This window comes from Pandoraea captiosa (assembly GCF_902459775.1).
Classification (GTDB): domain Bacteria; phylum Pseudomonadota; class Gammaproteobacteria; order Burkholderiales; family Burkholderiaceae; genus Pandoraea; species Pandoraea captiosa.
The window spans coordinates 55960-171302 of record NZ_CABPSQ010000009.1 but is presented as its reverse complement, the minus strand read 5'-3'; the positions used below and the strand labels follow the sequence as shown (position 1 = coordinate 171302).

The window sequence follows — 115343 nt, the reverse complement described above, 5'->3', positions numbered from 1 at the left end:
CACGTGCCGCAACTGGCAGACGTTACGAGCGATCTTCAGGTCAATGGACTTCAGGCCTACGTGGACATCGACCGCGATACGGCGAGCCGACTGGGCGTGACGCCTGCGTCTGTCGACCAGACGCTGTACAGCGCCTTCGGTCAGCGCCTGATCTCGACGATCTACACGCAGGCGTCACAGTACCGGGTGGTGCTGGAGGTGGCGAGCGACTACCAGCGTGGCCCGGACGCTCTCAAAGGGATTTACGTCGCCTCGTCGTCCGGGGTGCAGGTGCCGCTCACGTCGTTTGCAAGAATCGTGGAAAAGCCCACGCCGCTGGCCATCAACCATCAGGCGCAGTTCCCCGCCGCGACGATCTCGTTCAATCTGGCCAAGGGCGCGTCGCTCGGCGAAGCCGTCAAGGCGATCACCGAGGCCGAGCAGTCCATCGGATTGCCGATAAGCACGCAGACGACGTTCCAGGGCGCGGCGCAGGCGTTCCAGGCATCGCTTTCGAACACGTTGTGGCTGATTCTTGCTGCGGTCGTGACGATGTATATCGTGCTGGGCGTGCTCTACGAGAGCTACATTCATCCGATCACGATTCTGTCGACATTGCCGTCAGCCGGGGTGGGGGCCTTGCTCGCGCTGATGGTCTCGGGCAACGACATCAGCATCATTGCGATCATCGGCATCATCTTGCTGATCGGCATCGTGAAGAAGAACGCCATCATGATGATCGACTTCGCGCTGGAAGCGGAGCGCGAACACGGCATGGCGCCGCGTGAGGCGATCTATCAGGCGTGCCTGCTGCGTTTTCGTCCGATTCTCATGACGACGATGGCCGCGGTGCTGGGGGCGCTGCCGCTCATGCTGGGCTCGGGCGTCGGCTCCGAGTTGCGTCAGCCGCTCGGTATCACGATGGTCGGTGGTTTGATGGTCAGTCAGGTGTTGACGCTATTTACTACGCCGGTCATCTACCTTTGGTTCGACCGCTGGGCGCTGCGCGCGCGCGCATGGCGCGAGCGCCGCTTCGGGCCGTCGGACGACACGTCGCATGGCGGTCACGACGATCATGGTGGTCCCGGTGGCTCGGGTGGTGCCGGTGGACCCGCTGGCCCTGCCGGACCGGGTAACGCTGGCGGTCCCGGCGGGCGAGGTGGTGCTGCGGGCGCAATCACGACGGACGGTCCGGCGCGATGAACCTGTCGGCTGTCTTCATCAGGCGCTCGGTCGCCACCGTCCTGCTCACCATCGGGGTGACGCTGGCGGGCATCGTCGCCTTCGGGCTGCTGCCCGTCTCGCCGCTGCCTCAGGTCGACTTCCCGACGATCTCCGTTTCGGCGTCGCTGCCCGGCGCCAGTCCGGAGACGATGGCTGCCAGCGTGGCGACGCCGCTGGAGCGCTCGCTCGGGCGCATTGCGGGCGTCACGGAAATGACCTCGAACAGCTCGCTGGGCTCTACGCGCATCACGCTGCAATTCGACCTTTCTCGCGACATCAACGGCGCCGCGCGCGACGTGCAGGCGGCAATCAATGCCGCGCGCAGCCTGTTGCCCACGGGACTGCCGAGCAATCCGACCTACCGCAAGGTGAACCCGGCGAGCGCGCCGGTAATGATCATCGCGCTTACGTCCGAGAGCATGACACGCGGGCAGATGTACGACGCAGCGTCCACCATCCTTGCGCAGAAAATCTCACAACTTGAAGGCGTCGGCGATGTGACGGTTGGCGGCAGCTCGTTGCCGGCGGTGCGCGTCGAGCTCAATCCGACGGCGCTCAACAAGTACCAGATTCCGCTCGAGACCGTGCGCACGGCAATTCAGGCCGTCAACGCCAATCGCCCGAAGGGCGCACTCGAAGACGGCGATCGCCGCTGGCAGATCCTCGCCAACGATCAGGCGAAGACAGCCAAGGAATACCTGCCCGTCATCGTGAGCTATCAGGATGGTCGCCCGGTGCGGCTCTCGGATATTGCGGATGTCGTCGATTCCGTACAGGACCTGCGCAACGCCGGGTCGGCGAACGGCAAGCCGTCGGTGCTGCTCATCATCACGACCCAGCCGGGGGCGAACATCATTCAGACGGTCGACGGCATCAACAGGATTTTGCCGAACCTGCGTGCCTCGATTCCGGCGGCAATCAACCTGGATGTCGTCATGGATCGCACGCCGACGATTCGCGCCTCGCTCAAGGAAGTCGAACGCACGTTGCTGATCTCGATCGGACTCGTGATCATGGTCGTCTTCATCTTCCTGCGCAACTGGCGGGCGACATTGATCCCGACTGTGGCCGTGCCGGTCTCGCTGATCGGCACGTTCGGCATCATGTACCTCTGCGGCTTCAGTCTCGATAACCTGTCGCTCATGGCGCTGACCATCGCGACCGGCTTCGTGGTGGACGATGCCATCGTCGTGCTCGAGAACATCTCCCGGCACGTCGAAGAAGGTCTCAGTCCGTTTGCAGCGGCGCTCAAGGGCACACGCGAAGTCGGTTTCACCGTGTTGTCGATGAGCATTTCGCTGGTGGCGGTGTTCATTCCGCTGCTGCTCATGGGCGGTATCGTCGGGCGGTTGTTCCGCGAGTTCGCCGTCACGCTCTCAGCGGCGATCATGGTCTCGCTGGTCGTCTCGCTGACGACGACGCCGATGATGTGCGCGCGCTTGCTCAAGGGGAAAGCGGCGCCGGGCGTGCCGGTGGAGGCCGCCCCACTGGCGGCCGAACCGGCGACGCTGCCGAAGCGAGCGTCGGTCTGGACGCGTATGGGAGGCGGGATCGAGCGCATGTTCGCGGCGATGCTGCGCGAGTACGAGCGTTCGCTCGCGTGGGCGCTTCGGCATGGGCCGCTCATGCTGCTGATTCTGCTCGCCACGATCTGCCTGAACGTCTGGCTTTATATGGTGGTGCCGAAAGGCTTCTTCCCGCAGCAGGACACGGGGCGGATGATCGGCTTCATTCAGGCCGATCAGGCGATCTCGTTCCAGGCGATGGAGAAAAAGCTCGCGGACTTCATCAAGATCGTGCAGGCCGACCCGGACGTTGCAACGGTCACGGGCTTCACCGGCGGTTCGAACCGCAACGGCGGCTCGATGTTCGTCACGCTCAAGCCGTTGGGGCAGCGCAAGCTCTCGGCGGATCAGGTCATTGCACGGTTGCGCGGCAAGCTGGCGAAGGAGCCCGGCGCAATGCTCTACCTGCAGTCCGTGCAGGATATTCGCGTGGGGGGGCGATCGAGCAATGCGCAATATCAGTACACGTTGCAGGCAGACGACCTCCAGCAGTTGCGCGAGTGGGAGCCGAAGGTGCGCAATGCCATTTCGCGCTTGCCGAATCTCGCCGACGTGAACACGGATCAGCAGGACAAGGGGTTGCAAACGACGCTGGACATCGACCGCGATCAGGCGTCGCGTCTCGGACTGACGATGAGCCAGATCGACAATGTACTCAACGATGCGTTCGGTCAGCGCCAGGTCTCGACCATCTACAACCCGCTCAACCAGTACAAGGTCGTGATGGAGGTCGCGCCCCGGTGGTGGCAAAGTCCCGAGTCGCTCAAGGATATTTATGTGGTGACCTCGGCGGGGGCGCAGGTGCCGCTCTCGGCGTTCGCGCGATATCGCCCCACCAATACGGCGCTCGGTGTCTCGCATCAGGGACAGTTTGCCGCGAGCACGATCTCGTTCAATCTGCCGGCGGGCGTGTCGCTCTCGCAGGCACAGGCGTCGATCCGGGACGCGGTGGATCGACTGGGCATGCCGACGTCGGTGCAGGGCAGTTTTCAGGGCACGGCGCAGGCGTTCCAGTCGGCGCTCTCGTCTCAGCCGATTCTGATCCTCACGGCGCTGCTCACGGTGTACATCGTATTGGGCGTGCTCTATGAGAGCTACATTCATCCGCTGACGATCTTGTCGACGCTGCCCTCGGCGGGCGTGGGGGCTTTGCTGGCGCTGCTGCTTTTCAACACGGAGTTCAGCATCATTGCGCTGATCGGCGTGATTTTGCTGATCGGTATCGTGAAGAAAAACGCGATCATGATGATCGACTTCGCGCTGGACGCGGAGCGGCGTCAGAACCTGCCGCCGCGTGAAGCGATATTCCAGGCGTGCGTGTTGCGTTTTCGCCCGATCATGATGACGACCATGGCTGCCATGCTCGGTGCGATTCCGCTCGCGCTCGGGACCGGCGATGGCGCGGAACTGCGTCAGCCGTTGGGTATTTCGATTGTGGGCGGGCTGCTCGTGAGTCAGGTGCTTACGCTCTATACGACCCCCGTGGTGTATCTGTATCTCGATCGTTTGCGTCTGCGTTGGGCGCGTTGGCGTGCGCGCGGCCAGACCGGGCACAGCGACGTCGGGGAGGTCGGCCATGGTTGATGTGTTTCGTCATGCGATGCGAAAGCGTGGTAGCGACGCGCGTTTATCGTCGCCGTCATCCGATGTGTCCGATGTGACCGATGTGACCGATGTGACCGATGTGTCCGATGTGACCGATTCATGCGTTGCGTCGGTCTCGTCCGCGTGTTCTGCATCTTCTGAAATCTTTGTCCCGGCCGTTGGGCCGATGTGTGCCATGTCTCGTAACCTCGATCGTCAAGTTCCCCGTCCTCGTTCTCAAGCGGCAACTGCGGCGAGCAAAGCGCGGGGCATCGCGATGTCGTCGCGCATGCGCCGCTCGGCGACGTATCTCGCGGCGAGCGCCGTACTCTGGCTCGCCGGGTGCGCACTGGGTCCCGACTATGTCCGGCCTGATGTCGATACACCCGCGGCGTTCAAGGAGACCGGCGACTGGAAACTCGCCGAGCCGAGCGATGCCCTTGCCAAGGGCGACTGGTGGGCGATTTATCAGGACCCGGTGCTCTCGGGGCTGATGAATCAGGTCGACATCAACAACCAGAACGTTAAAGTCGCCGAGGCCAACTACCGGCAGGCGCTGGCTGTTGCTTCGCAGGCCCGTGCGGCATTCTTCCCGACCATCGGCGCCGATGCCGGCGTGACCCGTAGTAGTTCGCGTGTGAGCAATACGGCGATCAGCGGTGCGGGGGTCGGCGGTATTTCGAACAGCTATAGCCTGTCGGGGACTGCGAGCTGGGAGCTCGACATCTGGGGCAGCGTGCGCCGTTCCGTCGAAGCCGGCAACGCGAGCGCCGAAGCCAGTGCCGCGGATCTCGCCAATGCACGCCTGTCGGCGCAGGCGCTGCTTGCACAGAATTACTTCGATCTGCGGGTGACGGACGAGCAAAAGGCATTGCTCGATCGCACCGTTGCCGCGTACGAGCAGACGCTCAGGCTTACGCAAAACCAATACGCCGTGGGGGTGGCACAGCGCTCCGACGTGATTCAGGCGCAAACGCAGTTGCAGCAAGCCCAGGCGGCGGCGCTCGACATCGAAGTCACGCGTGCGCAACTGGAGCATGCGATCGCGTTGCTCGTGGGCAAAGCGCCCGCGGCCTTTTCGCTCACGCCGTCGCCGTTGCGGGCAGCGTTGCCCCCGGTCCCGGTGAGCCTGCCGTCGCAACTGCTGGAGCGTCGCCCGGACATTGCTTCCGCGGAGCGTTCGGTGGTGGCGGCGAACGCGAAGATCGGCGTGGCGAAAGCGGCGTTCTTCCCCACGCTTTCGCTCTCGGCGACGGGCGGATTTCAGAGCAACAGCTTCGCCGACTGGCTGACGCTGCCGAGCCGCTTCTGGTCGGTCGGTCCGGCGTTGGCGGCCACGCTCTTCGACGGTGGCTTGCGACGTGCGCAGACGGACGCGGCCATCGCAGCGTACGACGCACAGGTCGCGACTTACCGCCAGACGGTGCTCGCCGCATTCCAGGCGGTCGAAGACAATCTGGCCGCGCTCAACTACCTTGGGCGCGAGGCCGCCGTGCAGAATCAGGCGGTGCAATCGTCGCGCGAAGCCGCGCAGCTGATCCTGAATCAGTACAAGGCGGGGACGGTCGGTTTCCAGAACGTGCTGACGGCGCAGGCAACTGCGTACACCACGGAACGTACGGCCTTAACGATCCTGGGGCGCCAGTTCACAGCGAATGTGCTGCTCGTGACGGCACTGGGCGGGGGCTGGCACGGCTTGCCGCCCGAGGGCGCGTCGGCGGGCGGCGGCACGAGTAGTAGTGCGGGCGGCGGTGCGAGTGTTGTGCCGGAGGCGGCGAAGGCGTCGGCTGCCGCCGCGCAGGAATAACTACGCATTTTTCGAGGCTCGTGGCGAGCCGATCACCAAATCCAGCACCGGTGTTTAAGGGAATTCCGACTTTCTCGATCGGAACGCCCGAAACCGGTGCTGCGAATCTTCCGAATGCCGGTAACGCGAGTAGCACAAACCTCGTCGACGCGCGTCTGTGCAATTTCACCTCTGTGCGAGTGCCGCCAAGTCGTTGGGGGCAGTACCCGCTCTATCGGGCAGCATGCGGGCGTCGCGCCGGTTGACCACCACGGGTGGCAAGCGGGGCCTCGCACTTCGACAATGTGACGTTTCCCACCCGGTCGGCGTGATCCCTTTTTGCCAGAATGGACCCGCTTCGCAGTGACGGCCGGTGCGAAGCCGCGCGCGCTTGGCGCGGCGTGATGACGGCCTGCCAACGACCAATAGAAAAGGGGACAAGGATGACGATCAATGTCGTGGTCGCAGATGACCATCCGATTGTGCGCTTTGGCATACGGCGTCTGCTCGAAGAGCGGGAGATGATCCATCTGGTCGGGGAGGCCGGCAATTCGTCGGAACTGGTGAACCTGCTGGCTAAAGCGCCTTGCGACATTCTTGTGACCGACTTTTCCATGCCGGGGGGTAACTTCAAGGACGGACTTTTTCTCATCGGCTACGTCCGCCGGTACTTCCCCCACATCAAGATCATCGTGGTAACGATGCTGGAGAATCTTGCGATTCTGCGCGGCATGCTCAAGCTCGGCGTCCATTCGATTCTCTCCAAACTCGATGAACAAAGCTCGATTGCCGACATCGTGTGTGTCGTCGCGGACGGTAGCCGCTACATTCCCGCAGGGCTGGCAACGCGGTTGCACGACGCCGTGGTCGACGATACGGACCTTGATGCGTCGAAGCTCTCGGGGCGCGAGGTGGAGGTGGTGCGGTTATTCGTCTCGGGATTGACGATCAGCGAGATAGCGTTCCAGTTGAGTCGCAGCGTCAAAACCGTCAGTTCGCAAAAGACGAACGCCATGCGCAAGCTCGGGCTGGACCGCGATGTCGACCTCTACCACTACGCCACGCGCTCGGGTATCACCTGACCGGTGAGCGAGCGCGTCCGCGTGGCGTAGCTCGGACGGGCGTGATCCGGACGGACGTGATCCGGACGGACGTGATCCGGACGGACGCGACCCGGGCGGGTATGACTCGGACGGACGGGACTCAGGCGGGCAACCGGATGGCCCGCATGTCACGCAGAATCAACTCACCGGCGCGCAGCATCTGCTTGAGTTGATGCACGACTTGCTTGATTTCCTGGATGTGGGCGTCGGCGACCTCGGGCTGCTGCTCTTGCGCCACCACCAGCGCGTCCAGCCGGCGCGTGTAGTCGCGCATGGCCTCGGTGGCTGCCTGCGCGTCCGTCGGCACCGACGCCGCCGGGGCCGCGACCGCCTGCGACAGCAGGTCGCTGATGGCCGCCACGACCTGTCCCAGTTCCCCGCTCTTGTCCGCCGCAATCTGACGCGGCAACACGTCGGACATCCCCGTGATGTACGACGCCATCACGTGGTTCTGTACCAGCAAATCATTGAGTTCCGCCACGGCGACCTGCTTCGACTTCGGTTCGAGCATCATCCGCTTGAAGGCGGCGCCGAAATTCCCGAAGGCAATGTGCATGTCCTTGCGCGCCATGCGATAGGCAAGATTGTCTCGCTTGCCGTCGAGCCCGGCGCACGCCTCAAGGTACGTGCGGGTCGACTGCACGGCATTGCGGATCAGCGGCCCCATCAGCCGGTATTCCCAGTACGGGAACAGGTACGAACACACCAGCGCGATGGCCGAACCGATCAGCGTATCGATGGCGCGCTCGCCGATTACCGAAAGCGAACCGGGCAGCAGGAAGTGAAAGAGCAGCAGCACGTAAGACGACATGAAGACGACCGACAGCCCGTAATTGAACAGCGACAGGCTGTTGCCCATGATCATGCAGAAAAACATGAGGGCGAGCAGAATCCAGGCCTTGTGCACGAACGAGAGGATCACCAGCACGCTCACGCAGCCAACGAGGGTGCCGGTCAGACGTTGCGCGTTCTTCTGCTTGGTCAGACTGAACCCAGGCTTCAGAATCACGATGATCGTGAGCAGCACCCAGTAGCTGTGATCCTGTCCGGCCAGCAGCGACCAGTTCTCGCAGACGAGCAAACCGGCCGTGATTGCGATCGTCACCCGCAATGCGTGGCGGAAGCTGGGCGACGAGAAAGTCAGATTTTTCCAGAGCAACTTCGGAGAGAAGCTCTGCCGCGACGTGAATCGGACCAGTGCCTGATCGATCTGCACCTCGGTGGCGTTTCCGGCCGTGCTCACATCCGTGTTGCGATGCATGCGCTCGACGATGCGGGTCGTACTCCACACGCGACGGAAGGTGCTCGTGAGTGCGTGATAGGCCTCCGGGGAGCGTTGCTGGAGCGACTGCTTGCGCATGAGTTCGATTTCGTACTCGATGGCCCGGAACTCGGCGCGCCAGCTCCGCTGAGCCCGCGAGGGCTCGTTCGTGGCGATCGCATAACCGATCGCATCCACCTCGATGGCGATCTTGCGGATCATGTCACGGAAAAACAGGAGAACGTCGTTGTTGGCGAACTCACGACGCAACATCGGGTAATCGGTATGCACGGAGACCACCGTCTCGTGCAGGTCGACGATGTTGATGAACAGATTGAACAGCATTGTGCGGCGCGGTTCGAGCGCGCCGATACGCAGGCGAGGGAGATTGCGCAAAATGATCTCACGCGCCGCTTGCTGCTTTTCCACGACGTTTACCTGCGCGGCAATCAGACGCCGGTAGCAGTCGTCGATATCCGTGGAAGTGTCGTAGAAGGCGGCCTTGGCCTCGAGATATTCCGAGGTCACGAAAAAACACTCGGCGAGGGTCTGCTGTTCGATGCGAAACCACCAGATCCGGCACACGAACAGGCTGAAGTAGGTGTACCAGAGACCGCCGGCGAGTACGGCGCCGGCATCGAGCACCGCCTGATGACGCGTGAGGTCGGCCTCGACGTTGAGCACCATCATCATCAGGCAGGCAAAGCTCACGAGCGAGGCGCGAAAGCCGTAGACCACGAGCATGGACAGGCCGAACGTCAGAATCAGCGTGGTAATCCATAGCTGCCACGGCTGTGCGGCCGTCGCCATACCGGTAATGAGCACGGTCAGGGCGCCCAGCAGCGTGCAACTGAGCAATTCGGTGTGCTTGTGGCGCAGCGGCCCGTTGATGTCGACCACGCTGGCGCAAAGCGCGCCGGAGGCGACCTCGATGCCGAGCAGGTGCTGATCCATCCCCCAGAACAGGACGAGCGCGGGCAGGATGACGCCGACTGCCTGGCGGGTGCCGCTAAAAAAGTAATGGCTATATAGGAACTTCTTGATATCGGTCTGATAGTCCATGCGTCGGGTGCGAGGGTTCCGCAGCAAAGCCGGCCGTGCGATGGGGTGGTGCGCGGCGCAGTGAGAGTCTAGCCGAAGCCCCGCGTGCCGCGAAGTGGGGATACCGCCGGTTACATGCGGGCTGCCCGTGCGGTTGGGCCTCGGCAATGCCAGCAGCCGTCACCAATGGCGGGGCAGGCTTTCGGATCTGTCCGATAGGCTTTGGGAAGGGGCATTTGCTATGCTTGCGAACAGACTCGCTAAGCCGCCACGCCCGCATGCTCCATCTATTCTTCTCCAACCGGTTCACCACGCTCGAAGCTGCTCTGCTCCGCGACATCGCGCTGGCTCCCGGCGCGCCGTCGGGACCGGTCGATCCCTTCGAGACGGAAACTATCGTCGTGCCAAGTGTGGCCGTGCGTCGTCGACTGGAGTTGGACTATGCGGACATCTTCGGCGTGTGCGCCAACGTTCGCCTGACCTATCTCGCCCAGTGGCTGTGGGACATGGCGGGGAAACTGGTCACGGTGCCGGAAAGCTCGCCGTTTGCGCCGGACCGGCTGGTCTGGCCGCTGTACCAGTGTCTGGCGAAACCGTGGGTGGAGGCCTCACCGCGTCTGGCCGGTTACCTCGCCGGCGCGGACGACGTCATGCGCTTCGAGTTGGCCGACCGTCTCGCCCATATCTACGATCAATATCTGACGTACCGACCGGACTGGTTGGAGCGCTGGCAGTCCGGCGAGACGATCGCGCCCGGGGCAGCAACCACCTGGGGGGACGTCCAGCGTGCCGATGAGGCTTGGCAAAGCGCGTTGTGGCGGCAGGTACTTGCCCATCTGGAGATTCGTGAGCGCCACCCGACGTTGCGCGCCATCGACAGGATCGAGCAGCTGACCCCCGAGACGATTCCTGTGGGTTGGCCGTCACGCGTCTCGGTGTTTGCACTGTCGTCGATGCCGCCGCTTTCGATGGCCCTGCTCAAGGCCATGTCGCGCCTGATCGACGTGCATCTTTACGTCCTCAATCCCTGTGAAAGTTATTGGTTCGATATCGTGCCGCCGTCGCGGTTGTCGTATCTGACGCGGCGAGACGGTGCGGCCCATCGTGAAGTGGGGCATCCGCTTCTGGCGGAGTGGGGGCGTCAGACGCAGTCGCACATCGACGCGCTGTATGCGGACCTCGCACCGCAGGCGGTCGAGGACCGTGCGCTATTTCAGCCCAATCCCGCACCGACGCTGCTCGCCGCGCTGCAGAACGGCATTCTGACGTTGGACGATGGCCGGCACGGTGTGCCGGACGGCGTTGGTGCCGATGGCTCTGTTCAAGTGCATGTCTGTCACAGTCTCGCGCGCCAGATCGAAGTGCTGCACGACCAGTTGCTGGCCTGCTTCGACGAGATTCCCGACCTGCGCCCCGACGACGTGCTGATCACCGTACCGGATCTCGGTCGCGCAGCGCCGCTCATCGATGCCGTTTTTGGTACGTCCACCCCGCGCATTCCCTATCTGGTGACTGGGCTGCCGCCTACGCGGACCAATCCGGTTGCGCGTGCGTTTGCGTCGATTCTGGCACTACCGCAGCAACGTGTCGCGGCATCGAGTCTGGTGGAACTTGCGCGCACGGAAGCCGTTGCGCAACGCTACGATCTCGGCGGCAACGTACTCGATGCCATTCAGAACTGGTTGCATGCCGCCGGGGCGCGACGCGGCTGGCGAGGCGACGCCTTGCTCCGACTCGAAGGCCCGGGGGCGAAGGCGATGAAGGGGCGCACCGGCGACGTTGGGGACGACGTTGTGCCCGCGCTTGAGCGCCACACGCTGGGTGACGCCATGATGCGCCTGTTCCTCGGCTACGCGTTGCCCGACGATGCCATGCCTGTGGACGATTGGCTTCCTGTCGGGGGCATCGAAGGCGGGCGAGCCGAATTGCTCGGTCAGTTGGCTCGATTGATCGACGACCTCGATGCGACGACGGTCGCGCTGCAAACCGAGCGCACGGGTCTCGCATGGCGCGACCAGTTGTTGGCGATGTTGGAGCAATTCTTTTCGGACGAACCGCGATTTGCCGATGACGTCGCGGAGGTGCGCATGGCCATCGAGCAGATCGGGTCGGCCATCGCCGACGGTGCACCCGAAGTGCAGGTCCCTGTGGAAGTGGTAGCACGGGTGCTGGCCGACGCGCTCGACGACCCGACGCGCGGCGGCGTGCCGTCCGGGCGCGTGACATTTGCAGCGATTCCGAGCTTGCGCTTGTTGCCATACCGTGTCGTTTGCATGATCGGCATGGACGACGGCGTGCTGCCTGGGCGCGTAAGAGCGGACGAGTTCGATCTGATGCGTGCGCTTCCACAGCGCGGGGACCGCCAGCGTCGTGACGATGAGCGCAATCTCTTTCTGGATCTCATGCTCAGCGCGCAGGACCGCTTCCTGATCACCTACACGGGCAGAAGCGTGCGCGATAACGCGCCGTTACCGCCGTCGACTGCCGTGGACGAACTGCTCGATTTCACCGGACAGTTGCTCGCCCCGGTGTCGCATGGTTTCAGCCTTGACGACCAACGTGAGGCAAGAGAGCGCCTCGTTGTGCTGCATCCCCTCCAACCCTTCTCCCCGAAGTACTTCGACGGCGAGGCGCCATCGCTCTATAGCTACGACGTGTCCAACGGTGAGGCGGCCCAACAACTGGCGGATCAACTGGCATCTCCGACGCCGAACCGGCCGACCCAGCCCTTCGTGCGCGAACCCCTGCCGGGCGTTGCACAAACCCATCTGACGCTCGACGATTTGCTTCGCTTCTGGCGACATCCGAGTCGGGCATGGGCGCGGGATCGGCTCGGCCTCTCGCTCAATGACATGCTCACCGAGGTCGAGGATGACGAGCCGTTCGTGCTCGACTGGGCGGGCCGCGACGCGCTGGCCGCCCGCCTGTTGCCTCGCCTGTTGCGCGATGACGAGGGAGATGGCCGAAACGCCCGCGCCAATGCGCAGGCCGTCGAGCGTATCGCCAGCGTGAGCCACGAGTTGCCCGGCGGGGCGACGGGGGCGGTGTGGCGTCGTCGTGAACTGGGAGGGCTGCGTGCCCTCGCCACGCAGGTGCGGCAGGCACAGGCCGAGGGTACGCACGAACTTCTGGTCACGCTGCCGTTGGCGCCGACGCTGCCGCCCGCCTGGCAGGCATCCACGGATTCGATGTGGCACGGCGATGCCACGCTCTCAGCGGCATGTCTGTTGCAAGGGCGCCTTGCCCCGGTGTCGCGTCACGGGCTCGTGATGTACCGGTACGGCAGCATGCGCCCGAGCGATTTGCTGGCCGCATGGCTCGCGCATCTGGCGTTGTGCGCCCATCTTCAACAGCCCGAGCATGCCGGATTGGACGTTGCGGCCAGAACCCTCTGGTACGGCGAAGACGAGACCTTCGCGCTGCGCCCGGTGGATGATGCGGCGCGATTGCTCGCGCAGTGGGTGGCGCTTTATCGGCTTGGGCAGACGCGCCCGCTGCCATTCTTCGTACGCAGCGCCTGGAAGCTCGCCAGTACCGGCAAACTCGCCGATGCGCAGAGCGCATGGCAAGGCTCGGCCTTCGCGCGCGGCGATGCGGACGATCCCTATACCAGGTTGATCTGGCGCGGGGTGGAAGACCCGCTGGCCGAGCCGTTCGAATTGCTGGCAAACACGATGTTCGGGCCCATGGTGCAGCACCTCGAACTGGTGGAGGGCGCATGACCCAACTCATCGATCTCGATGTTTTCGGTTGCGACCTCGATGGCGTATGCCTGATCGAAGCCTCTGCCGGCACCGGCAAGACCTGGAACATCTGCGCGCTATATGTGCGGTTGCTGCTCGAGAAACAACTGAGCGTCGAACAAATTCTTGTCGTGACATTCACGAATGCCGCAACGGCGGAGTTGCGCGAACGCATTCGCGGGCGTCTCGCAGGACTGGTCGCGGCCATGGCGCCTGTCTTCGGTGACGAGGCGCAGGCGAGCGAAGGTGAGGGCGGCGCCGAGGATGATGACCGCTTCGAGTTCGACTTCGACTTCGATCCCGATGCCAGCGACGATCCGCTGTTCAACGTCATGATTGCGGGCTTGATCGAGCGCGGCGACATGAAGCCGAAGGCGATTCGCGAATGCCTGCAAAGGGCATTGCGTAGCTTCGATCAGGCGTCGATTCATACGATCCACGGTTTCTGCCAGCGTGCACTCGCCGAGGTGCCCTTTGCTGCCGGCCTGCCGTTTGCCTACGAACTTGTCCCCGATGACAATGGCGTGCGGCACGATCTCGCGGTGGAGTTCTGGCGCCGGGTCGTGGAGCCGATGGCCGCGCAGGACGACCGTTTTGCCGCATGGCTGGTGGACAGGAAGCGCTCGCCGGCGACGCTGACGGATCAGTTGGCGCGCCGTCTCAAGAAGCCGATGTCGGAAATTCGCTGGCCGGAGGCCGTGCAGAGCGACGCGGTGACGCCTGCCGATTCGGCATGGCTTGCGGCCTACGCCGACGCCTGCGAGTGCTGGGAAGCCGAGGCATCCGTCATCGCGGATCTGATGCGCCGCGCGCTGCCGTCTTTCAAGAAGAACATCTACAACGAGACGTCGCTGCCGCAGGCCGTATCGGCGTGGCAGCGGTATCTCGGCGCGCGCGACGCCGGCGCACTTCTCGCGCCCAAGGCGGAACTGCTGACGACGACACGTCTGTCCAAGGACATCAAGAAGGGGGAGACACCGCCCGCACACCGCTTCTTTGCCATGGCCGACGTCCTCGTTCAGGCGCGTGCCGACGCCGATGAGCGTTATGCAATGCAGTGGCTGCGGATACTGCGGGAATGGCTGATGCAGGCGCCCGAGCAGTTGGCATTGCGCAAGCGCGAGCTGCGCGTGGTGTCGTTCGATGACCTGCTTGGTAATATCGCCCGGGCACTGAATCAACACCCGGATCTCGCGCAGGCGTTGCGTGAGCGCTATCCCTGCGCGCTGATCGATGAATTCCAGGATACCGATCCGCTGCAGTTCGCCATTTTCAATGCCGTGTACGGCGCCCCGTTGCAGTCGGGTGCCGTTTCCGGGCGCGATGGCCGGGGGCCGATGTTCATGGTCGGCGACCCGAAGCAGGCCATCTACAGCTTCCGGGCTGCAGATCTGCATACCTATCTGGCGGCGCGCGAGAATGCGGATGCAGCCTACACGCTTGCCGTTAATCAGCGCTCCACGCCGCCGATCATCGATGCGGGGAACCGGCTATTTGGCGCGAACGATCGTGCGTTCGTGCTCGATGGGCTCGATTACCCGCCGGTGCGCCCGGGGGCACGTCGTCGCCCACCTTTGACCGACGTGCGCGAAGTTGCCGACTTCACGGTGTGGTGGCTGCCCGACGACGATGAGCCGCTGTCGAAAGACGAGGCGCAACAGGCATGTGCGCGCGCGACGGCGGCGGAGGTTGCCCGCCTGCTGGCGGGGGCCTCGCGCGGCGAAGTGCTGATCGGCGAGCGCCCGCTCGCGCCCGGCGACATTGCGGTGATCGTACAGACGCACCGGCAAGGGGCGCTCATGAAAGGCATGCTCGCCGAACATGCCGTGGGCAGCGTCGAACTGACGCAGGATTCGGTGTTTGCCAGTGAGGAGGCCGACACCTTGCTACGTGTGCTGCGAGCCGTGGAGGCGCCGGGCGATGTGCGTGCGCTTCGCGCGGCGCTCGCGACGACGCTTTTCGGACTCGATGCCACTGCGCTTTATCGGATGCAGACCAGCGAAGCCTCCGACGCGGACGCGATTGCCTGGATCGAGCGACTGCAACGCTATCGTCAGTTGTGGGCCGATCGCGGATTCTCCGCCATGTGGCGCACGCTCATGCGCGAATTGGGACTGGCCGCGAGGCTGATCGCACAACCGGGCGGCGAGCGAAGCCTGACCAACTTCATGCATCTGGCCGAACTCGCGCAGGCGCGTTGGGCGGAGCAACCGGGCATGCCCGCCTTGCTCCGGTGGCTGGCGTCGCAGCGAAGCGCCAGCGGCGCGGAGGAGGCGCAACTGCGTCTTGAGTCGGATCAGAATCTGGTGCAGATCGTGACCGTACACAAGTCCAAGGGGCTTGAGTATGGCGTGGTGTTTTGTCCTTTCCTCTGGGATGGCGCCGTGCGTGACGGCGGCAGTCTCGAGGGTCTCGAATACCACGACGGCGCTACGGCAGTCATCGACTTTACCGATGCCGCTGCCAAAGGGTCGCCGGCCGCGGCCGCGTTACGTCAGGAGCAGTCGGCCGAGCAGGCGCGGCTGTTGTACGTCGCGCTCACACGAGCGGTGTACCGATGCTATATGGCCGCAGGTATTTACTCGTCGCGTCGAAGCATGAAGGAAGCATGCGGCAGCATGCTCAACTGGCTCGCCGCCGGTCAGGGAATCGCGTTCGACACGTGGGTCTCCTCGACGGTCGACGCCGATGAACGAGTGGAGACGATTCGTCACGCGTGGAAGGCGCTCGTCGGTGGGCCGCTCGACGTGGTACCCCTGCCGATCGGCGACGCGCTCGCGGGCGATACACGCGTCATCCACGACGCGCCGCCGGCGCTCACGACCCGTGTGAGCACGCGTGCGTTGCGGGAAGTGTGGCGTATTGGCAGTTTCTCGGGCCTGCTGGCGGGCATGCATACCGGGCCTCAATTGGGCGGGGGGCAACTGAGCGCGCCGGAGCGTACGCGTCCCGATTACGACGCACAGGCCAACGCCGGGCCGACATTCGCCTTGCCGCCGGAGGGCGATGACACATGGCCGCCGGGTGACGACATTCTGCGATTTCCGCGCGGGCCGGCCGCCGGCGAGAGTTTGCACCGGGTCTTCGAACTCGCAGACTTCCAGTCGCGCGCGCAATGGTCGCATGCGGTGTCCCGGGCGCTGCGCGAGCGACCGCCCGGACGTGGCGCCGAGCAAAACGATACGTGGCGCGCCATGATGATGAGCATGCTTGCCGACACGCTCTCGACGCCGTTGCGTCCCGGCCTCTATCTGAGGGACGTCTCGCTGGCGGAGCGACTGACGGAAATGGAGTTCACGTATCCGGCCGATGCCGTGTCGCTCGACGCGTTGCGCGGGGTGTTGCGTCAGTTCGGCTATCCGGATCTGCCTCTGGACACTACCGTGCTGCGCGGCTATCTGAAAGGCTTCATCGATCTGGTGTTCCGGCACGGCGGTCAGTGGTGGATTCTCGACTGGAAGTCGAACTATCTCGGCACCGCCCCTGAAAACTACGCTGCAGACGGTCTGCGTGAGGCGATGGCCGAGCACGGTTACCACTTGCAGTACCTGCTCTACACCCTGGCGCTGCATCGCTATCTGCGGCGCCGTCTACCCAATTACGATTACGACCGCGACATGGGCGGCAGTCTCTACCTTTTCGTTCGGGGCGTGCGCCCCGATTGGGCCAGCGCCCATCTCGCCGGTGAGGACGTGCCGGGCGTCTTCTTCGACAAGCCGTCACGAGACATGGTCGATGCGCTCGACGAACTGTTCGCCGCCGGCGAGAACGCGGCGCTCGCCGAAGCGCTTTCGCTCGATGGCCGCGCCGAAGCCGCCGATGTCGAAAGCGCGGGCGAGGAGGGCGCATGATCGATCGACGTCACATGGGAGATGCCTCCGGCGCGCCGTTGGCCGATAGCGGCGTTGTACGGCTCGCGCAGGGTTTCGCGCGGCGCATGGAACTCCTTGCACGGGGCAATGGGGCGGACGAGGTCGTCTGTCGCTACGTGCGCCGCGCTGCGTTTGAAGTCAGTCTCGCAACGTCGGAGGGGCATGTTTGTGTGCCCCTCGACAATTTGCTCGATACGCAGGCCAGTGGCGAGCTTTTCCCGGGGGATGCCCCGGCGCTGTCGGTGTGGCGCGACGCACTCTTCGCCAGTGGCCTCTGTGCGCCTGCCAACGTCTCGCGCGCGCTATCCGGCGACGCGCAGGCCGACGCCTTCCCCCTCCTGCTGGACGATCGCGACCGACTGTATCTGGCGCGCTACTACGGATACGAGGCGCGTCTGGCGGCGGCGCTTGCGCGCAAGCTGCCAAGGACGACGCGCCATGCAAGCCCGTCCAACCTACCGACTGTGCGCGCGAATTTGCCTGAGGCGACCGAATCGGCCCCCTCGACCCCCTCGTCCCCCTCGTCTCCCTCGGTCGTATCGATCACTGCGGAGGATCGCGAACGTCTGCATCGCTATTTCGGCAGTGGCGTGCTGCTGTCCCTTGACGACCGGCGCGAGCCCAACTGGCAAATGGCGGCGGCGGCGCTGGCGCTCGAGCGCTCGCTGGTCGTCCTCAGCGGTGGCCCGGGCACGGGCAAGACGACGACCGTCGTGGGCCTGCTCGCCTGCCTGATCGAACGTGATGCGAATTTGCGGGTCGCCCTTGCCGCCCCTACCGGCAAGGCGGCGCAGCGCATGCAGGAGGCGCTCACCGCGCGTCAGGACTTGCCGGAGACCGTGCGCATGGCATTGCCCGAGGCGGCAGTGACATTGCACCGCTTGCTCGGTGTGCTGCCTGAAACCGCTGAGCAGGTCGGGCGCCGCTTCCGGCATCACGCGGGCAATCCGTTGCCCTACGACCTGATCGTCGTGGACGAAGCATCGATGATCGACTTGTCGATGGCGACGGCGTTGCTCGAGGCGGTACCCGACGGTGCGCGCCTGATTCTGCTGGGCGACAAGGATCAGTTGGCGGCCGTCGAAGCCGGGGCGGTGTTCGGGGAACTGAGCGCCCGGCGGGCCTTCTCGCCGGTAATGCGTGCGCAACTGTTGGCCGCGCTCGAATGGCCCGCAGACGACTTGCCTCGAACCGGGCCGCTCGCCGTCATTGGTGCTGAAGTCGGTGATGCCGGCACGAAAGCCGAGTCCGCTGCGTCGGCCGACGCACGTGCCGCGAAGGGGCTGGAGGACACCGTCGTCTGGCTGGAGCGTACGTATCGGTTCGGCGCGCACTCGGCAATTGGCCGCCTCGCGACGGCAATCAAGACGGGAAAAGTCATCGATGCGCGCAAGGAGTTTGCCGTCGCGCTCAGCGAGCGTGGAGAGGTGGATGGCGTTGAGACTCGGGATGGTCCGCAGGCGAACCATGACGCGTCGTCAACATCCCCGTCGGCAGACCGTGTACTGCTTAGCGAGGACGGCGGCATTCAGTTGTCGCCCCACAACCTGAATGTGCTGGCCGATGGCTATGGCGAGTACGTCGAAGCGCTTGGCCATGCCATCGGAACGATTCAGCAGTTGGGCGATCCGGCGGCGGCAACGTCGGCCGACGTCGCGCTGGTGGCGCAGCCGGTGTTCGCTGCGTTCGGACGGTTTCGGGTGCTGTGTGCCACGCGCGGCGGGCGGCGGGGTGTCGAGTTTCTCGGGGCGCAATTGACGGCGTTGCTGGCCCGTCGCGCGGGTGTAGCACTCGGCGCCGGTGGTGGCGCATGGTTCGCCGGGCGTCCGGTGCTGGTGACGCAGAACGAATACGCGCTTAATCTCTTCAATGGCGATATCGGCATCGCGCTGCCGCTCGGACCCTCCGGTACGCTACGGGTCGCGTTTGCGACACCGGATGGCGGCTACCGGCTTTATTCGCCAGCCAGCCTGCCCGCGCACGAGACGGCCTTCGCGATGACGATCCACAAGTCGCAGGGCTCGGAGTTCGAACGCGTCGCGATCGTGTTGCCCGAGCAGGCGAGCCGCGTGTTGTCGCGGGAGCTGATTTATACGGGGGTGACGCGTGCCCGCAGGGAAGCATGGCTCTTCGCGCCGTGGCAAGTCGTCGCGTCGGCCATTGCGCGGCCGACGCAGCGCGATGGCGGACTGACCGACCGGCTAGCGGAGGTGCTGGCTACGATGACCGATCCGGCGACGGGTTCGCCGCAGCCTTCGATGCCGCGATAGCCGCCTCGGCCACCGCACCGATCCGGGTGACAAGCAACTGGTCGATCTTGTAATTGTCGATGTCGACCACTTCGAACTTGTACCCGGCCGCCTCGGTGGCTTCCGACTTCTTCGGAATGCGCTTGAGCTGATAGATCATGAACCCGGCGATGGTCTCGAACTCGCCCTCGCCGGGAAGCTCGTCGATATCCAGCGCTTTTTTCACATCCTCGACGGACGTGACTCCGTCCACGAGCCATGAGTGTTCGTCGCGCTGCACGATCTGATCTTCGTCGGCCGGGTGCACGACATCGCCCATGAGCGCGCCCACGATATCGTTGAGCGTCACGACGCCAACGACCAGACCGTACTCGTTAATGATGACCGCGAAGCCTTCACGGGTTTCCTTGAAGCGCGCGAGGGCTTCGGACAGGTTGAGCGTGTCCGGGATGACCAGCAGCTTTTTCGCGTAGAGGCGATCCAGATTGCGAATCACGCTCGACAGATCTTCGCTGGCAATGCGCTGGAGCAGATCTTTCGAGTCGACGTAGCCCAGCACATTGTCGATTTCGTCGCGGCAAACGAGATACTTCGAGTGTGGGCTCTCCGTGATTTTCTGACGGATGCTGCGTTCGTCCTCGGAGATGGTGAAGTACACCACGTCGTCGCGGAACGTCATGACCGAACCGACCGTGCGCGACTCGAGCTCGAACACGTTCTCGATCAGATGCAGTTCCTGCTTGCGCAGCACACCGGCTTGCGCCCCGGCGCCCACCATGGCGGCGATGTCTTCCGAAGTGATGTTGTCGATGGCATGCGTGGGCAGCTTAAACATGCGCAGAAACAGGTTTGCGACTCCATTGAAAAGATAGACGAGTGGGCGCAGGACCTTCAGGCAGAACAGCATCGGGTCGATGATCGCCATCGCCACGCGCTCGGGGTTGACCATGGCGAGGCGTTTCGGAATCAGATCCGCGAACTGGATGAAGGCAATCGTGATGAACAGGAACGAGCCGATGCCTGCCAGGCGTAGCGCCAATGCCTGATCGGTAAAGGGAGAGAGCCACTCGAACAGGTAGCCCGTGAGAAAGCTCTCACCGAGCACGCCGCCGAGCACGGCGACCGCGTTCACGCCGATTTGCACGACGGTGAAGAAGTTGCCGGGCTGTTCCTTGAGTGCGAGTACCTTGACCGCCTGTTCGTCGCCTTTTTCCATGAGCACCTGAAGCTTGGTGCGCTTGGCGGCGGTCAGCGAGATTTCAGAAGCGGAAAAGAAGGCGCTTGCCAGCACCAGCAAGAGAATACTGAAAAGAAAACCGTAACCACTCATGTTGTTGTCCCTGTAAGTGCGAGTGCGGATACGTAGCCGCGACGCAGGCCGGACCGGTTCGCACGGGCGTGAGTCCGGAGCAGGGAGACATTTCAAAACAAGGCCTGCCGGCCATCATTTTGAGATGCCTTCGGGCGAAAGCGCGGGCCGCATACCCGCGTCGGCTGTACCGCTGTCCGATAGCATGCCATAACTTTGCGGCACGCCGACAGCGCGTGCCTCGCGTGTCCGTCGCGCCCATGCTGCCGCGGTTGTCCACTCGCGGACGGTCGCGTGCACGAGTCGCGAGAGCCGGTGTGCAGAACCGAAAATTGCCGAACGACCGTTCGGGCATCGTTGACCCCGCTTTGACGTCGGGTGCAGACAGCGTCGAAGCCGTGGCACGGCACACGCCGCCACGTCTTTCCTTTCCCATTCTTCAAAGGATTTCCCGATGACCTTCGGTATGCAGCCATTGAATCAACCGCCCGGCGCAGGCGGTCTTGCGTTCCTCGCGCCCGTTGCCCTCAATCCGGATGTCGGAATGACCGACGCCGCCGGCATGCCGCTGGTGGAGATTGCCAACGTGGTGAACGTTCGTGCCGACTCGCCGGTGCACCCATGGCGCGTTCCCCGACCATCCCTCGACATCGAGACCATCGGTCGAGATCATCAGCCGCCAGGCAAGCCGGAGCAAGACTTTCGGGCGGCGTTTGCGTCTGCATCCGCGTCCGCGTCCGCGTCCGCGCTCGCGCCGCAAAGCGATGCGACCGACGAGATGCCTTTCGGGACTTTCCTGCCCATGCCCGTGGATCTCGACACCATCGACGTGATCGAAACGTCACTGGCGGACGCCCGGCTGAGTGCCCCCCGCACCGCGCAGCCGGTGCTGTGCGCGGCATCGCTGGCGACGCTTCACGTCTGTGCAAGCGCCCAGAACACGAACACGCGCGTGGCCGCCCTCGAAGGCCGGAATCACCCGGTTGTCATGCCGGACGGGCGCAGCGAGCGCGCTCAGATCTGCCGCGATATCGTCAACGGCTCGTTGCTCGGCACCGACGGCAGAAACGGCACGGTGCCCTTCGACACGAGTCGGGCCGACGTCACGAAGACCGTGGCGGACACCGCACGTCGCTGGACGGGCAAGCCTTTGCTTGCCGGCAAGAAGGAGTGGACGACGGCTTGTCTGATGAATACGCCACCTGAAAAATTCGTGGCTGAGTTGAACGACCGTCTGCACGCGGGAACGCGTCTGTTGCCGCCGCGCGAGAGTACCGAATGGATGCTTCGCGTCGGGTTCTCCGACGGGTTGCCAATGCATCAGGCGTTCGTACGGGGGGATCTGCCGGGCACGGTCGGACTGGGCACGCACGAATGGGTCAAACTGGCCTTGGGCATCGAGCAGTTGGGCGAGCGTCACTGGGATATGCGCCATGTCGAAGTGGTCGATGCCGCCGCCATCCCTGCGACAAACACCAAGGCGTTCACGGCACTGGCGACATCGTTGTCGTCGACGGCGCCGCATATCGCGACACAGCGGCTGCGTAATCAACTGACGATGCGCGGCATTCCGACCGTGCCGGCAGAGGCGACGAGCCGGGCCCCCGTCAACGTCTAAACGTCATCTAAACGCCATCTAGACGTCTTCGAAATGTTAACTGAACGGCAGCTGGGCGTCGCCTGAACCGGCGCGCCCGCGCTCGCGGGAACTCGTCGGCTGTTCGTCCATGCAGCACAAAAAAAACGCGCCCGGTATGACCCGGGCGCGTTTCGCTTTTGCTGTGCATGAATGCCTGTGCAGCATTCTCAGCCGCCGAGCGGCATCAGGTGCGGCGATAGATCTCGGCGCCGCTCTTGACGAACTCGACCGCCTTGACTTCCATGCCTTGCTTGAGCGCAGCTTCGTCGGTGATGCCCTGCTTCGCAGCGTAGTCGCGCACGTCCTGCGTAATCTTCATCGAGCAGAAGTGCGGGCCGCACATCGAGCAGAAGTGAGCCACTTTCGCGGAGTCCTTCGGCAGCGTTTCGTCGTGGAATTCACGCGCCTTGTCCGGATCGAGACCGAGGTTGAACTGGTCCTCCCAACGGAACTCGAAGCGTGCCTTCGACAGCGCATTGTCGCGAATCTGCGACCCAGGGTGACCCTTCGCAAGGTCGGCGGCGTGCGCGGCGAGCTTGTACGTGATAATGCCTTCCTTCACGTCGTCCTTATTGGGCAAGCCCAGGTGTTCCTTCGGCGTGACGTAGCACAGCATGGCGGTGCCGTACCAGCCGATGGTGGCCGCACCAATCCCGGAGGTAATGTGGTCGTAGCCCGGTGCAATGTCGGTGGTCAGTGGTCCAAGGGTGTAGAACGGCGCCTCGTCGCAGTACTCCAGCTGGAGATCCATGTTCTCCTTGATGAGTTGCATCGGGACGTGGCCGGGGCCTTCGATCATCACCTGGACGTCGTGCTTCCAGGCGATCTGCGTGAGTTCGCCGAGCGTCTTGAGTTCGGAGAGCTGCGCTTCGTCGTTGGCGTCGTAAATCGAGCCGGGGCGCAGGCCGTCACCCAGCGAGAAGGCCACGTCGTACGCCTTCATGATTTCGCAGATCTCTTCGAAGTGCGTGTACAGGAAGCTTTCCTTGTGGTGGGCGAGGCACCACTTGGCCATGATCGAGCCGCCGCGGCTGACGATACCCGTCATGCGGTTGGCCGTCATCGGCACGTACGCCAGACGCACGCCGGCGTGAATCGTGAAGTAGTCGACACCTTGCTCGGCCTGCTCGATGAGCGTGTCGCGGAACATTTCCCACGTCAGATCTTCGGCCTTGCCGTTCACCTTTTCGAGCGCCTGATAGATCGGCACCGTGCCGATGGGCACCGGGCTGTTACGCAGAATCCACTCGCGCGTTTCGTGAATGTGCTTGCCGGTCGACAGATCCATGACGGTGTCGCCGCCCCAGCGGATCGCCCACGTCATCTTGTCCACTTCTTCGCCGATCGACGACGTCACGGCCGAATTGCCGATGTTCGCGTTGATCTTCACGAGGAAATTGCGGCCGATGATCATCGGCTCGGATTCCGGGTGGTTGATGTTGTTCGGAATGATGGCGCGGCCGCGCGCGATTTCGTCGCGCACGAATTCCGGCGTGATCTCGGCGGGAATGCTCGCGCCGAAATGTTGACCCGGATGCTGGCGCGAGAGCAGCTTGGCCAGACGCTCGCCTTGCGGGCCGGCATTGCGCACGCTTTCGATGTATTCCTGACGGCGCAGGTTTTCTCGAATGGCGACGTACTCCATTTCGGGCGTGATGATGCCCTGACGTGCGTAGTGCATCTGCGTCACGTTCTTGCCGGCCTTGGCGCGGCGCGGCGTGCGATGCAGGCCGGGGAAGCGCAGATCGGCGGTCGCGCTGTCGTCCGCGCGCTCACGGCCGTAGGCAGAGGACAGGCCCGGCAGGGCTTCGGTGTCGCCGCGCTCTTCAATCCACTTTGCGCGCAGTGCGGGCAGACCGGAGCGGATGTCGATGGTCGCGTTCGGATCCGTGTACGGGCCCGAGCAGTCGTAGACGTAGATCGGCGGGTTCTTTTCGCCGCCGAAGCTCGTCGGCGTGTCGGCTTGCGAGATTTCGCGCATCGGGACCTGAATGTCCGGGCGCGAACCCTGTACGTAAATCTTGCGGGAATTGGGCAGCGGTGCGATCGCGGCTTCGTCCACGCGCGCGTTGGCTGAGAGGAATTTCGGATTGGCGTTCATGCAATGTCTCCTGGCGGGGCACGTGTTGACGCCGACAATTTCGGCGCAAAGCGGCTCAGGAGCATGAACGGGGGCGAGGAATTTCTACGCTCCCTGCGCTGGCATTATCCAGATCAGGTTCTAAGGGTATTTCTCACCCACAACTCACGTTGCAGGACCCCTGCGCTTAGCTTTGCGGCAACGATACACCGACATACCCGGCAAACACAAGCGCGACGTGTCCCGAAAAACGTGAACCGGGGATGGTGCGGTGCGACATGCCAGTCGACGTCGAAGGCCTGTGCCGCCGCAGTTTCACCGCTGCTTCACGCCGCTCCCATGCACCCCCGCTATCGGTATTGCTATCGCGATCGGCGAACGCCTACTGTTGCGCCAGACGAACCTCCCGCTGGAACTCGCGCGGCATCAGACGCAAGGCGTCGCGGAAAAAGCGCCGGTCGGGTGGCGGAAGCATCGGCAGCACGCGGCCAAGGGACTGGGCGGCGTGCAATGCCTGAGGCGAGTCGCCGTCCTGATGCAACGCAAACCACAACATCTCGAACCACAGATTGGCGAGTTGCAGTGGTTCGAAGCGCACGCGTCCCTCTTCGTGGTCGGCCAGTGTCGTCATGATGACGTCTGTCCAGCGCAGAAACCCTTTGGCGCGGGAGAAGGGGGCGCCGAACGGTTGCACCGCATCGAGAAAGGCATCGACGGCCAGCGGCGTGCTCGCGCGCAGGGTCTCAAGATCCGGGTCGCGCCGCACCGGGACCGCGCCGCGTGCGATACGCAACAGAAAGACGGTATTCCAGACCGAATTCCCGCCCACGCCGAAGCGGTCGCAGATCCACTCCGACAGTCCGATCCAGCGCAAGGCCTGACGCTGCACGTCGGCTGCGGCCAGACGCCTGCCGGGGTCGATGAGGGCGCTTTGCCAGAAGAGCCAGAGCGACAGGCCGATGTTCGCGGCAACGTGTTGGGCCAGTTCGATGGAATCGGCCTCGAAGGCGGCTTGCAAGGCGTCGGAAAAGGCGGCCAGTGCATCGGCGGCCGATTGCGCTCGCGCGGGCAGGGGGCCATTGCGCGCGGCGTGCGATTTATGCAGCAACGCTTGCAGATTGCGGCTCTCGAAGCGAATACGCGGGTTATAGACGAGGCACGGGGCGAGCGATGCGTCGTCGCTGATGCGCTGAAGATGCGCCAACGCGCCTGCTTCGTCGCGCAACGCGTAGGCTTGCCAGCCCTGCACGATCCAGTGCATGGCGCGCAGCGTCGGTGAACCGGACGGGGTGGCGCCGAATGTGGCGGCGAGCGTGGCGAGCGTTTGCTTGGTGCGCGGGGCGTCGCCCATGCGCCGCCACACGATTGTCTCCGCGAGCAGCGCAATGCCGCGTTGCACGTCGTCTACCGCGCAGACCTGCGCTGCGTGAAACGACGGAATCGCCCCCGTACGATGCGCACGTCTGACCTCGCCGGGCGACGGGGCGGGCGGCGGCGCGAAGAAGACGCCATCCTGCATGTCGCGCTTGCCCAGTGTCAGGTGATGCCAGAAGGCAATGTCCTGCATGACGTAGTCGAGCGCAGGCGTTTGCGTCTCGGGCGCCGCATCGTGAGGCAGACCCAGAAACGTGGCGATGGCGCGACGCGAATCGGCGAGGGTAGTGCCGCCGATCATGACCTCAATGCGTGACGTCTCATGCGGCGCGAGCCAGAAAGGCCCCTTACCGCGCCCACGTGTGGGGAGCAGGCGCACGTCCATCTGTCGATCGTCGCCCCATCCGACTGCGACGCCCCAGCGCGCAAAGTCCGAAAACGCGCGGCTGATGAGCATTCGCAGGTCGCCCGCAATGGCCGTCTGGCCAAAACGAATTTTCAGCGACGCCAACGAAACGGGGGCGGTTTCGTAGCGCGCCGCGTAGTAGACGCGCATCAGCAACCACAGGCTCTGATAGCGCACAGGGCGGCCATCGATCTTCTGCGGCGCATCGAGGCGCACGACGAGTGTCGGGGCAGCGGCGGCTGTGGGGCCGTCAGGACCATTAGGGCCAGAGGGGCCAGTGGGGGCAGTGGGGGCAGTGGCGGCAGAGCGTGGCGTAGCGGCGGTATCGGACATGGCGTGCAGGGCAATCCAATCGCTCCGGGCGGGCGGACGACGTCCGCACCATCCTCGGCATACTCAGAGGGGCGTGCCGATGATACGGCGGTTACGTCGGTTACGGTAGCGGTGCTTTGCATCTGTTGAAACGCGCACTAAGCTGCAAACGCTTCCGAAAGCGGGCGCCTGGCCAGTGCCATCGATATCCGGACAACGTGTTTGTCATTCATCCAATCAGGACTGCTAAATGAAAACAATAATTTCCCATTGGCGGCGCGTGGCATTCGTGGCGCGTCTGAGCGCTGCGCTCGTCTTGCCGGTCGTCTTCACGACGCCGGCGCACGCAGCCGACGCGGTGAGGACCGCCCCCGTGCACATCACCGAGCGCGCGGATTGGGGCAAGTACTTCGCGGCGGAGAACGTGAAGGGCACGATCATCGTGCTCGATGGCAAGACGCAAACGTATCAGGCGTTCGATTCGGCGCGTGCGGAGCGTCGCGTGTCGCCTGCGTCCACCTACAAGATATTCAACAGCTTGCTGGCGCTCGAATCGGGGGCGCTCAACGACGAGCGGGAGATCATTCCCTGGGATGGCAAGCCGCGTCGTACCAAGGCCTGGAGCGCCGCGATGGACTTGCGCACCGCGTTTCGCGTGTCGTGCCTGCCGTGTTACCAAGTCGTGTCGCACAGGATCGCCCGCGAGTACGCGCAAGCGAAACTCGACACCGTCGGGTACGGCAACCGCACCATCGGTCGTGCGGCCGACGCCTATTGGGTCGACGACAGCTTGCAGATTTCGGCGCGCGAGCAGGTCGATTTCCTGCAACGTCTCGCGCGCGGCACGTTGCCGTTCTCGGCGCGCACGCAGGATATCGTGCGTCAGATCTCGATTGTGGAGGCCAACGCCGACTATGTGCTCCATGGCAAGACGGGCTGGTTCGTGGACAAGAAGCCCGATATCGGCTGGTGGGTCGGCTGGCTGGAGCGCGACGGCAATCTCACGATGGTCGCGCTGAACATGGATATGGGGGCAGATGCCGATGCGCCCAAGCGCGCACGCATCGTGCGCAGTGTGCTCAAGGATCTGCAACTGATCTGACCCTCGCGTGAGGCGGTGCCCAGTGCCCGCCCCGCCTCAGACAGCGTTGGCGAAAGCGTTGGCGAGGGCGTGGATCATCGCGCGGTGCAGACGCCGGTGGCGGTGCAACCGCGCGATGAAAGCCGGGACGACGGATTACAACGTGCGCCCGTGCTTGAGCGCAGCTGCGATCTCCGCCACGTGACGACCTTGCGTCTTCGCGATTTTCAGTTCGTTTTCGCTGGGTTGGCGCGAGCCGTCGGCCGCTGCGAGCGTGGTGGCGCCGTAGGGCGTGCCGCCGGTAATCTCGCCCATGTTGGTCAGGCCCGGCTCACTGTACGGTACGCCGACGATCACCATGCCGTGGTGGAGCAACGTGGTGTGAAAGCTCGTGATCGTCGTTTCCTGTCCGCCGTGCTGCGTGGCGGTGCTGGCGAACACGCTGCCGACCTTGCCGACGAGCGCACCCTTCGCCCAGAGGCCTCCCGTCTGGTCGAGGAAGTTGCGCATCTGTGCTGTCATGTTGCCGAAGCGTGTGGGGGTGCCGAAGATGATCGCGTCGTATTCGGTCAGTTGATCCACGCGCGCGACGGGCACGTTCGCGAACGCGGCGCGGGCGGCCTTGGCGCCGCTTTTTTCCAGGACGTCGTCGGGCACGAGTTCGGGGACTTGCATGACAGTGACTTCGGCGCTGGCGACGCTGCGTGCGCCTTCGGCAACCGCTTCGGCCATCTTGTAGATGTGCCCGTACATGCTATAGAACACCACCAGGATCTTGGCGTTGGCCATGTGAATCTCCTTAGGGGTCGAGAGGAGCCTGCGTCGCGGGCAGACGACCGCGCAAGGCAAGCTGTTCCATCATAGTCGACTCGTGTGACGAGACCCGGAACCCGGCGTGCGAAACCGGGAAACGAAAGCGAGGCGCCAGGCGGTGTGCCGGGGATTCAGCGCAAGCGCGACCCGATGAGGCAACCGAGCGCAAGCGCGGCCATCAGCACCGTCACGCTCGCCGACACGCCGCCGGCCAGCGCCAGGCCGGTCGCCGCCAGACCATGCGCCATGACCGCGGCCGGTACGAGCAATACCGCGCTCACCACACACCATCGCATGACGTAACGCCACATGAAGCGACTCACGATTTGCATACGCGCGTCGAGTTGATGCCGCTGCCAGAAAGACAGATCGGCCGCCGCGTGGAAGAGCCACAGCGGGCTGAAGTATTTGATGAACAAGTCCATGACGCCGTACCGGAAACACAATGCCCGCAGGGCGCGGGCATGGCGTCGAGGCATGAGGGCGGTGCGGGAGCCCGACAGCGTAGTCAGCGTAGTCGGCGCGGTCAGCGCAGTCATGCACTTCGGGGGGAGTCGACGCCCTCGTATTGTAGCAGGCGCTCACTCACTTTGTGGGCGATCCTTGTGCGGCGGTGAGCTGTTGGATCAATTCCCAGACCGATTGTGCGGCGGGGGAGAGCGTTCGATTCTTGCGGCGCACGAGCATGATGGTGCGATCGATCTGGGGCATCAGCGGCAAGGCGACGAGCCTGCCGCCGGGGGCCTTGAGTCCAGGCATGGCGGGCAATGCCAGTGCCGGCATGATACTGATACCGATACCTGCCTCGACCATGCGAAAGACGGTGATCGCGTGCCCGACCTCCTGCGCGATCTGACAATACGCGCCATGTTCGGCCAGCGCCCGGTCGATCAACGGCCGGCTGCCGGACGCATAGTCCAGCAGCACCAGTTTCTCGCCATTGAGTTCCTTCCATGTCACGTGCGCCTGCTTCGCAAAGCGATGTGAGCGGTCGCACACCACGAGAAACGGCTCGACCATGATGGGCTCGCCGACCAGATCGTCCATGCCTTCCGAGGCGACGATCACACCGAAATCGACTTCACCGTGGCGCACGCTGTCGGCCGCCAGCGTCTGGACCTGGTCGCGCAGCATGAGCGTGATGTCCGGATAACGCGCCGCGCAGGCGGAAATGCACTCGGGCATCAGATTCGCGGAGATGGTCGGCGCGCTGGCGACGCGTACGCGACCGCGACGCTCCTCGGCCAGGCCATGGGTATCGCGCAGGGCGCTCTCCAGTTCATCGAGCACGCGGGCGAGGGTGGCGGAGAGGCTGGCGCCCACTTCGGTGAGCGTGACCTCGCGGGTCGTCCGGTCCACCAGCTTGAGACCGAGTTCTTGCTCTAGCTCCCGGATACAGCGGCTGACCGCCGGCTGCGTCAGTCCAATATCCTCGCCGGCCCGGCTGAAACTGCCGTGCGCGGCCACTGCGAGGAACACTTTGAGCTGCCGGAGCGAAATATTCATGCGTCTTTGGTATGAATAAAATTTTTAAATGAATTTGTATTTTAACTACCCTTGCGCTCTAATACGTAAAAACCCGTAGCGCGAGCGCACACTTCCGGTCACCTTCCTGTCCTGAAATTCGGTAGGTGACCCCGCTGACGGCCTTGCCGCCGTCGCATCCCGTGTTCTGGCGGACGGGCTTTGGCATTTTTGGACGTATTCGAGACAGTATTTGAGATAGACGATGGCCAGACCGCGTTTCCTTCCCGACAATTTCACGTTGATGCTCATCGCCACAGTGGTGCTGGCGAGCTTCCTGCCGGCGCATGGCGAGGGCGAAGTGGCCTTCAACCTGCTGACCAACGTGGCGATTGCCGCTTTGTTCTTCCTGCACGGCGCGAAGCTCTCGCGTGAGGCGGTGCTTGCCGGCGCCACGCACTGGCGTTTGCACCTGCTGGTGTTCGCCAGCACGTTCGTCGTCTTCCCGATCGTGGGCGTGGCGCTCAAGCCGGTGCTCTCGTGGATGGTGACGCCCGAGCTGTACCTGGGTGTCCTGTTCCTTTGCACGCTGCCGGCGACCGTGCAGTCGGCCATCGCTTTCACGTCGATGGCGCGTGGCAACGTGCCGGCGGCCGTATGCAGCGCTTCGGCGTCGAGCCTGTTCGGCATCTTCATCACACCGGTGCTCGTCGGCCTGATCGTCGTGCATCACGACGGTAACAGCGGCGCTTCGCCGTTCGACTCGATCGGCAACATCATGTTGCAGCTGCTGGTGCCGTTCATCGCCGGCCAGCTCTCGCGCAAGGCGATCGGCAAGTGGGTCGAGCGCAATCGCGGGCTGCTCAAGGTCGTCGACCAGGGGTCGATTCTGCTGGTGGTCTACACCGCGTTCAGCGAAGCCGTGAACACCGGCCTGTGGCACCAGATTCCGCCGCTGGCGCTGCTGGGCCTGTTGGGATGCTGCGCAGTCATTCTGGCGCTCATGCTGGCGATCACGACGTATTCGGCCCGCTGGCTGGGTTTTTCGCGCGAAGACGAGATCACCATCGTCTTTTGCGGCTCGAAGAAGAGTCTGGCCAGTGGTATCCCGATGGCCAAGGTGCTGTTCGCGACCGGGCCGCTGGGCGCCATCGTCCTGCCGCTCATGTTGTTTCATCAGATGCAACTGATGGTGTGCGCGGTGCTCGCGCAACGCTATGCCAACCGTCAGCGCACGGCGCAAGGGGGGCAGGCGGGCAAAGGGGCAAAGCAAGCGAAAGCCACGGCCAGCAAGGCCGCAACCGACGCCAAGCCCGCCAAGTCCGACAGCAACAGCGCCAACGCCGGCGCAGGTCGCTGAGCGCTCATTCGTTGCGCGTCGGCCCGAGCCACGGCCCGTCCAGGGCCGTTGTCACACGCCGGTCGTGCGCAAGTGCTAGAATTGCGTCTGTTTCGCTTCTTGACGACCACCCCGGTCCGGCGGCGCCCGACGCATCTGTCACCCGACAGGCCCCTCTCGCGCCAGCCCCGAGCATGGCGCGCAGCGCCCCTTGAATCTTCGCGAGTGAGCTTTGATGCGGAAACCCTTCCGCGTGGCGGCCCCCGTTTTTTTAAAAGAGATGTCCCTTCATCATGGCTGATGTAAATGCTGTTCCGACCCCCGGCTTCGATAGCTTTGGGCTGCATGCGGACATCTTGCGCGCCATTGCCGAGCAGGGCTACACCCAACCGACGCCGATTCAGGCACAGGCCATTCCGGTCGTGCTGTCCGGTCGCGATGTCATGGGTGCAGCGCAAACGGGGACCGGCAAGACCGCCAGCTTCTCGCTGCCGATCATTCAGCGCCTGCTGCCCGACGCCAATACGAGTGCATCGCCCGCGCGCCACCCGGTGCGTGCGCTGATCCTCACGCCGACGCGCGAACTCGCCGACCAGGTCGCCGACAACGTGCGTCTGTATGCGACCCACACGCCCCTGCGCAATACGGTGGTGTTCGGTGGCGTCGACATGAACCCGCAAAAGGATGCCCTGCGACGCGGCGTCGAGATTCTCATCGCCACGCCGGGCCGTCTGCTCGACCACGTCGAGCAGAAGACGGTGAACCTGAGCCAGGTGAAGATGCTGGTGCTCGACGAAGCCGACCGCATGCTGGACATGGGTTTCCTGCCCGATCTTCAGCGAATTCTGAATCTGCTGCCCAAGCAGCGTCAGACGCTGCTCTTCTCGGCAACGTTCTCGAACGAAATCAAGAAGCTCGCATCGAGCTACCTCACGAACCCGGTCACGATCGAAGTGGCGCGTCGCAATGCGACGGCCGATACGGTCGAGCAGGTCGTCTACGAAGTGGACGAAGACGACAAGCGTGCCGCCGTGGTGCAGATTCTTAACGAGCGCGACCTCAAGCAGGTCATCGTGTTCGTCAACAGCAAGATTGGCGCTAGCCGCCTGGCACGCCAGTTGGAGCGCGACGGTGTCGTCACCGCCGCCATTCACGGCGACAAGTCGCAGAACGAGCGCATGCAGGCGCTCGAAGCGTTCAAGCAAGGCAACATTCGTGCGCTGGTCGCGACCGATGTGGCGGCGCGCGGACTCGATATCTCGGATTTGCCCGGCGTGATCAACTACGATCTGCCGTATAACGCCGAAGACTATGTGCACCGTATCGGCCGCACGGGCCGTGCCGGCGCGTCGGGCGTTGCCCTGTCGCTGTGCGCGCCGGACGAGCGCAAGCAACTCGTGGAAATCGAGAAGCTGATCAAGCGCGAACTCAAGCGTGGTCAAATGGCGCTGGAGCGTCGCAGCCGGTCGCGTGACGATCGGAGCGATCGCTACGAACGCGGTGACCGTGCCGAGCGCGGTGAGCGCAGCGAGCGCCATGGCCGCTCCGACGGTCTGCGCGTCGGTCGCAGCGGCGGCGCTTCCCTGCCGCGTCGCGTGCGTCCGGAAGACGAGTTCTTCTACAAGCCGTATGAGCCGTCGCCGTCGGCGGGCGAGTCGCAGCGCGACACGCGCGCGTCGCTCGATGCCGGAGCGCCTGGCGCATTCGGTGCACCATCTGAGAAGGCGCCGAAGCGTCAGGTTGCCGCCTTGCTCGCCGGGTTTCCCCGCAAAGCCGGTTAAGACCGGACCGACCTCGCGGTAGCGTCGCTTCAGATCGACGAAGTCAAACCGACGAAGTCACATCGACGAAAGAAGAAGCCAGCGTTTTGACGCTGGCTTTTTTTGTGGCCCGTGCAACGGGGGAGTGGCGCGTTCAGCGTCCGAAACGTTCACGCCACGCTTGTGTGGCGGCGGCATAAAAGTCGTCGCGATGGGCGATGTCGCGCAGCGCTCCCGGCAGTCCGAGATGGGACGCCGCGTCCTTGAGCGCGGTGAGGACTGCCGCCGGGGTGTCCAGCGACAAAGGGGCGGCGCCATTCTGCTTGCTGAGCTTCTCGCCGTCGTTCGCTGTGACCAGCGGCACATGCAGGTAACGCGGCGTCGGAGCGCCGAGACAGGCCTGGAGATACATCTGGCGGGCCGTCGAATCGAGCAGATCGGCGCCGCGCACGACATCGGTAATGCCCTGCAACTGATCGTCGACGACGACCGCCAACTGGTACGCCCACTGCCCGTCCGCCCGCTTGAGCACGAAATCGCCGACTTCCGTCGCCAGATCTTGCGATTGCGGCCCCATCCAGCGGTCGTCGAAGTGCATTAGCGCGGCGTCGCCGTCGGGCACGCGCAGGCGCCAGGCACGCGCGGTCTTGCCGTGCAAGCCGTCGCGGCAGGTCCCCGGATAAGCGAGCGTGCTGTGACGCGCATGGACGCGCGTGAGGGAGTCGGCAATTTCGCGACGTGTGCATCCGCACGGATAGACGCATCCGCGCGCGGTGAGTGAGGCGAGAGCGTGCTCGTAGAATGGGTGACGTTGGCTTTGCCAGACGACCGCTTCGTCCGAATGCAGGCCGAGGCGGGCAAGCGTGGCGAGAATATCGTCGGCGGCGCCTGCCACGCAACGCGGTTCGTCGAGATCTTCCATGCGCACGATCCACACACCATCGTGCGCGCGCGCGTCCAGCCAACTGGCCAGCGCAGTGACGAGCGAGCCGCGATGCAGCGGCCCGGTCGGCGAGGGCGCGAAGCGCCCGCGATAGCGGCGTGCGGGCGGCGGGGCGTCCGCGCGCAAAGCGCAAGGGGAACGGCGATTGCCTTGCACCGTGGCCCGTCCTAACTGCGCTCAGGCAGCCGGTGTTGCGCTGACGTCACGCGAGACGGCGGTCGCCTGAGCGCCTCCCACGCATGCCGGGCACTGCTTGCCTTCGATGTAGTCGGGGCTGCGCTGTTCCTCGGCCGTCACGACGGCACGGCACGCAAAGCACTGTCGGGTCGCCGACGGCGCCAGTTCGGGCGTGAGCGCGGTACGGTAGTCGAACACGAAGCAGTCGCCCTGATAGTGCGCGCCGCCCACGTCCTCGAAGTACTTGAGAATGCCGCCATCGAGCTGATACGTATGTTCGAGCCCGATGTCGCGCATGTAGATCGCCGCCTTTTCGCAACGAATGCCGCCCGTGCAGAACGACACAATGGTCTTGCCCTCGAAGTCTGCGCGATGTGCGGCGATGACGTCAGGGAATTCCGAGAATTTCGTAAGACGGTAGTCGATCGCGTTGTCGAACGTGCCCACATCGACTTCGAAGTCGTTGCGCGTGTCGAGCATCACGACCGGACGACCCTCGTCGTCCTGACCGGCATCGAGCCAGCGCTTGAGCGTGGCCGGGTCGACCCCCGGCGCGCGTCCGTCTGCCGGCTTGATGACCGGCATCTTCATCGTGATGATTTCCTTTTTCTGACGCACGAGCATGCGCCGGAACGGCTGGTCGTCCGAAAGGCTTTCCTTGACTTCGAGGTCGGCGAACCGGACATCGGCGCGCAGGTGGCGCAGAAAGCCGTCGATGGCCTCGCGCGAGCCCGCCAGAAACAGGTTGATGCCTTCCGGCGCGAGCAGAATGGTGCCCTTCAGGTCGAGCGCCTGACAGCGTTCGAGCAGGGCCGGACGCAGGGTCGCGATGTCGTCGAGCGTGACGAACTTGTACGCAGCGATATTGACGATGGACATGGCAACGGGATTTCGCAAAAGCGTGAAGCAATAAACCGCCATTATCGCCGATTCGGTACCGGTTCGTGCTTGATTCAGGACAAAGTCGACCGGATGCACGAATGCACCTGTCGCGCCGTGTCCATCCTGCCGCTGCCGGCGTGCCGCCCGCATGGCGCTTCGTTCAGTGCGCTCGGGTCATGGCACCCGGCTCATCGTGCATACACGCCAAGCCGCGGGCTCAGCCTGGCGGCGTACCCGATATCGCGCAACTCGCCCATGACCCGGCTCAGGTCGTCGAGACTATTGGCCGTCAACGGCTCGCGCTGGCCGGGCACGAAGAATATCGGGGCATCGGCGATCGAGAAGCCGGGAGAGAACGGGTTGCCATTCTCCGCGTTGTGCCAGAAGAGCTTGCCACCCTGGTAACCGTCCTGAACCACGGCGGCGTTCAGCGCATCGACGACGGTGCGATGAAATAGCGGAATGTTGCCCATATTGGGGTCCTCGGGCCGGATTGTGTCGGCAGCCACGGCTCTCAGATACTGGGCCGCGAGATTGGGCGAGGGCGGCTTCGGCCCGGCCACGACGTGCGGCTGCACGGGCATCGGCGCCTGATCGACATCGCGCTGCCAGCGCGGGAACAGGCAGAACAGGTCGTAGTCGGCGGTAATCGGCAGCGCACTGGCCGCCAGTGTCTTGTCCCTGGCGAAGCCATCGGGTAGCTCGGGGGGATTGGTCAGAACCTGGACGGGGCGGCCGTCAGGATCGAGCACATCTAGCGTGTGAAGCGCCACGGCCCCATTCGGTCCGACGGGTTGTCGCGACGACGCGAGCGAGAAATCGATCCGTCCGGCGGGGAATTCGGCGGCGTAGCGCATACCGCCCGTGTGCGTCATGGCGCCGAGCGAGATCAGCTCCGTCACCCGATCCGGGCTGAGTCGCAGATCGACGGCTTTGGCGCCCGCCTTCAACGCGCTGGCAACGGATTTCGCCTGCTTTTCCCACTGCCGGACATCGACCTTGGCGTACTTCGGTTCGATAGGCACGAAACCGGCCGTCGGTCCCTTGTCGCTCGATTTCGCTTTGACGTGGAAGTTCTTGGTGGGAAAACCGTCGCGCAGCAACGACTGGCCGAGGGAATTCGGGCGACGCAAGCCGATCACGACCTTGTAAAGGTTGGCCACGCGCTGAATGGATTCGCTGAACAGCGGCATCGACGTGACGTTGCGGTGAGCGGCGGATGTTCTGATCGCCCTGGCCGCGCACGCACCGGCCATGCTCACTGCTACGTCTGCGTCATGGTTTTCGGATACCGGACGCGACCTCGCATGAGGCGCGCGGAGATTACTCGCGTGGACCATGGTGCGGCGCAGACTGTCGAGCACAGGATGGCCGAGGCGCCATGCGTGCAGATCGATGTCTTTATCGGTGTCGCTTTCATTGCGGCAATCGATGCCGGGGCGGCGCTCGCAGGCGTCGCCCCCACGGTTATCGGTGCTGTGGTCGCTGCCGTAACCTGAATCGACGCGCACACGTGGCGCGACGGCTGTCGATTTATCGGCCGATTCATTTGTCGCTTCATTCGTCGCCTCGCCCATCGAGTCCGCCATCGATTCCTTCGCCGAGTTGTCCTCGCGCATCGATGAAACCCTGGCTGAAGCGTCCGGCGATACCGGTGGGCGGGATGACGAACCGGCGGGCGTGGTGGGCGCCGCGTTCGGCGCCGTCATCGGCATCGACGTCCAGCGATGAGATATTTGCATGTTGAGCCCCGTATAGGATCTTGCCGGTCTGGCGTGTTGTGTGTGAGCGGCGCGTCGCCGCGTTTTCCGACTGGCGCGAAAGTCTGCGCGAGCGCGAGTACGGACGATTCCCGGATTCGCTCATGCGCTGCGCCGATCCGGAGGCTGTGCGGGCAACGAGAAGACCATCGAACCGGGGAGGCCGCGTTACAATACGGCCCATGTCAGAACCTCGCTTCGTCCACCTCCGTCTCCACTCCGAATACTCGATCGCCGATGGCATCGTGCGGCTCGACGACGTCGTCAAGGCCGCCGCCAAGGACGGTCAGGGCGCGCTCGCGCTCACCGACCTGGCGAACATGTTCGGGGCCATCCGTTTCTACAAGGAAGCTCGCGGCAAGGGTGTCAAGCCGATCATCGGCTGCGACGCCTGGATCACGAATCCCGCCGATCGCGACAAGCCCTCGCGATTGCTGCTGCTCGCGCGTGACCGGCAAGGCTATCTGAACCTGTGCCAGTTGCTCTCGAAGGCATGGCTGACCAACCAGTACCGCGGTCGGGCGGAGATCGAGTCGTCGTGGCTTGCCGCTGACGGTCTCGCACGCGGCCTGCTGGCGCTGTCCGGCGCGCAGATGGGCGACGTGGGGGCGGCGTTGGCCGCCGGTAACCCCGATCTGGCGTTGCAATGCGCGAAACACTGGGCGAGCGTGTTCCCCGGTGCGTTCTACATCGAGCTGCAACGCACCGGCCAGCAGGGCATGGAATCGTATGTCCAGCAGGCGGTGCAGTTGGCGGCAAAGGCCGGTCTGCCGGTCGTCGCCACGCATCCGATCCAGTTCATGACGGCCGACGACTTCACCGCGCACGAAGCGCGCGTGTGTATTTCGGAAGGCGAGATGCTCGGCAACGCCCGGCGCGTGCGCCGTTTTACGCAGGACCAGAGCTTCCGCACGCAGGACGACATGATCGCCGCGTTCGAGGATGTGCCGTCCGCGATTGCCAATACCGTTGAAATTGCCAAGCGCTGCAATCTGACGCTGGAACTCGGCAAGCCGAAGCTGCCGCTGTTCCCGACACCGGACGGCATGTCGCTCGACGACTACCTCGTGCAGTTGTCCAAGGAGGGCCTGGAGACACGCCTCGCGCTGCTGTTCCCGGACGAGGCCGAGCGTGACAAGCAGCGGCCCGAGTATTACAAGCGTCTGGACTTCGAGACCGGCACGATCATCAAGATGGGCTTCCCCGGCTACTTCCTGATCGTGGCCGACTTCATTCAGTGGGCAAAGAACAATGGCGTGCCGGTCGGTCCGGGCCGGGGCTCGGGCGCCGGTTCGCTCGTTGCCTACGCGCTGGGCATTACCGACCTCGACCCGCTCAAGTACAACCTGCTGTTCGAGCGATTCCTGAACCCGGAACGCGTCTCGATGCCCGACTTCGATATCGACTTCTGTCAGGACGGTCGCGATCGCGTCATTCAGTACGTGAAGGACAAATACGGCGCGGACGCCGTCTCGCAGATCGCCACCTTCGGATCGATGGCGGCGAAGGCGGCCGTGCGCGACGTGGGGCGTGTGCTCGATCTCGGCTACAACTTTGTCGACGGCATCTCCAAGCTGATCCCGTTCAAGCCGGGCAAGCACGTCACCATCGAGGACGCCCTCAAGGAAGAACCCCAACTCGCCGAGCGCTACCAGACGGAAGACGAGGTCAAGCAGCTCATCGAGCTGGCGCAGCGCGTGGAAGGGCTCACGCGTAACGTCGGCATGCACGCGGGTGGCGTGCTGATCGCCCCGGGCAAGCTCACCGACTTCTGCCCGCTCTACACGCAAGGCAGTGGCGAAGACGCCAGCGGCGTGGTGAGCCAGTACGACAAGGACGACGTGGAAGCGGTCGGCCTCGTGAAGTTCGACTTTCTTGGCCTGACGACCCTCACGATCCTGAATTGGGCCGAGCGCTACATCAAGCGCCTGCACCCGGAGATGGCGGACTGGTCGCTCGATCAGGTCTCGCTCACCGATCCGGCAGCGTTCAGCATTCTGAAGAAGGCCAACACGGTTGCGGTGTTCCAGCTGGAAAGCCGAGGCATGCAGGGCATGCTCAAAGACGCTCAGCCCGACCGCTTCGAGGACATCATCGCGCTGGTGGCGTTGTATCGTCCGGGCCCGATGGACCTGATTCCGAGTTTCTGCGCGCGTAAGCACGGCCGCGAAAAGACGGAATACCCGGATCCGCGCGTCGAGCCGGTGCTCCAGGAGACCTACGGCATCATGGTCTACCAGGAGCAGGTGATGCAGATGGCGCAGATCATCGGCGGTTATTCGCTCGGTGGCGCCGACTTGCTGCGTCGTGCGATGGGTAAGAAGAAGGCCGAGGAAATGGCCGAGCACCGGGAGATTTTCGCCAAGGGTGCCGCTGAGAATGGACTCACGCGCGAAAAGTCGGACGAAATCTTCGACTTGATGGAAAAGTTCGCGGGCTACGGCTTCAACAAGTCGCACGCCGCCGCGTATGCGCTGCTCGCCTACTACACCGCATGGCTCAAGGCGCACCATCCCGCCGAATTCATGGCCGCCAACATGAGCTTGGCCATGGACGACACGGACAAGGTCAAGATCCTCTACGAAGATTGTCTGTCGCCGGCCAACGGACTCGGCGTGCTGCCCCCGGACGTCAATGTCTCGGCCTATCGGTTCGAACCGGCAGACTCGAAGACGGTGCGCTACGGTCTGGGCGCGATCAAGGGCAGCGGCCAGTCGGCCATCGAGGAAATCCTTCGCGCGCGTGAGGACAAGCCGTTCACCGACCTGTTCGACTTCTGCGCGCGTATCGACCGTCGCGTGGTGAATCGCCGCACGATCGAAGCCCTGATCCGTGCCGGTGCGTTCGATTCCATTCACCCGAACCGGGCGCAGTTGATGGCGTCCGTGCCGATGGCGATGGAAGCGGCCGATCAGGCGAGTGCCGCTGCCAACCAGGTCAGCCTGTTCGACCTTGGCGATGAAAGCCTGCAAGCGCCGCTCGAACTGGCGGACGTGCCGGCGTGGACCGACAAGCGCAAGTTGCAGGAAGAGAAGCAGGCGCTCGGTTTCTACCTGTCGGGCCACATGTTCGATTCGTACGCGGAAGAGGTTCGCCGTTTCGTGCGCACGCGTATTCGCGACCTGTCCGAAGGTCGCGACCGGCTCGTGGCCGGCGTGATCTCCAGCATGCGCACCATGATGACGCAGCGCGGGAAGATGCTGATCGTGCAGTTGGACGACGGCACGGGCACGCTCGAAGTGACGATCTTCAACGAACAGTTCGAAGCGAACAAGCATCTGTTCAAGGAAGACGAACTCCTGATCGTGCATGGCAATGCGCGCCCCGACAGCTTTACGGGCGGGCTGCGCTTCACGGTGGAGAGCCTGATGGATCTCGGCCGGGCGCGGGCGCGATACGCGCGGGCGCTCAAGCTGTCGTTCAACGGCAACGCGGACTGGAACCGTCTGCGCGCCACGCTTCAGCCGCACTGCACGATGTACCGTGTCGCAGCGATGGCCGGGGCGGGCGGCGGCGGCTTCAATGGTGGCGGTGGCGGTGGCGGTGGCGGCAATGGCGGCGGCGGTTTCGGTCGACGCAATGGCAATGGCGATGGCGACGCAGACAAGCAGACCGGCTTGCCCGTGCACATCGTGTATCGCCGCCCCGACGCCGAGTGCGAGTCCCGTCTCGGCGACGACTGGAAGGTCCAGCCCGGCGATGAATTGCTCGGCGAGCTTCGCCAGTGGCTCACGACCGGCTCGGTGCAGGTCATCTATTGATGCATTGGGGCATGGGGCATGGCGCATTGAGCGGATGAGCGCACGCGATGACGCCGTTCGCCCTCCGCTCTCTGTCATTGGCCGCCCGCCGTACATGGCACGAAGCTCGACGTTCGACACAATAAGGAATTCCGGATGTTCTCCATCATCGTTCCGACCTGGAACAACCTCGCCTTGCTGCAGCTTTGCGTGCGCAGCATTCGCCAGAATTCGCGCCATGCGCATCAGATCATCGTGCATGTCAACGACGGGTCGGACGGTTCGCTCGACTGGGTCAGGGCCGAGGGCATCGAGCATACGGCGTCGCCCGACAACATCGGTATCTGCTACGCGGTGAATCAGGCAGCGGCGCTCGCGCGCGAGAAGTACATCGTCTATCTCAATGACGACATGTACTGTTGCCCCGGCTGGGACACAGCGCTGATCGAACGCGCCGAAGCCCAGCCCGACAAGGCGTTCATGCTCTCGGGCACGATGATCGAGCCGGTCGATACGGGGAACCCGTGTGTGCTGGTGCATGACTTCGGACGCGACGCCGACAAGTTCGATGAGGCAGGATTGCTCGCGGCGGTGCCGACCTACAACAAACCCGACTGGTTCGGTGCGACCTGGCCGCCGACGCTCGTGCACCGCGACTGGTGGTTCCTCGTTGGCGGCTACAGCACTGAACTGAGCCCGGGCATGAGCAGCGACAACGACTTCTCGATGAAGATGTGGGCGGCAGGCGCGCGACGCTTCGTCGGCGTTGGTGCGAGCCTTGTCTATCACTTCCAGTGCAAGAGCACGGGCAAGGTCGTGAAGAACGACGGGCGCACGCAGTTCCTGCGCAAGTGGGGTATCACGCAGTCGATCTTCGACCGCTACTACCTGCGTCGCGGCTCAGCGGTGCCGGTGGGCAGCGATGGCCGTCTGGGCGAACCGGTCGAAGACAGCAAGCTGCGCTGGCAGTTGTTCCGCTCGCGCATCAAGCGCGCGCTGGCGAAGTAGGGTAGTGCGTCGGCTGACTGACGCTCAATGAAGAACGGACGCCCATGGCGTCCGTTCTCGCATTTGTCGCCCACGTGCATCGGCTACCGTGACCTCCGTCAGACGTCGCCACGCCGCAGCAACGCGTACTTGAGAAAGGCACTCCGGGCATTCATGCGAGCGATGGCCGCGCCGGTCGCGCCGTCGAGAAAGCCGCGTCGCAGCACATAGGTGCGAACGAACGCCCATCCGCCGTTGATCCACGGTTTGAGCGGTGACACCCGTTTGCCGCGCAACGCCATTTCTTTTGCACCGGCACGCGCATACCGCTGAACTTTGTCCTCGACCTGACGCGCTTCGGTATAGCTGTAATGCAGCAGATGGTGGGCGAGCGTGCCGATCTCGCCGTCAACGATCACGCGCTCATGCACGAGATTGTCGGAAAAGCGCCCGGCCTCGCGGCGAAAGAGCCGCAGTACGTAATCCGGATACCATCCGCAATGTTTCACCCAATGGCCAAGAAACTGCGACAGACGCGGCATGCGATAGCCGGTGTGCGTCCCCTGCGCGATGGCAGCGGCAATATCGGCGGCCAGCTCCGGCGTCACGCGTTCATCGGCGTCGAGCGAGAGCACCCAGGACTGCGTGGCAAGCGACAGGGCGCGATTTTTCTGCGGGCCGAAGCCGGGCCAGTCGGGGGTGACGTGCACTTCGGCCCCCTGAGCGCGTGCGATGTCCGCCGTGCCGTCCGTACTCGCGTTGTCGAGGACCACGATCTGCGTGGCGATCGCGTTGACCGAGGCAATGCAGTCGGCAATGTTGTGGCGTTCGTTGCGCGTGAGAATCGTGACGGTCAGAGGCAGGCGTGGCATGGGCGGGCGAGGTATAAGCGGGCGTGGTATCAGCGGGCGCGGTATGAACCGGCGTGAGTCCGTGTGCGATTGGCGTCAGGCAGATCACGCATTGAGCAGTTCGACCAGTGCTTCGCCATAGCGCTCGATCTTCGCCTCGCCCAGACCGGTGATATCCACCAGCCCCTCGCGGTGGCGAGGACGGCGCTGCGCAAGCTCCCGTAACGTGCGGTCATGCAGGATAACGTAGGCCGGCACCGCCTGCGTCTTGGCAATGTCCTGCCGCCACGCGCGAAGCTTTTCGAACAACTGCTGGTCGGCAACGTCCAGTTCGATGGCAGGTGTCGACGCGTATCCCGCAAAGCGGCTCTTTTTGCCGGCGGTCGGCCGCTGCTGGCGGCGCAGCGATACGGTGGTTTCCCCCTTGAGTACGGGACGTGCCGCGGCATTGAGCGTGAGCGCGCCGTACTGGCTGCTGTCCGGCTCGATGATACCGTGGGCGATCAGTTGACGAAACACCGCCCGCCAGCCCTGATCGTCCATTTCACCGCCCACGCCGAAGGTCGGCAGGCTTTCATGCCCGAACTGACGGATCTTGTCGGTGCTGCGCCCACGCAGCAAGTCGACGAGATGTCCGGCACCGAAGCGCTGACCGGTGCGCAGAATGGCCGAGAGTGCCTTCTGCGCCGCGATGGTGCCATCGAAGACTTCCGGCGGATTCAGACACACGTCGCAGTTGCCGCACGGCTCGCTGGCTTCGCCGAAGTACGACAGCAGCACCGTGCGACGGCAACGCGGGGCTTCGCAATAGCCGAGCAACGCGTCGAGCTTCTGGCGCTCGATGCGCTTTTGCAACTCGGACGCGTTCGATTCGTCGATGCGGCTGCGATGCACCACGACGTCGTTCAGGCCATAGGTCATCCAGGCTTCGGCCGGCTCCCCGTCGCGTCCGGCGCGCCCCGTCTCCTGATAATAAGCTTCGAGACTCTTGGGCAGATCGAGGTGGGCGACGAAGCGCACATCCGGCTTGTCGATGCCCATGCCGAAGGCGACGGTCGCCGCCATGACCAGCCCTTCCTCGCGCAGGAAACGCTGCTGGTGCGTGCGGCGCACCTCCGCGTCGAGCCCGGCGTGATAAGGCAACGCCGGAATCCCCTGCGTTTCGAGCCAGGCAGCGGTCTCTTCCACCTTCTTGCGCGACAGGCAGTACACGATGCCGGCCTCGCCGCGATGCCGCGCCAGAAACGCCAGCAATTGCTTGCGCGGGTTGTCCCGGTCGACGATTTCGTAGCGGATATTCGGCCGGTCGAAGCTGGAGACGAACAAACGCGCTTCGGTCAGCCCCAGACGTGTCTGAATTTCCTCGCGCGTGGCGGTGTCGGCTGTTGCCGTGAGCGCGATGCGAGGCACCCGAGGGTAGCGCTCATGCAGCGCGGACAACTGAATGTATTCCGGACGGAAGTCATGCCCCCATTGCGACACGCAGTGGGCTTCGTCGATGGCAAAGAGCGCCAGCTGACCCCGCTCGTCGAGCCGATCCAGGAGGTTGAGGAAGCGCTCGGTCAGCAGTCGTTCGGGCGCGACATACAGCAGGTCGAGTTCGCCGCGCGAGGCGCGCCGCTCGATGTCGAGCGCCTCGTCGAAGGCCAGGCTCGAATTCAGATAGGCGGCGCGCACCCCGGCCTGAAGCAGGGCATCGACCTGATCCTGCATGAGTGCAATGAGCGGGGAGACGACGATGCCGATGCCCGGGCGCAACAGCGCGGGAATCTGGTAGCAGAGTGACTTGCCGCCGCCCGTGGGCATGAGCACGAGTGCATCGCCCCCGTCGGCCACATGGTCGACGATGGCGGCCTGATCGCCACGGAATGCGTTATAGCCGAATACGGTACGGAGAACTTCGAGTGCGCTTGCCATGCGCCGGAGTATACCGGTTCCACCCTCCGTCCGGCGCGCCGAGGGGCCCGGAGATTGGGCATTGTGGGGGGCATTGTGAAGATTTTGCGGCGGCGTCCGAGTCCGGTTCGGACACGTCCCGGCGGGACGGCGCGGTACGTTAGAATAGCGGTTTTCCTGCCGTCCCCGACTTACATGAGCGCACCGCACAAGCCCGCCGGACCGATTCTGCGACGTCTGCTGGGCTATCTCCAGCCGTATTGGCACATGGGCCTGCTGGCCGTTCTCGCCATGGCGCTGGTGGCGGGAACCGAAGCCGCGATTCCGGCAGTCCTCAAGCCGGTGCTCGATAAAGGCTTTTCCGGCGGCGATCCGTGGAAGCTCTGGTATGTGCCGGCGGCCGTGATCGGGCTGGCCGTGATTCGGGGGCTCGCGCAGTATTCGGCCAACTACATGCTGTCGTGGGTCTCGAACCGGGTGTTGCTCGATCTGCGTGTGCGCATGTTCGAGCGTTTGCTCCATGCCCCGGCGTCGTACTACCAGCGCGAGACGACCAGTACGCTGATCAATGCGATCGTCTACGAGGTCAATCAGGTGCTCGGCGTGCTGACCACCGTGCTCATAACGCTCGTGCGCGACTCGCTGACCGTCATCGGCCTGCTGGGCTATCTGTTCTATCTGAACTGGCGCCTCACGCTCGTCGTGGCCGTCATTCTGCCGTTCATCGGCTGGCTGGTCGGCAAGATCAACCGCCGCCTGCGCCGTCTGAACCGCGAGCAGCAGACACTGACCAATGCGCTGTCCTATGTAGTCGAAGAGGCGGTCGGCGGCTACAAGGTCGTGAAGATCCACAACGGCGAAGAGTACGAGAAGTCCCGCTTCGACAAGATGACCAGCACGCTGCGCGGTTATGCCATGCGCGTGACGGTCTCGGGCGGTCTGGCACAGCCGGTCACGCAGGCGCTGGCCTCGCTGGCGCTGGCGATCGTCATTACGGTGGCGATGATCGAATCGTCGTCCGGCGAGATGACCGTGGGCGGGTTCACCGCTTTCGTCACCGCACTGCTGCTCGTCGTGTCGCCGCTCAAGCATCTGATGGACGTGAATCAGCCGCTGCAACGCGGTGTGACGGCCGCCGAGCTGATCTTCGAAGTCATGGACGTGGAGGTCGAGCCGAGCGGCGGCGAACGTACGCTCGATCGCGCCAAGGGCCGTGTAACGTTCGATCAGGTGAGTTTTCACTACGGCGCGAGCGAGCGCCCGACGCTGGACAACATTTCGCTGGACGTCGCACCGGGTGAGATGGTCGCGCTGGTCGGCCCTTCGGGCAGCGGCAAGACGACGATGGTCAATCTCGTGCCGCGCTTCTTCGACCCCACAGGCGGGCGCATTCTGCTCGACGGTATTGCGCTGAGCGATCTGCGTCTGGCCGATCTGCGTCGTCAGATCGCATTCGTGAGCCAGGACGTCGTCTTGTTCAACGACACGATCGCGGCGAACGTCGCCTACGGCCAGGAAGTCGATGCCGAGCGCGTGCAGGCCGCATTGCGCGCCGCCAATCTGGCCGATGCCGTTGCCTCGATGCCCGACGGCGTGAACACGATGGTGGGCGACAACGGCATGCGACTGTCGGGCGGACAGCGCCAGCGTCTGGCGATCGCCCGCGCCATCTACAAGGACGCGCCGATTCTGATTCTGGACGAAGCGACGTCGGCGCTGGATTCCGAGTCGGAGCGTCACGTGCAGGCAGCGCTGGAAGTGCTGATGGAAGGCCGCACCACGCTGGTGATCGCGCATCGCTTGTCTACCATCGAGCGCGCGGACCGCATCGTGGTGCTGGAGCAGGGGCGTATCGTGGAGCAGGGCTCGCATCAGGAACTCGTGGCGCATAATGGCCTTTACGCCCATCTGCACCGCATCCAGTACGCGCAGCAACAGGAAGCCTGACGTTTTGTCATTGCGATGCTTCGACGGGCCGATGGGGTGCGCAGTGAGACCCATGAGGCTCATGAAGCCCGTGAGACCAAGGAGACCAAGGAGACCATGATGAGCCAGCCGCCGATCAGCCGTTTTCCCGTGCCGGACCTTGCCTCGTTGCCGGCGGATATCCGCGCGCGTATCGACGAGGTTCATGAAAAGGCTGGCTTCATCCCGAACGTTTTTCTGACGCTGGCCCATCGCCCGGACGAATTCCGCGCGTTTTTCGCCTATCACGATGCGTTGATGCTCAAGGAAGGCAACCTGAGCAAGGGCGAGCGCGAGATGATCGTGGTGGCGACCAGCGCCGTGAACCAGTGCCTCTATTGCGTGGTGGCGCACGGGGCGCTGGTGCGCATTTATGAGAAGCAGCCGTTGCTGGCCGATCAGGTGGCTGTCAACTATCTGAAGGCGGACCTGACCGATCGCCAGAAGGCGATTCTGGCGTATGCGCTGAAGGTCTGCGAGCGTTCACATGAGGTGAACGACGACGATTACGCCACGCTGCGCCGCCACGGCCTGCATGACGAGGACATCTGGGACATCGCTGCGATCACGGCGTTTTTCGGTATGTCCAACCGCATCGCGAATGCGATTTCGATGCGGCCGAATGACGAATTTTTCCTGATGGGACGTGTGCCGCGCAAGTAAGGCCGCTCCCTCACTCATTTTGCTTACCCCATGATCTTCGTGACTGGTGGCGCCGGCTTCATCGGCGCAAATTTCGTTCTGGACTGGCTTGCGCAACACGATGAGCCGGTGCTGACCATCGACAAGCTGACGTACGCGGGCAACCTCGCCAATCTGGCGAGCGTCGAGCACGACGCACGTCATCGATTCGCGCAGGTCGACATCTGCGACCGGGCGGCGCTCGATCGTTTGTATGCGGAGCATCGTCCGCGCGCCGTGCTGCACTTCGCGGCGGAGAGTCACGTCGACCGCTCCATTCACGGGCCGGGCGATTTCGTGCAGACGAACGTGGTCGGCACGTTCACGATGCTCGAAGCGGCGCGCGCTTACTGGAGTGCACTCGAAGGCGAAGCACGTGAAAACTTCCGTTTTCTGCATGTGTCGACGGACGAGGTCTACGGCTCGCTGAGCCCGACCGATCCTGCGTTCACCGAGACCACGCCTTACGCGCCGAACAGCCCGTATTCGGCGTCCAAGGCGGGCTCCGATCACCTCGTGCGGGCGTATCACCACACGTATGGCCTGCCGGTGCTCACGACCAACTGCTCGAACAACTACGGTCCGTACCAGTTTCCCGAAAAGCTCATCCCGCTGGTCATCGCCAATGCACTGGCCGGCAAGCCTCTGCCCATCTATGGCGACGGCAGCAACGTGCGCGACTGGCTGTATGTCGGCGACCACTGTTCTGCCATCCGCGAAGTGCTGGACAAGGGCACGCCGGGCGAGGTCTATAACGTGGGCGGCTGGAACGAGCAGAACAACCTGTCGGTCGTGAAGCACCTTTGCCAGTTGCTCGACGAGCTTGCGCCGCGTGCCGACGGCAAGTCGTATGCCGATCAGGTGACGTTCGTCACGGACCGCCCGGGTCATGATCGTCGGTACGCCATCGACGCGCGCAAGCTTGAGCGCGAACTGGGCTGGCGTCCGGCGCACACGTTCGAGACCGGCATGCGCAAGACAGTGCAGTGGTATCTCGCCAATGGCGAATGGGTGCGTCAGGTGCAATCCGGCGAATATCAGCGCTGGATCGAGACGCATTATCGTGATCAAGGCGGGGATCGAACTCAGGGGCGGGACGCCAAAGCCGCCCCGACGGGAGGTGCGGCATGACGACGAGACGCAAGGGCATCATTCTCGCGGGCGGGTCCGGCACCCGCCTGTATCCGGCGACGCTGGCGGTATCGAAGCAACTGCTTCCCGTCTACGACAAGCCGATGATCTACTATCCGCTCACCACGCTGATGCTCGCGGGCATTCGCGATGTGCTCGTCATCTCCACCCCGCAGGACACGCCGCGCTTCGAGCAGTTGCTCGGCGACGGCAGCCAGTGGGGACTGAACATCCAGTACGCGGTGCAGCCGTCTCCCGATGGTCTGGCACAGGCGTTCCTGATCGGTGCGGATTTCATCGGCAACGATCCGTGCGCGCTCGTGCTGGGCGACAACCTGTTCTATGGTCACGATTTCGCGGCGTTGCTGAGTGCGGCGAACCGGCAAACGGACGGCGCGACCGTGTTCGCTTATCCGGTGAACGACCCGGAGCGCTACGGCGTGGTGACGTTCGACGACTCGGGGCGCGCGATCGAACTGATCGAAAAGCCCACGCAGCCGAAGTCGCGCTACGCAGTCACCGGCTTGTACTTCTGCGATAACGACGTGATCGACATTGCGCGCACGATCCGGCCTTCGGCGCGTGGCGAGCTGGAAATCACCGACGTCAACAACGAGTATCTGAAGCGCGGCAAGCTCAACGTGCAGATCATGGGACGCGGCTACGCGTGGCTCGATACCGGTACGCATGAATCGATGCTCGAAGCGAGCACGTTCATTCAGACGATCGAATCGCGCCAGGGGCTGAAGGTCGCATGTCCCGAGGAAATTGCGTATCGACGCGGGTGGATCGATGCCGCTGCGATCGAGACGCTGGCACAGCCCCTCGCGAAGACGGGCTACGGCCAGTACCTCCTGTCGATGTTGCGCGAGCGGGTGTTCTGATCGCCGTCTGACACGAAACGTATGCGACCCCTGTGCACCTCTGCTCGCCCCTAGATCCCTACCGGTAATTCCCATGCAAGTCACTCCTACCGCGATCCCGGCCGTGTGCGTCATCGAACCCAAGGTGTTCGGCGATTCGCGCGGCTATTTCTTCGAGAGCTTCAATCAGCGTAACTTCGACGATGCGCTCGGCGAAACGCTCACGTTCGTGCAGGACAACCAGTCGCGCTCGGTGCGCGGCGTGCTGCGCGGCCTGCATTACCAGATCAGGCAGCCGCAGGGAAAACTCGTGCGCGTGTTGCACGGCGAGATCTACGACGTCGCGGTCGATATCCGAGAAGGTTCGCCGACGTTCGGTAAGTGGGTGGCAGAGCGGATCAGCGCCGAGAACAAGAAGCAGCTATGGATTCCGGCCGGTTTCGCCCACGGCTTCGTGGTGACGTCGGAGACGGCAGAAGTGCTCTACAAGACGACGGACTACTGGGCGCCGCAATTCGAGCGTTGCATTCGCTGGGATGACCCGACGCTGGCAATTCCCTGGCCGCTGGACGGTATGACGCCGACCGTCTCGGACAAGGACCGCCAGGGCATGCCGTTCGCGCAGTACAAGCACGAAGACTGATCCCCGTGTACGCCGGTCGGGCCGTATTGAACGTGATTGACGGCAGGCTGGCCGCAATGGCCGCAATCGCCGCAATGGTCACTTCATGAGCGAGGTCAGCTAACGGAGGACGACCCGGCGGCCGACGTTTTTTCGGCCGTCTGCGCGCCGCGACTCGCGCTCGGTGATTCGGTGCTGGCTGACGTGGGGGATGTGGCCACTGCCGTCGAGGTTTCCCCCGTCACCCGCAGCACACGCACGTAACGCAGCCCCAGCGGCTCGAAGCGCGCAGCTAGCGCGTCGGCCACGGTTTGCGACGCGGCTTCCATGCTGCCATCGCCTGCACCGGCACGTGCCGGTTCGTCCAGTCCTTCGACGATCACGTCGGCTTCCAGCCCGTTATCGAGGTAATGCAGCATGACGTCATGCAACGCGAGCGCATTGGCCCGGCAAAGCAGTTCCGCCGCGCCGACGACGACCGCGCGCGCAGGCCATTGTTGCAGCGCGGTGCCCTTGGTGTCGCTTTCCGGATCGACATGCACCAGCACGTCGAGAATCTGCGGCTCGGCCATGGCGGCTGCACGCGCCTGTTCTGCGATGTAGTGACCTTCGGACACCGACAGGCGCGCGTCGACGAGGATGTGCACATCCACCACGATTTCATCGCCCATGCGGCGCGTGCGCAACATGTCGATGGCGCGCACGCCGGGGGTATCGAGCAGGCGCTGACGGATGGAGATGGTGGTTGCATCGTCGACCCCGCGATCGATCAGGTCCTGAAGCGCGTTCCAGCCGAACTTCCAGCCGGTGCGTCCGATCATCAGGCCCACGAGCGCGGCAGCGAGTGGATCGAGGATACGATAGCCCGCCAGGTTGCCCAGAATGCCGCAGGCGACGACGAGCGATGAGAGGGCGTCAGAGCGCGCATGCCACGCATTGGCAACGAGCATCGCGGAGCGCACGCGCTGTGCCGCGCGCAGCATGTAGCGAAACAGACCTTCCTTGCTCACGAGCACCACGACGGCGACGACCAGCGCGATGACATGCACCTCCGGAATCTCTTCCGGATGCAGCAGGCGCTCGATGCCGCGCCACAGCATGCCGGCGCCTACGGCGAGCAGGATCACGCCGAGAAAGAGCGACGCGGCGTTCTCGTAGCGGCTGTGTCCGTAGGGGTGATCGGCGTCAGGGGCGCGGGCGCTGCCGCGTGCGGCGGCGAGCACGACGAAGTCGGAGACGATGTCCGAGAGCGAATGGATGCCGTCGGCGATCAGGGCCTGGGAACGCGCGAACACCCCGATGACGATCTGCGCCGTCGTGAGCACCACGTTGACCCAGATACTGACCCAGGTCGAATGGCGTGCGACGGCGTGTTTGTCGAGCGCCTCGCTCGATGCTGCCAGATTATCGTAGTTCGAATAGGGCATGGCCAGGACGTGCGCGTCGGGCGCGACGAAATCGGATCGATCTCGTATTGTATTGCGGTTGCCCGAATGTGCCAGCCGCGCCGTCCCGAGGGCGCGTCGTACCGGGCCGCGCCGCCCACCCGGCAGCGCGACCGATTCGCCGTCGTCTTCCCTTCAAAGACTCACCGATGCTGCTGACACACCACGCCGTACCATCCGAGTCCCTTGTAGGTTTCATAGCCGGGTGTCGCAGCGAACGCGACGGTCGTGCGTTTGACCGGGTCGGTGTAGAAGCCGCTCGTCGCCCCGTCGGTACGCAGGTGAAAAGTTTCGCTGAGCACGCCTTGCCCGTCAGAGCTTGCAATCACGCGGAACGAGGAGTCCACGATCATGCACCGCGTGCGTGCCCATTCTTCGTCGCTCAGTCGCACGCCTTTGACGACGGCTTCGGCTTGCGGCGCCCAGTCGAAGAAGATGACCAGTGCGCCCAGCACCCGGCCATCGGCCAGTCCGTTCTCCCGAATGGCGGTCGAGTAGGTCGCGACCTGTGCGTGCCTTAGATGCGCGAGCGTCTGGATGTCGCTCGCGACGTAATCGGCGCCGCTGCGTGTCTTGAGCGCGGCCTTGAACCAGCCGGCGTCCGCGACATTGCTGCCCATGACCGGATAGTCCGAGCGTCGGCCGTTGGCCACGACCACGCCCTGGGCATCGATCACCCAGAGATCCTTGTAGACGGTATAGCTGTCCAGAATGACGCCGAGGCGATCCGCCGCATGCGCTGCCGCCTCGGGATGCGGATCCGTCAGGCACGTGACGACCGCCGAGTCAGTCGCCCACCAGCGCACGTCGCACGATCGTTCGTAGAGGTTGCGGTCGACGACATCGATCATGTTGAGCGCGAGGTCGGCACAGCGTTGACCGTCGTGCCCGCCCATTCGCTCGATCATGAGGTCGCCGAGTTCCGTGAGTTCCTTGAGTGAGCCGGTCAGCTCCTTGTTGAGCGAATCGGTCACCTCGCCGATGCGCTTCGAGACGAGCTTGACCTGATTGGCCACGACGGCGAAGCCCTTGCCCGCATTGCCTGCACGGGCTGCTTCGATCAACGCGTTGAGTGCGAGAAATGTCGTCTCACGGTTGATCTCGTTGATGTCGCCGATCTTGCTGACTGCCAGCTTCCTCACTGCGTGGGTCAGATCGACAATTGCTTTTGGATTCGCCATTTGTTTGCCCCTTTTTCGTCGTTATATTTAAGCGTTTAAACGCAAGAACCGGGCCACGTGGCGATCATGACCGGTTGTGGTGCAACAGGGGCGATGAAAAGCAGGGAGGGGCGCAGGGTAGGCGGGTGAGCATGCCCAATGAAGGTGCCTGCGCGCACCGGGAGAGGGAGCGGATACTCCCGGTGCTTTGGTGTCCTGATGGATTTACATCAGAATGATGTCGTACTGCTCCTGATGGAACGACGATTCGACTTGCAGCGAGATGGGCTTGCCGATGAAGTCGATCAGCATGGCGAGATGTTGCGATTCCTCTTCGAGGAACAGATCGACCACTTCCTGCGAGGCAATCAGCCGGAACTCGCGCGGATTGAATTGACGTGATTCGCGCAGGATCTCGCGCAGGATGTCGTAGCACAGGGTTCGCGGCGTCTTGACCTGGCCCTTGCCCTGGCACACCGCGCATGGCTCGCACAGCACGTGGGCGAGCGACTCGCGCGTGCGTTTGCGCGTCATCTCCACCAGCCCCAGCTGCGAGAATCCGTTCACCGTGATGCGGGTGCGGTCTCGCGCGAGCGCCTTCTTCAGTTCGGCGAGCACCGAGTCGCGATGCTCGGCGCTTTCCATATCGATGAAGTCGATGATGATGATCCCGCCGAGATTGCGCAGACGCAGCTGACGCGCAATCATCAGCGCCGCTTCGAGGTTCGTCTTGAAGATCGTGTCGTCGAAGTTGCGCGCGCCGACGTAGCCACCGGTGTTCACGTCGATGGTCGTCATCGCTTCGGTCTGGTCGATCATCAGATACCCGCCGGACTTCAGGTCGACGCGACGCGACAGCGCCCGCTCGATTTCCGTCTCCACGTTGTACAGATCGAACAGGGGGCGCTCGCCCGTGTAATGCGTGAGCTTGCCGAGCACCGCCGGCGTGTAGGTGGTCGCGAACTCGGCCAGTTTCTGATACGTCTCGCGCGAGTCGACCAGAATCTTGCCCGTCTCCTCATGCACGAAGTCACGCAGCACACGCTGCGCGAGATTGAGGTCCTGATAGAGCAGGGAGGGGGCCGGCACGCGCGTGCTCTGCTCGCCGATGGTCTGCCATGACTTGCGCAGATAGGCGATGTCGTTGGCCAGTTCGGCGTCGGCGGCGTCTTCCGCAATCGTGCGGACGATGAAGCCGCCTTTCTCATCGGCCGGCACCAGCGCCTGAATCTTGCTGCGCAGCGCTTCGCGCTCGGCTTCGCTCTCGATGCGCTGCGAGATGCCGATGTGCGGTTCCTGCGGCAGATAGACGAGCGTGCGCCCGGCAATGCTGATCTGTGTCGAGAGCCGCGCGCCCTTGGTGCCGATGGGGTCCTTGATGACCTGCACCATCAGCGTCTGTCCCTCGAAGACGGTCTTCTCGATGGGCGGCTGCGGATGCGGCACGGACGTGTCGTTGCTGGTGCGCGGATGCCAGATGTCGGCTACGTGCAGGAACGCCGCGCGCTCCAGTCCGATATCGATGAAGGCCGACTGCATGCCCGGAAGCACGCGCACGACTTTGCCCAGATAGATGTTGCCGACCAGGCCGCGCGAGAGCGTGCGCTCGATGTGCAGTTCCTGCACGGCGCCGAGCTGCATGAGCGCCACACGGGTTTCCTGTGGCGTGATGTTGACCAGAATGTCTTCGTTCATAAATTGTCGACCGGACTCGGAATGCTTGGGCATCGGGTTGCGTCAGAAGTCGACGCCCGCCTGGCGCAACAGCGCGGCGGTCTCGCACAACGGCAACCCCATGATGCCGGAGTAGCTGCCGTCGATGCGCATGACGAACTCGGCGGCCTTGCCCTGGATACCATACGCGCCGGCCTTGCCGCGTGGCTCTCCCGAGGCGACGTAGCGCTCGATTTCTTCCCGGCGAAGCGGGCGGAACCAGACGTGCGAAATGTTGACTGCCTGATGGATCTGGCCGTCCGCACATACGGCAACGGCGGTCAGCACGCGATGGCGGGTGCCTGACAGGCGCGCCAGAACGGCGCGAGCGTCGGCATCGTCGAACGGCTTGCCGAGGATGGTGCCGTCCAGGCACACGGTGGTATCGGCCGCGAGAATCGGGGCGCCCGGCAGCCCGGCGCGGGCCAGACGGGCAACCGCGGCCTCCGCCTTGGCGCGCGTGACGCGCTGTACGTAATCGTCAGGCGGCTCCCCGGGCAGCACGGCTTCGAGCGCTTCGGCGTCCTCGTCGGCATGAGGCAACAACAGCTCGAAACGAACGCCGAGCTGCTGCAACAGTTCCTGACGGCGGGGGCTTTGCGACGCGAGATAGATGTACGGCATGGCGGCTTGACTTGAATTCGTCCAGCCCGGCACACGTCTTTGCATGGATTTGCAGCACGCGCACCGGGCCGCTGGATGGGCTGGGCGAGGGGAACGCCCTATTATGCCGCCTTGCGCCCGCCCCCGCCAGCGTGTGACGGGGGCGCGGCGTGCCGTTCATTGCCGAGGGCTCAGCGCTCGTCGAGGAAATCCGCACCGATCAGGTCGATGCGGTCGGTGCAGATGGCGTCCACGCCCCACGCCGCCAGCTCGCGAGCGCGCGCCGGTTCGTTGACCGTGTAGACCAGCATATGCAGGCCGGCCGCCTTGATCTGCGCGACTTGCGGGCCGTCGAGGTGCTTGTGGCTCGCATGCAGCGTTACGGTGCCCAGCTTGCGGGCATCCTCGCGCCAGTGGGTCGGCACGGCCTCGTACAGCATGCCGCGCGGCAGTTCCGGCACGGCAGCAGCCGCCGCTTCGAGCGCCTCGTAAGAGAACGAGGAGAGCAACGGGGCCTGCGGCTGACCTGCCCAAAGCGTTTTGACCGCCTCGGCCACCAACTTGCCGGTCTCGGCCTCACGGCCCGGACATGGCTTGATCTCGACGTTGGCGGCCAGGCCGAGCGACAGGCATCGCTCGGCGACCTGCGCCAGCGTGGGCATGACCTGTCCGGCGAAGCGTCCGTCAGCGCCGAACCAGCTGCCGGCGTCGAGCTTTTCGATCTCGGCGTAGGTCATCTGCGCCGCAGGACCCCGCCCGTTGCTGGTGCGATCGACCGTGTCGTCGTGCAGCAGGAAGACGACGTTGTCCGCCGAGAGCTTGGCGTCGAACTCGACCATGCGCAGACCGAGCGAGGCCCCCATCTCGAATGCCGCCACCGTGTTTTCCGGCGCAAGCTTGCCGCCGCCGCGATGCGAGACGATGCGCGGATACGGCCAGTCGCGCCACAAATGGGCAGATGCTGAACTATCGCTCATCGCGCTTACGCCTCGACTCGTTTGCCCGTCGACGGATCGAACAGGTGCAGCGCCTTGGCCGAGATGGCCAGCGGCACGATCGTCCCGGCGGCCGGACGCAGTTCGTGGGGCAGGCGTACCGTCACCGCCTGCTCGCCCCAGCGGCCGTGCAACAGATTGTCGGCCCCGAGCAGTTCGAGCTGATCGACGTTGATGCTCGTCTGCGCGGCGAATGCGCCCAGCCCGTTGTGCTGTTCGGCGGGCACCAGATGCTCCGGGCGCACGCCGAGCACGAGTTCGCGGTTCGCGTGCGCCATGCTCGTGGGCGGCAGGCGCAGCGCCGGGCCGCCTTCGATCTGGAAGGTGCGGCCTTCCGGGTCGACACGTCCTTTGAGCAGGTTCATCGCGGGCGAGCCCATGAAGCTGGCGACGAACAGCGAGGCGGGGCGCTCGTAGACGTCCGTGGGTGTGCCGATCTGCTCGGCGTAGCCCTTGTTCATGACGATCACGCGATCGGCCAGCGTCATGGCTTCGACCTGATCGTGGGTGACGTACAGGCTCGTGGTCTTCAGGCGCTTGTGCAGACGCTGGATTTCGAGACGCATCTGCACGCGCAGCTTGGCGTCCAGGTTCGAGAGCGGTTCGTCGAACAGGAACACGGCCGGTTCGCGCACGATGGCGCGGCCCATGGCCACGCGCTGGCGCTGTCCGCCCGAGAGCTCGCGCGGCTTGCGCGCCAGCAGGGGCTCCAGTTCCAGAATGCGCGCGGCCGCGAGCACACGCTCGTCGATCGTCTTCTTGTCGATGCCGCGAATCCTCAGGCCGTACGACATGTTCTGACGTACGTCCATGTGCGGGTACAGCGCGTAGTTCTGGAACACCATCGCGATGTTGCGATCCTTCGGTTCCAGCTGATTGACGACCTGCGAGCCGATGAGGATGCTGCCTTCGCTCACCGATTCGAGACCGGCGACCATGCGCAGCAGCGTCGACTTGCCGCAGCCCGACGGGCCGACGATGACCACGAACTCGCCGTCTTCGATGTCGATGTCGACACCGTGCAGCACGTAGTTCTTCTGGTCGTAGGTTTTCTTGACGCTATGGAGTTTGAGATTTGCCATGATTACTTTTCCGAATCGACCAGACCGCGCACGAACCAGCGTTGCATCAGCAGCACCACCGCCAGGGGCGGCAGCATGGCGAGCAGCGTGGCGCTCATGACGAGTTGCCATTGCGTGGCGGTATCACCACTGCCGATCATGCTCTTGATACCCACGACCGCCGTCGTCATCTCGGGCGCATTGGTCACGAGAATCGGCCACAGATACTGATTCCAGCCATAGATGAAGGTGATGACGAAGAGCGCGGCGATGTTCGTCTTCGACAGCGGCAGGACCACGTCGAAGAAGAAACGCATCGGACCGGCGCCGTCGATACGCGCGGCTTCGACGAGCTCGTCGGGTAGCGTCATGAAGAACTGTCGGAACAGGAACGTGGCCGTGGCCGACGCGATCAGCGGCACGGTCAGACCGGCATAGCTGTTGATGAGGCCGAGGTTCGAAATCACCTGCACCGTCGGGAAAATCCGCACTTCGACTGGCAGCATCAGCGTGGCGAAGATGAGCCAGAAGAACAGGTTGCGCAGGGGAAAGCGGAAGTACACGATGGCAAACGCCGACAGGATCGAGACCGAAATCTTGCCGATCGTGACGACCAGTGCCATGAACAGGCTGTTGCCGAGCATCATGCCGAACGGCATGGCGGCGTTGCCCGTGCCAGATCCCCACACGGTGGCGAAGTTCTCGAGCAGGTGCGTGCTCGGAATGAGCGACAAAGGAACGTTGAAGACTTCGCTCTCGTTCATGGTGGCGGCGACGAACGCCACATAGAGCGGGAAGACGACCAGCAACACGCCGATTATCAGCATGACGTGGCAGAAGATATCCAGGCCGCGACGGTTCTCGATCATGCGTATTGCACCTTGCGTTCGATGAATCGGAACTGCACGACCGTGAGCACGATGACAATCGCCATCAGTACCACCGACTGGGCAGCGGAGCTGCCGAGGTCGAGCCCCTTGAAGCCTTCCGAGTAGATCTTGTAGATCAGCGTCATGGTCGACTGGCCCGGGCCGCCGCCGGTCGCCGCGTCGATCACCGGGAAGGTGTCGAAGAACGAGTAGACGAGGTTGACCACGAGCAGGAAGAACGTGGTCGGCGAGATCAGCGGCAGCACCAGCCCGAAGAAACGCCGGATCGGCCCTGCGCCGTCAATCGCGGCGGCTTCCACCAGCGAGCGCGGAATCGCCTGCAAGCCGGCGTAGAAGAACAGGAAGTTGTAGCTGATCTGCTTCCAGATCGACGCGAGGACGACGAGGAACATCGCCTGGCCGCCATTGAGCGCGTGGTTCCATTCGATGCCGAGCTTCGCGAGGCCATAGGTGACCAGACCGATACTCGGGTTGAACAGGAAGGCCCACAGCACCGCGGCAATCGCGGGCGCGACGGCGTACGGCCAGATCAGCAGCGTCTGGTAGGTCCGCTTGCCACGCGTGACGCGGTCGGCCATTGCCGCGAGCAGCAGCGAGATGACCAGACCGCAGACCGTGACCAGTCCACTGAAAATCATGGTGGTGCGAAACGATGCGAGATAGAGCGAGTCGCTCCACAGCGCAGTGAAATTGGCGAATCCGACGAACTCGCTCGACAGCCCGAAGGCGTCCTGCGTCGATGTCGATTGCCACAGTGCCTCGCCCGCAGGCCACAGGAAGAAGACAACGGTGATGAACAGCTGCGGGGCTACAAGAGCGTAGGGCAGCCAGCCGGTGCCGAAGCGAGGGCGTTCTCTGGAGGTGTGCGCCATAACGTAGTGACCAAAAAAAAACCAACCCGGCCCGCATTTCACGCGAGCCGGGGTGGAGTCATTGTAACGTCACGATTCATGCGTCGAATGCAGGAAAAGCCCCGGCATTGCGCGCGTAATCGTGCGTTCGCCGAGCTTTAGCTGCCTTGCTTCGCGAAGCGGGCCAGCAGGTCGTCGCCACGTTGCACCGCCTTGTCGAGCGCGGCTTTGGGCGTTTGCTTGCCGGCCCACACGCCTTCGAGTTCCTCGTCGACGACCGTACGGATCTGCGGCATGTTGCCCAGACGCAGACCGCGCGTGTACGGCAGCGGATCCTTGTTGAGCATTTGCTTGATGGCCGTGTCGGCGCCCGGGTTCTTCGCGTAGAAGCCCTGCTTTTCGGTCAGCTCGTAGGCGGCCTTGGTCACCGGCAGGTAACCGGTGTCCTGATGCCACTTGGCGGCGACCGCCGGCGAGGCGAGGTAGTTCAGGAACTTGGCCACGCCCTTGTACTCGGCGGCCGACTTGCCGGCGAGCACCCACAGGCTGGCGCCGCCGATGATCGCGTTCTGCGGCGCGCCCTTCACGTCGGCGTCGTACGGCATCATGCCCACGCCGTAGCTGAACTTGGCGTACTTGCCGATGTTGGCGAGCGCGCCCGACGTCGTCATGGCGATACCGCAGTCGCCGCTGTAGAACTTCGAGGTCACTTCGTCCTTGCGGCCCACGTACGTGAACGAGCCTTCCTTGGCCATGTCGGCCAGGAACTGGATGTGCTTGACCTGTTGCGGGCCGTTAAAGGACAGCTTGGCATCGAGACCGCCGAAACCGTTGTCCTTCGTGGCGTACGGCAGGGCATGCCACGCGCTGTAGTTCTCCAGCTGCGTCCAGCCTTGCCAGCCCATGGTGAAGCCGCACGACATGCCCGAAGCCTTGAGCTTTTCGGCATCGGCCTTCACGTCGGCCCAGGTCTTGGGCGGTTTGTTCGGATCGAGGCCGGCCTTCTTGAAGGCGTCCTTGTTGTAGTACAGCACCGGTGTCGAGCTGTTGAACGGCATCGAGATCAGGTGGTTGGTCTTGCCGTCGGTGTAATAGCCCGCGATGGCCGGCACGAACGCCTTTTCGTCGAACGACTCGCCGGCGTCCTTCATGACTTCCCACACCGGCTTCACGGCCTTCTTGGCCTGAATCATGGTGGCGGTGCCCACTTCGTACACCTGGAGAATGGCCGGGGCGTTACCGGCGCGGAAAGCCGCAATGCCAGCGGCCAGACCCTGCTCGTAGTTGCCCTTGTAGATCGGGACGATCTTGTAGTCGCTTTGCGACGCGTTGAAGTCGGCGGCGATCTGGTTGACGCGATCGCCGAGGGCCGATTCCATCGAATGCCAGAATTGGATTTCCGTGGCGGCGAGGGCCGACGTGCTCATGCCGAGTGCCAGTGCGGCGCCAACGCCGGCGAGGGCGAACGTGCGCAGGGAAGGTTGCTTCATACCAATCTCCGGGGGTTCACGAGAAGTCGAGGGTCCTTTTTTGTCGACGGACCCTGCTTGTTCGCGGTGCGAACTGAGTAGCGCCGCGTAGACTAACACGTCACTGTGATTTTTCCATTCGCGCTGCACAACGGGTGTTGCACGCGAGTGCAATGCGGGGATTGACAGGTGACGCAGTCGCCCGGCCAGCAACGCAGAGAGCGGCCTCCGCAATGCCATACAACGATGCATTGCGCGGCGCCGACGCCCTGTGACTTATGGCTGTCTTATTGCGCGGTCATATAGAGAAGGCGCGTAAGACGGCATCAGGAGGATGCCGCATCCGTATCACACGCGATGGTAGGGGTGATTGGCATTGATGCTCCACGCGCGGTAGAGCTGCTCGGCGAGCAGGACACGCACCATACCGTGCGGCAGGGTGAGGCTGGACAGGCGAATGAGCGTATCGGCGCGGGACTTGAGCGTCGGATCCAGCCCGTCGGCCCCGCCGATCACGAAGGCGACGTCACGCCCGTCCTGCTGCCAGCCGGTGAGCGACTGTGCGAGACGCATGGTCGTGAGATCCTGACCGCGTTCGTCCAGACATACCAGACGGCAGCCGCGCGGCAAAGCCGCCTCGATGCGCTGCGCTTCGGCGGCCATGACGGTCTCGGCGGTGCGGGAGTTGGAGCGTTGCTCCGGCTTGATTTCCTTGAGTTCGATGCGCAGCTCAGGGGGCATGCGCTTGGCGTACTCGGCGAAGGCGGTTTCGATCCAGCCGGGCATCTTGTGCCCGACTGCGAGGATGAACAGACGCATATCGGCGAAATCGCGCGGGCGTCTTACTTGCTGGCCTTGCGACGCGCGGGCGCCTTTTGCGCGGGCGCTTCGTCGCCGTCGTCATCCGGGTCTTCGCCGTCGTCGACGGCGCTCACGTCGGACTTCACGCCGGCCTTGGTACCGGCGGCCTTCAGGCGCACGGGCTTCTCGCCCCAGATTTCTTCGAGGTTGTAGTACTGACGCAGCGCCGGTTGCATGATGTGCACGATGGCGTCGCCCGTGTCGACCAGCACCCATTCGCCCACGTCTTCGCCTTCCATGCTGACGATGTCGCCGCCCGCGGCCTTGACCTTGTCGCGCACGCTGGCGGCAAGGGCCTTGGTCTGGCGGTTGGAGGTACCGCTCGCGATGATCACGCGCTCGAACAGGGCAGTGAGGTGCTCGGTGTTGAACACCTTGATGTCCTGGGCCTTGACGTCTTCGAGGGCGTCGACGATCAGGCGCTGAAGTTTACGAATTTCCATAGTGCGTCTTTTGGGTGAAACAGGGGGCGCCGGACAGCGGCCCAGCCATGTCGTGGCGGGCCGTCAGGCGCGATACAGGTGTTGCGCGCGGATGTACTGCCACACGGGTTCGGGCAGGTTTGCCGGGGGCGTGGCCGCGTCTTGCGCGTGCGCCAGCGTGGCGCGCAACTCGGTGGCGGATATGTCGACGGCCAGTGAGTCGTCGATCAGGATGCCGCCGCATGGCGTGGATTGTACCCCGAGCGCGGACTTTTCCCGTTCGGCGAAGACTTCACGCAGGATCGGGGACGCCGTCTCACGGCTGAAACCGGGCCGCGCCGCCGCGCAGATATGGGCGTAGTCGAAGAGTTCGCGCCAGGCGTGCCACGTGTCGAGCCGCACGAGCTGGTCCGAGCCGATGAGCAGCGAGAGCGACGCTTCGGGGCCGAGATCGCGCCGCATGTCGCGCAACGTGTCGACGGTATAGCTCGGCCCGGCGCGCTCGATCTCGCGCGTGCTGACGATTACCTGTGTCGAAGGATGAGAGACGGCCAGCCCGGCGGCGAGACCTTGCGCGGCCAGGCGTGTCATCGCAAGCCGGTGTTCCGCGGCGGTGCTGCCCTGCTTTTGCGGCTGCTGACCTGCCGGCATCAGAATCAGTTCGTCGAGCGCGAGCGTGCGGGCAAAGAGCGCGCCCAGCGCGAGATGGCCGGTGTGGATCGGATCGAACGTGCCGCCCAGCACGCCGATGCGTCGAACGGCGTGGGGCGGCGTGGCGGACATTCCAGACATTCCGGACGTACCGGACATTCCGGATGTCGAAGCAGAAGTAACGGTCATGCGCTGTCGGCCTTCAGACCCACTCGCGACGCACGAGGAAGTCGGTGTAGAGCTTCGCCTCCTGGGTGTCGGGCTCCGGCTTCCAGTCGTAGTGCCACTTCACGATCGGCGGCATCGACATGAGGATGGATTCGGTGCGACCGCCTGATTGCAGGCCGAAGTGCGTGCCGCGATCCCACACCAGATTGAATTCGACGTAGCGTCCGCGCCGGTGCGCCTGGAAGTCGCGCTCGCGCTCGCCGTACGGCATGCCGCGGCGGCGCTCCACGATGGGTACGTAGGCGTCGAGGAAGGCGTCGCCCACGCTCTGCATGACGGCGAAGCCCGTCTCGAAACCGCCACCGGAGAAGTCGTCGAAGAAGATGCCGCCGATGCCGCGCGGCTCCTGACGGTGTTTCAGGTAGAAATAGTCGTCGCACCAGGCCTTGAAGCGGGGGTACCACGTGGCGTCGAACGGATCGAGCGCATCCTTGCAAGTCTGGTGGAAGTGCTTGCAGTCGTCTTCGAACGCGTAGTACGGCGTGAGGTCCATGCCACCGCCGAACCAGAACGCGGGCAGTTCGCCCGGGGCGGTGGCAATCAGGATTCGCACGTTGAAGTGCACTGTGGGGCAATACGGGTTGCGCGGATGCAGCACGAGCGAGACGCCCAGGGCTTCGAAGCCGCGTCCGGCCAGCTCGGGCCGCGAGGCGCTGGCCGAGGCGGGCAGCTTGTCGCCGATCACGTGGGAAAAGTTCACGCCGCCGCGCTCGAAGAAGTCGCCGTCGTCGAGCACCCGGGTGCGGCCGTCACCTCGCAGGGGGCTGTCGGCCGGACGTTGCCAGTCGTCGACGAAGAAGCGCTTGCCATCGAGGCGCTCCAGCGTTTCGACGATCTTGTCCTGAAGCCCGAGCAGATAAGTGCGTACCGCAGCCGTGTCCGGCGCTTGCGCGGCGTCTTGCGCTGTCATTCTGTGACGTCCCTTGCGTGGTAAATGTGACGAATTTACCCGCGATTGTACCGGGACGGGGCCACAGGCGGGCGGCGGGCGTCTCGGCCGACGCCGCCCGGATGATCTGTGTCAAACGCGGACGCCCGACCTCAGCACATCAGGACGCCGGTGCGTTGGGCAGCGTGCCTGCCGGGGCCGTACCGCCTGCGCCCGGCACGATGGGCGGCACCGCGCTGGTGGCGCCAGCCGGTGCGCCGGGCACGCCCGGCGGCGGCATGAGGATCTGACGCGTTGCGGGCACCGGCCAGTGCGCCGTGCCGCCGACTTCGGCGATGGCCTTGTTGGTGTCGAAATACACCTGCCAGTAATCGCGGTTATGGCAGTACGGCCGCACCGCCAGCACCGGCCCGGACGGATTGAATTCAAGGATTTCCACGTCCACGCCGGGCTTTTCCACCACATTCGGGATCTGCGCGACGCGCGCCTTCAGCCGAGCAACGGCATCCTGCACGTCGACCGTGTGGGCGAGTTGTGCCGTGAGGTCCACCCGGCGGTACGCATTGGCGTCGTACACCGTGATGTTGTCGCCGAAGACTTTCGTGTTGCCGACATACACCCGCAGGTTGTCTGCCGTCGTGAGCGTGGTGACGAACAGGCCGATTTCCTCGACCACGCCCGTCACACCGCCCGCGCTGATCATGTCGCCCGTCTTGAACGGACGCAGCACGATGAGGAAGATGCCCGAGGCGAAGTTCGACAGAAGGCCGGACCATGCCGCACCGATGGCGATACCGGCGGCCGCGAGCAGGGCAGCGAACGAGGTTGTCTCGATACCGCAGACGCTGAGGATGGAGAGAATGAGCGCAATGCGCAACGCAATGCGCAGCGACGACTCGGTGTAGCGAACGAGGGTGGGATCGATGTGGCGACGGGTCATCGCGCCGCGCACGAGCCGCGCGACCAGATTGATGACGATGCCGCCGATGATCCAGATGACGACGGCCATCACGATCTTCAGGCCGAACGGCACCAGATAATCGTTGACCAGCTTATCGAGGTCGAACATGTAAGTCTCCGTCGAGCGAGGGGTCTGTCGGGAAAACTGCATGAATTCCGCCGGGGCTGGCCGGATGCGGGTCGCCGGGAAGTGAACTTCCAGTGTCACGCGACGCCAGCGTGCCAATTTGCCCTGCGCTTGTCAATCGCAGCGCTTGGCGGATGTGACGGTCCCCAAAGCGTTCCGGCTCGCCGATAGCGCCCCCGGTGCCCCGTCCAAAAGACAACGGCCCGGAAGACGTGAAGTCCTCCGGGCCGTTGTCCTTGTTACCGAATCGCGTTGCGGTGCGCCGACCGACCGACGCTCACCGCCTCGTTCCGGCTAGCTCCCGCTTATTCCGGCTTGCGCGCCAGGGCGCGGTTGCCGATGTCGTGACGATACTGCATGCCGTCGAAATTGATCTGGTTGACGGTCTGGTAGGCCACGCTTTGCGCGCCACGCACGGTATCCGACAGACCGACCACGCACAGCACGCGCCCGCCGGTGACCTGAAGCACGTCGTTCTCGAGCTGGGTGCCCGCATGGAACGTCACGCACTCGTCGGTCTCCGCCGGGATTTCCGAGATGCGGTCGCCCTTGCGCGGCGTGTCCGGGTAGCCGTGGGCGGCGAGCACCACGCCCAGCGCATAACGACGGTCCCAGTCGAGTTCGATCTTGTCGAGCGTGCCGGCGATCGCGTGTTCGACCACCACCGAGAAGTCGCCCTTGAGTCGCGCCATGATCGGCTGCGTTTCCGGGTCGCCCATGCGGCAGTTGAATTCGAGCGTCTTGACGTTGCCGTCTGCATCGATCATCAGGCCGGCATACAGGAAGCCGGTGAAGCGAATGCCGTCGGTCTCCATGCCGCGCACGGTCGGCATGATGATCTCGCGCATGACGCGTGCGTGGATCTGCGGCGTGACGATCGGCGCGGGCGAGTAAGCCCCCATGCCGCCGGTGTTCGGGCCCTGATCGTTGTCCAGCAGGCGCTTGTGATCCTGCGAGGTAGCGAGCGGCAGTACATTCTTGCCGTCGACCATCACGATGAAGCTGGCTTCCTCGCCCTGGAGGAACTCCTCGATCACCACGCGTGCGCCGGCGTCGCCGAGCTTGTTGTCCGCGAGCATCATGTCCACGGCGTTGTGCGCTTCTTCGAGCGACATCGCCACGACCACGCCCTTGCCGGCGGCCAGACCGTCGGCCTTGATGACGATCGGTGCGCCCTTGGCATCGATGTAGGCGTGTGCGGCGGCCGCGTCGGCGAAGGTCTCGTAATCGGCCGTCGGGATGCCGTGACGCTTCATGAACGCCTTGGCAAAGTCCTTCGACGATTCGAGTTGTGCGGCTTCCTTCGTCGGGCCGAAGATCTTCAGGCCACGGGCGCGGAAGATATTGACGATACCGGCGGCGAGCGGCGTTTCCGGACCCACCACGGTGAGCGCAATGCCTTCGCGTGCGGCGAATTCGGCGAGCACGTTCGGGTCGCTGATCGGCACGTTGCGCAGGCGCTCGTCGAGCGCCGTGCCGCCGTTACCCGGCGCGACATAGACCAGTTGGATACGCGGCGATTGGGCAAGCTTCCAGGCCAGCGCGTGTTCGCGGCCACCCGAGCCCACAACCAGAATTTTCATCTTATTCCTCGATGACGGCGTTGGTGAATACGTCCTGCACGTCGTCGAGGTTTTCGAGCGCGTCGAGCAGCTTTTGCATCTTCACGGCGTCATCGCCGGTGAAGACCACTTCGGTTTGCGGCTTCATCGTGACTTCCGCGACTTCGGCCTTCAGACCCGCGGCTTCGAGCTTGTCCTTCACCGACTGGAAATCGTTGGGCGGGCATACGACCTCGAAACTGCCGTCGTCGTTCGTGATGACGTCGTCGGCGCCGGCGTCGAGCGCCACTTCCATCAGCTTGTCTTCCGGGGTTTCCGGCGAGAACAGGAACTGGCCGCAATGCGTGAAGAGGAATGCCACCGAACCGTCGGTACCCATGTTGCCGCCGAACTTCGAGAAGGCATGGCGCACTTCCGCCACCGTGCGAACGCGGTTGTCCGTCATGGTGTCGACGATCACCGCAGCACCGTTGATGCCATAGCCTTCGTAGCGGATCTCTTCGTAGTTCGCGCCGTCCAGACCGCCCACGCCGCGATCGATCGCGCGCTTGACGTTGTCCTTGGGCATGTTGGCGTCCGCGGCCTTTTCCACGGCCAGGCGCAGGCGCGGGTTGCTGTCGGCGTCCCCCCCGCCCAGACGGGCCGCGACCGTGATTTCCTTGATCAGACGTGTCCAGACTTTACCGCGCTTGGCATCTGCCGCTGCCTTCTTGTGCTTGATGTTGGCCCATTTGCTATGACCCGCCATGAATTTCTCCGTCGTGCCGCGCTGTGCGGCGAAGTATGCTCTGCCGGCCCGCGCAGTGCGGCGCGGCCAACCGTTGAAACGGGAGCGCCCGCCACCACCGGGGTCGCGGGCGCCGATTGTCCAGCCGCCCCGTTGCCTCACACGGATCCGGTCGATCTCAGGGGCATTTCGGGGCGGTGCAGTCCGAGCGGCGATACCTGCCGCTATAATCGGAGGCAATTTTATCATGCCGCCGCACCGTGCCACGGGTGTTTGCTGCGCCGTGTCACGAGCCGCGCCGTGTCTACCGCCGAGGTCTCGCATGCCCAAGAAGCCCGTGCCGTCGCAAGTGTCGTCTTCCGCGACACCCCCCGCCACGTCGGCGGCAGCCGTTGCCGCCCCGTCCGCCCCCTCGGCAAGTTCAGCGAGTTCGGCAAGTTCGGCTCACGATCCCGGTGAACTGCTCGTCATCGCGCGCAATGCTCAGCATGTGCTGGGATTGTTGCCCGCCATGGGCAATCGCCATGGACTCATTACCGGCGCGACCGGCACCGGCAAGACCGTGACGCTCCAGGTCATTGCGCAGGCCTTCTCCGACATCGGCGTGCCCGTTTTCCTGGCGGACGTCAAAGGCGACCTGACCGGCATTACACAGCCGGGGGTGGAGACGCCCAAGCTCAAGGAGCGCATCGCAAATCTCGGCTTCGACACGCCCGACTGGCATGGCAGCCCGGCCACGCTCTGGGACGTCTTCGGCGAGCAGGGCCACCCGGTGCGGGCCACCGTCTCGGACCTCGGCCCGCTGCTGCTGGCCCGCCTGCTCGGCCTGAACGAGACGCAGACCGGGGTGCTCAATCTCGTCTTCAAGATCGCCGACGACAATGGCCTGCTGTTGCTCGACAGCAAGGATCTGCGCGCGATGCTCCAGCACGTAGGCGATAACGCATCGACCTTCACGACCCAGTACGGCAACATCTCTGCGGCCTCGGTCGGCGCGATCCAGCGCGGGCTGCTCACGCTGGAGCAGCAAGGCGCCGACAAGTTCTTCGGCGAGCCGATGCTCAACATCGAAGACTTCATGCAGACGGACGCGCAGGGGCGTGGCGTCGTCAACATTCTGGCGGCCGACAAACTGCTCGCCGCGCCACGCATCTACGCCACCTTCCTGCTCTGGCTGCTGGCGGAACTGTTCGAGCGCCTGCCGGAAGTCGGCGATCCGGACAAACCGAAACTCGTCTTTTTCTTCGACGAGGCGCACCTGCTGTTCAATGAGGCGCCCAAGCCGTTGCTCGAACGCATCGAGCAAATGGTTCGCCTGATTCGCTCCAAGGGCGTTGGCGTGTATTTCGTCACCCAAAATCCGGTCGACGTGCCCGACACGGTGCTCGGCCAGTTGGGCAACCGCGTGCAGCACGCCCTGCGGGCCTACTCGCCACGCGATCAGAAGGCGGTGAAGGTGGCCGCTCAGACCATGCGCGCGAATCCGTCGCTCGATATCGAGACGGTCATCGGCGAGTTGGGCGTGGGCGAGGCGCTGGTGTCGCTGCTCGACGAGAAAGGGCGTCCGGCGGTAACCGAGCGCGCTTATGTCTCGCCGCCCGCGTCGCGCATCGGGCCGATCACCTCGCAGGAACGCGCGGCGTTGATGGCGGCGTCGCTGGTCGCGGGGGTGTACGAGAAGGCGGTGGACCGCGAGTCGGCGTATGAAAAACTCGTCGGACGCACGCAGGCCCGGCAAACGGACGGTTCTGCCGCGCCCGACGGTGGCGCCACGGTCCCGCAAGGCGGTGGTACATCGGCAGGCACATCGGCCGGAGCCTCGGGCGGCGGCCTGCTCGACGCGCTGGGCGGGCTGCTGGGCGGCAAGGGCGGATCGCGCAGCAAGGACACCCCCGTAGAAGCCATGGTCAAGAGCACGATGCGCACGGTCGGTAGCCAGTTGGGGCGCGAGATCGTTCGCGGCGTACTGGGCAGCATTCTGGGCGGCAGTCGGCGCAGGTAAGGTGCAGCTAAGGCGCCGGTACGCGTCAAGGTCGTACTCAGGTGATGTCGCGGCGCTGCACGACGCACGCGGCATCGCCCATCCAACAATAAAAAGGAAAAGGATCCTCCCCAAGACGATGTCCCTGAAATCTTCGCTGGAGCCGGTGCGCACCGGCGTCGCTCACGATCCGCTATGGCTGCGCGCCGCGCCGCTCATCTTCCTGTTCCTGTGGTCGGTCGGCTTCACCGTCGCCAAGATCGGTCTGGACTATGCCGATCCGCTGACCTTCCTGGCGTTGCGCTACGGTCTTGTGCTCGTGCTGCTCGCGCCGCTGGCGATCGTCATGCGTCCCCCGCTGCCGAAGACGGCGGCTGCCTGGGGGCATCTCGTCGTGATCGGTCTGCTGATTCAGGCACTGTACTTCAGCATGACGTATCTGTCCCTGCGGCTCGGTGTGTCGGCGGGCAGCGTGGCGCTGATCACGTCGCTGCAACCGATTCTCGTGGCGTTGGCGGTGCCGCATCTGGTCGGCGAGCGCGTCAGCGGCCTGAACTGGATCGGGCTCGGACTGGGACTGGCGGGCGCGGCGCTCGTCATCGTGGCCCGCTCGGCGGTGGAGGCGACTTCGGCGCTGGGGCTGGTGCTCACGTTCGTGGCGCTTGGGGCGATCACCTGCGGCACGCTGTACGAAAAGCGCTTCGGGCTGGGCCAGCACCCGATTACGTCGAATCTGGTGCAGTACGCCGTGGGGTTCGCGGCAACGCTGCCGCTCGCGTGGTGGCTCGAACCGATGCGCGTCGACTGGACGTGGCAACTCGGGCTCACGCTGGTCTATCTCGTGATCGGCAATTCCATCGTGGCGATTTCGCTATTGCTGGCGATGATCCGGCGCGGGGAGGCGTCGCGTGTGTCGGCGTTGTTCTTCCTCGTGCCGCCCGCAGCGGCGCTCGCCGCATGGCTGATGGTCGGGGAGCACATGCCGCCGCTGGCGTGGGGCGGAATGGTGCTGGCGGCCATCGGTGTGGCGATGGCCACGCGCCGCAGGGCGTCGCGCGGCCCGAGCCAATAAAAAAGCCCCGGGAGACCGGGGCTTTTATCGTCAGTTCTTGGTGCCGAACAGGCGGTCGCCTGCGTCGCCCAGACCCGGAATGATGTAGGCGTGATCGTCCAGACGCTCATCGAGCGAAGCGACGTACAACTTCACGCCCGGGTGCGCGTCGTGCAACACCTTCACGCCTTCCGGTGCGGCCACCAGCGCGAGAAACGCAATGTTCTCCTCGGCCACGCCGCGCTTGACCAGCACGTCCACGGCATGGACGGCCGAATAACCGGTCGCCACCATCGGGTCGCACAGAATGAAGCGACGATCGTTCACGTCCGGCAGGCGCACGAGATATTCCACCGGGCGATGCTGTTCGTCGCGGTACACGCCGATGTGGCCCACACGTGCCGAGGGCACCAGGTCGAGCAGACCGTCGCTCATGCCCACGCCGGCACGCAGCACCGGCACGATCGCGAGCTTCTTGCCGGCGATGACGGGGGCATCCATTTCCACCATCGGCGTATCGATGCGCTCGGTCGTGAGCGGCAGATCGCGCGTGATCTCGTAGCCCATGAGCAGCGTGATTTCGCGCAACAGGCCGCGAAACGTGCGCGTCGACGTTTCCTTGTCGCGCATGTGCGAGAGCTTGTGCTGGATCAGGGGGTGATCGCAGATGAAGAGATTCGGGAAGCGGGTGTCTTGTTTCATGGCAGGCAATGTGAGGCTGGGCCACCGGATCGGAATGTCACGGTATAGCGCGCATGGCCGCGATTTTAGCCGATGCGGGCGAGGCCGGTCCGGGTTTTGGTCCGCCGCCGTATGTCCCGACACTCAGCGGCAGGCGCGCGATTCCCTTAGAATCGCTGCAAGACGGCTGCACAGCAGCCTATCGCCAATGCATCAATTGTCTTGAAGGTTGACCATGGATCTGGGTATCAAGGGCCGCACCGCGCTGGTGTGCGGCGCGAGCAAGGGGCTGGGGCGTGCCTGCGCCCAGGCGCTGGCCGAGGCGGGCGTCAACGTCGTGATCGTCGCGCGCACGGCCGACGCGCTCGACGCCGCCGCCAGCGAGATCCGCACTGCCACGGGTGTGCAAGTGAGCGCCGTGGCCTGCGACATCACCACGCCGGAAGGCCGCGCGAAGGCGCTGGCCGCGTGCCCGCAGCCGGACATCCTCGTGACGAATGCTGGCGGTCCGCCGCCGGGCGACTTCCGCGACTGGCGGCGAGACGACTGGATCCGCGCGCTCGACGCCAACATGCTGACCCCCATCGAACTGATCAAGGCCACCGTGGACGGCATGATCTCCCGCGGCTTCGGACGGATCGTGAACATCACGTCCTCGGCCGTGAAGGCCCCCATCGACATTCTGGGCTTGTCCAATGGCGCCCGTTCAGGCCTGACCGGTTTCGTCGCGGGCATTGCACGTACGACGGTGGCGAACAACGTGACCATCAACAACCTGTTGCCTGGCGCGTTCGATACCGATCGTCTGAACGCGACCATGCAGGCGTCTGCGGCAAAGACGGGCCAGAGCGTCGAGGACGCGCGCGGCCAGCGCGCTGCGGCAATTCCTGCGCGGCGCTTCGGGCAGCCGGAAGAGTTCGGTGCAACCTGCGCCTTCCTTTGCAGCGCCAAGGCAGGCTACATCACCGGACAGAACATACTCATTGACGGCGGCGCTTATCCGGGCACGTTCTGATCCCGTACGAACGGTGACGCCTGCGTTCAACACTTACCTCACCCACATCAAGCTCAGGGAAGCGCATCGATGACGGTTTCAACGGTACCCAAAGTCCCCGCTGTTCGCATTGCCCTCATTGCCCACGACAAGAAGAAGGACGAGATCCTGGCAGTCGCGCGCGACTATGTCGACGTGCTGCGGCAATGCCGGCTTGTCGCCACGGGCACGACCGGCGGGCGCATTGCCAGCGAGCTGGGCCTCGACGTGGAGCGTATGCTCTCGGGCCCGCACGGCGGCGACTTGCAGATTGGCGCGCAACTCGCAGAGGGCCGCGTCGACATGGTGCTCTTCCTGCGTGACCCCATGACGCCGCAGCCGCATGAACCCGATATCAACGCGCTGGTGCGTGCGTGCGATGTGCACAACGTGCCGTGCGCGACGAACAGCGCGACGGCGCGTCTGTTGTTGGAGCAACTGATCGTGCGTCTGGCAAGGGAAGCAACGGAAGCGACGGCGCAGCCATCCGCCTGACGACAAACCCCACCCATCGAGAGAGAGAACGAGGATGACGAAAGCAATTCGTATCGAACAGAACGGCGGGCCGGAAGTGATGCAGTGGGTCGACGTCGAAGTCGGCGAACCGGGGCCGGGCGAAGCGCGGGTGCGCCATAACGCCGTCGGTCTGAACTACATCGACGTGTATTTCCGCACCGGTCTTTACCCGCAGCCGCTGCCTGCCGGATTGGGCATGGAAGCGGCTGGCGTGGTCGAAGCGGTGGGCGAGGGCGTGACGCATGTGAAGCCCGGTGACCGGGTCGCATACGCAAGCCGCCCGTGCGGCGCTTACTCGCAGGCGCGCGTGATGCCGGCGGCACCGCTCGTGCGCCTGCCGGAGACCGTCTCCGACGATCAGGCGGCGGCCATGATGCTCCAGGGCATGACGGCGCAATATCTGCTGCGTCGCGCGTATCCGGTCAAGGCAGGCGACACGATTCTGATTCATGCGGCCGCCGGCGGCGTGGGCCTGATCGTGTGTCAGTGGGCAAAGGCGCTCGGCGCGACGGTCATCGGCACCGTCGGCTCCGACGAGAAGGCGGCGCTGGTGCGTGCACACGGCTGCGATCACCCCATCGTCTATACGCGTGAGAACTTCGTCGAACGCGTGAAGGAGATCACTGGCGGCGAAGGTGTGCCCGTCGTCTACGACTCCATTGGCAAGGACACCTTCATGGGCTCGCTCGATTGCCTGCGTCCGCTGGGCATGATGGTGAACTTCGGCAATGCTTCCGGCCCCGTCGCGCAGATCAATACCAGCGATCTGGTCTCACGTGGATCGCTGTTCTTCACACGCCCGACGCTCTTCAACTACACCGCCAAGCGGGCCGATCTCGAAGCCACGGCGAACGAGTTGTTCGAGGTGGTCGGCAACGGCACCGTGAAGATCGAGGTCAACCAGCGATATGCGCTGTCCGACGTCGCGCAGGCGCACCGCGATCTCGAGTCGCGCAAGACCACCGGCTCGACCTTGCTCATGCCCTGAGTGTTTTGCCAGACGCCAGTCGCCAGTGGGAAAGGCAAGACGAAAAAGGGACGCCTCGGCGTCCCTTTTTCATTGTGGCGGGCTTGCCCGATATCAGGCGCGCTGCGTGAAAACGTGGGCGCGCGCGTCCTCGCGTACGTCCACCGGCAACCGTTTGATGAGCCAGTGGATGACCATGCCGATCACGACGACATCGTCGAGCAACCCGAACACCGGCACGAAGTCGGGAATCAGGTCGACGGGACTCACGAGATAGGCCGCGAGCAGCACCACGGCAGGCAGAAGCCAGCGCGGACGTCGCGGATCGCGGGCCGCATGCCACAGCACGCGGAAGTCATGACGGGCGATCTGCCACAGACGAAGAAAACGCTTCACTTGCAAACTCCTGGTACCAATGTGCTCGCCGACGCTCGTCGGTCCTGGCAAGCCATTCCTCATAAACGAGGATAACTTCGCGCAATATTCGGTGAATGTCGCGCAACTTGTCTCGATTATACGCGGCGAAAACAAGGCTCGTCTGGCCTGATCGGAAGGTGTCCGGCGCAGGAGCGACGCGTACTTCGCGTAACAGAAATCTTCGACATCGGCCGGGTGAGAGGGTTTCATCGTCCGTTCCATCATCAATTCGGCGCCTGTTGGAAGGCGCCTGCGCGACGCTCCGGTGTATGGCTGTGTGTGCCTGTGATTCCGGTAATGCGGTTGCGGCGGGATTGTGGCGGCGGGATAATTCCCGGGCCGACGTGGTCAATCCTTCTTTCCCCTTCGTCCTCACGACCTTTTCAGGACGCATTTCAAAGCCATCATGACCGACGCTCAAGATCCGAAATCGCCGAAGCCATCGCAGCCAACGCAGCCAACGCAGCCAACGTCGAGGCCCGAGTCCGATACGAGCAAGCCCACAGCGGCGCCGCCCGCGTCGGCGTCTCCTTCCACTCCCCCAGCCGCTTCATCGGCCTCCGGGCCGGAAGCCGGGAAAGTGAGCGGCTCGCCTGCCGATGCGCCCGCCACGAGCGGGTCGGAGTATGTCGAACCGGCCACGCCGTCGACGCCGCGCCCTACGGCCAAGCCCGTTGCCGGCACGGCTGAAGGGGCGCCGGACATGCCGCCGAACCCCGATACGCTCACACGTCCCGCGCCGCCCACGGAAGTCACCGCGTCGGCCGACGCGCAAGCCGAGAAGCCAACGGCACCTGAGTCTGCGGCAAAGCCCACGGGGCAAGGTTCTGCGGCTGAGGTGGCATCCGATCGCAATCCCATCGGTTCGTCGATACCGAAGTCGGGCGACGACGTCAAAGCAGCCGGTCTCGGCAGCGCCGGGGGCAACATCGGCGAAGCGGGAACGACCCGTGGCACCGCGGAAGCTGGAGGCGTGGGTGGCGGTGCTGCTGGTGGGGGGGAGCCGCCGCATCAGCCGTCGTTCGGTTCGGGCGCGCCGCGTCCCGGCAGTCCGGCTTCGATGGGCGGTCAGCCGTCGTATTTGCAGGCGGGCGATTCGCCGTGGTCGGTTCTGCGTCGCATCATGTCGGCGCGTTTTCGCGCCTGGTACGACCGCGCCGGACAGCGCATCACGCAGCGCACGCTGAAGATCGGGATCTCCGCGCGTATCTTCCACCCTGAGCCGGGCTCGAAGGGGCTGCGCAGCAAGACGCTGCAATACCTCGAAGAGTCGATCGCCCACTGGGTGATGTCGCGCGACGTGCTGGTGTTCATGATCCCGACGGTCGACACGCAGGGTTTGCTGCACCCGAGCCACATCCGTCTGCACGATTACGCGAAGCACCTCGACGGTCTGGTCTTGCAGGGCGGGGCGGATGTCTCCCCGCTGACCTATTCGGAAGTCGCGACGCGCCACGAATGGCAAGGCGATCGTATGCGCGACATGTACGAGCTTGAGCTGCTGCACGAGTTCGTGGAGCAGGGTAAGCCGATTCTGGGGGTGTGCCGTGGGTGCCAACTGATCAACGTGGCCTTCGGCGGCACGTTGCATCAGGACATCGCGACGGATTTGCCCGAGGCGATTCCGCACGTGACCGAAACGTATGAGCACAACCGACACACGCTCACGTTCCCCGAAGGGTCGTCGCTCGCGCAAATGCTCGCGCCGGTGGACGTGCCGATCGTCAACTCGATTCACCACCAGTCGGTGAAGACGCTCGGTCGTGATCTGAGTGTGGAGGCCGTGTGCGCGGAAGACGGCGTGGTTGAGGCGATTCGCTATCGCAAGGCGCCGTTCGTGATGGGCTTGCAGTGGCATCCGGAGTTTCACCGCGCGGGCGGTCCGGAGTTTCTGGATTGCACGCCGGTGCTGGATAACTTCCTGCGTGCGGCGCGCGAGACGCGCTTCTGACGTTATCGACGTGATGGGTGGCGCGCGGGGGATGCGCTGCCACTTCGAAATCCAGCGCAAAAAAAATGGCAGCCGCGAGGCTGCCATTTTCGTGTCAGGAACACCGGAAGACATCTCCGGTGTTCACGCCGCCTGGATTAGAAGCGGTGACGGATACCCGTGCCGACGACGGTTTGCGAGCTGGTCGACGACATACCGCCGGCAGCGCCGACACCAGCCGCCAGGCCCGTGCCTTCGTTGTCGGAGATGTGCTGGTACGAACCCGTCAGGTACACATCGGTGCGCTTCGACAGACGGTAGTCAGCTTGCAGCGTAACGGTGTGGAACTTCGGCTTCTTGTCCGTCGAATCTTGCTTGGCCATCGTGTACACGTACGCGGCCGACAGCGAGACTGCCGGGGTCAGCATGTAGCGACCGTTGACTTCGAAGTTGTCGAACTTCAGGCCGTCGTTGGCGAACGACACAGCGGTGCTGTTGTAGTTCAGACCCGTCAGACCTTGCAGTTGGGTGTGGGTGTACACCAGGCCGACCGTTGCCGGGCCGAAGGCGTAGTTACCACCGATACCCCAGACGCGTTGCTTCGACGACTGGAACACCGAGTCACCGCTGGCCGACGTATCGACTGCGCCGGTGGCGTTGTTGTTACCCGGATTGCCTTGGCGCTCCAAGTAAGCAGCAGCGACCGTGAACGGGCCGTTGGCGTAGTTCACGCCAGCGCTGAACGCACGGTTGTTGGCGAAGTCGCCAGCCTTGTTCGAGAAGCCATACAGGCCGCCGAAGGTCAGGCCGTTGTAGTTGGCGCTCGAGTACTTGACCGAGTTGTTCACACGGAACGAGTTGTTCGTGTTGTCGTTGTCATACGGGTGCGAAGCGATCGTGCCGCCGAACGACGAACCGTTCAGGGTCAGCGGTGCGAGGTAATCGACCAGCGAGTCGTACTGACGGCCGATCGTCACAGCGCCGAAGCGATCGTTCTGCAGGCCGACGAAGGCTTGACGACCGAACATGCGGTTGCCTTGCAGCGACGAGCCGTTAGCGATCGAGAAACCGTTTTCCAGCACGAAGATGGCCTTGTTACCGCCACCCAGGTCTTCCGAGCCCTTCAGGCCCCAACGGCTGCCGTTGACCAGACCGCTCGTTGCACGGAAGTTCTTCGAACCCGAAGCACCAACGGTGTTGGTCGAGTTGCTCGTGTAAGCGATGCCGGCGTCGATCAAGCCGTACAGGGTGACGCTGCTTTGTGCGTGCGCGGTCATCGAGAACGCGCCGACAACGGCCGCGGCAAGAAGAGTTTTTTTCATGGTTTAAGCTCCAGTAACGTGACACGAATCGCAGAATTCGCGTGTAAACAGAACGCGGCGAAACAGAACATGTCGAGGTGACGATGTGTCACTCGCGGACCCGAACAGCTATCGGCACTGCTCTGTTGACAGGGGGCAGTGTATGAGTCGATGTGACTCCCGCCTATTTCAGAATCCGCAAGAATCTATTTCAGATATGAAAAGAATCTGCGCGGCGCGTTGTAAAGCATTGTCTGGCAAGGGATTGGCTTGATTAAGCGTAGGTGAGAAATCACCCTGCAAGCGAAGTTTGTTGCGCTCGGGACACAGTGTGCTCTGCAAGCGAAAGCGCGTGCGAAGCGTTGCCAGCACACGTTTTGCGCGCGACATGCATGTTTTGTTTTGGTTCCGTCGCCGACGAATCACAACGGACGAGGCCGCCGCGCCCATCGCGCACATCGCGCATGGCATAAAAACGGTGAGTGAATGGCAATGCGACGAGGGCATCGCTCCGAGCGGCCAGTACCTTGGCGCAAGACGTTCCGATACACGGTGTCGATTATTGCTATATGAATAGCAACGTGAGGGATGTGCCGGGGTGTGTCATTGCGCCGCCATGTCGCTGTCAGGTGACCGACGTGCGCGCGCAATGTGCCGAATCCGAGATGTTTGCACGCGAGTGAATTTCCTGCGTGCCAAAAAGTGCTTTATTAATGGGGTTTTACGGACTATTGCGAGTCGCCGAATAATTCATTGCGTCGAATGATGACAATCAATCCGAGAGGCAGACCTATACTACGTTCCGCGAGAAGTAGACTTTTGCGTTGAGTGAAAAGTCTCCAAACCTTGGCGCGGCCTCATTGGCCGCGCTTTTTTTTGCTCGTCATTTTTGTGCGCCGGTGCGGGGGATGTGGCGTCAGGCGTAGTGCGCCGTCGTCAGTGCCTCGCCGCAATCGCGCACGTGCGGAATGCTCAACTGCTTGAGCTTTCGGTACAGCGATGCGCGACAGAAACCGAGCGTGCGCGCCGCTGCCGAAATGTTCCATCGATGTTGTGCGAGGGCGTGCAAAATGCGCTCGCGCTCCGAGTCCTGGCGGTCATCGTGCAAGCGAGGGGCGGCGTGCAGCGCAGGAAAGCGCGTCGCACAGGTCGTCTCCTTCTCCCGCACCTCGTCGTCGCGACGCAGGGTCGTCGCCACACGCAGAGGTGTTGCGTGCGGCGCGCCCGTCTGCAGAAACTCCGGCGGCAAATCGCTCACGCACAGCGTCTCGCCGCTCATCACCGCACACGCATAACGCAACGTCGCGCGCATCTGGCGCAGGTTGCCCGGCCATGCGTGCATGAGCAGTCGCGAGAGGGCCTCGGGCGACACGCGCGTGAGCGCCTGATCGACGGACAGTCCGGCCCACTCGTCGCACAGCATGCGCGCGATCAACTCGGTCTTGTCGTCACGCTCGCGCAGCGTGGGCAACGTCAACACGCCCACGGCAATCCGGTAGTAGAGGTCTTCACGAAATGTGCCCTGTGCCACGGCGTCTGTAAGATCCTGATGCGTCGCGCAGATCAGTTGCACGTCGACCGGCACCGGCTGGCTGGCCCCCAGCGGTGTCACTTCGCGCTCCGACAGCACGCGTAGCAGGCGCGTCTGCAAGGCAAACGGCATGTCGCCGATTTCGTCCAGGAAGAGCGTGCCGCCATCGGCCTGCTGCAACTTCCCTTTCATCCCGCCGGGTAGTGCGCCTGAAAACGCACCGCGCTGATAACCGAACAACTCGCTCTCCACGAGATGCTCCGGCAGCGAAGCGGTGTTGATCGCGACGAACGATTGCGCGCGCCGTTCGCTATAAGCATGCAGCGCGCGCGCAAGGAATTCCTTGCCGGTTCCCGTTTCGCCGAGAATCAGCACCGGCAAGCCCCGGTCGACGAAGCGCTTGCCGCGCGCGAGCAGATCGCGCATGCGTGCGTCGGTGCCGCAAAGATCGTCGATGTCGAGGTAGTCGGGACGACACTGACGCGCCTGAGCGGTCGGGTGCGCCGTGGGGGTGGCGACCGGTGGCACACGTACGATGCGCTCGGCAAGCGCGGCAATGTTGTTGAACGGGGGATTGGCTTTGGCTACGCCAAGGGGGCTGGCGTGGCCGACAGGTCGAGCGGGGGCGTGCGCTACAGCAAGGTGAGCGGGCATGACTTGTCTCCTTCTCGTATCGGTACGAAAGGGGCGCCGTCGGTGGCTTGTGGCCTGGCGATTCCTGACGTCTCTTTATGTCGCGACCGGCTCGGGTGGCCAACCGCCAAAGCAGGATACGACCGACGAGTCATAACATCCAATACAATATTGATGCGCCAATAATACCTTTGGGGTATCAAATGATCGAGTTGCGCCATTTCCAGTACTTCGTGGTCCTCGCCCAGACGCTTCACTTCGGTCGTGCGGCCCAGCAATTGCACATCTCGCAGCCGCCACTGTCACGCCAGATCGCGTTGATGGAGGCCGAGCTGGGTGTGCAGTTGTTCGAGCGGACGAATCGCAGCGTGCGGCTCACGCGCGCCGGTACGCGCTTCTATCAGGACGCCGTCGAAATCCTCAACTCGGTCGATCGGGCGCGTCGCAACGTGGTGGCGGCGAGTCGGGGAGAGGACGGGGCGATCACCGTCGGCTTCATGATGTCCTCGGCGTACAACATTCTCCCGGCGCTCACGCGCACGTATGCCGCCGCGTACTCGCGCGTCGACATGAAACTGGCGGAGACCTTGCCCAATCTGCTCGCGGAGTCCGTGCGCGCCGGGCAGACCGACGTCGGCATCATGTATCGCCCGGAGGACCTGACCGGTCTCGATACGGCCACGGTCTTTCGCGAGGAGATGGTGGCGGTCATTCCCCGCACGCATCCGCTGGCAAAGGTGCGGGTGCTCGACGCGGCGCAACTGGCCGAAGAGTCGTTCGTGAGCATTCCGCGCGAGATTGCGCCGCTCGTCTACGACCTGATCGTCACGCACTGCCGGCGCTCTGGCTTTTCGCCGCACATCCGGCTCGAAACCAACTTGCAGCAGACGATCATCAACCTCGTGGGTGAAGGGCTTGGCGTGGCGATGGTGCCGATGTCCATGAGCAGCGCGAGCGCGTCGGGCAACGCCGTGTTCAAGCCGCTCAGGAACGCGCCCGTGGCCGAGGTGGCGCTGCTATGGAGCCGGGATAACCACAACCCGTGCGTTGCGACGTTCGTAGACAATGCGCGCAGCGTGTGGCGCGAGATGCAGCGTGCGCCGGGCGCGCGACTGGTGCCGGACCTGCCGGACACCAGTCTTCAATAGGCATTGGGGGAGAGGCAAGCGCAGCGCGGACCGATGAGGAGACCGACGGCAGATACCGTCGGCGTGCGCCGTCAGATTTCCAGAATGCCGGCGGCGACGAAGCCGCCATCGACCGGCAGGATATGCCCGGTCACATACGACGCGTCGTCCGACGCCAGAAAGCTCACGGCGCCGGCAATCTCGCCGGGCTGTCCGTAGCGTCCGAGCGGCGTCGTCTCCGTGTAGTGGCGACGCGACACGTCCGAATGCAGCACCTTCGTGAGCGGTGTATCGATGGGACCCGGTGCGATCCCGTTGGCCGTGATGCCGAACGGCGCGAGTTCAATGGCCATCTGGCGCGTCAACCCGATCACGGCCGCCTTCGAGGTGCCGTATGCCGTGCGCCCGGCGCTCGCCAGAATGCCCGCCACAGACGCCAGATTGATGATGCGCCCCCAACGCTGCTCGCGCATGAGACGCGCCGCATGCTGGCCGCACAGCAGCGTGCCCGTCAGGTTCACGTTCATCACCTGATGCCAGTGATCGAGCGGGTAGTCGAGAAACGGATACGTCTTGGCGATCCCGGCGTTGTTGACGAGCACGTCGCAGCGTCCGTGCCGTTTCGCGACCTGCGCGAAGCCGTCGGCAATCGACGCCGCTTCGCCCACGTTCATGCCCAGCGCCCAGGCCTTGCCACCCGATGCGGTAATCGCTGCTGCCGTCTCCGTGGCCGCCCCTTCGTTAAGGTCGGCCACCACCACGGTCATGCCATCCTTCACCAATCGTTCGCAGATGGCGGCGCCAATGCCCATGCCGCCGCCCGTGACTACTGCTACCTTCTCAGTCATGCTATGGACTCCTAAATTTACTGACAGCTACAACACGGGCTCCGCCGCCCGCTGTGCGGCGGAGCCCGTCGATGAAAAGCGCTAAGTGACTTGCCTTACTTCAGGAAACCGATCGAGATCCAGGGGATGAACACCACCACGAGCAGGGCAACGAGCAGCGCGCCCATGTAGGTCCACATCCGGTTGAACACCTTGTCGGGCGATGTCTTGCCAATGGCGCATGCAGCGTAAAAGCCGACGCCGAGCGGCGGTGCGAACAGGCCCATGCCCATCGACAGGATCACGACCATGGCGTAATGCACGTCGTGAATGCCGAGCGAGCGGGCGACCGGGAACAGCAGCGGTCCGAACAGCACGATGGCCGGAATGCCTTCGAGCACGCTGCCCAGCACGATGAACACGACCATCGAGATGAGCAGGAAGCCGACTTGTCCGCCCGGCACACCGTGCATCAGGCCGACCAGTTTGGCGGAGAAGCCAGATTGCGTGAGCGCCCAGGCCATGGCGGTGGCCATGCCGATGATCAGCAGGATCGCCCCGGAAAGCGCCGCAGTTTCGGTGAGCAGCGGATAGAGACGCTTGAAATTCAGGTGCTTCTTGAAGGCGTGGACGATCAGGCCGATGACGATCGTATAGGCAATGCCGATGGTCGAGACTTCCGTGGCGGTCGCCGCGCCTTCGATCACGGCCGTGCGGATGAGGACCGGCAGCGCGAGCGCGGGCAGCGCCACGATGAACGTCTTGCCGATCACGCCCCACGGCGCACGACGCGCCGCATTCGGCGCTTCCTTGCGCGAGCGGGCGAAGCACACCACGACGATGGCGAGCGTGGCGATCACCGCCGGCAGCAGGCCACCGACGAACAGCGCGGTGATCGACACGCCGCACACGGCGCCGATGGTGATGAGCACGAGACTCGGCGGGATCGTCTCCGTCATGGCGCCCGTGGCCGAGAGCAGGGCGACGAGGTCTTCCTGTTTCGAGCCGCGACGCTGCATCTCAGGAAAGAGCGCAGGCGCGACCGCCGCCATGTCGGCTGCCTTCGACCCGGAGATCCCCGAGACGAGAAACATTGCACCGAGCAGCACATACTGAAGGCCGCCACGCACGTGGCCGAGCAGCGAGGCCATGAATTCGATCAGGCTGCGTGCCAGCCCGCTCATTTCGATGAGTGCGCCGAGCAGCACGAACAGCGGCACCGACAACAGCACGAGGCCGGACATGCCCTCGTCCATGCGGCTCACCACGATTTGCAGGGGCGCATCGGTGACCAGCGCCAGATAGCCGAGCGTTGCCGAGCCGAAGGCGAAGGCGATCGGAATGCCGCCCGCCACACATGCACCCACGATCAGCACGAAGAAGATGAGCAGGTTGTAGTTGCCCATGGCGATGAGCGCGGGGCGTCCGAGCCAGAGCGCTGCGCCAAGCGCCGCGACGAACAGCACGCCCAGACCGAACTGACGCAGGCTGGAGCAGCGCGCCATTCGCGAGATGGCCGCGATGAGCATCAACGCCGCGCCCACCGGCAGGGCGGCGGCGCGTATCCCGTCCGGCACTTCGAGCGCGGGCGTGGTGATGTCCATCTGTTCGATGGCATGCGTGTAGGCCGGCATGATGATGAGCGCGACGAACACACACACCGTGAGCGCGGCCATGGTCTGGAACCAGTCGCGCCAGGCCGCAGGGAGTTTGTTGACGATGGCGGACAGACGCATGTGTTCGCCCCGGTCGAGGGCAAGCACGGCGCCGAGCATCGATAGCCAGATGAAGAGGATCTGCGCGAGCTCGTCCGACCAGGTGAGCGGATTGTCGAACCCGTAACGCGAGACCACGCCCGCGAGCAGGATGAAAGTCTCCGCCACCACCAGCAGCACGGCAGCCGCTTCGGTGACTTTCATCACCGCGCGGTTGACGTGGCAGAAGAGGCGGGCGAGCGCGTGCGTCGGCTCGGCCGTCATCGTCAACGTTTCCATTTACGCGAGCTTCCCTGTGTACTTTTCCAACATGGCCCATGCCTCGTCGCCGAACTTCTTGTGCCACTCGGCATAGAAGCCCGCCGCGCGCAGCTTGTCGCGGAATTGCTCGTTGTTCGGTGCGTTGAACACGAGACCCTTCTGCTTGAGCTCGGCGGTGACGCCTTCATTGAGCTTGCGCACGTCCTCACGTTGCGCCACGGCCGCAGCGTTCACGTTGGCGGTGACGATGTCCTGCAAGTCCTTCGGCAGCTTTTCCCACTTCTGCTTGTTGGCGAGGAACCAGAAGCCGTCCCACATGTGGTTCGTCATCGACACGTACTTCTGCACTTCGTAGAGCTTGGCCGTGGTCAGCAGCGCGAGCGGGTTTTCCTGCGCTTCGACGATGTGCGTTTGCAAGGCCGAATACACTTCGGCGAAGTTGATCGACGTCGGCGACGAGTCGAATGCCTTGAACATCGACGTCCACAACGGACTGGTCGGCACGCGAATCTTCAGGCCCTTGAGGTCCGTCGGGGAGTTGATCGGGCGGTTGCTCGTGGTGATCTGGCGGTAACCGTTCTCCCAGATCTTGTCGAACGCAAACACCGACGTCTTCGCGATCTGCCCGCGCACGTGCTTGCCGAGATCGCCGTCCATGGCGGCCCAGACCTGGCTGTAGTCCTTGAACGCGAAGCCGACACCCGAGATCTGGGCGGCGGGCACGAGCGTGCCGAGAATCAGCGGCGAGAGCGTGAAGAAGTCGATGGCGCCCGAGCGGATCTGGCTCAGCATGTCGCTGTCGGAGCCGAGCTGGTTGTTCGGATAGATCTGGAAGTCGACCCGGCCCTTCGACTGCTCCGCGATCTTCTGCGCCATTTCCTTGGCGCGAATGTTCATCGGATGGCTGACGGGCAGGTTATTGGCGAACTTCAGGGTGAATTCGGCAGCGTGGGCTTGCGTCTGATACAACCCCGTAGCGGCGGCGGCCGATGTGGCGGCCACGACCTTGATGAAGTGGCGGCGATCCATGGTGCTCATACTGCATGTCTCCTGATTATAGGTTTGGTGACTGCGTGTGAAGCGCGGGACAGGCAGGCGTGTTGCCTTGCAATGTTCCGGCCAACTCGGAGGGCGATTCGCGAGAGTCTCGCTGGGTGTTGATGGTTCGGCTCGCAAGTGGCTGGGTAATCTTACGCAAATCGAATGCCAGTTCGGGGCCCGAACGGGAAAACCCTTACGTTGTTAAGCACTAGTGAAATCCCGTGTTCCCGGCGAGACGGTTTTCACCAGATACAACAAGGCTTCGCGCGCCGCAGGCGGGCACCCGCACGTTTTGCTGCATGTGCAAAGCATGGTTCGAGATCCGAAAGAAGGCGGTGTGACACCTGTCGCATTTGGCCCGACGGCTGCGACACCTGTCGCACCGTGGAGCGCGAGCGATGCGACAGGTGTCGCAACCATTGCGCGATGTGAATTCTTGTTGCGGCACAGCAAAGGAAACGCTTGCGGCGTGCAGAAAAATTCGCTTGATGGGGTCATGAATCCCGCTTTACGCTTGCGTCAATTGCGAACGCACCACAAGTGCATGAGACCTGGCGAACTCGCAACGACGACTGACCGAGCCGTCGATGTCGCGCACAACGCAGTGCCCTGGGCGTGTTCACGGGCGCTTTGCAGAACTGGCATCGAAATTGCTCACCGGAGTCTGGATGACCCCATTTTTCCGGAGACACTTCATGGTTGCTGCATGCCTTACCGGCTGGGCCCACTCCCAGTTCGGCAAACTCGATAACGTCGATGCCGAAGTCCTGCTCGCCGACGTCGCTCAGGCCGCATTGGACGACGCAGGCCTCTCACCCGAGCAGATCGATTCGATCCACGTCGGCACGTTCAACGGCGGTTTTCTGTATCAGGACTTCCCGTCTTCGCTTGTTTTCAATCGCATTCCCGGTCTGCGCTTCAAGCCCGCCACGCGCTACGAGAATGCTTGCGCCACGGGCTCCGCCGCCGTGCATGGCGGACTGCAATCCATCGAAGCGGGCAAGGCCACGCACGTGCTGGTGATCGGCTTCGAGAAGATGACGGAGCTGGCCACCCCGCAAGTCGGCGAGGTGTTGCTCAAGTGTTCGTATGCGCGTGAAGAAGCCGGTATTCCTGGCGGCTTTGCCGGTGTGTTCGGCACCATTGCGCAGGCCTACTTCGAGCGCTATGGCGACCAGTCCGACGCGCTCGCCCGCATTGCCGCCAAGAACCATCGCAACGGCAGCGTGAATCCGTATGCGCACATGCGGCGCGACTTCGGCTACGACTTCTGCCGCAACGTCTCCGAGAAGAACCCGTTCGTGGCCGGCCCGCTCAAGCGCACCGATTGCTCGATGGTGTCCGACGGGGCCGCCGCCCTCGTGATTTCCAAGGCCGACGTTGCGCGCACGATGCCCAAGTCGGTCGGTTTTCGCGCGGCCGTGCAGGTCAACGATTATCTGCCGCTCTCACGCCGCGATCCGCTGGCGTTCGAAGGCGGTCAGCATGCGTGGCGTCAGGCGCTGGGCGTGGCCGGGGTATCGCTCAAGGACCTTTCGCTGGTCGAGACCCACGACTGCTTCACCATTGCCGAGCTCATCGAGTACGAGGCGATGGGCCTGGCCAAGCCGGGGCAGGGTGCGAACGTGCTGGCAGAAGGACTGACGGAAAAGAACGGCCTGCTGCCGGTCAATCCGTCGGGCGGTCTGAAGGCGAAGGGGCATCCAGTGGGCGCGACAGGCGTGTCGATGCACGTGATGGCCGCCATGCAACTGACGGGCACCGCCGGGCAGATGCAGATTCCCGGCGCGAAGCTCGCGGGCGTGTTCAACATGGGCGGCGCGGCGGTGGCGAACTACGTGAGCATTCTCGAAGCACGCTAAGTGCATACAGGAGACAAGAGATGCTCAAGAAGGTCATGAACCTCGGTCGTTTGCTGGCCGACGTCGCTCGCCGTCATCCGGACGAACCCGGCCTGATCGTCGGTGACAAGGTCACGACGTGGGGCGAGATCGACGCCCGCGTCAACGCCGTCGTCGACGCGCTGCGCAAGCTCGGCGTCGGCAAGGGCGACAAGTTGCTGGTGCATTCGCGCAATAACCTGCCGATTTTCGAGAGCGCCTGGATTGCCTTTCGCCTGGGCGCAGTGTGGGTGCCGACGAACTTTCGTATCACTGCCCCGGAAGCCGCCTATCTGGGCCAGTCGAGCGGCGCCTGCGTGATGATTTACGACACCGGATTCGAGGGCCATGTGGACGCGGTGCGTGCCGCGTCGCCGGCGTTGCGGCACGTGATTGCGCTGGGCGCGCCGCGCGACGGCGAACTGCATTACGAGACGCTGGTGACCGAACATCTCGGCGCACCGGGCTATGAAGCCGAGGTCGAGTACGAAGATCCGCTCTGGTTCTTCTACACGTCGGGCACGACCGGCCATCCGAAGGCCGGTGTGCTCTCGCACGGTCAGATGGCCTTCGTCGTCACCAATCACCTGGCCGATCTCATGCCGGGCATCACGTACCGCAGTCGTTCGATGGTCGTGGCGCCGCTCTCGCACGGCGCAGGCATTCACGCCATCGTCAACACCGCACGCGGGGCGGCCAGCGTGCTGCTGCCCGGCGAGAAGATGGACGCCGCGCAGGTGTGGCAGGCGATCGAGCGGCATCGCGTGGACAACATGTTCACGGTGCCGACCATCGTCAAGATGCTCGTAGAGGACCCCGCCGTCGACCAATACGACCATAGTTCGCTGCGCTTTGTGATCTATGCGGGTGCGCCGATGTATCGCGCCGATCAGAAATACGCGTTGCAAAAGCTCGGACGCGTGCTGGTGCAGTACTACGGCCTTGGGGAAGTCACCGGCAACATCACTGTGCTGCCGCCGTGGTTGCATACCGATGACGACGACGCGCCCGATGCCCGCGTGGGCACGTGCGGATTACCGCGCACGGGCATGGAGGTGGCGATTCTGGACGAGCAGGGGCAGCGTCAGCCTCCCTTCGCGTCGGGCGAAATCTGCGTGCGCGGGCCCGCCGTCTTCATGGGGTATCACAACAATCCGGACGCCAATGCCAAGGCGTTCAAGGACGACTGGTTTCACACCGGCGACCTCGGGCATGTGGATGCGCAGGGGTTCCTGTACATCACGGGCCGCGCGTCGGACATGTACATCTCGGGCGGCTCGAACGTGTATCCGCGCGAGATCGAGGAAGCGCTGCTCACTCACCCGTGCGTGTCGGAGTGTGCCGTGCTCGGCGTGCCCGACCCCAAATGGGGCGAGAGCGGGCTCGCAGTGGTGGTCGCCCGGGAAGGCATGGCCGCACAGGCCGATGAACTGCTCGGACATCTCGAAGCGCGCATTGCCCGTTACAAGTGGCCGCGTCGCTTCGTGTTCTGGAGTGCCATGCCCAAATCGGGCTACGGCAAGATCGTGAAAAAGCAAATCAAGACGATGCTCGAAGAGCAAGGAGACTATCGACTATGAAACCTGCGCTTTCACGGGTCTATCAACATGCAGGCGTCCCCACGTTACCCCGTGTGGAAGACTGCGTGCTGAGCGGGCAGCACGAACTGCGCGTGACGATCCGGTCTGGTGCGAATCTCGGCGAGTCCATACGCGCGGCGTTATCCCGCTATGCGTATGGTGGCGGCGTCGGGCGTTTCTGTGCGGGTACCGCGCGTGGTCTGCGGTATCACATGATCGAGAATACGACGGATGCGCAGCGCCCCTTCGGGTATGGCGCGCCTGTCGACGAACTGCGCGAGGTCGATCTGATCGGCGGCTCGCTCACCGTGGGCCGAACCTCCGATGGCGCGACGCTGCTGCACTGCCATGCGGGGTTTTCCGACCCGGGCGGCGAGCTGCATGGCGGGCACCTGATTCTCGATCACACCTGGGCCGGCGACGAGCCCGTGGTGATTCGTCTGTGTCTGTTCGAGCATGGTGGCTATGTGACCGGCGACGATGAGGAAACGCGGTTTCATCTGCTGCGTCCGGTGGCGGGAGATTTCTCATGAGCGTAGCGCTGGAGGTTCCCGTAGCCATCGAGAATGGCACGTTGGGCAGGTTGGTGGTCGCGCGTCTGAAGCCGAATCAGGATCTGACGGAGAGCATCGAGGCGCTGTGCGCCGAACATGCGATTGCGCGGGCTATCGTGCGCGGGGCGGTCGGCAGTCTGATCGATGCACGGCTGGCGTTCCGCTCGGGCGACGGCTGGCGCGAGCAGCTGGTGAGCGGCCCCGGTGTCGAAATCCTCAATGTGTTCGGTGAGGTCGACGCGAGGCCCGACGCCGCCAATGGGGTGCCGATGCTCCATGGCATGGTGGCGGACACCGAGGGCCGCATGTTCGCCGGACGCTTCGTGCGCGGCGGCAACCTGTCGTTCATCACCATCGAGGTGACGTTGCAGGAGTGGTTGCCGGCCTGAGGGGTTGCCGGGTGTTGCCGAATGTTGCGAACACTGCTGAGTTCGGCCACTCGCGCAGGCTGACGGCAATGGGGAGTCTGCGGACTCCCCATTGCTTTTTCGACGTCTGTCAGCCTTCGTCGCGCAGGCTCGACTCGATGGCGCTTACCAGGGCGAGCGGCGTTTCGTTCATCGGGTAGTGGCCGGCGTTGCGGATCGTCTCGACGCGCGCGCGCGAGTAACGCTTCAGATAGGTTTGCTGCATCAGCCCGATATCGAACACGGGGTCATGTTCGCCGATGAGCACGTTGACGGGCACCGACGCATTGAGCGCGTCGCTGAAATCCGTATCCGCCCACGCGCGGAAGTACGCCGCGAAAGCTCGCTGTGACGAATGCGTCATCGAGTAATCCGCCTTCCAGTCGATCCATGCCGGTGGCAGCCGGGTGCCTGTGCTGCGGTCGATGATCGCCATGCGGTCCGAGTGCGATCTCGCAGCATCCTCGAAAAGGGCGCGACGCATGGGGTCGAACCGAATGCCGCCGCACGGTACGGGCGCTACCGGAATCAGTTTGCGCACGCGCTGAGGCGCCAGCGCGGCGACCTTCTCGATCGCCATCGCGCCCATCGAATGTCCGACGAGCGAGAAGGTGGCGAGGTCGAGGGCGTCGGCCAGTGCGATGGTGTCTTTGGCGATTTCGTCGATGGTGAAGTCGCCGGTCGCGTCGCGCATGCCGCCATAGCCGCGATAGTCCATGAAGACATAGCTGAAGGCGTCCTGCGACAGCCAGGGTTCGCACGCATGGAACGAATGCGCGTCGCCGAACCAGCCATGAAGCACGATGACGGCATGGGGGCCGTGGCCGACCCGATGGAAAGTGTTGGGCATGGGGATGTCGGGAAGGGCGAGAGGGATGCCTATCTTAGAAGCCCTCACGTTTGTCCACCGCCGATATTGGGTCAATAACTGTAGAATTCGGGCCATGCGAAATACGTTGATCGATCCCTACGAACACTTACCCCGCAGCGTCGTCATCACGTCGAACGATTACCCGGCGGGGCTGACCTTTCCCGGGCACACGCACGCGCGCGGACAGTTTGCGTTCGCTTCGCGCGGCATGATCACCGTGTCGACGCCGCAGGGTCGTTGGTTCGTGCCGCCGCAGCGGGCGTGTTGGGTGCCCGCTGGCATGTCGCACGAAATGACGATGAGCGGACAGGTGACGATGCTCAATACCTTCGTCGCGCCCGAGGCCGCGGAGGCGGTCGGGTTGCCGGATCGGTGTTGCGTGTTCGGGGTGTCGGCGTTGCTCGTGCAGTTGCTCAACGACGCCGTCGATCTTCCCGCGATGTACGACGAGCACGCGCGTGAAGGCAAGCTGATGGCGCTGTTGCTGGCAGAAATTGCGTCGATGCCGACGTTGTCGCTGCATGCGCCGCTACCGGACGACGGCGTGCTTGCGCGGGTGTGTCGCGAGGTGTTTTCGTCGCCGTCGATGACGATGGATCTCGACGCGGTGGCGGCACTGGCATCGATGAGCCGAAGGACTTTTACGCGGCGCTTTCGCGAGGCGACGGGTGTGAGCTTTGCGCAGTGGCGTCAGCAGGTGTGTTTGCTCGCGGCGCTCGAACGGTTGAGCGATGGACAGGCCGTGACGCGCGTTGCACTCGATCTCGGCTACGGCAGCCCCAGTGCGTTTACGGCGGCGTTTCGTCGCGTGTTGGGAGAGGTGCCGAGTCGATACCTCCGGCAAGCGTAACGCGTACGGTTGGCGTGTGGGCCGTCGAGACGTCGATGGCAACGAAAGAGGGGGCGCAAGCGATGCGCCCCCCTCAACGTCTGCCGTTCAACGTTCAACGTTCAGCGTTCAACGTTCGCCGTGAGCGGCTGGCCGGTTATGCAACGCTCGGCTGCACCAGCCCATCTTCACGGAACATGTGCTTGATACCGCGCACGGCTTGTCGGATGCGCGACTCGTTTTCGATCAGCGCGAAACGCACGTACTCGTCGCCGTACTCGCCGAAACCGATGCCGGGCGAGACCGACACCTTGGCCTGCGCGAGCAGCTTCTTGGCGAATTCGAGCGAGCCGAGCGCGCGATAGGGTTCCGGAATGCGTGCCCAGATGTACATCGACGCCTTCGGCAGATCGACTGCCCAGCCCGCTTCCGTCAATCCCTTGTAGAGTACGTCGCGGCGGCGCTGGTATTGCGCGCGAATTTCCTCGGCGCATGTCTGATCGCCTTCCAGTGCGGCGATGGCGGCGACCTGAACCGGCGTGAACGTGCCGTAGTCGTGATAGCTCTTGATGCGCGCGAGCGCGGCGACCAGTTCCGGATTGCCGACCATGAAGCCGATGCGCCAGCCGGCCATGTTGTAGCTCTTCGACAACGTGAAAAACTCAACGCATACGTCCTGCGCGCCGGGCACCTGCATGATCGACGGCGCCTGGTAGCCGTCATACACGATGTCGGCGTAGGCCAGGTCGTGCACCACGAGAATGTCGTGCTTGCGCGCGAGATCGACGACGCGCTCGAAGAATTCGAGTTCGACGCACTGCGCCGTGGGGTTCGACGGAAAGCCGAGAATGATCATCTTCGGCTTCGGATGGCTCTCGCGGATGCCGCGTTCGAGTTCGGTGAAGAAGTCGATGCCGGGCGTCATCGGCACGGAGCGGATGTTTGCGCCCGCGATGACCGCGCCGTAGATGTGAATCGGATAGGAAGGATTCGGCACGAGCACCGTGTCGCCCTGATCCAGCGTGGCGAGCATCAGGTGAGCGAGACCTTCCTTCGAGCCGATGGTGACGATGGCTTCACGTTCGGGATCGAGTTCGACGTCGTAACGGTCCTTGTACCAGCGGGTGATGGCGCGACGCAGACGCGGAATGCCGCGCGAGGTCGAATAACCATGCGTGTCGGGGCGTTGTGCGACTTCAACGAGCTTGCTGACGATATGCGGCGGCGTGGCCCCGTCGGGATTGCCCATCGACAGGTCGATGATGTCCTCGCCGCGACGGCGTGCGGCCATCTTCAGTTCGGCGGTGATGTTGAAAACGTACGGGGGAAGACGATTGATGCGCGCAAAGCTGCGCGAGCCCTGAGAGCTGGACATGATGAACCCTGGAACGTAAGCGCCCGGAACCGTCCGAGCGACGCCGGTGTGCTGGCCACACCGTGACGGCGACTGTAGCGCGACGTCGCTCGCTTGCGCAAGCGATTTTTGCGTCACGTGCGACGCGACGACGTCGCCTCCGACTCCGCTTCGGCAAGGACGGCCTTGAGTGCCGAGATACACAGGTCGATCTCGGTGCGTTCGATGACGAGCGGCGGCGCGAGGCGCAGCACCGTCGAGCGCGTTTCCTTGGCCAGCACGCGACGGCGCAGCATTCGCATCGACAGGTCGTGGGCATCCGCACCGGCCGGATCGATCTCGATGCCGGCCCATAGCCCGCGTCCGCGCACTTCCCGAATGAGTGGCGAATGTATCGCGTGCAGGCGCGAGAGCAGATATTCGCCCATTTCCGCGCTTCGGCCCGGCAGATCTTCGTCAGCCATGACGTCGAGGGCTTCGAGCGCGACGGCCGCAGCGAGCGCATTGCCGCCGAAGGTTGAGCCATGGCTGCCGGGCTCGAACAGATCGATGATGTCGCGTCTCGCCACGAACGCCGACACGGGCAAAAGGCCGCCGCCGAGGGCTTTGCCGAGCATGATGCCGTCGGGCACGATGCCTTCGTGCTGGTAGGCGAACCATCGGCCGGTGCGCCCCAGCCCGGACTGAATTTCGTCGAGCAGCATGAGGACGTTTTGCGCCGTGCAGAGTTGTCGCAGCGCCTTGAGAAAGCCGTCGGGTGGCACGACGATGCCGCCTTCGCCCTGAATCGTCTCGAAGAGCACGGCGCAGGTGTTGGGCGTGATGGCGGCGCGCACAGCCTCGATGTCGCCGAAGGGCACACGCACGAAACCGGGGGCGAACGGGCCGAAGTCGGCGCGATACGCCGGCTCGGAAGAGAAGCCGACGATGGTGGTGGTGCGTCCGTGGAAATTGCCGTCGGCGACGATGATTTCCGCCTTTTCCGCCGGAATGCGCTTGACGCTGTAACCCCAGCGTCGTGCGGCCTTGATGGCGGTCTCGACGGCTTCGGCGCCGGTGTTCATGGGAAGGGCGCCACCGAGGGTGGTGAGGTCGCAAAGGCGTTCGAGAAAAGCGCCGAGCCTGTCGGTATGGAAAGCCCGCGAGACGACGGCGAGTCGCTGGGCCTGAGCGGTGAGCGCGGCCACCAGACGCGGATGCGCATGGCCGTGGCTGACGGCGGAATAAGCGCTCATCATGTCGAGATAACGGTTGCCCTCGACGTCCCAGACCCAGACGCCCTTGGCATGCGAGAGCACAACGGGCAGGGGTGAGTAGTTGTGCGCACCAAAGCGTTGTTCGCGTTCGATCTCGTTCATGAGCGCGTTCCTCCACGTTTGGAGTCTAGATGCGAACGCGATGTCACGCAAAGGGGGACAACTCCCGAAGCCGGGCCGATGAAAATGGCATGCGCGTGCGCTATAATCGCCGATTCCTCGAATGCGACGTGAGCGTGCCTCACGGTGCCGGGGACTGTCCGGCAGCGATATCCGATCGCCGCCAGCTCTGCATGACTGCATCACCGCATCACCGCATCACGCACTGCCCATAGCTCAGTTGGATAGAGCATCGGCCTTCTAAGCCGACGGTCGGGGGTTCGAATCCCTCTGGGCAGGCCACCCACATCGCGCGCGCACCCATCAGTACCATCACGGTTATCACGACCATCATGCGCGTGCCTCGACGACCGTCGCCCCGCAGGCAAAACGGATATCATCGGTTCACGGCAACGTTCCGGTCGCCGACCTGCAATCTTCGGGAGCCCAAGCAATGATCAAGGTCAACGTGATGTACCCGTACAAGGAAGGCGCGCGCTTCGACCACGCCTACTATCGCGACCAGCATATGCCACTGGTGAAGGCCAGACTGGGCGACGCCTGTGCTTACTACACCGTGGAAAAAGGCCTGACGGGCGGTGCGCCCGGCACGTCGCCCGCCTTCGTGGCGATGTGCGCATTCTTCTGCGAGTCATTCGAAGCCTACGAGGCCGCCATACGCGAACACCGCGCAGAGATTCTGGCCGACATTGCCCGGTACACCGACATCACGCCCGTGCGCCAGGTCAGCGAGGTCGTCGTCGAACGCTCGGATCGTTGAACGTATCGGTTCGCGTTCATCTCAGGATCCATTCCCCCGAATATCCCCCATGGAACTGCGCCACCTCAGGTACTTCGTTGCCGTCGCCGAGGCCGGGAGTTTCCGGGTTGCGGCCGAGCGCATCCACATCACGCAGCCCGCGATCACCCGACAGATTCACGACCTCGAAACCGAAGTGGGCGTTGCACTCTTCGAACGCAGTTCGACGGGCGTGGCCCTGACACCGGCCGGCGAGCATATGCTCAAGGACGCCCGGGCCATGCTCGGCAAGCTCGAAGACTCGATACGCACGGCGCGCCACATCGGGGCGGGGCTTGCGGGCAGTCTCCGGATCGGCTTTGTCGAGAACGTCAGTTGGGACGGTGTCGTTCCCACGGCGTTCGCGCGCTTTCAGGCGCAGGCCCCCGATCTGCAACTGCAACTGGTGCCCGCGAATTCGCCCGAACAATTTCAACGGATCGAAGCCGATACGCTCGACGGCGGCTTCGTCTATGCGTTCGACGCCTTGCCCGCCGGACTTCGTCTGCTGCCGCTGCAACAACGGCATGCCGTACTGGCGGTGCCGAAGCAGTGGGGTTGGCACGAGCATCAACGCGTGGCCGCGAAGTCGCTGCGCGACAAGCGCTTCGTTGCCTTTCCTCGTCACACTTATCCCGCTTACTACGACTACCTCATTCGCAGTTGCCATCGCGCGGGACTCACGCTCGACATCGTCCAGGAAGTCACCACGGAAGCGGCGATCCTCTCGCTCGTGTCCGCCGGCATTGGCGCGGCCATCGTCAATGCCAGCAACCGGAGTCGTCCGCCGGACAGAGTGACCTTCCTCGAATTCGCAGACCTGAAGATCGAGATTCCGTTAGGGTTTGCCTACGCCCCGGGAAATCGCAACCCGGCACTCCTGCGCTTTCTTCAGTTACTTGAAGCACTTAGTGACGAAACGCCGAAGAACCGAAATGTCGAAAAACCGAAACGCTGACGCATGACGCATGACGCATGACGCATGACGCATGACGCATGAGGCATGAGGCATGAAGCATGAAGCAGGCAAGCCGCTCATGCGGCCATCCCGCGATGCCTGACAGGCATCGCCGGTAAAAAAATCGGCATTGGCGCGTTTCTTTGCGCGTGTCCATCATGGAGTTCAGTAAAACGAACTCGACGATGGAGACGAACATGAGCTCGCAGCAATCGCGCATTACCACAAGCATCGACTTCGACCGCGACGGTTTTCAGACCGGCACGCTCAGAGTGCCGCACTCGGTCGATCGCTCGGGGTACGGTCACATCCCCATTCCGGTGGCCGTGCTCAAGCAGGGCAACGGACCGACCCTCCTGCTCACCGGCGGCAACCACGGCGACGAATACGAAGGGCCGGTGGCCTTGATGAAACTGCTTGGACGACTTCCCGACATGCAGATCAACGGACGCATCATCGTTGTGCCGGGCCTGAATTTCCCGGCGTATCTCGCCGGCAAGCGCACCAGTCCCATCGATGGGGCGAACATGAACCGGGTGTTTCCCGGCAAGCGCGACGGCACGATCACCGAAATGATTGCGCATTACGTCGACACCGAGCTGTTTCCACGCGCGGACTTCATCTTCGACATTCACTCGGGCGGCCAGTCGTTCGATCACTTGCCGACGCTGCTCGTCTATCCGCCACAGGACCCGGGCACCCGTCGTCGTTACCTCGAACTCGTCGAGGCGTTTGCCGCGCCGAACGCCATGATCATGGATCTGCTCGGCGAGGACAGAACGTATGCCGCCGCCGTGGAGCGGCGCGGCAAGCTGTTCCTGTGTGGCGAATTCGGCGGCTTCGGCACGTGCAATCCGAAGAACCTGCCCATCGTCGAAGGCGGTCTGGACCGGTTGCTTCAGGCGTTGGGCATCACGTCGGCGACGTCGCTCGACTTGCCGGGCGCGACCACCCGCTACTTGCAGGTGAACGGAGAACAACATTACGTGTTCACGTCGGTCGGCGGTGTCTTCGAACCGGCCGTGTCGCTGGGCGCCGAGGTCCGTCAGGGCGATGTCGCCGCACGTGTCTTCAATCCGCATGCACCGTGGGCCGCTCCGCACGAACTGCGCTTCGCAGGCAGCGGGCGCGTCGTGTGTCTGCGCTCCTTCGCCGGTGTCGAACCGGGCGACTGTATCGCGGTGCTGGCAGCATCTGCGGACGTGCGCTGAGACAGGAGCGAACCGTGTCCATGACCACGTCGTTGATCGACGATTCGAATCAGGACGGCCTGTATCGCAAGATATCGCTGCGCCTGTTGCCATTTCTCACCCTGTGCTACATGTTCGCCTTTCTCGACCGTATCAATGTCGGATTCGCGAAATTGCAGATGCAGTCCAGCCTGGGCCTGTCCGATGCAGCCTACGGTTTCGGCGCAGGCATCTTCTTCATCGGCTATGTGCTGTTTGAAATTCCGAGCAATCTGCTGCTGCCCAGGATCGGCGCGCGCCGCACCATGGCGCGCATCATGGTGTTGTGGGGCCTGACGTCGGCGGCCATGATGTTCGTTCGCGACCCCATCAGCTTCTATGTCCTGCGATTTCTGCTAGGCATGTTCGAAGCGGGTTTCGCGCCCGGCATGATTCTTTACCTCACGTACTGGTATCCCGGTGAGCGCATGGGAAAGACGATGGCGATCGTGATGGCGGCCGGACCGATCGGGGGACTGATCGGCGGTCCGGTATCCACGATTGCCATGACGATGTTCGAGGGCGTCCACGGCCTTGCCGGGTGGCAATGGATGTTCGTCGTGGAAGGGTTGCCGTGCGTGTTGCTCGGTGTCGTCGCGTGGTTCTGGCTCACCGACAAGCCGGAGGATGCGAACTGGCTGAGCGCCGAGGAAAAGGCCATCCTTCCCTCGACGACACCGGGCGTGGCCGGTCATGGCAAGACGTTTCGCGGTCTGCTTCGCGCTATCGCCGACCCGCGTGTGTTGGGATTGGCCGTGAGCAATTTCTGCGTGATTTGCGGTATTTACGCCGTCAGCTTCTGGTTGCCGTCGATCCTCAAGGCCGCAGGGCTGAGCGACACGCGCGCCATCGGCTGGTGGTCGTCGTTGCCCTACATTGCGGCGCTCGTGGCGATGTATGCGTTGTCGCTGAGTTCGGACCTGCGCGGCGAGCGCCGACGCCACTTTGCGCTCACCAGCCTGGTCGGCGCGATCGCGCTGCTGGCAGCGAACCGCTACGCTTCGTGGTTCGCGATGGCGTTGCCCGCCATCACGGTGGCCACGGCATCGATGTGGGCCGCCTACACCGTGCTTTGGGCCATCCCCGGAGAGTACATGGCTGCGGACGTGGCGCCCGGCGGCATTGCGTTGGTGAATGTGCTGGGCGTGCTGGGCGGGTTCCTCAGTCCGGTGTTGATCGGATGGATCACCTCGACGACCGGGCGGCTCGAATCGGGACTGTTGCCGATGGTCGGCCTGATGGTGCTCGGTGCGTGTGTGATGTTGCTCAATCGCTTTCCCAAGCTTCCCAGGAGACTCAGAACATGAAGAACGTCAGCCTGACCTTTCGCGTTGGCGATGCCACCGTGACTCGTGTTGACGAGACGGCGTTCGCGCTCGCACCCGACGTGCTGTTTCCCGAGTGGAACGCGTCGGCCGGGCATGCCTTGCAGGCCGCTCTGTCGTCGGCGAGTCTGGACCTCGATAACGCGCGCGTGGCACTGCGCACGCACCTGTGGGTCGTCGAAGTGAGCGGCCTGACGATTGTCGTCGACACGGCCATCGGCAACGGAAAAGTCAGGCCGTTCAGCCAACTTTTCGACCGGCTGGACAATCCCGTTGCGCAACGATTCGAAGCGGCGGGGTTTCGGCGCGAGCAGGTCGATTACGTACTGCTCACGCATCTGCACGTCGATCACGTCGGGTGGAACACCTACTGGCACGAGGGGCGCTGGATGCCGTTTTTTCCCAACGCGACCTATGTGTTCACGCAGCGTGAGCACGACTTTTTCGCCACGCCGGCGGGCGAGGCGCGTCGCATGGTGTTCGACGACAGCGTTGCCCCGCTCGTCGAAGCGCAGCGCGCGAAAATGCTGTCCGACGCCGATGCCATCGACACAGGCTGGCCGTTGGTCGACGGAATTCGATTCTTGCCGACGCCGGGGCACAGCGCAGGGCACGCGGCCATTGAGATCACTTCCCAAGGACAGACGGCGCTGTTTTCGGGCGACGTCATGCACAGTCCGGTGCAGGTATATCGCCCCGAGTGGAGTTCGACGTTTTGTCTCGACCCGCATCAGGCACGGGCGTCGCGACAATGGCTGCTCGATTACGCGGTGACGACCGGCGCGACCGTCTTTCCGGCGCATTTCCCGCAGACCTCGGCAGGCAAAGTGCGACGCACGGCGAATGGGTTGGCGTGGCAATACGTCGAGGGTGAGCGCGCGTCCTTGTAGCACCTGCCTCGCTGCGGCAAAATGCGGATTCCTTCGGACGCTCTTCTCCGGCTTTGTCGCCCCATGACCGATTCCGCACAGCTCTTCGAACGTCACCGCGCCCGCCTGTATGCGATCGCGTATCGCATGCTGGGCGCTGTCGCCGAAGCCGAAGACGTGGTGCAAGACGCATGGCTGCGCTGGCACGGCACCGATCAGCGCGCGGTGGAAAATCCCGAAGCGTGGCTGGTCACGGCGACCACTCGCTTGTCCATCGATCGTCTGCGCGCGGCAAAAACGGAGCGCGAAGCCTATACCGGTGTGTGGCTGCCCGAGCCGATGCTCAGCGCTGAACCGGCGAGCCCGGAGCAACTCCACGAGCTTGCCGACGACGTCTCCGTGGCGTTCCTCTACACGCTGGAGCGACTCTCGCCGGATGCCCGCGCGGCGTTCCTGATGCGCGATGTCTTCGATGCCGACTACGACGACATTGCGCAGACGCTGGAGAAGACCCCGGCGGCCGTGCGCCAACTGGTGACGCGCGCCAGGCAGCAGTTGCGCGAAGGCACGCCGCGCCATACCGTGCCGCGCGCCACGCTGCATCGCCTGGTGACGACCTTCGCCGACGCAATGCAGCGCAGCGATTTCCATGGACTGCATGCCTTGCTGAGCGATCAGGCCGAACTCATCGGCGATGGTGGCGGCAAGATCCCGAGCTTCCGCAGTCTCGTGGGCGGCAGGCGCCTTGCGCAACTGTTCTTCGCCGGGAAACGACGGTATGGCGACGCGATGCGCATCGAGGTGGTGCAGGTCAACGGGCAATGGGCGCTGGTGCGCTACATCGACGGTCGGCTGGAATCCGTTCAGTCCTACGAGACGGACGGCGAACGCCTGACGCGGGTTCTCGTGCAACGCAATCCGGACAAGCTCGCGCGAATCGCTGCCGCCATGGCGCAACGCTGACGGCCATCCTTCGGGGGGCGACAACGTATTTCGCCCACAGCGGGCGTTTCACTGATGAGACGCTCGCTTTTTTTTGCGTTCGATGTCACAGAACGCACTCGCGGGCCGTCTTACGGGTAAGGTCAACCAACCGGGGGCTTTGCCATCATGTCGATTTCCCTTCCAGAGCTTTCACCGCTTCCACAGCTTTCGGCGCTCGCGCCGGCATTGCGCAGCGCGTCCGTCACGTCGTGCGCGTCCTCTGAGGCGCCCGCATCGGCGACGCGTTGTCCCGATTCGCTTGCCGACAGCTTTGCAACAAGCTACGCGGGCGTCGTCGCCTTTCTGGCCGTGGCCGCCGAAGGCAACTTTGCCAAGGCCGGCGACCGGTTGGGCATCGGGCGTTCGGCGATCAGCCGCAGCGTACAAAAGCTCGAAGCGCAGTTGGGTGTGCGTCTGTTCGTGCGCACAACGCGCAGCACGGCGCTCACGGTCGAGGGGCAGCGCTTTTACGACCAGTGCCATCCGGGCGTCGAGCGCATCGTGCGTGCGCTGGACGACATGCGTGAATTGCGCGAGGGTCCGCCCTCGGGGCCGTTGCGCGTGAGCTCGATGGTCAGCTTTGGACGGCAGGTCGTCGCGCCCCTGCTGGCCGGATTTCGCGAATCCCATCCGCACATCTCGATAGAACTGCGGCTTGACGACAGCCCCGTCGACCTTGTCAACGAGCGCGTGGACATCGCGTTTCGCAATGGTCGCATGGAGGACAGCCAGGTGATCGCGCGCAAACTGATTCCGATGCAGCGAGTGTTGTGTGCGTCGCCTGCCTATGTCGCGAGATATGGGTTGCCGCAAAGCATCGATGCGCTTGCCGAGCACCGCTGTGTGAATCTGCGGCTCGCATCGGGGCGACTGCACGAATGGGTATTCCGGTCGGAGGGGGAATGGCGCAAGGTCGTGCCCAACGCCATGCTGACCTTCAACGACGCCGATCTGGTGCTGCAATCGGTGCTCGACGGCCATGGCATTGCACAACTGGCCGATTATCAGGTGGTCCGGCATCTGCGCGCCGGTGCGCTGGTCGCCTGCCTGCCGCAGGTAGCTCCCGACGATTACGGCCACTACCTGTGTTTCCAGAGCCGTCGGCATTTGCCCGCCCGGATGCGCGCTTTCATCGACTACATGACCGCGCACATCCGCGCGTTGGACCTGCCTGGTGCAATCAGTTGAGATTGGCCTTGTCCAGACCGTATGCCTTGTCCGCCGAGCCGGGCTCGGTACGGAACCCGACGTTCAGGCGATTCCACCCGTTGATCGTCATGATCGCGAAGCTCAGATCCGTGATTTCCTTTTCCGACAGTTCGGCGCGAACGGACGCGTAAATGTCGTCCGGCACGCCGTGCGGGGGCAGGGTGGTCAGCGCTTCGGTCCACGCGAGGCAGGCGCGCTCACGTGGCGAGAAGAGCGGCGATTCCCGCCAGATCGCTACGTGATGCAAGCGCAGTTCGCGCTCGCCGCCAATCTTTGCCTGCTTCACGTGCATATCCAGGCAGAAGCCGCAGCCGTTGATTTGCGAGGCGCGAATCTCGATCAGGTGGAGAATGGACGATTCGATGGTGCCGGACTTCAGCAACATGCCGATTTCGACGAACTTCTTGAAAAGTTCGGGCGACTGCGCGAACGGGTTCAGACGTTGACTCATGGTGCCTTCCTCGATGATGGGCGCCCCGATCCGTCGGAGCGACGCAATGGAACGATGTCCCAATCGTAGTCGCGAAGCCGCGCGCGCAGAAGGCATTTCGGCGGGCACACCATGTTGCCGGGAGGGCAACAATGTCACCAGCTCGATGACGTCCGCATCGATGATGCCCGCTCGTGCCCGCTAATGCCTCACGCCTTCGGCCAACCGTTCTCGAACACGTAATCCTCGACAGCGGCGCGCTCGGCCCAGCCTTCCAGCGCCAGCATGGGCGCGTCATAGAATTCGGCGACGTGTCCGAGACAGAGAATGGCCACCGGCCGGGCGCCGTCGGGCATTTGCAGCAGGCGGGCGACGTCGTCCGGATCGAAAAGCGAAACCCAGCCCATGCCGAGGCCTTCGGCGCGGGCGGCGAGCCACAGGTTCTGGATGGCGCACGACACCGAGGCCAGATCCATCTCCGGCATCGTCCTGCGTCCGAAGATGTGACGCTCGCGGCCGTCCATCAGCGCCATGACCAGGATTTCGGCGCATTGCTGCATGCCCTCGACCTTGAGCTTCATGAACGCGTCGCGGCGCGCACCCAGTGCGTCAGCCGTTTTCAGACGCTCGCGTTCCACCGCGTCGTGCAAGCGCTCGCGAAGCGCAGGCGAGGTGATGCGAACGATGCGCCACGGTTGCATGAAGCCCACGCTCGGGGCGTGATGGGCCGCGTCGAGCAGTCGCGCCAGAATGTCGGGATCGACCGGTGTCGGCACGAAATGACGCATGTCGCGCCGCTCATGGATCGCGCGGTACACGGCGGCGCGCTCGGATTCGCTAAAAGGCTGTGCCATGAAAGAGTGCGGCCGTGAGCGCCGGGTTCGACGGCCAGTAGCCATGCAGATAGGACGCAACGATCGCCCCTTCGCGAAACACCGGCTCGCCCGGCGTGTCGCTGCCCGGGCGCACCGCGTGACAGACGGGCGTCATCGGGCTCGTCATGGTCGTGTAGTGGAACGTATGGCCGCGCAGCGGGCCGTGCGGGGTTTCGACCGCCTGCATGCCAAGACCTGCCAGACGTTTTTGCAGTGTGGCGTGTCCGGGCAGAACGCCCAGCATGGGCGTCGAGACGCCCGAAGCATCCGTGAGTCTCTCCAGCAGATACAGCATGCCGCCACATTCGGCGACGATGGGCTTGCCTGAGGACGCGTGTGCACGAAGGCTGTTTGCGCTGACCGTGTTCGCCGCCAGCGTTGCGGCGTGCAGTTCGGGATATCCGCCCGGTAGAAACACGGCGTCGCATGCCGGCGGCAACGCATCGTTGGCCAAAGGCGAAAAAAAGGTCACATGCGCGCCGAGCGACGTCAGCAGACGGATGTTCTCGGGGTAAAGGAACGAGAAGGCCGCATCGCGCGCCACCGCAATCCGGTTGCCTTCGAGCCATCTCGGATATTCGACTGACGGCGGGGCATCGAACGTGAGCGCCGGCGGCAAGTCGGCCAGTGCGGTGCCTGCGAGCGCCTGGGCCGTGGCGGCGATGCGCTCGTCGAGCCGGTCGATTTCATCTGCCTGATGCAAGCCGAGGTGTCGGGCCGGGAGCGCCATGTCCTCGGACGTTCCCAGATGCCCCAGCCACCGGAGATCCGACGGCATTCCGTCTCGCAACAATTGCGCATGGCGCGACGAGCCAACGTGATTGGCGAGCACGCCGTACATGGGGAGCCCCGCGCGATAGTGGGCGAGACCCGACGCGATTGCGCCGAACGTTTGCGCCATCGACTTCGCCGAAATGACGGTGACGACAGGCACGCCGAACGTCATCGCGAGGTCCGCACTGCTCGGCGTGCCGTCGAACAATCCCATCACGCCTTCGATGAGGATCAGATCGGCGCTCCGGGCGGCTTGCGCCAGCAGACGTCGGCACTGCGCCTCGCCGACCATCCACAGGTCGAGCGTTTGCACCGGCGCACCGCTCGCCCGTTCGAGAATTTGCGGATCGAGAAAATCGGGGCCGGTCTTGAACACGCGGACCGTGCGCCCCCGCTCGCGGTGCAGCCGCGCCAGACCAGCGGTGACCGTGGTCTTGCCCTGACCCGACGCCGGGCCGCTGATGAAGAGCGCGGGGCACGCCATGATCAGAACTCGACGCCCTGCTGGGCCTTCACGCCCTGTTCGCGATACGGGTGCTTCACCAGACGCATCTCGGTGACGAGGTCGGCGGCTTCGATCAGTTCGTCCGGGGCATGACGGCCTGTGACCACCACGTGTTGCATTTCGCCTCGCGCGCGCAGAACGCCCAGCACTTCGTCGAGCGGCAAGTACTCGTACTTCAGCACGGTGTTGAGCTCGTCGAGGATCACCATGCGGTAGTTGCCGCTCTCGATCATGTCGACGGCCGTCTGCCAGCCTTTGCGCGCCGTGGCAATGTCGGCGTCGCGGTTCTGCGTATTCCAGGTGTAGCCGTCGCCCATGGTGACGAAGTCGCATTGCGGATGGCTGCCGAGAAAGTCGCGCTCGGATGTGTGCAGTGCGCCCTTGATGAACTGCACCACGCCGAGGCGCTGGTCGTGCCCCAGCATGCGCACCGCCATGCCGAACGCGGCCGTGCTCTTGCCCTTGCCGTTACCGGTGTGCACGATCAGCAGGCCCTTTTCCGTCGTGGCGGCGGCCTGCTTCTTTTCATGCCCTTCGCGGCGTCGCTGGGTCATGCGCAGATGGGATTCGGTATCGGTCTTCATCGTGTCGTTACTCCGTGGGCGCCTTGGTGGCGATGGCGACGGTGATGCCGTCGCTGGCATATTTGCCTGCGAGCAGCGTGCTGCCGGGCGCGGCCAACAGCGCGCACGGCTCGCATACGGCATGCACGCCGGTGTGTTCGTGAACGGTGTCCGAGCGTGGCAGCAGAGGGTGCTCGTCCAGGCAGGCTTCGATCTGTGCCGGGGTGAATCCTAGCAGCGCAATGCCGTGGCGCTCGCAGAACGCGGTGAGCGACGTGTCGTCGGCTTTCCGGTCGAGCGTGCCGACGACGACGACTTCGTCGAGCGAGCGCGGCCCCAATGCCGCACGCACGGCGGCGTCGATCCGCTCGGTGCTCACGCCCTGACGAAAGCCGATGCCGAGACTCAGCGGGCGCTCGGCGGCGTGCACGGCCGCTGCATCGTCGGGCCGTGCCAGCGAGACAACCTCCCCGATCACGATGATCGAGGGCGAACCGATTCCGGCCGCGCGCACCGCCGCATGCAGGGTGCTCAGCGTAGCGATCACCTGACGCTGCGCGGGCAGCGTTGCCGACTCGATAGCGGCGCAGGGCGTGTGCGGCGGCATGCCGGCTTGCAGCAACTGGCGGGCAATGTCTTCGAGACGGCGAATGCCCATGTAGACGACGAGGGTCAGACGTGTGGCGGCGAGGGCCTTCCAGTCCGGCTCGTCGTCACCGGCGCCGTGGCCGGTCACGAAGATCGCGCCCTGGGCCAGTCCCCGGTGCGTGACGGGAATGCCGAGCGTCGTGGGGGCCGCAATCCCCGCCGTGATGCCGTTGATGATCTCGACGGGGATGTTCGCCGCTTGCAGGGCCAGCAACTCCTCGCCGCCGCGTCCGAAAACGAAGGGATCGCCGCCCTTGAGCCGAGCCACGCTGCGACCGGCGCGCAAATGGGTGAGCATCAGCGCAATGATCTCCCGTTGCGGGGTCGACGCATGTCCGCCGCGCTTGCCGACGTGAACGATCTTCGCTTGCGGGCCCGCCATTTGCAGGACGTCGGGATTGACGAGGTCGTCGACCAGCACGACGTCTGCGACGGCGAGCGCGCGCATCGCCTTGACGGTGATGAGTTCGGCATCGCCCGGTCCCGCCCCGATCAGCCAGGCACGGCTCATTGCCGACCTCGCAGGCACTGACGCGACGTCATGCACGACAGCCATGCCAGCGATGTCGGCGATGTCCGAAATGTCGACGCGACATCTGGCAGGTGACGGGGACGCGCCGCCGTAAGCGGGCCAGGACGATGACTCATAAGGCGGGACGACGGGGGGAGTGCATGCGGGGTCACGGCAGCCCATTGCCGGGGCGGTTGCGTGAGCGATGCACGGCAACGTCTCATAGGGGATGAAAAAATTTGGTGGCGAGCATACCACAGGCGTTTGGCCGCTCGCTGCCTTGACGGGGCGGTGTCCGCCACCTACACTCGCGGCTAATCTGGTGCTCGCGCGCACGTTCCTGTGCGCGCAGTTAAACGGGAAACAGGAGAGCGGCGCGACCACGCATCGGTCGTGCGACGCGGCGCTCCAGCCTGTGCTGCCCCCGCAACGGTAAAACGAAGGTGTCGCAGTCATGCGGCACCAGGCCGTCTTCAACCCCGCACATGTTTCATGTGGCATGTGTTTCACGGGGCGAGACCACTGCGCGATAGCCTTCGATGGCGGCGTGGGAAGGTGAAGCGGCCATTTCGTCAGCCCGGATACCGGCCGGAGAAGACGATTGGCACTGCGGGTAGGCGGTGTGCAGTCAAACCCTCAGCTTTGCCACGTTTCCTCCGTTTTCCCGATGCAGCCGCCACCGGTGGCGCCGCCATGCCCTGCCGGGCGGGCAGCACGCCATACCAGCAGGCATGGGAAGCGGCCGAAGCGTGCCACTACGCTTTGCATTTCCATGTCGACTTCCATGCGCAAGATCCCCGTGACCGTGATCACGGGCTTTCTCGGCAGCGGTAAAACCACGCTGCTGCGTCACATCCTGTCCAACAACATCGGCTTGCGCGTTGCCGTCATCGTCAACGAGTTCGGCGAGCTGGGCATCGACGGCGAGATCCTCAAGGGTTGCGGCATCGGCTGCGACGAGAACGGCCAGGAAACCGAAGGCCAGTTGTACGAACTGGCCAACGGCTGCCTGTGCTGCACCGTGCAGGAGGAGTTCTTCCCCGTGATGGAAGCGCTCAACGAGCGACGCGATCAGATCGATCACGTGCTCATCGAGACCTCCGGGCTGGCGTTGCCCAAGCCGCTGGTGCAGGCCTTCAACTGGCCCTCGATCCGCAATGGCTTCACGGTCGATGCGGTTATCACGGTCGTGGACGGGCCCGCCACCGCCAGCGGGCAATTTGCCGAAAACCCGGACGCCGTCGACGAGCAACGCAAGGCCGACCCGAATCTCGATCACGAATCGCCGCTGCACGAACTCTTCGAAGACCAGTTGAGCGCAGCCGATCTGGTCATCGTCAACAAGACCGATCTGCTCGATGCGGCAGCGCAGGCCAGTGTGACGGCGCTGATTCGCGAGGAACTGCCCGCCCACGTGAAGATCGTGCCCGCGAGCAACGGCAATCTCGACCTGAGCGTGTTGCTCGGGCTGGAATCGGCATCCGAAGCGACCATCGATCAGCGCCACGACCACCATGGCTCGGGGCACGACGCCGACCACCATCACGACGAGTTCGACTCGGTCATGGTGTCGGTGCCGCAGACCGGAGCGGGCGCGCCGTTGACCCGCGACAAGGTCATCGCCGCATTGAGCCAGCTTGTCGAAAATCACACGATTTATCGCGCCAAAGGCTTCGCGGCCTTGCCCGGTGCGCCCATGCGTCTGGTCGTGCAGGGGGTGGGCAAGCGCTTCGACAGCTACTTCGATCGTCACTGGCGCGATGGCGAAGCACGTGGCAGTCGCTTTGTGCTGATCGGTGAAGATCTCGATGCCGACGCCCTCCAGCGCGAGTTCGATGTGGCGCTTGGCGTCATGTCGCCGGCCGTAGTGATCTCAGCCGCCTTAGCGGTCCCAACGGCCCCAGCGGTCTGAAGCGCCCGGCCCAAACAGGAAGACGCTTCGCATGCATCTGCTCCGCACGGTCCCCGGTGGCTTTGTCGACGACGCGGCCGGTGTGATCCGCATCGACCAGCAGCCTGCCGACATCGTCGTGCTCAGCTCGGCCGACACGACCCTGTCGTTGCTGGCGAGCGTGGTGGCGCGGCTCGGTGACGACTTCCCGAGTCTGCGGCTGGCCAATGTCACGTATCTGCGGCAACCGGCATCCGTCGACTTTTATATCGAGGACGTCTTGCAGCATGCGCGCGTCGTCGTGGTCGATCATTTGGGCGGGGAGGCTTACTGGCCGTACGGGATCGAGCAGATCGTGGCGCTGGCGCAGCGCCGCGCCCAGATGCTCGTGATGTTCTCGGGCGACTTGCAGGAGGATCCGAACCTCACGGCGCTCAGCACCGCCAGCCCCGAGTTCTGCACGCGTCTGTGGCGCTATCTGCGCCAGGGCGGCCCGGCCAACGCCGAGGCGTTCCTGCGGGCCATTGCGTGGCAGGCGCTCGGTTGGGGGGACGATCCACCGCTGCCCGTGGCCGTGCGCAATGCCGCGCTTTACCATCCGCGCAGCCATCAACCGACGGTTGCCGACTGGCAGGCGAGCTGGCATGCGGGGGCGCCCGTCGTCGCGATACTTTTTTATCGTGCTCACCTGCAAGCGGCTAACACGGTAGTGTTCGACGCCCTGATCGACGCGCTCATGGCGCGCGGGCTGAACCCGCTGCCGATTGCCGTCACATCGCTCAAGGACGCGCTCAGCCGCGACGTTGTAAGCCAGCTCTGCGACGAGCACGACGTCTCGCTCGTGCTCAACACGACGGCGTTCTCGACGTCGACGCCGGAGGACCCGCGCCAGTCGCAGGTGTTCGGCCGCGATGCACCGGTGCTGCAGGTGATCCTGAGCGGCGGCAACCGCGACGATTGGGTCAAGGACAATCAGGGACTGAATTCGCGCGACATCGCCATGCATGTCGCGTTGCCCGAGGTCGATGGCCGCATCGTCACCCGGGCGATCAGTTTCAAGGGACTGGACTACCGATGTGCGCGCACCGAAGTGGACGTGGTGCGTTATCAGCCCGACCCGGAGCGCGTCGCGTTCGTTGCGGAACTGAGCCGACGCTGGTGCCTGTTGCGCACAAAGCCCAACGCGCAAAAACGCCTCGCGCTGGTGCTGGCCAATTACCCGGCGAGCGAAGGCCGTATCGGCAACGGCGTGGGGCTGGATACGCCTGCGTCGGTCGTCGAGATCCTGACGATGTTGCGCGACGAGGGCTACCGGGTCGACGAGCTGCCGCCTGACGGCGACGCCCTGATGGCGCGCCTGACGAGCGGCGTGACCAACGACGCCGAGATGCGCGCGCTGCGACCGGCCTTCCAGAGCTATGCGCTCGAGGACTATCTGGCCGCGTTCGCCACGTTGCCTGCGCAAGTGCGCGACGCGCTCAACGAGCGGTGGGGACCGGCCGATCAGGATCCGACGATACGACACGGCCGTTTCATGATCGCGGGCTGGCGCTGCGCCAACGTGTTCGTCGGCATTCAGCCGTCCCGCTCGCGCGTCGACGGCGACTACGCCAGCTATCACGACGCCGAACTGGTCCCGCCGCACGCCTATCTCGCGTTCTACTTCTGGCTGCGTCATGCGTTCGATGTCGATGCCGTCGTGCACGTGGGCAAACACGGCAGTCTCGAATGGCTGCCGGGCAAGAGCGTGGCGCTGTCCGACAGTTGCTGGCCCGATCTCACGCTCGGTCCCTTGCCGCATCTCTATCCGTTCATCGTCAACGATCCCGGCGAGGGGAGTCAGGCCAAGCGCCGGGCGCAGGCGGTCATCATCGATCACCTGATGCCACCGCTCACGCGTGCGGAATCGTATGGCCCCATGCAGGATCTGGAGCGTCAGGTCGACGAATACTACGAAGCGCTCATGGTCGACATGCGCCGCGCGAAATGGCTGCGCAGCACGATTCTCGAGACCATCGTTCGACATCGTCTGCATGAAGAACTCAGCCTCGATGCGCCAGACGGTCAGGACGCCGAGGACGAATTGCTCACGCGTGTCGACACCTGGCTGTGCGAACTGAAGGAGACGCAGATTCGCGATGGCCTGCACATCTTCGGTCGTTCGCCCGCAGGGCGCGAGCGTCGCGACACGCTGCTCGCGCTGATGCGTTTCCCGGTGCGCGCGGGGCAGGGGCGTGACGCCAGCCTGATCGACGCGCTGGCGAGAGATTTGCAGATCGACACGCACTTCGATCCCCTCAGGGCCGAATGGTCGGCACCGTGGGACGGACCGCGTCCGCCGATGCTCGCGCGCGTGAGCGACGCCCCGTGGCGTCATCAGGGCGATACGCGCGAACGACTGGAGTTGCTGGGCGCGAATTTGCTGCAAGCGCTGACAAGCGCAGATGTAGCGTCGCTCGCGGCCATGACGGCGCAACTTCCTGCCACGCGAGACGTGCTGGCGCGTGCCGGCGACGAGGTCCTGCCCGCGCTGGACGCCTGTGGCCGCGAGGAACTGCGTCATCTCAAGCGCGGTCTCGAAGGTCGGTTCGTGCCGCCGGGGCCCAGCGGTTCGCCGTCGCGCGGGCGCCCCGACGTGTTGCCGACCGGCCGAAATTTCTACTCCGTCGACACGCGCGCGATTCCCACGCAGACCGCCTGGGCGCTGGGCGTGAAATCGGCGCGCCAGTTGATCGAGCGCCACATGCAGGATCACGGCGACTATCCGCGCGCCATCGGCCTGTCGGTATGGGGTACGGCCACGATGCGCACGGGCGGCGACGACATTGCGCAAGCCTTCGCCCTGTTGGGCGTGCGCCCGAAGTGGGCGCCGGGCAGTCATCGCGTGACGGACTTCGAAATTCTGCCGCCAGGCGGTATGGAGCGCCCGCGCATCGACGTCACGCTGCGTGTGTCCGGCTTTTTCCGCGATGCGTTTCCCAATGTCATGCATCTGTTCGACGCGGCCGTGCAGGCCGTGGCCGAACTCGACGAGCCCGAGGACATCAACCCGATTCGCGCGCGGGTGATGCGCGAGCGCGACGCATGGATCGCGCGCGGGCTTGACAGCGTCGAGGCCAGGAAGCGCGCCGGCTGGCGTGTTTTCAGCTCGCAGCCGGGCACATACGGTGCAGGCTTGCAGGAGATGATCGACAACGGCCTGTGGCAGAGCGACGAAGATCTCGCGCAAGCGTATCGGCAGTCCGGTGGCTATGCTTACGCGCAGGCCGCGACCGGCGAGCGGGCGCATGGCGTGTTTGCGACGCGGCTGGCGAGCATCGACGTCGTTTTGCAGAATCAGGACAATCGCGAGCACGACATTCTCGACTCGAACGATTACTACCAGTTTCAAGGCGGCATGACAGCGGCCGTGCGGCACTTCTCGGGACAGCAGCCCGCGGTGTATCACGCCGACCATAGCCATGTGGACGCCCCACGGGTGCGCGCGCTGTCCGAGGAAATCGCGCGCGTGATTCGCGCACGCGTCGTCAATCCAAAGTGGCTCGATGGCGTGAAGCGTCACGGCTACAAGGGGGCGGCGGAAATTGCGGCGACCGTCGATTACCTCTTTGGCTACGACGCGACCGCACGCGTGATCTCGGACCATCAATACGGCATGGTGACGGACGCGTGTCTGAACGACACCGACACGCGCGAATTCATGCAACGCCACAATCCGCACGCGCTGCGCGGCGTATGCGAGCGGCTGCTCGAAGCGATCGGTCGCGGGTTGTGGCACTCGCCCGGGGCTTACCGCGACCAGATCGAAAACCATCTCCTGGCCGCCGGGCAGGAAATCGAACGGAGAGCGTCGTGAGCTCGACCACCGACATGGAATCCATTGCACTGCCCCCGCCGTTTCCACTGACGGCACTCGTCGGTCAGACCTCGTTGCGCGATGCACTGCTGCTCGTTGCGGTCGATCCGTCGATCGGTGGGGTGCTCGTGAGCGGCCCGCGCGGGACCGCGAAATCGACCGCGGCGCGCTCGCTGGCCGATCTGTTGCCCGATTGCCCGTTCGTGACGCTGCCGTTGGGCGCGAGCGAGGCACGCCTGATCGGTGCGCTCGATATCGACGAAGCCCTGCGTGGCGGCGGCGTGAAATTCTCGCCCGGGTTGCTCGCACGCGCGCATCAGGGCGTGTTGTACGTCGATGAGGTGAATCTGCTGGCCGATTCGCTCGTCGACGTGGTGCTGGACGTGGCGGCCAGCGGCGTCAACGTGGTGGAGCGCGATGGCGTATCGCACCGGCACGCGGCGCGCTTCATGCTCGTCGGCACGATGAATCCCGAGGAAGGCGAACTCCGCCCGCAGTTGCTGGACCGCTTTGGCCTCATGGTGGCGCTGGAGAATTGTTTCGATGTGCAGGTGCGTCAGCAGATCGTCAGAACGCGGCTCGCCTTCGATCTCGATCCGGTGGGTTTTCACGCGCGTCATGCACAGGCGCAGGCCGTGCAGCGCCAGCGTGTTCTCGACGCGCGTGCGGCACTGGGCGCCGTCGAGATCGATGACGACGTGCACGATGCGGTGAGCGAGTTGTGCATTGCGGCGCAGGTCGATGGTATGCGTGCCGATCTGATCATGCTGCGCGCCGCGCGGGCGCTGGCGGCGCTCGAATCGTCGCCTGCGGCGACGCGTGCTCACGTGCGGCGCGTGGCCGATCTGGTATTGCGACACCGGCGGCATGCCGCGCCGCAGGCTGCATCGTCGGAGGGATCGAGCGCAGCATCGCCTACAGCATCCACCGCAACATCGACGCACGATACCGGTCACGAGGTGCGGAGAGGGCATGCGTCCTCGTCCGGTCACGAAACGGACACCACGAGGCCTACCGGCAACGAGGCAGCCGATTGGGGCTACCTGCCGCCGGAGGCAACCGGCACAACTCGTGTGAAGGGCGTCGTCCCGCTGTCGTCAAAAAAACGCTGAGCCATCGGGAGGACGCCTCCGTCGACGTGTTCGGCGGCTCCCGATGGTTCCGCGCGCCTGGCGACGCAGGGCAACGAAGACGATCCAAACGGCGTGGCGAGACGCCCGAGCCGGGGCGTGGCATCGCGTGGGAGGCGACGTTGCTGCGCAAAGGCCCCTTGCCTCTCGGCAGGACGCATTTGCGCTACGTCGAAGACGAGGCGCCCGGTGGCGAACTACATTGCTTCCTGCTCGACGGCTCGGCCTCGATGCTGAACTGTCTGGCGCAGGCGAAGGGCTGGCTGCTCGATAGCTTCGACCGACTCGCGCGCGAGCGTGCCGAGGCCGCACTGATTCGCTTCGGCGGAGATCGCGCGGAGGTGCTGTACGGCCCGGCAGTGCCGCGCTGGTGGAACGAGCGCTGGATCGAACCGATTGGCGGCGGTGGTGGCACGCCGTTGCCTGCCGGTGTGGCGTCCGCAGCGCACGTGCTGGACCGGGCGAAGCGTCGGCAGGCGTCGCAAATTCGCGTGCTCTGGGTACTCACCGACGGGCGCGTGCGCGAGATTCCGCCGAAGCCCGACGCGGCGGACCGGGTGGTCGTGATCGACTGTGAGCCGCGCCGAGCGGGCCATATCGCGTTGGGCGGAAGCGAACGTCTCGCCCGCGCTTGGGGGGGGCGGTGCGTGCATCTGGATGACGTTGCGCAGCAAAGAATGAATTCTCTCTAGGATCGACCGTATGTCGCTTTCGCTTCAGGCTGGATCGTCTTCCGGACGCTTGCGCAATCGGGTGAGCGGTATGTATGCCCTGTTGGTCGCGTTCAATCTTGGCGCGTGGATCTGGGCGTTCATCGCCTTTCGCGGCGATCCGCTGCTGCTGAGCACGGGCGTGCTGGCGTGGGGTTTCGGCCTGCGGCACGCGGTGGATGCCGATCACATCGCCGCCATCGACAACGTCACCCGCAAGCTGATGCAGGACGGGCAGCGTCCCGTCTCGGTCGGCTTCTTCTTCGCGCTCGGTCACTCCGCCGTGGTCCTGATCGTTGCGGCCGGGGTGGCGATTGCCGCCGTGGCGCTGCAAAATCGCGTCGAGCAATGGCGTGGCGTGGGCGGCGTCATCTCCACGAGCATCTCGGCCACGTTCCTGTTTCTGATTGCCGCGATGAACATCGTGATCCTGCGCGGTGTGTGGCGGGCGTTCGACAAAGTGCGCAACGGCCTGCCGTACGACAGCGACGACCTCGACATTCTGCTCAACAATCGCGGGTTCGTCTCACGCCTGTTCCGCCCGATGTTCCGGCTGGTTTCGCACCCGGTATGGATGTTGCCGCTGGGATTTCTGTTCGGCCTTGGCTTCGATACGGCGACCGAAGTGAGTCTGCTGGCGCTTTCGGCGAGTCAGGCGGCGCACGGCGTGTCGATCGGCACGGTGCTGGTGTTCCCGGCGCTGTTCGCGGCGGGCATGACGCTGGTCGACACGACCGACGGCATTCTCATGCTCGGCGCGTACGAGTGGGCGTTCGTGCGCCCGATCCGCAAGCTCTACTACAACCTGACGATCACACTGGTATCGGTGCTTGTCGCGGTACTCATCGGCGGCATCGAAACGCTCGGCATGTTCCAGAGCAAGTTCGATCTCACAGGCGGGTTCTGGGATGTGATCGGCGAACTGAACGAGAACTTCAACAATCTCGGCTTCGTGATCATCGGCGTGTTCATCGTGTCGTGGCTGCTGTCGTTTCTCGTCTACCGGGCCAAGGGATACGACAAGCTCGGACCTGCCGAGCCGGTCTGATTGGCCGCTGTGATCGTGCCGTCGTGCCATCGTGCCAGTGCGCCTGCGTGGCGGCGCCTGGCGCGCCCTGCGCCCCGTTCGTCCCCACCCGAGGGCCGGTCGGGGTTGGCGTGTCAGCGTCCGGGCGCTTCGCCGTACCAGCGCGGCGTATAGATCCACTCGCCGTGGGGGCCGCCGTCGATCCCGCGCGTCGTCGACGAGCCGATGATGACCATCGTGCGCATGTCCACCTGTTCGGGGCGCAGCTCACCCAGGGTGGTGGTGGTCAGCGTCGCGCCGGGGCGTCCGATGTCGCGGCCGAGCACGACGCGGGTTTGCGGCGCACGCCACTGCCTGACGATGTCGAGCGCTTCGCCAAGTTGCCACGGCCTCGCCCGGGAGATCGGGTTGTAGAACGCCATGACGAGGTCCGCCTGCGCGGCATGTTGCAGGCGCTCGCAGATGACGCGCCACGGCTTCAGATTGTCCGACAGCGACAGCACGCAGAAGTCGTGCCCCAGTGGCGCACCTGCCTGCGCCGCCGTCGCCATTGCCGCAGAGATGCCCGGCACGATACGCAGGTCGACCGTTCTCCACGCGGGGTCGTCGCTGCCGTCGAGCGCTTCGAACACGGCGCTCGCCATGGCGAACACGCCCGGATCTCCCGACGAGACGACCACGACCTGCTTGCCGGCACTCGCCAGCGCGAACGCATGGCGGGCGCGCATGAGTTCCTCACGGTTGTCGGTCTCGTGCAACGTCTGGTCGTCGCGGAACGGACCGGCCATCGCCACGTAAGTGGCATAGCCGAGAATGTCGGTCGCCGCGCTCAGCGCGGCGCTGGCCTGCGGCACACGTAGCGCCGCGTCGCCCGGGCCGAGCCCGATGACGCTCAGCGTGCCGCGGGGCTGACCGACGGTCGCCGGATCGATGGGCGCGGCGGTGCGTGCGAGGGTGATGCCGTGTTCGCCCTGGCGGATATCGATGCCGTTGCCGAGCGTCGTCGTGAGCCAATCCGTCAGCCAATCGCTCATCTGGGGGGAGGCAACGTCGGCAAGCTCGCCGAACGCTGCAAAGCGCAACGGCACGCCGAGCGCATCGGCCGTCGTCTGCAGGTGGACGTTGCCCATCAAAGCGCGCGGCGCCACGACGACGGCCAGCGCATGCGCCGAGAGGCCTTGCGCCGCGAGCATATCCCGCACTTGCGTCGCCTGGTTCTCCCCGGTCCGGGTGATGGCAGCGAGGACACTGCGCGGGTGAATGACCAGCGCGTCGCGATGACCCTCGTCGACGAAGGGCGTGACATGAATCGTGCGCGTGGCAGTGTCCGCCTGTGGCAGATCGCAGTCATCGAGCCACGGGGCGTCGCCTTCAATGCGCACTGTCTCTCCGGCCAGCAGGTCCGATACGAAATGCTTGCTCTGTGTCAGGTCGGCGAGCACATAGCCGTCGGGGGGATTCAGAAGACAGGTGCCGAATCGCAGTTCGCCGCTCGTGGTGATCGCAGGTGCTACGCCCAGCGTCCGGGCGATTTGGCGCGCCAGTACGTTGACCCCCGCCAGCCCGCCGAGCAACGGCACGACGGCGCTGCCGTCTTCCGCTACGGCAAGTACCGGCGGCTCCGTCCCCTTGTTGTTCAGCATCGGCGCCACGCAACGAATGACGATGCCTGCGGCGCACAGGGCGACGATCGGCGTCCCCGCAGCGTAGAGCGCCTGAAGATGTTCGCCGAGCTGGGTGAAGCGCACATCGGCGTCGTTGCCGACGCGCGCAGCCAAGCCGTGGACGGTGGCCTGCGGCAGGCCCGCCTGAAGGCGTCGTGCGGTGTCGAGCGCACTGCGCCCGAGCACGACGATGGCGGGTGCGTTCGACATCGGGTTCATCCCTGCCATTTCTGCCCCGGCACGACAAGCAGCGAGAAGTAGGGCGACGCGCTCGGATCGACCTGCGCGAGCGGCACGATCCGTTCGTTGGGCATCGTTGCCCGTTCGACGTACAGCGCACGCTCGGAAAGGCCGAGGTCTTCGAGTACGCGACGCACCTTATCGAAGTTGCGGCCGAGCTTCATGATGACGGCTGCATCCGTGTCGGCCAGCTTGCGCCGCAATTCGTCTTCGGGCAGCACGCCGGAGAGGACCGACAGGCTCTGGTTCCGGTAGACGAGCGGCGTGCCCAGCACGGCGGCCCCGCCGAGCATCGAACACACGCCCGGCACGACTTCGGCGGCAAACCGACCGGCCAGGCGGTCGTGCAGGTACATGTACGAACCGTAGAAGAACGGATCGCCTTCGCAGACCACTGCCACGTCGCGTCCGGCTGCCAGATGCTCGCCGATCAGGGCCGCGGCGGTGTCGTAGAAGTCAGCGATGATCGTCTCGTAGGACAGTGGCGGCTCAAGCGCCTCCGTCGTCACCGGATACACGAGCGGCATACGCGTCTGTGCGTCACGCAGGTGGTCTTCGATGATGCCGAACGCATTACCCCGTTTTCCCTTTGCCACGAAGTACGCGACAACGGGAGCCGCTTGCAGCAGGCGCAGCGCCTTGAGCGTGAGCAACTCGGGGTCGCCCGGGCCGACGCCGATACCGAAGAGTTTGCCGGCGATTGTCATTATTCGACCTCCGAAGCCAGAGCGTTGATGGCGGCTGCGGCCATGGCGCTGCCGCCACGGCGGCCTGAGACGATCACATAAGGCACGCCGCGACTGTCGGCAGCGAGCATCGCTTTCGATTCGGCCGCGCCCACGAAGCCTACGGGAAAGCCGAGGATCAGTGCGGGGCGGGGAGCGCCCTGATCGAGCATGTCGAGCAGATGGAACAGCGCGGTCGGTGCATTGCCGATGGCGACGACGCTGCCCGCGAGCATCGGACGCCACAGTTCGAGCGCTGCCGCCGAGCGCGTATTGCCCGTCGAGCGGGCAAGCTCGGGCACGGCAGGGTCGGTGAGCGTGCACACAACCGGATTCGCTGCGGGAAGGCGCGCGCGGGTTACGCCGTGGGCGACCATGTTGGCGTCGCACAGAATCGGCGCGCCGGCCACAAGGGCACGGCGCCCGGCGGCGCCTGCGCCGTCGGAGAAATTCAGGTCGTCGACGATGTCGACCATGCCGCAC

The 115343-nt window shown here is 64.2% G+C and carries 89 protein-coding genes, 1 tRNA gene and 2 riboswitches (2 of these 92 only partly in view); of the genes, 43 read left to right on the top strand and 47 right to left on the bottom strand.

Annotated elements, in window-relative coordinates; genetic code table 11:
* The 4 genes from PCA31118_RS20410 to PCA31118_RS20395 form a co-directional block, all read left to right on the top strand.
* Positions 1 to 1182, top strand: the 3' portion of a protein-coding gene (locus tag PCA31118_RS20410) for an MdtB/MuxB family multidrug efflux RND transporter permease subunit (RefSeq protein ID WP_174990547.1). It extends 2070 nt beyond the left edge of the window; the window shows 1182 of its 3252 coding nt (coding positions 2071–3252); its start codon lies beyond the left edge, outside the window; its stop codon occupies positions 1180 to 1182.
* Entirely contained in the window at positions 1179 to 4352 is a 3174-nt protein-coding gene (locus PCA31118_RS20405; protein ID WP_150626887.1) for a multidrug efflux RND transporter permease subunit, read from the top strand. The genes PCA31118_RS20410 and PCA31118_RS20405 overlap by 4 nt, the downstream gene beginning before the upstream one ends.
* A 277-nt stretch (positions 4353 to 4629) precedes the next feature.
* A complete protein-coding gene (locus tag PCA31118_RS20400) occupies positions 4630 to 6159 on the top strand; it encodes an efflux transporter outer membrane subunit (protein ID WP_246190342.1) in 1530 nt (509 codons plus the stop codon).
* A 422-nt stretch (positions 6160 to 6581) separates the two neighbouring features.
* Positions 6582 to 7220, top strand: coding sequence for a response regulator (locus tag PCA31118_RS20395; RefSeq protein WP_174990546.1), 639 nt, complete (start codon positions 6582 to 6584; stop codon positions 7218 to 7220).
* Between the two features lie 121 nt (positions 7221 to 7341).
* On the opposite strand, the gene PCA31118_RS20390 is transcribed toward PCA31118_RS20395, so the two are convergent.
* Positions 7342 to 9564, bottom strand: a complete 2223-nt coding sequence (locus PCA31118_RS20390; protein WP_150626885.1) for an FUSC family protein — start codon at positions 9562 to 9564, stop codon at positions 7342 to 7344.
* Between the two features lie 257 nt (positions 9565 to 9821).
* On the opposite strand from PCA31118_RS20390, the gene recC reads away from it, so the two are divergent.
* Genes recC through recD form a run of 3 tightly spaced genes read left to right on the top strand, consistent with a single transcriptional unit; the run spans position 9822 to position 19428 of the window.
* Complete coding sequence (gene recC, locus PCA31118_RS27420; RefSeq protein WP_246190341.1) at positions 9822 to 13265, top strand: exodeoxyribonuclease V subunit gamma; 3444 nt, start codon at positions 9822 to 9824, stop codon at positions 13263 to 13265.
* On the top strand, positions 13262 to 17137 hold the full coding sequence (gene recB / locus PCA31118_RS20380; RefSeq protein WP_246190340.1) for an exodeoxyribonuclease V subunit beta: 3876 nt from the start codon (positions 13262 to 13264) through the stop codon (positions 17135 to 17137). The genes recC and recB overlap by 4 nt, the downstream gene beginning before the upstream one ends.
* Complete coding sequence (gene recD / locus PCA31118_RS20375; RefSeq protein ID WP_246190339.1) at positions 17134 to 19428, top strand: exodeoxyribonuclease V subunit alpha; 2295 nt, start codon at positions 17134 to 17136, stop codon at positions 19426 to 19428. Before recB ends, recD begins: the two co-directional genes overlap by 4 nt.
* On the opposite strand, the gene paeA is transcribed toward recD, so the two are convergent.
* Complete coding sequence (paeA, locus tag PCA31118_RS20370) at positions 19376 to 20737, bottom strand: polyamine export protein PaeA (RefSeq protein WP_150626882.1); 1362 nt, start codon at positions 20735 to 20737, stop codon at positions 19376 to 19378. The two genes, recD and paeA, sit on opposite strands and share 53 nt — an antisense overlap.
* A 433-nt stretch (positions 20738 to 21170) precedes the next feature.
* On the opposite strand from paeA, the gene PCA31118_RS20365 reads away from it, so the two are divergent.
* A complete protein-coding gene (locus PCA31118_RS20365; protein WP_150626881.1) occupies positions 21171 to 22334 on the top strand; it encodes a hypothetical protein in 1164 nt (387 codons plus the stop codon).
* A gap of 205 nt (positions 22335 to 22539) precedes the next feature.
* Here the strand turns inward: PCA31118_RS20365 and thiC are convergent, their stop codons facing one another.
* Positions 22540 to 24456, bottom strand: a complete 1917-nt coding sequence (gene thiC, locus PCA31118_RS20360; RefSeq protein WP_044456788.1) for a phosphomethylpyrimidine synthase ThiC — start codon at positions 24454 to 24456, stop codon at positions 22540 to 22542.
* Between the two features lie 73 nt (positions 24457 to 24529).
* Positions 24530 to 24628, bottom strand: a riboswitch (TPP riboswitch).
* Between the two features lie 189 nt (positions 24629 to 24817).
* Positions 24818 to 26548, bottom strand: a complete 1731-nt coding sequence (locus PCA31118_RS20355; protein ID WP_150626880.1) for a hypothetical protein — start codon at positions 26546 to 26548, stop codon at positions 24818 to 24820.
* Positions 26549 to 26777: 229 nt separating this feature from the next.
* Between PCA31118_RS20355 and blaOXA the strand changes: the two genes are divergently transcribed.
* The gene (gene blaOXA, locus PCA31118_RS20350) at positions 26778 to 27629 is read left to right on the top strand and encodes an OXA-62 family carbapenem-hydrolyzing class D beta-lactamase (protein WP_150626879.1); all 852 of its coding nucleotides are present in this window, start codon (positions 26778 to 26780) and stop codon (positions 27627 to 27629) included.
* Positions 27630 to 27764: 135 nt separating this feature from the next.
* Here blaOXA and wrbA read toward each other — a convergent pair whose 3' ends face one another.
* The 3 genes from wrbA to PCA31118_RS20335 form a co-directional block, all read right to left on the bottom strand.
* On the bottom strand, positions 27765 to 28397 hold the full coding sequence (gene wrbA, locus PCA31118_RS20345) for an NAD(P)H:quinone oxidoreductase (RefSeq protein ID WP_150626878.1): 633 nt from the start codon (positions 28395 to 28397) through the stop codon (positions 27765 to 27767).
* Positions 28398 to 28552: 155 nt separating this feature from the next.
* A complete protein-coding gene (locus tag PCA31118_RS20340; RefSeq protein WP_150626877.1) occupies positions 28553 to 28960 on the bottom strand; it encodes a hypothetical protein in 408 nt (135 codons plus the stop codon).
* Positions 28961 to 29006: 46 nt separating this feature from the next.
* Positions 29007 to 29927 carry a LysR family transcriptional regulator gene (locus PCA31118_RS20335; protein WP_150626876.1) on the bottom strand — a complete coding sequence of 307 codons (921 nt, stop codon included), beginning with the start codon at positions 29925 to 29927 and terminating at the stop codon, positions 29007 to 29009.
* Between the two features lie 223 nt (positions 29928 to 30150).
* Here PCA31118_RS20335 and PCA31118_RS20330 point away from each other — a divergent pair, with 223 nt between their 5' ends.
* On the top strand, positions 30151 to 31245 hold the full coding sequence (locus PCA31118_RS20330; protein WP_174990545.1) for a bile acid:sodium symporter family protein: 1095 nt from the start codon (positions 30151 to 30153) through the stop codon (positions 31243 to 31245).
* A gap of 272 nt (positions 31246 to 31517) precedes the next feature.
* Positions 31518 to 33005 carry a DEAD/DEAH box helicase gene (locus PCA31118_RS20325; RefSeq protein ID WP_150626875.1) on the top strand — a complete coding sequence of 496 codons (1488 nt, stop codon included), beginning with the start codon at positions 31518 to 31520 and terminating at the stop codon, positions 33003 to 33005.
* Between the two features lie 133 nt (positions 33006 to 33138).
* Here PCA31118_RS20325 and gluQRS read toward each other — a convergent pair whose 3' ends face one another.
* The 3 genes from gluQRS to PCA31118_RS20310 form a co-directional block, all read right to left on the bottom strand.
* The gene (gene gluQRS / locus PCA31118_RS20320; protein ID WP_150626927.1) at positions 33139 to 34053 is read right to left on the bottom strand and encodes a tRNA glutamyl-Q(34) synthetase GluQRS; all 915 of its coding nucleotides are present in this window, start codon (positions 34051 to 34053) and stop codon (positions 33139 to 33141) included.
* A 51-nt stretch (positions 34054 to 34104) separates the two neighbouring features.
* Positions 34105 to 34983: a sulfurtransferase gene (locus PCA31118_RS20315; protein ID WP_150626874.1), complete on the bottom strand. Its 879-nt coding sequence runs from the start codon at positions 34981 to 34983 to the stop codon at positions 34105 to 34107.
* Positions 34984 to 35174: 191 nt separating this feature from the next.
* Entirely contained in the window at positions 35175 to 36728 is a 1554-nt protein-coding gene (locus PCA31118_RS20310; protein ID WP_150626873.1) for an anthrax toxin-like adenylyl cyclase domain-containing protein, read from the bottom strand.
* A 191-nt stretch (positions 36729 to 36919) separates the two neighbouring features.
* On the opposite strand from PCA31118_RS20310, the gene dnaE reads away from it, so the two are divergent.
* A complete protein-coding gene (dnaE, locus tag PCA31118_RS20305; RefSeq protein WP_150626926.1) occupies positions 36920 to 40507 on the top strand; it encodes a DNA polymerase III subunit alpha in 3588 nt (1195 codons plus the stop codon).
* Between the two features lie 135 nt (positions 40508 to 40642).
* A complete protein-coding gene (locus PCA31118_RS20300) occupies positions 40643 to 41494 on the top strand; it encodes a glycosyltransferase family 2 protein (protein ID WP_150626872.1) in 852 nt (283 codons plus the stop codon).
* Positions 41495 to 41592: 98 nt separating this feature from the next.
* On the opposite strand, the gene PCA31118_RS20295 is transcribed toward PCA31118_RS20300, so the two are convergent.
* Both PCA31118_RS20295 and recQ read right to left on the bottom strand, forming a co-directional pair.
* Entirely contained in the window at positions 41593 to 42345 is a 753-nt protein-coding gene (locus tag PCA31118_RS20295) for a glycosyltransferase family 2 protein (RefSeq protein ID WP_150626871.1), read from the bottom strand.
* A gap of 84 nt (positions 42346 to 42429) precedes the next feature.
* A complete protein-coding gene (gene recQ / locus PCA31118_RS20290; protein WP_150626870.1) occupies positions 42430 to 44241 on the bottom strand; it encodes a DNA helicase RecQ in 1812 nt (603 codons plus the stop codon).
* Positions 44242 to 44415: 174 nt separating this feature from the next.
* On the opposite strand from recQ, the gene msbA reads away from it, so the two are divergent.
* From msbA to rfbC, 5 genes are all read left to right on the top strand, one after another.
* Positions 44416 to 46167 carry a lipid A export permease/ATP-binding protein MsbA gene (gene msbA, locus PCA31118_RS20285; protein WP_150626869.1) on the top strand — a complete coding sequence of 584 codons (1752 nt, stop codon included), beginning with the start codon at positions 44416 to 44418 and terminating at the stop codon, positions 46165 to 46167.
* Between the two features lie 99 nt (positions 46168 to 46266).
* Complete coding sequence (locus PCA31118_RS20280) at positions 46267 to 46848, top strand: peroxidase-related enzyme (RefSeq protein ID WP_174990550.1); 582 nt, start codon at positions 46267 to 46269, stop codon at positions 46846 to 46848.
* A gap of 30 nt (positions 46849 to 46878) precedes the next feature.
* Entirely contained in the window at positions 46879 to 47997 is a 1119-nt protein-coding gene (rfbB, locus tag PCA31118_RS20275; RefSeq protein WP_174990544.1) for a dTDP-glucose 4,6-dehydratase, read from the top strand.
* Positions 47994 to 48881 carry a glucose-1-phosphate thymidylyltransferase RfbA gene (gene rfbA / locus PCA31118_RS20270; protein WP_150626867.1) on the top strand — a complete coding sequence of 296 codons (888 nt, stop codon included), beginning with the start codon at positions 47994 to 47996 and terminating at the stop codon, positions 48879 to 48881. Before rfbB ends, rfbA begins: the two co-directional genes overlap by 4 nt.
* A 73-nt stretch (positions 48882 to 48954) precedes the next feature.
* Positions 48955 to 49503 carry a dTDP-4-dehydrorhamnose 3,5-epimerase gene (gene rfbC, locus PCA31118_RS20265; protein WP_044456776.1) on the top strand — a complete coding sequence of 183 codons (549 nt, stop codon included), beginning with the start codon at positions 48955 to 48957 and terminating at the stop codon, positions 49501 to 49503.
* Positions 49504 to 49598: 95 nt separating this feature from the next.
* On the opposite strand, the gene PCA31118_RS20260 is transcribed toward rfbC, so the two are convergent.
* From PCA31118_RS20260 to PCA31118_RS20185, 16 genes are all read right to left on the bottom strand, one after another.
* Positions 49599 to 50909, bottom strand: coding sequence for a cation diffusion facilitator family transporter (locus tag PCA31118_RS20260; RefSeq protein ID WP_150626866.1), 1311 nt, complete (start codon positions 50907 to 50909; stop codon positions 49599 to 49601).
* A 161-nt stretch (positions 50910 to 51070) separates the two neighbouring features.
* On the bottom strand, positions 51071 to 52108 hold the full coding sequence (locus PCA31118_RS20255; RefSeq protein WP_150626865.1) for a methyl-accepting chemotaxis protein: 1038 nt from the start codon (positions 52106 to 52108) through the stop codon (positions 51071 to 51073).
* 204 nt (positions 52109 to 52312) lie between these two features.
* A complete protein-coding gene (gene rng / locus PCA31118_RS20250) occupies positions 52313 to 53782 on the bottom strand; it encodes a ribonuclease G (RefSeq protein WP_044456773.1) in 1470 nt (489 codons plus the stop codon).
* A gap of 42 nt (positions 53783 to 53824) precedes the next feature.
* Positions 53825 to 54424 carry a Maf family protein gene (locus tag PCA31118_RS20245; protein ID WP_150626864.1) on the bottom strand — a complete coding sequence of 200 codons (600 nt, stop codon included), beginning with the start codon at positions 54422 to 54424 and terminating at the stop codon, positions 53825 to 53827.
* A gap of 170 nt (positions 54425 to 54594) precedes the next feature.
* Complete coding sequence (gene ugpQ / locus PCA31118_RS20240; RefSeq protein WP_150626863.1) at positions 54595 to 55380, bottom strand: glycerophosphodiester phosphodiesterase; 786 nt, start codon at positions 55378 to 55380, stop codon at positions 54595 to 54597.
* Positions 55381 to 55385: 5 nt separating this feature from the next.
* The gene (locus PCA31118_RS20235; protein ID WP_150626862.1) at positions 55386 to 56480 is read right to left on the bottom strand and encodes a sn-glycerol-3-phosphate import ATP-binding protein UgpC; all 1095 of its coding nucleotides are present in this window, start codon (positions 56478 to 56480) and stop codon (positions 55386 to 55388) included.
* 2 nt (positions 56481 to 56482) lie between these two features.
* Positions 56483 to 57328, bottom strand: coding sequence for a sn-glycerol-3-phosphate ABC transporter permease UgpE (ugpE, locus tag PCA31118_RS20230; protein WP_044456770.1), 846 nt, complete (start codon positions 57326 to 57328; stop codon positions 56483 to 56485).
* Complete coding sequence (gene ugpA / locus PCA31118_RS20225; protein WP_150626861.1) at positions 57325 to 58221, bottom strand: sn-glycerol-3-phosphate ABC transporter permease UgpA; 897 nt, start codon at positions 58219 to 58221, stop codon at positions 57325 to 57327. Before ugpA ends, ugpE begins: the two co-directional genes overlap by 4 nt.
* Positions 58222 to 58358: 137 nt before the next feature.
* The gene (gene ugpB, locus PCA31118_RS20220) at positions 58359 to 59690 is read right to left on the bottom strand and encodes a sn-glycerol-3-phosphate ABC transporter substrate-binding protein UgpB (RefSeq protein ID WP_150626860.1); all 1332 of its coding nucleotides are present in this window, start codon (positions 59688 to 59690) and stop codon (positions 58359 to 58361) included.
* Between the two features lie 327 nt (positions 59691 to 60017).
* Positions 60018 to 60488 (bottom strand): 23S rRNA (pseudouridine(1915)-N(3))-methyltransferase RlmH, encoded by a 471-nt coding sequence (gene rlmH, locus PCA31118_RS20215; protein ID WP_150626859.1) that lies wholly within the window; start codon positions 60486 to 60488, stop codon positions 60018 to 60020.
* 23 nt (positions 60489 to 60511) lie between these two features.
* Entirely contained in the window at positions 60512 to 60973 is a 462-nt protein-coding gene (gene rsfS / locus PCA31118_RS20210) for a ribosome silencing factor (RefSeq protein WP_150626858.1), read from the bottom strand.
* A 63-nt stretch (positions 60974 to 61036) separates the two neighbouring features.
* Positions 61037 to 61735 carry a nicotinate-nucleotide adenylyltransferase gene (locus PCA31118_RS20205; RefSeq protein ID WP_246190338.1) on the bottom strand — a complete coding sequence of 233 codons (699 nt, stop codon included), beginning with the start codon at positions 61733 to 61735 and terminating at the stop codon, positions 61037 to 61039.
* A 70-nt stretch (positions 61736 to 61805) separates the two neighbouring features.
* Positions 61806 to 62741 (bottom strand): oxygen-dependent coproporphyrinogen oxidase, encoded by a 936-nt coding sequence (hemF, locus tag PCA31118_RS20200; RefSeq protein ID WP_150626856.1) that lies wholly within the window; start codon positions 62739 to 62741, stop codon positions 61806 to 61808.
* A 139-nt stretch (positions 62742 to 62880) separates the two neighbouring features.
* Positions 62881 to 63789: a mechanosensitive ion channel family protein gene (locus PCA31118_RS20195; protein ID WP_150626855.1), complete on the bottom strand. Its 909-nt coding sequence runs from the start codon at positions 63787 to 63789 to the stop codon at positions 62881 to 62883.
* A 323-nt stretch (positions 63790 to 64112) separates the two neighbouring features.
* A complete protein-coding gene (gene purD / locus PCA31118_RS20190) occupies positions 64113 to 65390 on the bottom strand; it encodes a phosphoribosylamine--glycine ligase (protein WP_150626854.1) in 1278 nt (425 codons plus the stop codon).
* A 1-nt stretch (position 65391) separates the two neighbouring features.
* A complete protein-coding gene (locus tag PCA31118_RS20185; RefSeq protein WP_150626853.1) occupies positions 65392 to 66117 on the bottom strand; it encodes a YebC/PmpR family DNA-binding transcriptional regulator in 726 nt (241 codons plus the stop codon).
* A 490-nt stretch (positions 66118 to 66607) separates the two neighbouring features.
* On the opposite strand from PCA31118_RS20185, the gene PCA31118_RS20180 reads away from it, so the two are divergent.
* A complete protein-coding gene (locus PCA31118_RS20180; protein ID WP_246190353.1) occupies positions 66608 to 68098 on the top strand; it encodes a helicase HerA-like domain-containing protein in 1491 nt (496 codons plus the stop codon).
* A 118-nt stretch (positions 68099 to 68216) separates the two neighbouring features.
* A complete protein-coding gene (locus tag PCA31118_RS20175) occupies positions 68217 to 69149 on the top strand; it encodes a DMT family transporter (protein ID WP_150626851.1) in 933 nt (310 codons plus the stop codon).
* A gap of 30 nt (positions 69150 to 69179) precedes the next feature.
* Here the strand turns inward: PCA31118_RS20175 and upp are convergent, their stop codons facing one another.
* Positions 69180 to 69830: a uracil phosphoribosyltransferase gene (gene upp / locus PCA31118_RS20170; RefSeq protein WP_044456759.1), complete on the bottom strand. Its 651-nt coding sequence runs from the start codon at positions 69828 to 69830 to the stop codon at positions 69180 to 69182.
* A gap of 214 nt (positions 69831 to 70044) precedes the next feature.
* Between upp and PCA31118_RS20165 the strand changes: the two genes are divergently transcribed.
* The 3 genes from PCA31118_RS20165 to PCA31118_RS20155 all read left to right on the top strand — a co-directional run bounded on the left by PCA31118_RS20165 (position 70045) and on the right by PCA31118_RS20155 (position 72346).
* Positions 70045 to 70824, top strand: coding sequence for an SDR family oxidoreductase (locus PCA31118_RS20165; protein WP_150626850.1), 780 nt, complete (start codon positions 70045 to 70047; stop codon positions 70822 to 70824).
* A 69-nt stretch (positions 70825 to 70893) separates the two neighbouring features.
* Complete coding sequence (locus tag PCA31118_RS20160; RefSeq protein ID WP_150626849.1) at positions 70894 to 71337, top strand: methylglyoxal synthase; 444 nt, start codon at positions 70894 to 70896, stop codon at positions 71335 to 71337.
* Between the two features lie 34 nt (positions 71338 to 71371).
* On the top strand, positions 71372 to 72346 hold the full coding sequence (locus PCA31118_RS20155; RefSeq protein WP_150626848.1) for a quinone oxidoreductase family protein: 975 nt from the start codon (positions 71372 to 71374) through the stop codon (positions 72344 to 72346).
* Positions 72347 to 72439: 93 nt separating this feature from the next.
* On the opposite strand, the gene PCA31118_RS20150 is transcribed toward PCA31118_RS20155, so the two are convergent.
* Positions 72440 to 72721, bottom strand: coding sequence for a YkvA family protein (locus tag PCA31118_RS20150; RefSeq protein ID WP_246190337.1), 282 nt, complete (start codon positions 72719 to 72721; stop codon positions 72440 to 72442).
* A 601-nt stretch (positions 72722 to 73322) separates the two neighbouring features.
* On the opposite strand from PCA31118_RS20150, the gene PCA31118_RS20145 reads away from it, so the two are divergent.
* Positions 73323 to 74693: a type 1 glutamine amidotransferase gene (locus PCA31118_RS20145; RefSeq protein WP_425495387.1), complete on the top strand. Its 1371-nt coding sequence runs from the start codon at positions 73323 to 73325 to the stop codon at positions 74691 to 74693.
* A gap of 137 nt (positions 74694 to 74830) precedes the next feature.
* Here the strand turns inward: PCA31118_RS20145 and PCA31118_RS20140 are convergent, their stop codons facing one another.
* Positions 74831 to 75994 carry a porin gene (locus PCA31118_RS20140; protein ID WP_044456752.1) on the bottom strand — a complete coding sequence of 388 codons (1164 nt, stop codon included), beginning with the start codon at positions 75992 to 75994 and terminating at the stop codon, positions 74831 to 74833.
* A gap of 895 nt (positions 75995 to 76889) precedes the next feature.
* A complete protein-coding gene (locus tag PCA31118_RS20135; protein ID WP_150626845.1) occupies positions 76890 to 78158 on the bottom strand; it encodes a sigma-54-dependent Fis family transcriptional regulator in 1269 nt (422 codons plus the stop codon).
* A gap of 182 nt (positions 78159 to 78340) precedes the next feature.
* Between PCA31118_RS20135 and PCA31118_RS20130 the strand changes: the two genes are divergently transcribed.
* The gene (locus PCA31118_RS20130; protein WP_150626844.1) at positions 78341 to 79285 is read left to right on the top strand and encodes a LysR family transcriptional regulator; all 945 of its coding nucleotides are present in this window, start codon (positions 78341 to 78343) and stop codon (positions 79283 to 79285) included.
* Between the two features lie 71 nt (positions 79286 to 79356).
* Here PCA31118_RS20130 and PCA31118_RS20125 read toward each other — a convergent pair whose 3' ends face one another.
* The 3 genes from PCA31118_RS20125 to PCA31118_RS20115 form a co-directional block, all read right to left on the bottom strand.
* Complete coding sequence (locus PCA31118_RS20125) at positions 79357 to 80112, bottom strand: SDR family NAD(P)-dependent oxidoreductase (RefSeq protein ID WP_150626843.1); 756 nt, start codon at positions 80110 to 80112, stop codon at positions 79357 to 79359.
* 95 nt (positions 80113 to 80207) lie between these two features.
* Positions 80208 to 82070 (bottom strand): TRAP transporter large permease, encoded by a 1863-nt coding sequence (locus PCA31118_RS20120; RefSeq protein WP_044458392.1) that lies wholly within the window; start codon positions 82068 to 82070, stop codon positions 80208 to 80210.
* 15 nt (positions 82071 to 82085) lie between these two features.
* A complete protein-coding gene (locus tag PCA31118_RS20115; RefSeq protein ID WP_150626841.1) occupies positions 82086 to 83105 on the bottom strand; it encodes a TRAP transporter substrate-binding protein in 1020 nt (339 codons plus the stop codon).
* 698 nt (positions 83106 to 83803) lie between these two features.
* On the opposite strand from PCA31118_RS20115, the gene PCA31118_RS20110 reads away from it, so the two are divergent.
* From PCA31118_RS20110 to PCA31118_RS20095, 4 genes are read left to right on the top strand one after another with little or no spacing between them, the layout of a single operon-like run.
* Entirely contained in the window at positions 83804 to 84970 is a 1167-nt protein-coding gene (locus PCA31118_RS20110; RefSeq protein WP_150626840.1) for an acetyl-CoA acetyltransferase, read from the top strand.
* A gap of 20 nt (positions 84971 to 84990) precedes the next feature.
* Positions 84991 to 86568: an acyl-CoA synthetase gene (locus PCA31118_RS20105; RefSeq protein WP_150626839.1), complete on the top strand. Its 1578-nt coding sequence runs from the start codon at positions 84991 to 84993 to the stop codon at positions 86566 to 86568.
* The gene (locus PCA31118_RS20100) at positions 86565 to 87101 is read left to right on the top strand and encodes a PPC domain-containing DNA-binding protein (protein ID WP_246190336.1); all 537 of its coding nucleotides are present in this window, start codon (positions 86565 to 86567) and stop codon (positions 87099 to 87101) included. The genes PCA31118_RS20105 and PCA31118_RS20100 overlap by 4 nt, the downstream gene beginning before the upstream one ends.
* Positions 87098 to 87511, top strand: coding sequence for a PPC domain-containing DNA-binding protein (locus tag PCA31118_RS20095; RefSeq protein ID WP_150626838.1), 414 nt, complete (start codon positions 87098 to 87100; stop codon positions 87509 to 87511). The genes PCA31118_RS20100 and PCA31118_RS20095 overlap by 4 nt, the downstream gene beginning before the upstream one ends.
* A 109-nt stretch (positions 87512 to 87620) precedes the next feature.
* Here PCA31118_RS20095 and PCA31118_RS20090 read toward each other — a convergent pair whose 3' ends face one another.
* Positions 87621 to 88379 carry an alpha/beta fold hydrolase gene (locus PCA31118_RS20090; protein ID WP_150626837.1) on the bottom strand — a complete coding sequence of 253 codons (759 nt, stop codon included), beginning with the start codon at positions 88377 to 88379 and terminating at the stop codon, positions 87621 to 87623.
* A gap of 94 nt (positions 88380 to 88473) precedes the next feature.
* On the opposite strand from PCA31118_RS20090, the gene PCA31118_RS20085 reads away from it, so the two are divergent.
* The gene (locus tag PCA31118_RS20085; RefSeq protein WP_150626836.1) at positions 88474 to 89250 is read left to right on the top strand and encodes an AraC family transcriptional regulator; all 777 of its coding nucleotides are present in this window, start codon (positions 88474 to 88476) and stop codon (positions 89248 to 89250) included.
* Between the two features lie 136 nt (positions 89251 to 89386).
* Here the strand turns inward: PCA31118_RS20085 and alaC are convergent, their stop codons facing one another.
* A complete protein-coding gene (gene alaC, locus PCA31118_RS20080) occupies positions 89387 to 90604 on the bottom strand; it encodes an alanine transaminase (RefSeq protein ID WP_150626835.1) in 1218 nt (405 codons plus the stop codon).
* A gap of 113 nt (positions 90605 to 90717) precedes the next feature.
* A complete protein-coding gene (rocD, locus tag PCA31118_RS20075) occupies positions 90718 to 91941 on the bottom strand; it encodes an ornithine--oxo-acid transaminase (protein WP_150626834.1) in 1224 nt (407 codons plus the stop codon).
* A 223-nt stretch (positions 91942 to 92164) separates the two neighbouring features.
* On the opposite strand from rocD, the gene PCA31118_RS20070 reads away from it, so the two are divergent.
* The 8 genes from PCA31118_RS20070 (at position 92165) to PCA31118_RS20035 (ending at position 99290) form a co-directional block, all read left to right on the top strand.
* Positions 92165 to 92241, top strand: a tRNA-Arg gene (locus tag PCA31118_RS20070).
* A gap of 151 nt (positions 92242 to 92392) precedes the next feature.
* On the top strand, positions 92393 to 92719 hold the full coding sequence (locus tag PCA31118_RS20065) for an EthD family reductase (RefSeq protein WP_150626833.1): 327 nt from the start codon (positions 92393 to 92395) through the stop codon (positions 92717 to 92719).
* A gap of 49 nt (positions 92720 to 92768) precedes the next feature.
* The gene (locus PCA31118_RS20060; RefSeq protein ID WP_150626832.1) at positions 92769 to 93695 is read left to right on the top strand and encodes a LysR family transcriptional regulator; all 927 of its coding nucleotides are present in this window, start codon (positions 92769 to 92771) and stop codon (positions 93693 to 93695) included.
* 197 nt (positions 93696 to 93892) lie between these two features.
* A complete protein-coding gene (locus PCA31118_RS20055) occupies positions 93893 to 94906 on the top strand; it encodes a succinylglutamate desuccinylase/aspartoacylase family protein (protein WP_150626831.1) in 1014 nt (337 codons plus the stop codon).
* A gap of 20 nt (positions 94907 to 94926) precedes the next feature.
* Positions 94927 to 96231 (top strand): MFS transporter, encoded by a 1305-nt coding sequence (locus tag PCA31118_RS20050; RefSeq protein WP_150626830.1) that lies wholly within the window; start codon positions 94927 to 94929, stop codon positions 96229 to 96231.
* Positions 96228 to 97139, top strand: a complete 912-nt coding sequence (locus PCA31118_RS20045; RefSeq protein ID WP_150626829.1) for an MBL fold metallo-hydrolase — start codon at positions 96228 to 96230, stop codon at positions 97137 to 97139. Before PCA31118_RS20050 ends, PCA31118_RS20045 begins: the two co-directional genes overlap by 4 nt.
* 63 nt (positions 97140 to 97202) lie before the next feature.
* Positions 97203 to 98081, top strand: a complete 879-nt coding sequence (locus PCA31118_RS20040; RefSeq protein WP_150626828.1) for an RNA polymerase sigma-70 factor — start codon at positions 97203 to 97205, stop codon at positions 98079 to 98081.
* Between the two features lie 147 nt (positions 98082 to 98228).
* Positions 98229 to 99290 (top strand): LysR family transcriptional regulator, encoded by a 1062-nt coding sequence (locus PCA31118_RS20035; protein WP_150626827.1) that lies wholly within the window; start codon positions 98229 to 98231, stop codon positions 99288 to 99290.
* Here PCA31118_RS20035 and PCA31118_RS20030 read toward each other — a convergent pair.
* The 6 genes from PCA31118_RS20030 to PCA31118_RS27085 form a co-directional block, all read right to left on the bottom strand.
* Positions 99283 to 99762, bottom strand: coding sequence for a carboxymuconolactone decarboxylase family protein (locus PCA31118_RS20030; protein ID WP_150626826.1), 480 nt, complete (start codon positions 99760 to 99762; stop codon positions 99283 to 99285). The two genes, PCA31118_RS20035 and PCA31118_RS20030, sit on opposite strands and share 8 nt — an antisense overlap.
* A 188-nt stretch (positions 99763 to 99950) precedes the next feature.
* Positions 99951 to 100595 (bottom strand): 5,6-dimethylbenzimidazole synthase, encoded by a 645-nt coding sequence (gene bluB / locus PCA31118_RS20025; protein ID WP_150626825.1) that lies wholly within the window; start codon positions 100593 to 100595, stop codon positions 99951 to 99953.
* Positions 100579 to 101877: a cobyrinic acid a,c-diamide synthase CobB gene (locus PCA31118_RS20020; RefSeq protein WP_174990549.1), complete on the bottom strand. Its 1299-nt coding sequence runs from the start codon at positions 101875 to 101877 to the stop codon at positions 100579 to 100581. The genes bluB and PCA31118_RS20020 overlap by 17 nt, the downstream gene beginning before the upstream one ends.
* A complete protein-coding gene (gene cobO / locus PCA31118_RS20015) occupies positions 101877 to 102479 on the bottom strand; it encodes a cob(I)yrinic acid a,c-diamide adenosyltransferase (protein ID WP_150626823.1) in 603 nt (200 codons plus the stop codon). Before cobO ends, PCA31118_RS20020 begins: the two co-directional genes overlap by 1 nt.
* 7 nt (positions 102480 to 102486) lie before the next feature.
* Entirely contained in the window at positions 102487 to 103617 is a 1131-nt protein-coding gene (gene cobA / locus PCA31118_RS20010; RefSeq protein ID WP_150626822.1) for a uroporphyrinogen-III C-methyltransferase, read from the bottom strand.
* Positions 103618 to 103920: 303 nt separating this feature from the next.
* Positions 103921 to 104224, top strand: a riboswitch (cobalamin riboswitch).
* 29 nt (positions 104225 to 104253) lie between these two features.
* A complete protein-coding gene (locus PCA31118_RS27085) occupies positions 104254 to 104403 on the bottom strand; it encodes a hypothetical protein (protein ID WP_174990541.1) in 150 nt (49 codons plus the stop codon).
* On the opposite strand from PCA31118_RS27085, the gene cobW reads away from it, so the two are divergent.
* From cobW to PCA31118_RS19985, 5 genes are all read left to right on the top strand, one after another.
* Positions 104390 to 105529, top strand: coding sequence for a cobalamin biosynthesis protein CobW (gene cobW / locus PCA31118_RS20005; protein ID WP_150626821.1), 1140 nt, complete (start codon positions 104390 to 104392; stop codon positions 105527 to 105529). The genes PCA31118_RS27085 and cobW overlap by 14 nt on opposite strands.
* A 31-nt stretch (positions 105530 to 105560) precedes the next feature.
* Positions 105561 to 109364, top strand: coding sequence for a cobaltochelatase subunit CobN (gene cobN, locus PCA31118_RS20000; protein ID WP_150626820.1), 3804 nt, complete (start codon positions 105561 to 105563; stop codon positions 109362 to 109364).
* 14 nt (positions 109365 to 109378) lie between these two features.
* Positions 109379 to 110476, top strand: a complete 1098-nt coding sequence (locus tag PCA31118_RS19995; RefSeq protein WP_150626924.1) for a magnesium chelatase ATPase subunit I — start codon at positions 109379 to 109381, stop codon at positions 110474 to 110476.
* Between the two features lie 179 nt (positions 110477 to 110655).
* Positions 110656 to 111186, top strand: coding sequence for a vWA domain-containing protein (locus PCA31118_RS19990; protein WP_246190335.1), 531 nt, complete (start codon positions 110656 to 110658; stop codon positions 111184 to 111186).
* A 10-nt stretch (positions 111187 to 111196) separates the two neighbouring features.
* Complete coding sequence (locus PCA31118_RS19985) at positions 111197 to 112252, top strand: HoxN/HupN/NixA family nickel/cobalt transporter (protein ID WP_150626819.1); 1056 nt, start codon at positions 111197 to 111199, stop codon at positions 112250 to 112252.
* Between the two features lie 113 nt (positions 112253 to 112365).
* Here the strand turns inward: PCA31118_RS19985 and cobJ are convergent, their stop codons facing one another.
* The 3 genes in view from cobJ to PCA31118_RS19970 are tightly spaced (at most 5 nt apart) and all read right to left on the bottom strand, a layout consistent with a single transcriptional unit that may run on beyond the window.
* A complete protein-coding gene (gene cobJ / locus PCA31118_RS19980) occupies positions 112366 to 114105 on the bottom strand; it encodes a precorrin-3B C(17)-methyltransferase (protein ID WP_150626818.1) in 1740 nt (579 codons plus the stop codon).
* A gap of 5 nt (positions 114106 to 114110) precedes the next feature.
* Entirely contained in the window at positions 114111 to 114842 is a 732-nt protein-coding gene (locus tag PCA31118_RS19975; protein ID WP_150626817.1) for a precorrin-2 C(20)-methyltransferase, read from the bottom strand.
* A protein-coding gene (locus tag PCA31118_RS19970) for a precorrin-8X methylmutase (RefSeq protein ID WP_150626816.1) crosses the window boundary here: on the bottom strand, positions 114842 to 115343 show its 3' portion. It continues 125 nt past the right edge of the window; the window shows 502 of its 627 coding nt (coding positions 126–627); its start codon lies off the right edge, out of view; it ends in the stop codon at positions 114842 to 114844. Before PCA31118_RS19970 ends, PCA31118_RS19975 begins: the two co-directional genes overlap by 1 nt.

Excerpts from the sequence above, each read along its gene's own strand:
- PCA31118_RS20405 (WP_150626887.1), top strand. The coding sequence starts at position 1,179 with ATGAACCTGTCGGCTGTCTTCATCAGGCGCTCGGTCGCCACCGTCCTG.
- PCA31118_RS20400 (WP_246190342.1), top strand. The coding sequence starts at position 4,630 with ATGTCGTCGCGCATGCGCCGCTCGGCGACGTATCTCGCGGCGAGCGCC.
- PCA31118_RS20395 (WP_174990546.1), top strand. The coding sequence starts at position 6,582 with ATGACGATCAATGTCGTGGTCGCAGATGACCATCCGATTGTGCGCTTT.
- PCA31118_RS20390 (WP_150626885.1), bottom strand. The coding sequence starts at position 9,564 with ATGGACTATCAGACCGATATCAAGAAGTTCCTATATAGCCATTACTTT.
- recC (WP_246190341.1), top strand. The coding sequence starts at position 9,822 with ATGCTCCATCTATTCTTCTCCAACCGGTTCACCACGCTCGAAGCTGCT.
- recB (WP_246190340.1), top strand. The coding sequence starts at position 13,262 with ATGACCCAACTCATCGATCTCGATGTTTTCGGTTGCGACCTCGATGGC.
- recD (WP_246190339.1), top strand. The coding sequence starts at position 17,134 with ATGATCGATCGACGTCACATGGGAGATGCCTCCGGCGCGCCGTTGGCC.
- paeA (WP_150626882.1), bottom strand. The coding sequence starts at position 20,737 with ATGAGTGGTTACGGTTTTCTTTTCAGTATTCTCTTGCTGGTGCTGGCA.
- PCA31118_RS20365 (WP_150626881.1), top strand. The coding sequence starts at position 21,171 with ATGACCTTCGGTATGCAGCCATTGAATCAACCGCCCGGCGCAGGCGGT.
- thiC (WP_044456788.1), bottom strand. The coding sequence starts at position 24,456 with ATGAACGCCAATCCGAAATTCCTCTCAGCCAACGCGCGCGTGGACGAA.
- PCA31118_RS20355 (WP_150626880.1), bottom strand. The coding sequence starts at position 26,548 with ATGTCCGATACCGCCGCTACGCCACGCTCTGCCGCCACTGCCCCCACT.
- blaOXA (WP_150626879.1), top strand. The coding sequence starts at position 26,778 with ATGAAAACAATAATTTCCCATTGGCGGCGCGTGGCATTCGTGGCGCGT.
- wrbA (WP_150626878.1), bottom strand. The coding sequence starts at position 28,397 with ATGGCCAACGCCAAGATCCTGGTGGTGTTCTATAGCATGTACGGGCAC.
- PCA31118_RS20340 (WP_150626877.1), bottom strand. The coding sequence starts at position 28,960 with ATGACTGCGCTGACCGCGCCGACTACGCTGACTACGCTGTCGGGCTCC.
- PCA31118_RS20335 (WP_150626876.1), bottom strand. The coding sequence starts at position 29,927 with ATGAATATTTCGCTCCGGCAGCTCAAAGTGTTCCTCGCAGTGGCCGCG.
- PCA31118_RS20330 (WP_174990545.1), top strand. The coding sequence starts at position 30,151 with ATGGCCAGACCGCGTTTCCTTCCCGACAATTTCACGTTGATGCTCATC.
- PCA31118_RS20325 (WP_150626875.1), top strand. The coding sequence starts at position 31,518 with ATGGCTGATGTAAATGCTGTTCCGACCCCCGGCTTCGATAGCTTTGGG.
- PCA31118_RS20315 (WP_150626874.1), bottom strand. The coding sequence starts at position 34,983 with ATGTCCATCGTCAATATCGCTGCGTACAAGTTCGTCACGCTCGACGAC.
- PCA31118_RS20310 (WP_150626873.1), bottom strand. The coding sequence starts at position 36,728 with ATGCAAATATCTCATCGCTGGACGTCGATGCCGATGACGGCGCCGAAC.
- PCA31118_RS20300 (WP_150626872.1), top strand. The coding sequence starts at position 40,643 with ATGTTCTCCATCATCGTTCCGACCTGGAACAACCTCGCCTTGCTGCAG.
- PCA31118_RS20295 (WP_150626871.1), bottom strand. The coding sequence starts at position 42,345 with ATGCCACGCCTGCCTCTGACCGTCACGATTCTCACGCGCAACGAACGC.
- recQ (WP_150626870.1), bottom strand. The coding sequence starts at position 44,241 with ATGGCAAGCGCACTCGAAGTTCTCCGTACCGTATTCGGCTATAACGCA.
- msbA (WP_150626869.1), top strand. The coding sequence starts at position 44,416 with ATGAGCGCACCGCACAAGCCCGCCGGACCGATTCTGCGACGTCTGCTG.
- PCA31118_RS20280 (WP_174990550.1), top strand. The coding sequence starts at position 46,267 with ATGAGCCAGCCGCCGATCAGCCGTTTTCCCGTGCCGGACCTTGCCTCG.
- rfbB (WP_174990544.1), top strand. The coding sequence starts at position 46,879 with ATGATCTTCGTGACTGGTGGCGCCGGCTTCATCGGCGCAAATTTCGTT.
- rfbA (WP_150626867.1), top strand. The coding sequence starts at position 47,994 with ATGACGACGAGACGCAAGGGCATCATTCTCGCGGGCGGGTCCGGCACC.
- rfbC (WP_044456776.1), top strand. The coding sequence starts at position 48,955 with ATGCAAGTCACTCCTACCGCGATCCCGGCCGTGTGCGTCATCGAACCC.
- PCA31118_RS20260 (WP_150626866.1), bottom strand. The coding sequence starts at position 50,909 with ATGCCCTATTCGAACTACGATAATCTGGCAGCATCGAGCGAGGCGCTC.
- PCA31118_RS20255 (WP_150626865.1), bottom strand. The coding sequence starts at position 52,108 with ATGGCGAATCCAAAAGCAATTGTCGATCTGACCCACGCAGTGAGGAAG.
- rng (WP_044456773.1), bottom strand. The coding sequence starts at position 53,782 with ATGAACGAAGACATTCTGGTCAACATCACGCCACAGGAAACCCGTGTG.
- PCA31118_RS20245 (WP_150626864.1), bottom strand. The coding sequence starts at position 54,424 with ATGCCGTACATCTATCTCGCGTCGCAAAGCCCCCGCCGTCAGGAACTG.
- ugpQ (WP_150626863.1), bottom strand. The coding sequence starts at position 55,380 with ATGAGCGATAGTTCAGCATCTGCCCATTTGTGGCGCGACTGGCCGTAT.
- PCA31118_RS20235 (WP_150626862.1), bottom strand. The coding sequence starts at position 56,480 with ATGGCAAATCTCAAACTCCATAGCGTCAAGAAAACCTACGACCAGAAG.
- ugpE (WP_044456770.1), bottom strand. The coding sequence starts at position 57,328 with ATGATCGAGAACCGTCGCGGCCTGGATATCTTCTGCCACGTCATGCTG.
- ugpA (WP_150626861.1), bottom strand. The coding sequence starts at position 58,221 with ATGGCGCACACCTCCAGAGAACGCCCTCGCTTCGGCACCGGCTGGCTG.
- ugpB (WP_150626860.1), bottom strand. The coding sequence starts at position 59,690 with ATGAAGCAACCTTCCCTGCGCACGTTCGCCCTCGCCGGCGTTGGCGCC.
- rlmH (WP_150626859.1), bottom strand. The coding sequence starts at position 60,488 with ATGCGTCTGTTCATCCTCGCAGTCGGGCACAAGATGCCCGGCTGGATC.
- rsfS (WP_150626858.1), bottom strand. The coding sequence starts at position 60,973 with ATGGAAATTCGTAAACTTCAGCGCCTGATCGTCGACGCCCTCGAAGAC.
- PCA31118_RS20205 (WP_246190338.1), bottom strand. The coding sequence starts at position 61,735 with ATGTCCGCCACGCCGCCCCACGCCGTTCGACGCATCGGCGTGCTGGGC.
- hemF (WP_150626856.1), bottom strand. The coding sequence starts at position 62,741 with ATGACAGCGCAAGACGCCGCGCAAGCGCCGGACACGGCTGCGGTACGC.
- PCA31118_RS20195 (WP_150626855.1), bottom strand. The coding sequence starts at position 63,789 with ATGTTCGACCTCGATAAGCTGGTCAACGATTATCTGGTGCCGTTCGGC.
- purD (WP_150626854.1), bottom strand. The coding sequence starts at position 65,390 with ATGAAAATTCTGGTTGTGGGCTCGGGTGGCCGCGAACACGCGCTGGCC.
- PCA31118_RS20185 (WP_150626853.1), bottom strand. The coding sequence starts at position 66,117 with ATGGCGGGTCATAGCAAATGGGCCAACATCAAGCACAAGAAGGCAGCG.
- PCA31118_RS20180 (WP_246190353.1), top strand. The coding sequence starts at position 66,608 with ATGGGCAATCGCCATGGACTCATTACCGGCGCGACCGGCACCGGCAAG.
- PCA31118_RS20175 (WP_150626851.1), top strand. The coding sequence starts at position 68,217 with ATGTCCCTGAAATCTTCGCTGGAGCCGGTGCGCACCGGCGTCGCTCAC.
- upp (WP_044456759.1), bottom strand. The coding sequence starts at position 69,830 with ATGAAACAAGACACCCGCTTCCCGAATCTCTTCATCTGCGATCACCCC.
- PCA31118_RS20165 (WP_150626850.1), top strand. The coding sequence starts at position 70,045 with ATGGATCTGGGTATCAAGGGCCGCACCGCGCTGGTGTGCGGCGCGAGC.
- PCA31118_RS20160 (WP_150626849.1), top strand. The coding sequence starts at position 70,894 with ATGACGGTTTCAACGGTACCCAAAGTCCCCGCTGTTCGCATTGCCCTC.
- PCA31118_RS20155 (WP_150626848.1), top strand. The coding sequence starts at position 71,372 with ATGACGAAAGCAATTCGTATCGAACAGAACGGCGGGCCGGAAGTGATG.
- PCA31118_RS20140 (WP_044456752.1), bottom strand. The coding sequence starts at position 75,994 with ATGAAAAAAACTCTTCTTGCCGCGGCCGTTGTCGGCGCGTTCTCGATG.
- PCA31118_RS20135 (WP_150626845.1), bottom strand. The coding sequence starts at position 78,158 with ATGCCCGCTCACCTTGCTGTAGCGCACGCCCCCGCTCGACCTGTCGGC.
- PCA31118_RS20130 (WP_150626844.1), top strand. The coding sequence starts at position 78,341 with ATGATCGAGTTGCGCCATTTCCAGTACTTCGTGGTCCTCGCCCAGACG.
- PCA31118_RS20125 (WP_150626843.1), bottom strand. The coding sequence starts at position 80,112 with ATGACTGAGAAGGTAGCAGTAGTCACGGGCGGCGGCATGGGCATTGGC.
- PCA31118_RS20120 (WP_044458392.1), bottom strand. The coding sequence starts at position 82,070 with ATGACGGCCGAGCCGACGCACGCGCTCGCCCGCCTCTTCTGCCACGTC.
- PCA31118_RS20115 (WP_150626841.1), bottom strand. The coding sequence starts at position 83,105 with ATGAGCACCATGGATCGCCGCCACTTCATCAAGGTCGTGGCCGCCACA.
- PCA31118_RS20110 (WP_150626840.1), top strand. The coding sequence starts at position 83,804 with ATGGTTGCTGCATGCCTTACCGGCTGGGCCCACTCCCAGTTCGGCAAA.
- PCA31118_RS20105 (WP_150626839.1), top strand. The coding sequence starts at position 84,991 with ATGCTCAAGAAGGTCATGAACCTCGGTCGTTTGCTGGCCGACGTCGCT.
- PCA31118_RS20100 (WP_246190336.1), top strand. The coding sequence starts at position 86,565 with ATGAAACCTGCGCTTTCACGGGTCTATCAACATGCAGGCGTCCCCACG.
- PCA31118_RS20095 (WP_150626838.1), top strand. The coding sequence starts at position 87,098 with ATGAGCGTAGCGCTGGAGGTTCCCGTAGCCATCGAGAATGGCACGTTG.
- PCA31118_RS20090 (WP_150626837.1), bottom strand. The coding sequence starts at position 88,379 with ATGCCCAACACTTTCCATCGGGTCGGCCACGGCCCCCATGCCGTCATC.
- PCA31118_RS20085 (WP_150626836.1), top strand. The coding sequence starts at position 88,474 with ATGCGAAATACGTTGATCGATCCCTACGAACACTTACCCCGCAGCGTC.
- alaC (WP_150626835.1), bottom strand. The coding sequence starts at position 90,604 with ATGTCCAGCTCTCAGGGCTCGCGCAGCTTTGCGCGCATCAATCGTCTT.
- rocD (WP_150626834.1), bottom strand. The coding sequence starts at position 91,941 with ATGAACGAGATCGAACGCGAACAACGCTTTGGTGCGCACAACTACTCA.
- PCA31118_RS20065 (WP_150626833.1), top strand. The coding sequence starts at position 92,393 with ATGATCAAGGTCAACGTGATGTACCCGTACAAGGAAGGCGCGCGCTTC.
- PCA31118_RS20060 (WP_150626832.1), top strand. The coding sequence starts at position 92,769 with ATGGAACTGCGCCACCTCAGGTACTTCGTTGCCGTCGCCGAGGCCGGG.
- PCA31118_RS20055 (WP_150626831.1), top strand. The coding sequence starts at position 93,893 with ATGAGCTCGCAGCAATCGCGCATTACCACAAGCATCGACTTCGACCGC.
- PCA31118_RS20050 (WP_150626830.1), top strand. The coding sequence starts at position 94,927 with ATGACCACGTCGTTGATCGACGATTCGAATCAGGACGGCCTGTATCGC.
- PCA31118_RS20045 (WP_150626829.1), top strand. The coding sequence starts at position 96,228 with ATGAAGAACGTCAGCCTGACCTTTCGCGTTGGCGATGCCACCGTGACT.
- PCA31118_RS20040 (WP_150626828.1), top strand. The coding sequence starts at position 97,203 with ATGACCGATTCCGCACAGCTCTTCGAACGTCACCGCGCCCGCCTGTAT.
- PCA31118_RS20035 (WP_150626827.1), top strand. The coding sequence starts at position 98,229 with ATGTCGATTTCCCTTCCAGAGCTTTCACCGCTTCCACAGCTTTCGGCG.
- PCA31118_RS20030 (WP_150626826.1), bottom strand. The coding sequence starts at position 99,762 with ATGAGTCAACGTCTGAACCCGTTCGCGCAGTCGCCCGAACTTTTCAAG.
- bluB (WP_150626825.1), bottom strand. The coding sequence starts at position 100,595 with ATGGCACAGCCTTTTAGCGAATCCGAGCGCGCCGCCGTGTACCGCGCG.
- cobO (WP_150626823.1), bottom strand. The coding sequence starts at position 102,479 with ATGAAGACCGATACCGAATCCCATCTGCGCATGACCCAGCGACGCCGC.
- cobA (WP_150626822.1), bottom strand. The coding sequence starts at position 103,617 with ATGAGCCGTGCCTGGCTGATCGGGGCGGGACCGGGCGATGCCGAACTC.
- cobW (WP_150626821.1), top strand. The coding sequence starts at position 104,390 with ATGTCGACTTCCATGCGCAAGATCCCCGTGACCGTGATCACGGGCTTT.
- PCA31118_RS27085 (WP_174990541.1), bottom strand. The coding sequence starts at position 104,403 with ATGGAAGTCGACATGGAAATGCAAAGCGTAGTGGCACGCTTCGGCCGC.
- cobN (WP_150626820.1), top strand. The coding sequence starts at position 105,561 with ATGCATCTGCTCCGCACGGTCCCCGGTGGCTTTGTCGACGACGCGGCC.
- PCA31118_RS19995 (WP_150626924.1), top strand. The coding sequence starts at position 109,379 with ATGGAATCCATTGCACTGCCCCCGCCGTTTCCACTGACGGCACTCGTC.
- PCA31118_RS19985 (WP_150626819.1), top strand. The coding sequence starts at position 111,197 with ATGTCGCTTTCGCTTCAGGCTGGATCGTCTTCCGGACGCTTGCGCAAT.
- cobJ (WP_150626818.1), bottom strand. The coding sequence starts at position 114,105 with ATGTCGAACGCACCCGCCATCGTCGTGCTCGGGCGCAGTGCGCTCGAC.
- PCA31118_RS19975 (WP_150626817.1), bottom strand. The coding sequence starts at position 114,842 with ATGACAATCGCCGGCAAACTCTTCGGTATCGGCGTCGGCCCGGGCGAC.